87 protein-coding genes and 1 pseudogene (1 of these 88 only partly in view) are annotated in these 115343 nt (G+C 75.0%); 49 read left to right on the plus strand and 39 right to left on the minus strand.

The window, feature by feature from the left end; translation table 11 throughout:
* The 4 genes from ACRAKJ_RS11195 to ACRAKJ_RS11210 form a co-directional block, all read right to left on the minus strand.
* Nucleotides 1-448 carry the 5' end (the start) of a hypothetical protein gene (locus tag ACRAKJ_RS11195; RefSeq protein WP_438924597.1) on the minus strand. Its footprint begins 776 nt before the window's first position, so 448 of the gene's 1224 nt are visible here — the first part of the coding sequence; its start codon is at nucleotides 446-448; its stop codon lies beyond the left edge, outside the window.
* Entirely contained in the window at nucleotides 448-1959 is a 1512-nt protein-coding gene (locus ACRAKJ_RS11200; protein WP_438924598.1) for an alkaline phosphatase D family protein, read from the minus strand. Before ACRAKJ_RS11200 ends, ACRAKJ_RS11195 begins: the two co-directional genes overlap by 1 nt.
* A 568-nt stretch (nucleotides 1960-2527) precedes the next feature.
* The gene (galK, locus tag ACRAKJ_RS11205; protein WP_438924599.1) at nucleotides 2528-3613 is read right to left on the minus strand and encodes a galactokinase; all 1086 of its coding nucleotides are present in this window, start codon (nucleotides 3611-3613) and stop codon (nucleotides 2528-2530) included.
* On the minus strand, nucleotides 3603-4601 hold the full coding sequence (locus ACRAKJ_RS11210; protein WP_438924600.1) for a substrate-binding domain-containing protein: 999 nt from the start codon (nucleotides 4599-4601) through the stop codon (nucleotides 3603-3605). The genes galK and ACRAKJ_RS11210 overlap by 11 nt, the downstream gene beginning before the upstream one ends.
* 138 nt (nucleotides 4602-4739) lie before the next feature.
* On the opposite strand from ACRAKJ_RS11210, the gene ACRAKJ_RS11215 reads away from it, so the two are divergent.
* Complete coding sequence (locus ACRAKJ_RS11215; RefSeq protein ID WP_438924601.1) at nucleotides 4740-7463, plus strand: AbfB domain-containing protein; 2724 nt, start codon at nucleotides 4740-4742, stop codon at nucleotides 7461-7463.
* A 58-nt stretch (nucleotides 7464-7521) separates the two neighbouring features.
* On the opposite strand, the gene ACRAKJ_RS11220 is transcribed toward ACRAKJ_RS11215, so the two are convergent.
* The gene (locus tag ACRAKJ_RS11220) at nucleotides 7522-8073 is read right to left on the minus strand and encodes a hypothetical protein (protein ID WP_447008930.1); all 552 of its coding nucleotides are present in this window, start codon (nucleotides 8071-8073) and stop codon (nucleotides 7522-7524) included.
* A 148-nt stretch (nucleotides 8074-8221) separates the two neighbouring features.
* Here ACRAKJ_RS11220 and ACRAKJ_RS11225 point away from each other — a divergent pair, with 148 nt between their 5' ends.
* Together ACRAKJ_RS11225 and ACRAKJ_RS11230 are read left to right on the plus strand one after the other, a co-directional pair.
* Nucleotides 8222-9220, plus strand: a complete 999-nt coding sequence (locus ACRAKJ_RS11225) for a histidine kinase (RefSeq protein WP_438919991.1) — start codon at nucleotides 8222-8224, stop codon at nucleotides 9218-9220.
* The gene (locus ACRAKJ_RS11230) at nucleotides 9217-9852 is read left to right on the plus strand and encodes a response regulator (RefSeq protein WP_438919992.1); all 636 of its coding nucleotides are present in this window, start codon (nucleotides 9217-9219) and stop codon (nucleotides 9850-9852) included. Before ACRAKJ_RS11225 ends, ACRAKJ_RS11230 begins: the two co-directional genes overlap by 4 nt.
* 21 nt (nucleotides 9853-9873) lie before the next feature.
* Here the strand turns inward: ACRAKJ_RS11230 and ACRAKJ_RS11235 are convergent, their stop codons facing one another.
* Nucleotides 9874-11094, minus strand: a complete 1221-nt coding sequence (locus tag ACRAKJ_RS11235; protein WP_438919993.1) for a S8 family serine peptidase — start codon at nucleotides 11092-11094, stop codon at nucleotides 9874-9876.
* A gap of 264 nt (nucleotides 11095-11358) precedes the next feature.
* Here ACRAKJ_RS11235 and ACRAKJ_RS11240 point away from each other — a divergent pair, with 264 nt between their 5' ends.
* The 5 genes from ACRAKJ_RS11240 to ACRAKJ_RS11260 all read left to right on the plus strand — a co-directional run bounded on the left by ACRAKJ_RS11240 (nucleotide 11359) and on the right by ACRAKJ_RS11260 (nucleotide 18833).
* Nucleotides 11359-13173, plus strand: a complete 1815-nt coding sequence (locus tag ACRAKJ_RS11240; protein ID WP_438919994.1) for a DNA/RNA non-specific endonuclease — start codon at nucleotides 11359-11361, stop codon at nucleotides 13171-13173.
* Between the two features lie 121 nt (nucleotides 13174-13294).
* Complete coding sequence (locus ACRAKJ_RS11245) at nucleotides 13295-14554, plus strand: Bcr/CflA family efflux MFS transporter (RefSeq protein ID WP_438919995.1); 1260 nt, start codon at nucleotides 13295-13297, stop codon at nucleotides 14552-14554.
* Between the two features lie 86 nt (nucleotides 14555-14640).
* On the plus strand, nucleotides 14641-14922 hold the full coding sequence (locus tag ACRAKJ_RS11250) for a hypothetical protein (RefSeq protein WP_438919996.1): 282 nt from the start codon (nucleotides 14641-14643) through the stop codon (nucleotides 14920-14922).
* 14 nt (nucleotides 14923-14936) lie between these two features.
* Entirely contained in the window at nucleotides 14937-16754 is a 1818-nt protein-coding gene (gene glmS, locus ACRAKJ_RS11255) for a glutamine--fructose-6-phosphate transaminase (isomerizing) (protein ID WP_438919997.1), read from the plus strand.
* Between the two features lie 141 nt (nucleotides 16755-16895).
* Nucleotides 16896-18833, plus strand: a complete 1938-nt coding sequence (locus ACRAKJ_RS11260) for a DHA2 family efflux MFS transporter permease subunit (protein ID WP_438920063.1) — start codon at nucleotides 16896-16898, stop codon at nucleotides 18831-18833.
* Nucleotides 18834-18868: 35 nt separating this feature from the next.
* On the opposite strand, the gene ACRAKJ_RS11265 is transcribed toward ACRAKJ_RS11260, so the two are convergent.
* Entirely contained in the window at nucleotides 18869-19819 is a 951-nt protein-coding gene (locus tag ACRAKJ_RS11265; RefSeq protein WP_438919998.1) for an effector-associated domain 2-containing protein, read from the minus strand.
* A 127-nt stretch (nucleotides 19820-19946) separates the two neighbouring features.
* Here ACRAKJ_RS11265 and ACRAKJ_RS11270 point away from each other — a divergent pair, with 127 nt between their 5' ends.
* Nucleotides 19947-21215 (plus strand): CNNM domain-containing protein, encoded by a 1269-nt coding sequence (locus ACRAKJ_RS11270; RefSeq protein ID WP_438919999.1) that lies wholly within the window; start codon nucleotides 19947-19949, stop codon nucleotides 21213-21215.
* A gap of 42 nt (nucleotides 21216-21257) precedes the next feature.
* Here the strand turns inward: ACRAKJ_RS11270 and ACRAKJ_RS11275 are convergent, their stop codons facing one another.
* Nucleotides 21258-22673 carry an aminopeptidase P N-terminal domain-containing protein gene (locus tag ACRAKJ_RS11275; RefSeq protein WP_438920000.1) on the minus strand — a complete coding sequence of 472 codons (1416 nt, stop codon included), beginning with the start codon at nucleotides 22671-22673 and terminating at the stop codon, nucleotides 21258-21260.
* Nucleotides 22674-22854: 181 nt separating this feature from the next.
* On the opposite strand from ACRAKJ_RS11275, the gene ACRAKJ_RS11280 reads away from it, so the two are divergent.
* The 5 genes from ACRAKJ_RS11280 to ACRAKJ_RS11300 all read left to right on the plus strand — a co-directional run bounded on the left by ACRAKJ_RS11280 (nucleotide 22855) and on the right by ACRAKJ_RS11300 (nucleotide 30088).
* A complete protein-coding gene (locus ACRAKJ_RS11280; RefSeq protein ID WP_438920001.1) occupies nucleotides 22855-25341 on the plus strand; it encodes a hypothetical protein in 2487 nt (828 codons plus the stop codon).
* Nucleotides 25342-25364: 23 nt separating this feature from the next.
* The gene (locus ACRAKJ_RS11285) at nucleotides 25365-25817 is read left to right on the plus strand and encodes a GNAT family N-acetyltransferase (RefSeq protein ID WP_438920002.1); all 453 of its coding nucleotides are present in this window, start codon (nucleotides 25365-25367) and stop codon (nucleotides 25815-25817) included.
* 46 nt (nucleotides 25818-25863) lie between these two features.
* Nucleotides 25864-26238: a hypothetical protein gene (locus ACRAKJ_RS11290; protein WP_438920003.1), complete on the plus strand. Its 375-nt coding sequence runs from the start codon at nucleotides 25864-25866 to the stop codon at nucleotides 26236-26238.
* Nucleotides 26238-26654: a hypothetical protein gene (locus tag ACRAKJ_RS11295; protein WP_438920004.1), complete on the plus strand. Its 417-nt coding sequence runs from the start codon at nucleotides 26238-26240 to the stop codon at nucleotides 26652-26654. Before ACRAKJ_RS11290 ends, ACRAKJ_RS11295 begins: the two co-directional genes overlap by 1 nt.
* 356 nt (nucleotides 26655-27010) lie before the next feature.
* Nucleotides 27011-30088: an efflux RND transporter permease subunit gene (locus ACRAKJ_RS11300; RefSeq protein ID WP_438920005.1), complete on the plus strand. Its 3078-nt coding sequence runs from the start codon at nucleotides 27011-27013 to the stop codon at nucleotides 30086-30088.
* A 574-nt stretch (nucleotides 30089-30662) separates the two neighbouring features.
* Here ACRAKJ_RS11300 and metH read toward each other — a convergent pair.
* The 4 genes from metH to ACRAKJ_RS11320 all read right to left on the minus strand — a co-directional run bounded on the left by metH (nucleotide 30663) and on the right by ACRAKJ_RS11320 (nucleotide 37102).
* Nucleotides 30663-34250, minus strand: a complete 3588-nt coding sequence (gene metH, locus ACRAKJ_RS11305; protein WP_438920006.1) for a methionine synthase — start codon at nucleotides 34248-34250, stop codon at nucleotides 30663-30665.
* A gap of 100 nt (nucleotides 34251-34350) precedes the next feature.
* On the minus strand, nucleotides 34351-34986 hold the full coding sequence (locus ACRAKJ_RS11310; protein ID WP_438920007.1) for an LUD domain-containing protein: 636 nt from the start codon (nucleotides 34984-34986) through the stop codon (nucleotides 34351-34353).
* Nucleotides 34983-36377 (minus strand): LUD domain-containing protein, encoded by a 1395-nt coding sequence (locus ACRAKJ_RS11315; protein WP_438920008.1) that lies wholly within the window; start codon nucleotides 36375-36377, stop codon nucleotides 34983-34985. Before ACRAKJ_RS11315 ends, ACRAKJ_RS11310 begins: the two co-directional genes overlap by 4 nt.
* Nucleotides 36374-37102: a heterodisulfide reductase-related iron-sulfur binding cluster gene (locus ACRAKJ_RS11320; RefSeq protein ID WP_438920009.1), complete on the minus strand. Its 729-nt coding sequence runs from the start codon at nucleotides 37100-37102 to the stop codon at nucleotides 36374-36376. The genes ACRAKJ_RS11315 and ACRAKJ_RS11320 overlap by 4 nt, the downstream gene beginning before the upstream one ends.
* 66 nt (nucleotides 37103-37168) lie before the next feature.
* Between ACRAKJ_RS11320 and ACRAKJ_RS11325 the strand changes: the two genes are divergently transcribed.
* Nucleotides 37169-37867: an FCD domain-containing protein gene (locus ACRAKJ_RS11325; RefSeq protein ID WP_438920010.1), complete on the plus strand. Its 699-nt coding sequence runs from the start codon at nucleotides 37169-37171 to the stop codon at nucleotides 37865-37867.
* A 48-nt stretch (nucleotides 37868-37915) separates the two neighbouring features.
* Here the strand turns inward: ACRAKJ_RS11325 and ACRAKJ_RS11330 are convergent, their stop codons facing one another.
* Together ACRAKJ_RS11330 and ACRAKJ_RS11335 are read right to left on the minus strand one after the other, a co-directional pair.
* Nucleotides 37916-38326: a DoxX family membrane protein gene (locus ACRAKJ_RS11330; RefSeq protein ID WP_438920011.1), complete on the minus strand. Its 411-nt coding sequence runs from the start codon at nucleotides 38324-38326 to the stop codon at nucleotides 37916-37918.
* Between the two features lie 32 nt (nucleotides 38327-38358).
* Nucleotides 38359-40017, minus strand: coding sequence for a peroxidase family protein (locus ACRAKJ_RS11335; RefSeq protein WP_438920012.1), 1659 nt, complete (start codon nucleotides 40015-40017; stop codon nucleotides 38359-38361).
* Nucleotides 40018-40097: 80 nt separating this feature from the next.
* On the opposite strand from ACRAKJ_RS11335, the pseudogene ACRAKJ_RS11340 reads away from it, so the two are divergent.
* Nucleotides 40098-40697 (plus strand): annotated as a pseudogene (locus ACRAKJ_RS11340) (class I SAM-dependent methyltransferase); the annotation flags it as partial.
* Between the two features lie 302 nt (nucleotides 40698-40999).
* On the opposite strand, the gene ACRAKJ_RS11345 reads toward ACRAKJ_RS11340, so the two are convergent.
* The gene (locus tag ACRAKJ_RS11345) at nucleotides 41000-41863 is read right to left on the minus strand and encodes an SDR family NAD(P)-dependent oxidoreductase (RefSeq protein WP_438920013.1); all 864 of its coding nucleotides are present in this window, start codon (nucleotides 41861-41863) and stop codon (nucleotides 41000-41002) included.
* Nucleotides 41864-41975: 112 nt separating this feature from the next.
* On the minus strand, nucleotides 41976-43034 hold the full coding sequence (locus ACRAKJ_RS11350) for an AraC family transcriptional regulator ligand-binding domain-containing protein (RefSeq protein WP_438920014.1): 1059 nt from the start codon (nucleotides 43032-43034) through the stop codon (nucleotides 41976-41978).
* Between the two features lie 9 nt (nucleotides 43035-43043).
* Between ACRAKJ_RS11350 and ACRAKJ_RS11355 the strand changes: the two genes are divergently transcribed.
* Entirely contained in the window at nucleotides 43044-44549 is a 1506-nt protein-coding gene (locus ACRAKJ_RS11355; protein WP_438920015.1) for an FAD-dependent oxidoreductase, read from the plus strand.
* A 75-nt stretch (nucleotides 44550-44624) separates the two neighbouring features.
* On the opposite strand, the gene ACRAKJ_RS11360 is transcribed toward ACRAKJ_RS11355, so the two are convergent.
* The 3 genes from ACRAKJ_RS11360 to ACRAKJ_RS11370 all read right to left on the minus strand — a co-directional run bounded on the left by ACRAKJ_RS11360 (nucleotide 44625) and on the right by ACRAKJ_RS11370 (nucleotide 48021).
* Nucleotides 44625-45380 (minus strand): SDR family NAD(P)-dependent oxidoreductase, encoded by a 756-nt coding sequence (locus tag ACRAKJ_RS11360; protein ID WP_438920016.1) that lies wholly within the window; start codon nucleotides 45378-45380, stop codon nucleotides 44625-44627.
* A gap of 49 nt (nucleotides 45381-45429) precedes the next feature.
* On the minus strand, nucleotides 45430-47100 hold the full coding sequence (locus tag ACRAKJ_RS11365) for a discoidin domain-containing protein (RefSeq protein ID WP_438920017.1): 1671 nt from the start codon (nucleotides 47098-47100) through the stop codon (nucleotides 45430-45432).
* An 87-nt stretch (nucleotides 47101-47187) separates the two neighbouring features.
* Nucleotides 47188-48021, minus strand: a complete 834-nt coding sequence (locus ACRAKJ_RS11370; RefSeq protein WP_438920064.1) for an alpha/beta fold hydrolase — start codon at nucleotides 48019-48021, stop codon at nucleotides 47188-47190.
* 241 nt (nucleotides 48022-48262) lie between these two features.
* Here ACRAKJ_RS11370 and ACRAKJ_RS11375 point away from each other — a divergent pair, with 241 nt between their 5' ends.
* Genes ACRAKJ_RS11375 through ACRAKJ_RS11390 form a run of 4 tightly spaced genes read left to right on the plus strand, consistent with a single transcriptional unit; the run spans nucleotide 48263 to nucleotide 52932 of the window.
* Nucleotides 48263-48685 (plus strand): DUF2243 domain-containing protein, encoded by a 423-nt coding sequence (locus tag ACRAKJ_RS11375; protein WP_438920018.1) that lies wholly within the window; start codon nucleotides 48263-48265, stop codon nucleotides 48683-48685.
* Nucleotides 48682-50034, plus strand: a complete 1353-nt coding sequence (locus tag ACRAKJ_RS11380) for a M20/M25/M40 family metallo-hydrolase (RefSeq protein WP_438920019.1) — start codon at nucleotides 48682-48684, stop codon at nucleotides 50032-50034. The genes ACRAKJ_RS11375 and ACRAKJ_RS11380 overlap by 4 nt, the downstream gene beginning before the upstream one ends.
* Nucleotides 50027-51634 (plus strand): RecQ family ATP-dependent DNA helicase, encoded by a 1608-nt coding sequence (locus tag ACRAKJ_RS11385; protein ID WP_438920020.1) that lies wholly within the window; start codon nucleotides 50027-50029, stop codon nucleotides 51632-51634. The genes ACRAKJ_RS11380 and ACRAKJ_RS11385 overlap by 8 nt, the downstream gene beginning before the upstream one ends.
* Before the next feature lie 44 nt (nucleotides 51635-51678).
* On the plus strand, nucleotides 51679-52932 hold the full coding sequence (locus ACRAKJ_RS11390) for an FAD-dependent oxidoreductase (RefSeq protein ID WP_438920021.1): 1254 nt from the start codon (nucleotides 51679-51681) through the stop codon (nucleotides 52930-52932).
* Here the strand turns inward: ACRAKJ_RS11390 and ACRAKJ_RS11395 are convergent.
* Complete coding sequence (locus ACRAKJ_RS11395; protein WP_438920022.1) at nucleotides 52877-53794, minus strand: ankyrin repeat domain-containing protein; 918 nt, start codon at nucleotides 53792-53794, stop codon at nucleotides 52877-52879. The two genes, ACRAKJ_RS11390 and ACRAKJ_RS11395, sit on opposite strands and share 56 nt — an antisense overlap.
* A 46-nt stretch (nucleotides 53795-53840) precedes the next feature.
* On the opposite strand from ACRAKJ_RS11395, the gene ACRAKJ_RS11400 reads away from it, so the two are divergent.
* Complete coding sequence (locus tag ACRAKJ_RS11400) at nucleotides 53841-54353, plus strand: SMI1/KNR4 family protein (RefSeq protein WP_438920023.1); 513 nt, start codon at nucleotides 53841-53843, stop codon at nucleotides 54351-54353.
* Between the two features lie 157 nt (nucleotides 54354-54510).
* Here the strand turns inward: ACRAKJ_RS11400 and ACRAKJ_RS11405 are convergent, their stop codons facing one another.
* The 3 genes from ACRAKJ_RS11405 to ACRAKJ_RS11415 form a co-directional block, all read right to left on the minus strand.
* The gene (locus tag ACRAKJ_RS11405) at nucleotides 54511-56559 is read right to left on the minus strand and encodes a molybdopterin cofactor-binding domain-containing protein (RefSeq protein WP_438920024.1); all 2049 of its coding nucleotides are present in this window, start codon (nucleotides 56557-56559) and stop codon (nucleotides 54511-54513) included.
* Entirely contained in the window at nucleotides 56556-57026 is a 471-nt protein-coding gene (locus ACRAKJ_RS11410; RefSeq protein ID WP_438920025.1) for a 2Fe-2S iron-sulfur cluster-binding protein, read from the minus strand. The genes ACRAKJ_RS11405 and ACRAKJ_RS11410 overlap by 4 nt, the downstream gene beginning before the upstream one ends.
* An 84-nt stretch (nucleotides 57027-57110) precedes the next feature.
* Complete coding sequence (locus ACRAKJ_RS11415) at nucleotides 57111-58193, minus strand: substrate-binding domain-containing protein (RefSeq protein ID WP_438920026.1); 1083 nt, start codon at nucleotides 58191-58193, stop codon at nucleotides 57111-57113.
* A gap of 116 nt (nucleotides 58194-58309) precedes the next feature.
* Between ACRAKJ_RS11415 and ACRAKJ_RS11420 the strand changes: the two genes are divergently transcribed.
* Nucleotides 58310-59800, plus strand: a complete 1491-nt coding sequence (locus ACRAKJ_RS11420) for a hypothetical protein (protein ID WP_438920027.1) — start codon at nucleotides 58310-58312, stop codon at nucleotides 59798-59800.
* Nucleotides 59797-61200 (plus strand): BNR repeat-containing protein, encoded by a 1404-nt coding sequence (locus ACRAKJ_RS11425; RefSeq protein WP_438920028.1) that lies wholly within the window; start codon nucleotides 59797-59799, stop codon nucleotides 61198-61200. Before ACRAKJ_RS11420 ends, ACRAKJ_RS11425 begins: the two co-directional genes overlap by 4 nt.
* A 36-nt stretch (nucleotides 61201-61236) precedes the next feature.
* On the opposite strand, the gene ACRAKJ_RS11430 is transcribed toward ACRAKJ_RS11425, so the two are convergent.
* Nucleotides 61237-62007 (minus strand): transglycosylase SLT domain-containing protein, encoded by a 771-nt coding sequence (locus ACRAKJ_RS11430; protein ID WP_438920029.1) that lies wholly within the window; start codon nucleotides 62005-62007, stop codon nucleotides 61237-61239.
* A 537-nt stretch (nucleotides 62008-62544) separates the two neighbouring features.
* Between ACRAKJ_RS11430 and ACRAKJ_RS11435 the strand changes: the two genes are divergently transcribed.
* Nucleotides 62545-65289, plus strand: coding sequence for an ABC transporter substrate-binding protein (locus ACRAKJ_RS11435; protein WP_438920030.1), 2745 nt, complete (start codon nucleotides 62545-62547; stop codon nucleotides 65287-65289).
* A 23-nt stretch (nucleotides 65290-65312) separates the two neighbouring features.
* Here ACRAKJ_RS11435 and ACRAKJ_RS11440 read toward each other — a convergent pair whose 3' ends face one another.
* The gene (locus tag ACRAKJ_RS11440) at nucleotides 65313-66197 is read right to left on the minus strand and encodes a phosphotransferase (RefSeq protein WP_438920031.1); all 885 of its coding nucleotides are present in this window, start codon (nucleotides 66195-66197) and stop codon (nucleotides 65313-65315) included.
* A 167-nt stretch (nucleotides 66198-66364) separates the two neighbouring features.
* Between ACRAKJ_RS11440 and ACRAKJ_RS11445 the strand changes: the two genes are divergently transcribed.
* The 7 genes from ACRAKJ_RS11445 to ACRAKJ_RS11475 all read left to right on the plus strand — a co-directional run bounded on the left by ACRAKJ_RS11445 (nucleotide 66365) and on the right by ACRAKJ_RS11475 (nucleotide 74855).
* Nucleotides 66365-67480, plus strand: coding sequence for an ROK family protein (locus ACRAKJ_RS11445; RefSeq protein WP_438920065.1), 1116 nt, complete (start codon nucleotides 66365-66367; stop codon nucleotides 67478-67480).
* 272 nt (nucleotides 67481-67752) lie between these two features.
* The gene (locus tag ACRAKJ_RS11450; protein WP_438920032.1) at nucleotides 67753-68964 is read left to right on the plus strand and encodes an ROK family protein; all 1212 of its coding nucleotides are present in this window, start codon (nucleotides 67753-67755) and stop codon (nucleotides 68962-68964) included.
* A complete protein-coding gene (locus tag ACRAKJ_RS11455) occupies nucleotides 68961-70505 on the plus strand; it encodes an ATP-binding cassette domain-containing protein (RefSeq protein ID WP_438920033.1) in 1545 nt (514 codons plus the stop codon). The genes ACRAKJ_RS11450 and ACRAKJ_RS11455 overlap by 4 nt, the downstream gene beginning before the upstream one ends.
* Nucleotides 70502-71509 carry an ABC transporter permease subunit gene (locus ACRAKJ_RS11460; protein ID WP_438920034.1) on the plus strand — a complete coding sequence of 336 codons (1008 nt, stop codon included), beginning with the start codon at nucleotides 70502-70504 and terminating at the stop codon, nucleotides 71507-71509. Before ACRAKJ_RS11455 ends, ACRAKJ_RS11460 begins: the two co-directional genes overlap by 4 nt.
* 121 nt (nucleotides 71510-71630) lie before the next feature.
* Entirely contained in the window at nucleotides 71631-72677 is a 1047-nt protein-coding gene (locus tag ACRAKJ_RS11465) for a substrate-binding domain-containing protein (RefSeq protein WP_438920035.1), read from the plus strand.
* Nucleotides 72678-72711: 34 nt separating this feature from the next.
* Entirely contained in the window at nucleotides 72712-73854 is a 1143-nt protein-coding gene (locus tag ACRAKJ_RS11470; protein WP_438920036.1) for a Gfo/Idh/MocA family protein, read from the plus strand.
* The gene (locus ACRAKJ_RS11475) at nucleotides 73851-74855 is read left to right on the plus strand and encodes a TIM barrel protein (protein WP_438920037.1); all 1005 of its coding nucleotides are present in this window, start codon (nucleotides 73851-73853) and stop codon (nucleotides 74853-74855) included. The genes ACRAKJ_RS11470 and ACRAKJ_RS11475 overlap by 4 nt, the downstream gene beginning before the upstream one ends.
* Nucleotides 74856-74908: 53 nt before the next feature.
* Here ACRAKJ_RS11475 and ACRAKJ_RS11480 read toward each other — a convergent pair whose 3' ends face one another.
* On the minus strand, nucleotides 74909-75910 hold the full coding sequence (locus tag ACRAKJ_RS11480; protein ID WP_438920038.1) for a serine/threonine protein phosphatase: 1002 nt from the start codon (nucleotides 75908-75910) through the stop codon (nucleotides 74909-74911).
* A 101-nt stretch (nucleotides 75911-76011) separates the two neighbouring features.
* Between ACRAKJ_RS11480 and ACRAKJ_RS11485 the strand changes: the two genes are divergently transcribed.
* The gene (locus tag ACRAKJ_RS11485) at nucleotides 76012-77529 is read left to right on the plus strand and encodes a family 43 glycosylhydrolase (protein WP_438920039.1); all 1518 of its coding nucleotides are present in this window, start codon (nucleotides 76012-76014) and stop codon (nucleotides 77527-77529) included.
* Here the strand turns inward: ACRAKJ_RS11485 and ACRAKJ_RS11490 are convergent.
* Together ACRAKJ_RS11490 and ACRAKJ_RS11495 are read right to left on the minus strand one after the other, a co-directional pair.
* Nucleotides 77519-78691, minus strand: coding sequence for a cytochrome P450 (locus ACRAKJ_RS11490; protein ID WP_438920040.1), 1173 nt, complete (start codon nucleotides 78689-78691; stop codon nucleotides 77519-77521). The two genes, ACRAKJ_RS11485 and ACRAKJ_RS11490, sit on opposite strands and share 11 nt — an antisense overlap.
* Before the next feature lie 74 nt (nucleotides 78692-78765).
* Nucleotides 78766-79416 carry a TetR family transcriptional regulator gene (locus ACRAKJ_RS11495; RefSeq protein WP_438920041.1) on the minus strand — a complete coding sequence of 217 codons (651 nt, stop codon included), beginning with the start codon at nucleotides 79414-79416 and terminating at the stop codon, nucleotides 78766-78768.
* A gap of 119 nt (nucleotides 79417-79535) precedes the next feature.
* Between ACRAKJ_RS11495 and ACRAKJ_RS11500 the strand changes: the two genes are divergently transcribed.
* Complete coding sequence (locus ACRAKJ_RS11500) at nucleotides 79536-79991, plus strand: YybH family protein (RefSeq protein WP_438920042.1); 456 nt, start codon at nucleotides 79536-79538, stop codon at nucleotides 79989-79991.
* A gap of 55 nt (nucleotides 79992-80046) precedes the next feature.
* Here ACRAKJ_RS11500 and ACRAKJ_RS11505 read toward each other — a convergent pair whose 3' ends face one another.
* The 5 genes from ACRAKJ_RS11505 to ACRAKJ_RS11525 are packed head-to-tail and all read right to left on the minus strand — an operon-like array spanning nucleotide 80047 to nucleotide 89906.
* Nucleotides 80047-81918: an SWIM zinc finger family protein gene (locus ACRAKJ_RS11505; RefSeq protein ID WP_438920043.1), complete on the minus strand. Its 1872-nt coding sequence runs from the start codon at nucleotides 81916-81918 to the stop codon at nucleotides 80047-80049.
* The gene (locus tag ACRAKJ_RS11510) at nucleotides 81918-83021 is read right to left on the minus strand and encodes a VWA domain-containing protein (RefSeq protein ID WP_438920044.1); all 1104 of its coding nucleotides are present in this window, start codon (nucleotides 83019-83021) and stop codon (nucleotides 81918-81920) included. The genes ACRAKJ_RS11505 and ACRAKJ_RS11510 overlap by 1 nt, the downstream gene beginning before the upstream one ends.
* Complete coding sequence (locus ACRAKJ_RS11515) at nucleotides 83018-85267, minus strand: DUF5682 family protein (protein ID WP_438920045.1); 2250 nt, start codon at nucleotides 85265-85267, stop codon at nucleotides 83018-83020. Before ACRAKJ_RS11515 ends, ACRAKJ_RS11510 begins: the two co-directional genes overlap by 4 nt.
* Nucleotides 85267-86343, minus strand: coding sequence for an AAA family ATPase (locus ACRAKJ_RS11520; RefSeq protein ID WP_438920046.1), 1077 nt, complete (start codon nucleotides 86341-86343; stop codon nucleotides 85267-85269). Before ACRAKJ_RS11520 ends, ACRAKJ_RS11515 begins: the two co-directional genes overlap by 1 nt.
* A 20-nt stretch (nucleotides 86344-86363) precedes the next feature.
* Nucleotides 86364-89906 carry a DUF4132 domain-containing protein gene (locus ACRAKJ_RS11525; RefSeq protein ID WP_438920047.1) on the minus strand — a complete coding sequence of 1181 codons (3543 nt, stop codon included), beginning with the start codon at nucleotides 89904-89906 and terminating at the stop codon, nucleotides 86364-86366.
* An 85-nt stretch (nucleotides 89907-89991) separates the two neighbouring features.
* Between ACRAKJ_RS11525 and ACRAKJ_RS11530 the strand changes: the two genes are divergently transcribed.
* Nucleotides 89992-91311, plus strand: coding sequence for a CoA transferase (locus ACRAKJ_RS11530; protein ID WP_438920048.1), 1320 nt, complete (start codon nucleotides 89992-89994; stop codon nucleotides 91309-91311).
* A gap of 215 nt (nucleotides 91312-91526) precedes the next feature.
* Nucleotides 91527-93137, plus strand: a complete 1611-nt coding sequence (locus tag ACRAKJ_RS11535) for a protein kinase domain-containing protein (RefSeq protein WP_438920049.1) — start codon at nucleotides 91527-91529, stop codon at nucleotides 93135-93137.
* Here the strand turns inward: ACRAKJ_RS11535 and ACRAKJ_RS11540 are convergent.
* Both ACRAKJ_RS11540 and ACRAKJ_RS11545 read right to left on the minus strand, forming a co-directional pair.
* Nucleotides 93040-93831, minus strand: coding sequence for a GNAT family N-acetyltransferase (locus ACRAKJ_RS11540; RefSeq protein ID WP_438920050.1), 792 nt, complete (start codon nucleotides 93829-93831; stop codon nucleotides 93040-93042). The two genes, ACRAKJ_RS11535 and ACRAKJ_RS11540, sit on opposite strands and share 98 nt — an antisense overlap.
* 7 nt (nucleotides 93832-93838) lie before the next feature.
* Nucleotides 93839-94765: a helix-turn-helix domain-containing protein gene (locus ACRAKJ_RS11545; protein WP_438920051.1), complete on the minus strand. Its 927-nt coding sequence runs from the start codon at nucleotides 94763-94765 to the stop codon at nucleotides 93839-93841.
* A gap of 128 nt (nucleotides 94766-94893) precedes the next feature.
* On the opposite strand from ACRAKJ_RS11545, the gene ACRAKJ_RS11550 reads away from it, so the two are divergent.
* Both ACRAKJ_RS11550 and ACRAKJ_RS11555 read left to right on the plus strand, forming a co-directional pair.
* Nucleotides 94894-97092 (plus strand): M20/M25/M40 family metallo-hydrolase, encoded by a 2199-nt coding sequence (locus tag ACRAKJ_RS11550; RefSeq protein ID WP_438920052.1) that lies wholly within the window; start codon nucleotides 94894-94896, stop codon nucleotides 97090-97092.
* A gap of 73 nt (nucleotides 97093-97165) precedes the next feature.
* Nucleotides 97166-98041 carry an NAD-dependent protein deacetylase gene (locus ACRAKJ_RS11555; RefSeq protein WP_438920053.1) on the plus strand — a complete coding sequence of 292 codons (876 nt, stop codon included), beginning with the start codon at nucleotides 97166-97168 and terminating at the stop codon, nucleotides 98039-98041.
* Here ACRAKJ_RS11555 and ACRAKJ_RS11560 read toward each other — a convergent pair.
* A complete protein-coding gene (locus ACRAKJ_RS11560) occupies nucleotides 98038-98697 on the minus strand; it encodes a methyltransferase domain-containing protein (RefSeq protein WP_438920054.1) in 660 nt (219 codons plus the stop codon). The genes ACRAKJ_RS11555 and ACRAKJ_RS11560 overlap by 4 nt on opposite strands.
* Nucleotides 98698-98897: 200 nt before the next feature.
* On the opposite strand from ACRAKJ_RS11560, the gene ACRAKJ_RS11565 reads away from it, so the two are divergent.
* The 9 genes from ACRAKJ_RS11565 to ACRAKJ_RS11605 are packed head-to-tail and all read left to right on the plus strand — an operon-like array spanning nucleotide 98898 to nucleotide 108638.
* Nucleotides 98898-99722: a hypothetical protein gene (locus tag ACRAKJ_RS11565; RefSeq protein ID WP_438920055.1), complete on the plus strand. Its 825-nt coding sequence runs from the start codon at nucleotides 98898-98900 to the stop codon at nucleotides 99720-99722.
* Nucleotides 99719-100666: a polysaccharide deacetylase family protein gene (locus tag ACRAKJ_RS11570; RefSeq protein ID WP_438920056.1), complete on the plus strand. Its 948-nt coding sequence runs from the start codon at nucleotides 99719-99721 to the stop codon at nucleotides 100664-100666. The genes ACRAKJ_RS11565 and ACRAKJ_RS11570 overlap by 4 nt, the downstream gene beginning before the upstream one ends.
* The gene (locus ACRAKJ_RS11575; RefSeq protein ID WP_438920057.1) at nucleotides 100663-101910 is read left to right on the plus strand and encodes an O-antigen ligase family protein; all 1248 of its coding nucleotides are present in this window, start codon (nucleotides 100663-100665) and stop codon (nucleotides 101908-101910) included. Before ACRAKJ_RS11570 ends, ACRAKJ_RS11575 begins: the two co-directional genes overlap by 4 nt.
* 1 nt (nucleotide 101911) lies before the next feature.
* Complete coding sequence (locus tag ACRAKJ_RS11580) at nucleotides 101912-102961, plus strand: glycosyltransferase (protein ID WP_438920058.1); 1050 nt, start codon at nucleotides 101912-101914, stop codon at nucleotides 102959-102961.
* A complete protein-coding gene (locus tag ACRAKJ_RS11585) occupies nucleotides 102958-103818 on the plus strand; it encodes a hypothetical protein (RefSeq protein ID WP_438920059.1) in 861 nt (286 codons plus the stop codon). Before ACRAKJ_RS11580 ends, ACRAKJ_RS11585 begins: the two co-directional genes overlap by 4 nt.
* Complete coding sequence (locus tag ACRAKJ_RS11590) at nucleotides 103815-105062, plus strand: glycosyltransferase 87 family protein (protein ID WP_438920060.1); 1248 nt, start codon at nucleotides 103815-103817, stop codon at nucleotides 105060-105062. The genes ACRAKJ_RS11585 and ACRAKJ_RS11590 overlap by 4 nt, the downstream gene beginning before the upstream one ends.
* Nucleotides 105059-106456, plus strand: coding sequence for an oligosaccharide flippase family protein (locus tag ACRAKJ_RS11595; RefSeq protein ID WP_438920061.1), 1398 nt, complete (start codon nucleotides 105059-105061; stop codon nucleotides 106454-106456). Before ACRAKJ_RS11590 ends, ACRAKJ_RS11595 begins: the two co-directional genes overlap by 4 nt.
* A gap of 11 nt (nucleotides 106457-106467) precedes the next feature.
* The gene (locus tag ACRAKJ_RS11600; protein WP_447008931.1) at nucleotides 106468-107544 is read left to right on the plus strand and encodes a glycosyltransferase; all 1077 of its coding nucleotides are present in this window, start codon (nucleotides 106468-106470) and stop codon (nucleotides 107542-107544) included.
* Nucleotides 107541-108638 carry a glycosyltransferase gene (locus ACRAKJ_RS11605; RefSeq protein ID WP_438922194.1) on the plus strand — a complete coding sequence of 366 codons (1098 nt, stop codon included), beginning with the start codon at nucleotides 107541-107543 and terminating at the stop codon, nucleotides 108636-108638. The genes ACRAKJ_RS11600 and ACRAKJ_RS11605 overlap by 4 nt, the downstream gene beginning before the upstream one ends.
* Nucleotides 108639-108707: 69 nt before the next feature.
* Here the strand turns inward: ACRAKJ_RS11605 and ACRAKJ_RS11610 are convergent, their stop codons facing one another.
* Complete coding sequence (locus tag ACRAKJ_RS11610) at nucleotides 108708-110231, minus strand: putative glycoside hydrolase family 15 protein (protein WP_438922193.1); 1524 nt, start codon at nucleotides 110229-110231, stop codon at nucleotides 108708-108710.
* Entirely contained in the window at nucleotides 110213-111622 is a 1410-nt protein-coding gene (locus ACRAKJ_RS11615) for an exopolysaccharide biosynthesis polyprenyl glycosylphosphotransferase (RefSeq protein WP_438922192.1), read from the minus strand. Before ACRAKJ_RS11615 ends, ACRAKJ_RS11610 begins: the two co-directional genes overlap by 19 nt.
* A gap of 342 nt (nucleotides 111623-111964) precedes the next feature.
* Here ACRAKJ_RS11615 and ACRAKJ_RS11620 point away from each other — a divergent pair, with 342 nt between their 5' ends.
* Nucleotides 111965-112783 carry a glycosyltransferase gene (locus ACRAKJ_RS11620; RefSeq protein WP_438922191.1) on the plus strand — a complete coding sequence of 273 codons (819 nt, stop codon included), beginning with the start codon at nucleotides 111965-111967 and terminating at the stop codon, nucleotides 112781-112783.
* Nucleotides 112783-114123 (plus strand): NAD(P)/FAD-dependent oxidoreductase, encoded by a 1341-nt coding sequence (locus ACRAKJ_RS11625; protein WP_438922190.1) that lies wholly within the window; start codon nucleotides 112783-112785, stop codon nucleotides 114121-114123. The genes ACRAKJ_RS11620 and ACRAKJ_RS11625 overlap by 1 nt, the downstream gene beginning before the upstream one ends.
* Here the strand turns inward: ACRAKJ_RS11625 and wecB are convergent.
* Nucleotides 114041-115204 carry a non-hydrolyzing UDP-N-acetylglucosamine 2-epimerase gene (gene wecB, locus ACRAKJ_RS11630; RefSeq protein WP_438922196.1) on the minus strand — a complete coding sequence of 388 codons (1164 nt, stop codon included), beginning with the start codon at nucleotides 115202-115204 and terminating at the stop codon, nucleotides 114041-114043. The two genes, ACRAKJ_RS11625 and wecB, sit on opposite strands and share 83 nt — an antisense overlap.
* Nucleotides 115205-115343: the final 139 nt, after the last annotated feature.

Raw genomic sequence — 115343 nt, forward strand, 5'->3', positions numbered from 1 at the left:
CCGAACCCGACACCGCGCCGGTGTTCGACAGGGCCCGCACCTGGATGTTGTAGTAGCCGTTGCCGTCCGCGTCCTCCGCCCACACCACGACCGCGCTGCCGTCGTCGTGCAGGGCCACGTCCGGCTGCACGTGCCGCCAGTCGCCGCTGCCGCCGGCGGACAGCTTCTTCTCGTAGCGCGACTCGCCGTCCTTGAACAGCCGCACCCACACGTCGCTGTGCAGCGGGTCGGTCGGGGTGGCGTCGTCGCGGTCGTCCTCCCACACCACGGCCGTCCAGCCGTTGCGGACGGCGGACACGGCGGCGTTGTCCTGGTCCCCGGTGGCGGTGCTGTTGGCGGCGCTCCACGTGGCCGCGGCGGACGCGGTGCCCGCGCCGGCGAGGACCAGCCCGCACACGAGGGCGGGGACGGCCAGCTTCGTCGTCGTCTTCGTCGGGGTCGTCTTCATCAGGGTGCCTGCAATCCGGGGTTGCCCGCCTCGATCACGTAGCTCTGGAGCGTGCGGACCGGGTAGTCGCGCGTGGTGACCCGGTCCAGGAAGCGGAAGTCGACGTCCACCCGCGTCGCGGAGGTGCGCGTGCGGACGTAGCCGCGCAGGTTCTTGTAGAACTTCACGTGCGGGTTCAGGCTCGACAGGCCGTTGTCGGCGGCGTTGCCGTCGCCGCCGGAGGTGATCGAGGTCGTCACCAGCTCGGTGCCGACGACCCGGTCCTGCGCGGTGTAGTCGTTCATCAGGTTCGCCGCCCACGACCGGTGCACGTCGCCGGTCAGCACGACGGTGTTGCGCAGGCCCGCCGCGTCCCAGCCCCGCTGGAGCCGGCCGCGGTTGGCGGTGTAGCCGTCCCACGAGTCCATCGACCTCGCGCCGTCCGCGGAGGCGAGCTTCTGCGCGAAGAACACCTGCTGCCCCAGGAAGTCCCAGGTGCCGAGCTTCTGGCGCATCCCGTCCAGCAGCCACGCCTCCTGCGCCGCGCCGGTCAGCGTGCGCGTCGGCGCGTCGGCCTCCGGGCACACCTTCGTGCCGTCGCCGCACGCCTGGTCGTCGCGGTGCTGGCGGGTGTCGAGCAGGTGGAACGTGGCCAGGCCGCCCCAGCGGACCCGCCGGTACAGCTGCATGTCCTCCGCGACCGGCCGCTGCGCGGACCGCAGCGGCATGTGCTCGTAGTACGCCTTGTACGCCGCCGCGCGCCGCGCCGTGAAGTCGCCCGCCGGGGAGGAGTCGTTGCGCACCAGCTCGGCGTAGTTGTTCTCCACCTCGTGGTCGTCCCACACGACCAGCCACGGCGCGGCGGCGTGCGCGGCCTGGAGGTCCACGTCCGTCTTGTACTGCGCGTGCCTGACCCGGTAGTCGGCGAGCCCGTCGATCTCCGCCGCCGGCGAGAACCGGCGCACCTTCGTGGTGGTCGCCGCGCCCTCGTAGATGTAGTCGCCCAGGTGCAGCACCAGGTCCGGGTTCTCCTCCGCCATGCGCCGGTAGGCGGTGAAGTAGCCCTCCTCGTAGTGCGAGCACGAGGCGAACAGCATGGTCAGCTCCGGGCTGGTGCCGACCGCGGGTGCGGTGACGCCGCGGCCCACCGGCGAGATGTGCCCGGCGGCGCGGAAGCGGTAGAAGTACTCGCGGCCGGGCTGGAGGCCGTCGACCTCCACGTGCACGCTGTGCGCCCACGCCTGGGTCGCGCCGACCGAGCCGGTGCGCACCACCTGCGTGAACCGCCGGTCGGTGGAGACCTGCCACTCCACGGTCACGGTGGCGCTCGTCATGCCGCCCAGGCCGTCCGCGTTGAGCGGGCTCGGCGCGAGGCGCGTCCAGATCACGAAACCGTCCGCGACCGGCTCGCCCGAGGCGACGCCGAGGGTGAACGGGTAGGCCAGCGCGTTCGCGGTGGCGGGCGACAGGACGCCCACCCCCGCGCCGGCTATGCCGCCGGCGATGAGCGTTCGGCGGGACAACGGGGACATCGGCTCTCCTTCGGTGCAGGGCCGGGAAGATCGCTGCGCACCCCTGCGTACACCGGGAAGGTGAGCGGCACGTGTAGTACGGGTGTAGACGGGTAGGCCGTACGGCATGGCAAGACGGGAAGCCGAAGAGCACCCGTGGGGACCACGCACCCCCTACGGGGCCGGCGGGACGTGGCCGTCGCGGGTGGACGAGCACGTGACCGAGGAGCCACCTGTGCGAGCGGCAGGCGGCGCGGTGCGCACCTGCCAGGACGAGACCACCACCCGGGTCAAGTGGCTGCGCACCCGCACCGAACAAGCCGCCCCCAAGCCCTGGTACTAACCCGCTGACCCCCACTCACACGTCCCCAATGCAGAACTCAGGGTCCCTGAGCGTTGGACTCACAGGTCTTGAGCGTTGGACTCACGGGTCGTGAACGCATGACTCGCGCGAGAGTCGTACGTTCCGGCCCCGCGAGTCCGACGTTCGGGACCCCTGAGTTCTGCGTTCGCGACTGGCGAGTCATGCGTTTGTGGCGGGTGAGTCATGCGTTCAGGACGCGCGAGTTCTGCGTTCGTGGGGGATGGGTCATGCGGTGCGGCGGGCGCCGGGGGAGGCGGTGGCGGTCCAGGTCTCGGGGGTGGCGAAGCCGGCGGCGGCGAACGCCTTGCGCACGGCGGCCTCGCAGGCGGCCACGGCGGGTTCCTCGACCAGCGCGATCACGCAGCCGCCGAAGCCGCCGCCGGTCATGCGCGCGCCCAGCGCGCCCTCGGCCAGCAGCACGTCGACCGCCGTGTCCAGCTCGGGCACGGTGACCTGGTAGTCGTCGCGCAACGACTCGTGCGACGCGGTGAGCAGCGGCCCGACGTCGCGCACGCGGTCGCTTCGCAGCAGGTCGGCGACCTCCAGCACGCGGTGGTTCTCGCCCACCACGTGCCGCACCCGCCGGGCCAGGGTGTCGGGCAGGTCGTGGTCGGCGTCGCGCAGGTCGCGCAGCGCGGGCACGCCCAGCAGCGCGGCGGCCCGGTGGCAGTCGCGCCGCCGCGCCGCGTACTCGCCGTCGACCAGGCGGTGCGGCGCCTTCGTGTCCACGACCAGCAGCGACAGGCCGTGGCCGAACAGGTCGAACGGGATGTGCTCGGTCCTCATCGACCTGGTGTCCAGCAGCAGCGCGTGCCCCTCCCGGGCCAGCAGCGACGCCGACTGGTCCATGACCCCGCACGGCACGCCGACGAACTCGTTCTCCGCGCGCTGCGCGATGCGCGCCAGCTCGCGGCGGTCCAGCGACACCCCGGACAGCTCGGTCACGGCCAGCGCCACCGCGCTCTCCAGCGCCGCCGACGACGACAGCCCGGCGCCCAGCGGCACGGACCCGTCCACGAGCAGCCCGAACCCGCCGATCGGGTGACCGGCGTCCCGCAGCGCCCACACCACGCCCGCCGCGTACGCCGCCCAGCCGGTCACCGCGCCCGGCACGAGGTCCACGACCCGCACCTCGGTCGTGCCGCCCGCCTGCTTCGACGCGACCCGCAGCACGCCGTCGTCCCGCCGGGCCGCGATCACCCGAGCCGTCTGCGGCAGCGCGATCGGCAGCACGAACCCGTCGTTGTAGTCCGTGTGCTCGCCGATCAGGTTGATCCGACCGGGAGCCTCGAACACGCCCTCACGCACCACCGGTGCTCTCCCTCACCCGCAACGAGAACGGCGTCCGGACGTGCTCCGGCGGTCGTCGCGGGTCCTCGACGCGCCGGTGCAGCAGGTCCACCGCGGCCCGCGCCACGGCCGCCTTGTCCGGCGCGATGGTGGTGAGGGACGGCAGGCTGTACGCGCCCTCCTCGGTGTTGTCGAAACCGGCGACGGCCACGTCGTGCGGCACGCGCACCCCGCGCTCGGCCGCCGCGCGCACCGCGCCGGTGGCGAGCAGGTCGTTGAAGCAGAACACCGCGTCCGGCGGTTCGGGCGCGGACAGCAGCCGCGCCATCGCCTCCGCGCCGTCGCGGCGGTGGTAGTTCAGCGCGGTCGCGACCAGGTCGTCGCGCACGGGCAGGCCCGCGTCGGCCAGCGCCAGCCGGTAGCCCTCCAGGCGCTGCGCCGCCGTGCCGCGGTGCGGGTGCGCGCCGATCGCGGCGATCCTGGTCCGCCCCAGGCCGACCAGGTGCGCCACGGCGGTGCGCGCGGCCGCCACGTTGTCGATGCCCACGTGGTCGATCGGCAGGTCCACGAGGTGCTCGCCGAGCATCACGACCGGGATGCCGGGGGCCAGCTCGTCGAAGTCGCGCGCCTCCAGCGCCTCGGGGCTGACGATCGCGCCGTCGATCATGTGCGGGCCGAGCGAGGCCAGCGTGTCCCGCTCGCCCTCGCGGGTGCCCAGGGTCTGCTCGATCAGGACGTTCCACTCCCGCTCCCGCGCCGCCCCGAGCACGAGCCCGGCCAGCTCCGCGAAGTACGGCACGACCAGCTCGGGCACCACGAGGGCCAGGGAACCGGTGCGGCCCCGGCGCAGGTTGCGGGCGCCGAGGTTGGGCCGGTAGCCGGTGGCCTCCAGCGCCTGCTCCACCCGGCGGCGGTTCTCCGGTTTCACGAACGCGTGGCCGTTGACCACGTTCGACGCGGTCTTCACCGACACGCCGGCCAGCGCGGCGACGTCCTTGAGCGTGGCCAAGCGGTGCCTCCGCCTCCGTCGTGGTCTCGGGAACGACCGGAATGGTAGCCGGCCCCCCGACCGCTTTACAACGTTGTATCAACGAGGTAAGAACGGGGTGACCCACGTCACCAGCCCCCTGCCGACCGTGGAGCGACCATGCGCAAGCTGCTGTCCGGGCTGACCGGGCTCCTCGTCCTGAGCACCCTCGTGCTCGCCGTGCCGACGGCCGCCTCCGCCGCCGTCTGGCAGCCGAAACCCGCCCCGCTGACCACGCCGTGGACCGGCCAGGTGTCCCCGACCAACGCCCTGCCGGAGTACCCGCGCCCGCAGCTCGTGCGAACCGACTGGCTCAACCTCAACGGCGTCTGGGAGTTCGCCGGCGCCCCCGACCTCGACGCGCCGCCGATCGGCCGGACGCTCCCCGAGGGCGTGCTCGTGCCCTACCCGGTCGAGTCCGCGCTCTCGGGGATCAAGCGGCACGAGGACCACATGTACTACCGCCGCACGTTCACCACCCCGGCCGGCTGGGGCGGTCGCCGGGTGAAGCTGAACTTCGGCGCGGTCACCTGGGAGACCCGCGTCTGGGTCAACGGCACCCGCGTCGGCACGCACACCGGCGGCTTCGACGCGTTCTCGTTCGACGTCACCGACGCCCTGCGCGCCGGCGCCAACGAGGTCGTCGTCGGCGTGCGGTCCACGGTGGACGGCAGCTCGTACCCGATCGGCAAGCAGCGCCGCGACCCGAGCGGCATCTTCTACACCGCGGCGTCCGGCATCTGGCAGACGGTGTGGCTGGAACCGGTCGCGGCCGACCACGTCACCCGCCTGGACACGACCCCGGACGTGCCCGCGGGCGTCCTCGACCTCGTCGTGCGGGGCACGGCCGGGAAGCAGGTGCGCGCCGAGGTGCTCACCGGCGGCCGGGTCGTCGGCACGGCGAGCGGCACGACCGGCGCGCACCTGCGCGTCCCCGTCCCGGACGCCCGGCTGTGGTCGCCCGACGACCCGTTCCTCTACGACCTGCGGGTCACCCTCGGGACCGACGTCGTCACCGGCTACTTCGGCATGCGCTCGCTCGGCAAGGCGGTGGTCGGCGGCGTGACGAGGCCGCTGCTCAACGGGAAGTTCGTGTTCCAGCTCGGCACGCTCGACCAGGGCTACTGGCCCGACGGCATCTACACCGCGCCCACCGACGCCGCCCTGCGCTTCGACCTGGAGCGGCAGAAGGCGCTGGGCTTCAACATGGTGCGCAAGCACATCAAGGTGGAGCCGGCCCGCTGGTTCTACCACGCCGACCGGCTCGGCCTGATGGTCTGGCAGGACATGCCGTCGCTCGACGCGGTGGACGAGGTGCCGAACGGGCGCGCCCACTTCGAGTCCGAGCTGCGCCGGGTCCTCGACCAGCTCAAGGGCATCACCTCGATCGTGCAGTGGGTGCCGTTCAACGAGGGCTGGGGCGAGTACGACGCCGGCCGCATCGTGGACCTCGTCCGGTCGGTCGACAACACCCGGTTGATCAACCACAACTCCGGCTCCAACTGCTGCGTGTCCGACCCCGACCCGGGCAACGGCGACGTCGTCGACGACCACGCCTACCAGGTGTCCGCGGCCACCCGGCAGCCCGACGCGAACCGGATCGCCGTCCTCGGCGAGTACGGCGGCCTGGGGCGGCGGGTCGCCGGCCACGAGTGGCAGCCGGGCGCGGGCTTCGCCTACGGCGACCTGTTCCCCGACGAGACGTCGCTGACCACCCGGTACGTGGAGATCACCAAGGAGGTCGGCCGGTTCGTGCACACCCGCGGCCTGTCCGCGTCGGTCTACACCGAGCCCTACGACGTGGAGAACGAGGTCAACGGGTTCTACACCTACGACCGGCAGGTGCTGAAGGTGACCGAGGCGCGGGTGCGCGAGGTCAACCGGCGCGTGCTGGCCGTCGCCGACGGCACCGAGGTCGGGCGCGGCGAGGCGATCTCCCTGCGGGTCACCACACCCGGCCACACCGACCGCCACCTGCGGCACCGCGACGGCCTGGCCCGCACCGACGTCGTCGGCGACGACACCGGTCGCCTGGACGCGACGTTCTGGGCCCGGCCGGGCCTGGCCGACGCGGCGTGCCTGTCGTTCGAGTCGCGCAACTTCCCCGGCCGCTACCTGCGGCACTCCGGGTTCCGCGTGCGCTCGGACGCCGCCGACGGCACGGCGGGGTTCGCGGGCGACGCGACGTTCTGCGCGCGCCCCGGCTCGGGCGGCACGGCGCTGGAGTCGCGCAACCTGCCCGGCCACTTCCTCCGGCACCGCGACGAGGCCGTGCACGTGGCGCGCCCCGGCGGCCCGAACCCGTGGGACACCGCCGAGGGCTTCGCGGCGGACACCACGTGGGCCGCGACGGTCCCGCTGTGGCGCAGCGGCGCGGACCTGCCGCTCGACCGGGCGCGCTCGTTCCGCGTCACCACGGCCGGGTTCACCGACCGGTACCTGCGGCACCAGGACGGCGTCGCGCGCACCGACGTGGTGGGCGCGGGCAGCGCCGCGCTGCTCAAGGGCGACGCGACGTTCGTCGTGCGGCGCGGCCTGGCCGAGCCGTCGTGCTACTCGTTCGAGTCGCGCAACGTGCCCGGCCACCACCTGCGCCACCAGGCGTTCCGGGTGCGGATCTCGCCGAGCGAGGACACCGACCTGTACCGGCGCGACGCGACGTTCTGCGCCCAGCCCGGCACCGGCGGCGTGAAGCTCCGGTCGCTCAACGAGCTGGGCGCGTCCGTGCGGCACCACTCGGCGGAGGTGTGGGTCGCGGTCGACGGCGGCGCGCACCCCTACGACGCCCCGTCGTCCTACGACGCGGACACCACCTGGGCCGTCGACGCGCCCTGGTCGCCGTAGTCCGGGTGGACCCGCGCGGCGGTGGCGACCGCCGCGCGGGTCCACGGGCACGACCGCCCTACGCGGGGGCGGTCGTCCTCGCGACCGCCGGGTGGACCGAGACCGCGAGCCACGCCAGCGCGCCGCCGGCCACCACGTGCAGCGCGCTCGTCAGCGGCGAGTCCGGCAACCGCGTGGCGAACGTGAACACCGGCAGCCCGACCGCGTAGGCCCACGACGGCACCGGCGGGTGGACCCGCGCCCTGATCATCGCCGCCCCGAACAGCGCCGAGCCCACCGCGAACACCAGCGCGCTCGCGGTCAGCACGGCCCTGGTCGGCGCGGCGGGCGGCACGTCGAGGAAGAACAGCACGACGTTCAGCGAGTACGCCGCCGCCCCGAACAGCCCGAGCCCGACGAGGTTCACCGCGTAGCCCGCGTCCCCGAGCCGCGTGCGGGGCTGCGCCAGGTGCAGCGCGGTCAGCAGTGGCACCGCGAGCGCCGGCGACAGCCCGATCAGCAGGCTCGTCGCCGCCGTCTCCCCGGTCACCCCCTCCACCGCCCCGGGCACCCCGATGAGCACCCCGGCCACCACCCCGCACACCGCGCCGAACCGCGCCAAGAAGTCCATGTCGTGGACGCTAGGGACGCCACCGGGCGCGCGGTCAGTGCCGACCGGCCGGCCCGGGGGTGCCGATCGGCACGTGCCGGTCCCCGGTCCGCCGGCCCACCGCTCCGCGACCGCCCGGCGAGGGCGCGCCGGGCCGTAGCCTGCTGTCGTGCGCCCTGTGTCGTGGTTGTCGCCCCTGCTGTGCGGGGTCGTGCTGGTGGCCGGCGGGTACGCCGGGGTGGCCGGGTTCGGGGTGACCCGGTGGGTGCCGTTCGCGCTCGGGCTGGCGGCGCTGGTGGCGGTCGGGTCCGCGCGCCGCCTGCCGGCGTGGGCGGTGCTGGCGGCGCAGGCCGCGCTGGTCGTGCTGGTGACGTGGGCCGACGGGTCGGGGATGGCGCGGGTGCTGTTCGTGCTGCTGCCGTTCGGGGCGTACTTCGCGTTCGGCCGCAGGGGTTCGGTGGTGGTGGGCGTCGGGTGCGCGGCGGTGATGGTGGTGGCGTTCCAGGTGACCGCGCCCGGCTGGGAGCGGTCCGCGGAGCACGTGTCGGACCTGCTGATGTTCGGCATCGGGGTGGTGCTGGCGGTGGCCATGGCGGAGCTGTCGGCGGCGGCCGAGAGGGTGCGGGTGGCGCGGGACCTGCACGACGGGGTGGGGCACCACCTGACGGCGGTGGCGGTGCTGCTGGAGCGGGCCGAGGCGTTCCGGGGCGTCGACCCCGCCTCGGCCGACCGGGCCGTCTCGGACGCCCGGGAGTCGGCGAAGCGGGCGCTGGAGGACGTGCGGCTCTCGGTGCGGGCGCTGCGGGAGCCCTTCCGGTTGGCCGAGTCGCTGCAACGGCTCGCCCGCGGCCTGGACGTGGTGGTCGACTGCACGGGGGACGAGAGCCGCTACGCGACCACGACCCTGCTCGCGCTCTACCGCGCCGCGCAGGAGGGCGTCACCAACGCCCTGCGGCACGCGGCGGGCCGCGACGTCGTGGTGACGGTCCACTGCGGGGCGGAGGCCGCGGAGCTGGTCGTCGCGGACGGCGGCCCCGGCGCCGGGGGCGACGAGGGGTTCGGGCTGCGCGGCCTGCGGGAACGGGTGGCGCAGGTGGGCGGTTCGGTCGACGTGCGCGGCGCGGCCGGGACCCGGCTCACCGTCGTGGTGCCGAGGAGGGCGGCGTGACCGTGCGCGTCGTCGTGGTGGACGACCAGCAGCTCGTCCGGGAGGGCATCGCGGCCCTGCTCGGCCTCCAACCCGGCATCGACGTCGTCGGCACGGCCGGTGACGGCCGGGCGGCCGTCGACCTCGTCGCCGAGCAGCACCCGGACGTGGTGCTGATGGACATCCGGATGCCGGGGCTGGACGGCATCGACGCGCTCACCGCCCTGCGCGACCGGGGGCTGGCGGCGAAGGTGGTCCTGCTGACCACGTTCGACGACGAGGAGTACGTGGTGCGGGCGCTGCGCGCCGGGGCGAGCGGCTACCTGCTCAAGGACCGGCCCGCCGCGGAGCTGGCGGCGGCCGTGCGGCTCGCGCACTCCGGGGTCGTGCAGGTGGACCCGGCCGCGGCGGCGCGCCTGGCGAGCGCGTTGACGCCGGTCACGCCCGGCGGGGTCGCGCCGCACGGCCTCACCGACCGCGAGGTGGAGGTGCTGCGGCTCGTCGCCGCCGGCTCCACTAACCGCGAGATCGCCCGCCGCCTGCACCTGGGCGAGGGCACGGTGAAGAACCACGTCTCGCGCATCCTCACCCGGCTCGGCCTGCGCGACCGCACGCAGGCCGCCGTGTACGCCCGCGACCGCGGCATCGGGTGACGCCGCGGTCGCGGGCGGCGGTCACACCGGGATCATCGCCGAGAACAGCAGCAGGTTCGGCGAGCCCGCGCCGGGGTTGACGACCACGCCCGGCGTGGCGTTGGCGGTCAGCGCCGCCGCCACCTGGACGGCCGAGTCGGCCGGGAACCGCTTCCGCCACAGCGCCGCCACGCCCGCCGCGTGCGCGGAGGCGGTGGAGCCGCTGATCGTCGAGTAGGCGGTGTCGGTGGTGCCCCACGCCGAGGTGATGTTCACGCCCGGCGCCCACACGTCGATGCACGGGCCGTAATTGGAAAAGCCGGCTTTGGCGTCGTTGGCGTCGGTCGCGCCGACGGTGGTCGCGAGCGGCACCGAGCCGGGGGAGTAGTTGCAGGCGTCGGCGTTCGACGCGCCGGACACCACCGAGTAGTGCACGTTCGCGTTGATGGAGTTGGTGATGGCGTTGTTCAGCGGCAGGTTCGTGCCGCCGCCGAGCGTCATGAGCGCGACCGCCCGCTGCCCGCTCGCCGCCGCGTCCTGGGTCAGCCAGTCGACGCCCGCGATGATCTGCGAGTAGGTGCCGGAGCCCTGGCAGTTGAGCACCCGCACGGACACCAGCGTCACGTCCTTGGCCACGCCGGTGGTCTCGCCGCCGACGGTGCCCGCCATGTGCGTGCCGTGGCCGTTGCAGTCGTTGCCGGGCGGGGTGACGCCGCCGACCGGGTCGTAGCCCGGGACGGCGCGGCCCTCGAACTCCTGGTGCGTGTAGCGGATGCCGGTGCCGACGACGTAGGCGCGCACGCCGCCCGCCGCGTTCGGGTGGAAGTACTTCGAGTCCAGCGGCAGGGAGCGCTGGTCGACCCGGTCCAGGCCCCAGGACGGCGGCGACGGCTGGAGGCCGAGCACCCGCGCCGACGGTCCCGGCGGGGCGGCGGGGGTCGCGGTGTCGCCCTCGGGCAGGCCCACGACCAGGTCCTGCGCCACGTACGCCACGCGCGGGTCGGCGGCGAGCCGGCGGGCCGCGGCGGCGCCGGTGCGCACGGCGAACCCGGCCAGGGCCGAGGTGTAGGTGTGCGTGACGCCCTTGATCGCGGTGCGCGCGGCGGCCAGGTCGGCCCGGTCCTTGAGCACCACGACGTAGCTGCCCGCGACGGCCGCGGGGTGCCCGCTGTCGAGCACGACCCCCTCGGGCGCGGCGTGCGCGGGCGCCGCGACCAGTCCGGCCAAGAGTGACGCGGCCACCGCCGCGTGCCTGATCCTCACGGTTCCTCCAGCGTGCGGGGAGTCGGCCCGGTGCCGACGTCGGGGTCCTTGAACAACAGCACGCGACGGCGATCACCGACAGGTCCGATCAGAGTTCAGCGGTACGCCACCGGGGATCGATCTTTCAGTCGTCGGTGTGAGGCGTCCTGCGTTCGGTCGCCGACATTAGGGCGAACGGGTGAACGGAACGGGGTGGCGCTAACACCGGATCGGGGGACGTCGACAGCAAGGCCACCGACGCGCGCACACCAGGGGGATGCGATCGTGGCCAAGGAGAAGAGCGGTTCGCGGGAGTCGTTGCGGCAGTTCGTGCGCACCAGGGGCGCCGACTTCCTGCGCGACCCGAACGTGTCGTCCATCGGCATCGGCCACAAGGTCGCCGGCGGGCGCGTCACCGACGAGGTCGCCGTGCAGTTCACCGTCCGGCAGAAGGCCGATCCCGAGGCGCTGGCGGCGCTGGGCACCGCGCCGCTGCCCGACTCGGTCGTCGTCGACGGCGTCACCGTGCCCACCGACGTGCTCCAGCGCGACTACCGGGCCGACTTCCGCGTGGTCGAGGAGGCCGCGGCCGACGTCCGCAAGACCCGCGTCGACCCGGTCGCGCCGGGCGTCAGCCTGGGCCACGTGCGGGTGTCCGCGGGCACCTTCGGCTGCGTCGTGCACGACCGGGTGGACGGCACGCCGTACGTGCTGAGCAACTGGCACGTCCTGCACGGACCGACCGGCGCGCTGGGCGACGACGTGGTCCAGCCGGGCGTGCACGACGACAACCGCACCGACCGCAACCGGCTCGGCAGGCTCGTCCGCTCGCACCTGGGCGCGGCCGGCGACTGCGCCGTCGCCACGATCGAGGACCGGCGGTTCACCGCGGAGGTCACCGGCCTCGGCGTGGTCGTGGAGAAGCTGGGCGAGCCGGAGCTGGGCGACAAGGTCGTCAAGAGCGGGCGCACGACCGGCGTGACGCACGGCGTGGTCCGGCGCGTCGACGTGCTGGTCAAGATCGACTACGGCCCGGGGGTCGGCCCGCGCGACATCGGCGGCTTCGAGATCGGCCCCGACCCGAAGCGGCCCGCGCCCGACGGCGAGATCAGCAAGGGCGGCGACTCCGGCGCGGTGTGGCTGTTCAAGTCGTCCAACGGCCGGGTCGGCAGGACCATGGCCGGCCTGCACTTCGCGGGCGAGGCGGGCGCCAGCGCGGACGAGCACGCGCTGGCGTGCCTGCCGCAGTCGGTGTTCGAGAAGCTGGGCATCTCGCTCACGCCGCCGAAGAGGCCCGCCGTGCGGACCGGCTTCGACGAGCACTTCCTCGGGCAGCCCGTCGGCCTGCCCGTCCTGGACGAGGGGGCGCGCGCGGACGCCGTCGAGCTGGACGGCTCACCCGTCCTGCACTACACCCACTTCTCGCTGGCCCAGTCGAAGTCGCGGCGCTTCGCCCGCTGGGTGGCGTGGAACGTCGACGGCGGCGACCTGCGGTCGGTCGACCGCGCCGGCATCCCGTTCGTGCTCGACCCGCGCGTCCCGGCCGAGCACCAGGTCGGCGACGAGCTGTACCGGGGCAACCGGCTCGACCGCGGTCACCTCGCGCGCCGCGCCGACCTGCTGTGGGGGCCGGGCGCGGAGCGGGCCAACGTAGACTCGTTCTTCTTCACCAACATCACGCCGCAGGTGGACGACTTCAACCAGAGCATGAGGCAGGGGCTGTGGGGGCGGCTGGAGGACGCCGTGCTGGCCGACGCGGACGTCGACGACCTCCGCGTCAGCGTCTACGGCGGCCCGGTGTTCCAGGACGACGACCGGGTGTTCCGCGGCGTCGCCCTGCCCCGCGAGTACTGGAAGGTCATCGCGTTCGCCGCCGGCGGGGTGCTCCGGGCGCGGGCGTTCGTGCTGACCCAGAACCTCGACCGGCTGGAGTCGCTGGAGCTCGACGAGTTCCGCGTGTTCCAGGTGGCGGTGGGCGAGGTGGAGCGGCGGTGCGGCCTCGCGTTCCCGGCCGCGCTGACCGCCGCCGACACCTTCACGGCCCCCGAGTCCCTCGACCGGCGGGCGCCGCTGGACGCGCTGGAGGACATCCGCTGGTGACCGGGCCGCACGACCGGCGGTGCCCGGGACCCCCGGCGGGCGGCGGCGCGGACCCGTGTCGAGGATCACGGAAGTCGGCCGACCGGAACAAGGCCGGCACCGGGGGGTGTTCGCACCGGTTATGGAAGAGGCCACTCTGCGCAGTCCATCCACGCCGGACGCCCCGGGGCAGGTGGCCGGACCGCCGACCGGGGCCGCCCGGGTCCGGGTCATCCTCGTCCTGGGCGCGCTCATCGCCCTCGGTCCCTTCACGATCGACATGTACCTGCCCGCGCTGCCGGAGCTGGGCGCCGACCTCGGCGCGTCCGAGTCCGCGGTGCAGCTGACGCTCACCGGCACGCTCGTCGGCCTCGGCCTGGGGCAGCTGGTCATCGGCCCGCTCTCCGACTCCTTCGGCCGGCGGCTGCCGCTGATCGCCGGCACGGCCGTGCACGTCGTCGCGTCCGCCCTGTGCCTGATCGCGCCGAACGTCGTCGTCCTCGGCCTGCTGCGCACCCTGCAGGGGGTCGGCGCGGCCGCCGCCATGGTGGTCGCCATGGCCGTGGTGCGCGACCTGTTCACCGGTCGCGCCGCCGCGACGATCATGTCCCGGCTGATGCTCGTGATGGGCGCCGCGCCCATCCTCGCGCCGTCGGTCGGCGCGGCCGTGCTGCTGACCGGCTCGTGGCGCGGCGTGTTCGCCGTGCTCGCGGCGCTCGGCGTGGCGTCGATGCTGGTCGCGATCTTCCTGCTGAAGGAGACGCTGCCGCCGGAGAGGCGCCGGACGAGCTCGTTCCGGCCGGTGCTGCGGACCTACGGTGAGCTGCTGGCCGACCGGCAGTTCGTCGTGCTGGTCCTGGTCGCCGCGCTCGGCATGTCGGCCCTGTTCTCGTACGTCTCGGGTTCCTCGTTCGTGCTCCAGGACACCTACGGGCTGGACCAGCAGGAGTTCGGCCTGGTGTTCGCGATCGGCGCGGTGGCGCTGATCGGGGCGTCGCAGGCGAACGTGGTGCTGCTCAACCGCTGGTCGGAGCGCCGGATCGTGTTCGGCGCGCTGGCGGGCGCGCTGGTCTTCGGCGTGGTGCTCATCGCGGCCACGGCATCCGGGTTCGGCGGGCTGATCGGCTTCCTCGTGCCGCTGCTGCTCCTGCTCGCCGGGGTGGGCCTCGTCCTGCCCAACGCGCCCGCGCTGGCGCTGTCCCGCCACGGCGAGGCGGCCGGCACCGCCGCCGCGCTGCTGGGCGCCGCGCAGTTCGGCATCGGCGCGCTGATCGCGCCGGTCGTCGGCCTGCTGGGCAACGACGGCCTGGCGATGGCGCTGACCATGACCGGCGGCGTGCTGGTCGCCTGGGTCGCCCTGGGGGCGACGATGCTGCGGCGGCGGGTGCCGGCGCACGCCTGACCCGCCGGGCGGACCCCTCTCCCGCGCACCCGGAACCTCGTGCCCGAAATCGGGCACGGGGTTTGGCGCGGTGGTTGGCTGTCGCCATGCTGGACGCCGTGGAGGACGAGGTGCCCGCCGAACTGCTGCGGCACGTGGTCCGCACGACCGGGCTGCCCGCCGCGCTCGCGCGACGGGTCGTGTCCGACGTCATGGGCTACTTCGTGGAGACGGCGGAGGAGTACGTGCTGCGCAGGCACGCCGAACTCCGCCGGGACGGGGTGGCCAACGCGAGGATCTGGGCGTTGTTGCGCGAGGAGCTGGACGTGCGGCCGGTGGCCGCGCCGCCGCTGTCCGAGCGCCAGCTCCGCCGGATCGTCTACGGCTAGAGGGGTCGACAGCGATGTGCGGGATCGTCGGGTACGTGGGGTCGCGGGACGCGGTGCCGGTGCTGCTGGAAGGGCTGCACCGGTTGGAGTACCGGGGGTACGACTCGGCGGGCATCGCGGTCGCGGGGGAGGAGCTCCAGGTCGTCAAGACCGCCGGCCGCGTGGGCGACCTGCGCCGGGCCGTGCCCGCGGGCACCGGCGGGCCGTCGGGCATCGCGCACACCCGCTGGGCCACGCACGGTGAGCCCAACGACCGCAACGCCCACCCGCACGTGGACGCCGGGCGGCGCGTGGCGATCGTGCACAACGGCGTGTTCGAGAACTCCGACCAGCTGCGCAACCGCTTGCGCGCCGAGGGCGTGGACCTCGCCTCGGACACCGACAGCGAGGTGCTCGCCCACCTGGTCGCGCGCAGCTCCGCCGCGACCCTCGAAGACGCCGTGCGCGAGGCGCTGGCGCAGGTCGAGGGCACGTACGGGGTGATCGTGATGGACGCCGACCGGCCCGGCGAGCTGGTCGCCGCCCGGCGCGGCAGCCCCGTCGTCCTCGGCGTCGGCGAGCAGGAGATGCTGATCGCCTCGGACGTCACCGCCCTGGTCCGCTTCACCCAGCAGGTCATCTACCTCGACGACGACGAGATCGCCACCGTCACCGCCGACGGCTACCGGACGTCCACCATGGACGCCCGCGCCACCACCACCCGCACGCCCACCGCGATCGACGTGCCGACCGCCGAGTACGAGCTGGGCGAGCACCCGGACTTCATGTACAAGGAGATGCGGGAGCAGCCCGACGCGGTGGACCGCTGCCTGCGCGGCCGGCTGGACCACCGGTTCTCCTCGGCCCGCCTGGACGGCGTGGGCCTCACCCCGCAGGACTACCAGCGCATCCGCCGGGTCAAGCTGCTCGGCTGCGGGTCGGCGTACTACGCGGGGCAGGTCGGCGCGCAGCTGGTCGAGGAGCTGGCGCGCATCCCCGCCGACGCCGAGCCCGCCTCCGAGTTCCGCTACCGCAACCCGGTCGTGGACCCCGACACCCTCTACGTCGCCATCAGCCAGTCGGGCGAGACGCTGGACACGCTGGCCGCCGTGCAGGAGCTCAAGCGCAAGGGCGGCCACGTCATCGGCGTGGTCAACGCGGTCGGCAGCACCATCGCCCGCGAGTGCGGGCACGGGATCTTCCTGCACGCCGGGCCCGAGGTGTCGGTGGCGGCCACCAAGTCGTTCACCACCATGGCCGTCGCGCTGGCGATGCTCGCCCTCGACCTCGGCCGCGTGCGCGACCTGTCCATCACCGAGGGACGCCGGGTCGTCACCGGGTTGGGCGAACTGCCGCACACGATCGCGCAAGTCCTCGCCGAGGAGGACCGGATCGCCGAGGTGGCGCGCAAGTACGCGGGGGCCGAGCACATGTTCTTCGTCGGCCGCGTGCGCGGCTGGCCGGTGGCCCGCGAGGGCGCGCAGAAGCTCAAGGAGATCTCCTACGTGCACGCCGAGGCGTACCAGGCGTCCGAGCTGAAGCACGGGCCGCTGGCGCTGATCAACCCGTCCATGCCGACCGTCGTGCTGGTGCCCGACGACGAGCTGCTGGCCAAGAACACCGCCACGATCGAGGAGATCAAGGCGCGCGGCGGCCCCGTCATCGCGGTCACCGACGCCGACCTGCCGCCGGGCCTGGCCACCGACGTGATCCGGGTGCCCCGCGCGCACGACGCCCTGACCCCCATCACCCTCTCGGTGCCGCTCCAGCTCTTCGCCTACCACCTGGCGCGCTCGCTGGGCCGCGACGTCGACCGCCCGCGCAACCTCGCCAAGAGCGTCACCGTGGAGTGACCCCGCGCCCGGGGTTCACCCGACGGTGTCTGCGGCGGCGAAGGGACGTCGATCGTCCTATCGTCCACCGCGGAGGTGTCCACAGTGGCCGAACGGGTCGAGGTCGGGCGCGGCGCGCGCAACGCCGTCGTCGCGGTGATCATGCTGGGGATGTTGCTCGCCGCGCTCGACCAGACGATCGTGGCGACGGCGCTGCCGACGATCGTCGGCGACCTCGGCGGCGGCGGCCACCTGTCCTGGGTGGTCACCTCCTACCTGCTCGCCGAGACGATCATGACGGCGCTGATCGGCAAGTTCGGCGACCTGTTCGGCCGCAAGCGGGCGTTCCTGGCGAGCGTCGTGCTGTTCATGGCCGGCTCGTTCCTGTGCGGCTGGGCCGACTCGATGACGTGGCTGATCCTGGCCCGCGCCGTGCAGGGCCTCGGCGCGGGCGGGCTGATGGTCACCTCGGCGGCGGTGATCGCGGACGTCGTGCCGCTGTCCGAGCGCGGCAAGTACCAGGGGTTCATCGGCGCGGTGTTCGGCGTGGCCACCGTGGTCGGCCCGCTGCTCGGCGGCCTGTTCGTGGACCACCTGTCGTGGCGGTGGGCGTTCTACGTCAACCTGCCGCTCGGCGTCGTGGTGCTCGCGGTGGGCGCGTTCGCGCTGCCGGGGGTGCGCGCGGCGACCAGGCCGCGCATCGACTACCTCGGCATCCTGCTCATCGGCCTCGCCGCCACCGGCCTCACGCTCGTCACCAGCTGGGGCGGCGTGGAGTACCCGTGGTCGTCGCCGACGATCCTGTGGATGGTCGTCGGCTCGGTCGTCGCGCTGGTGGCGTTCGTGCTGGTGGAGAACCGCGCCGCCGAACCCGTGCTGCCCATCCGGCTCTTCCGCGACCGCACGTTCACCGTGTGCGTGGTGCTCAGCTTCGTCGTCGGGTTCGCGATGCTCGGCGGCGTCACGTTCCTGCCCACCTACCTCCAGTACGTGCACGGCGTGTCCGCCACGCAGTCCGGCCTGGAGATGCTGCCGCTGGTCGCGGGCCTGCTGTTCGCCTCCGTCACCACCGGCACGGTCATCTCCAAGACCGGGCGCTACCGGGTGTTCCCGCTGTTCGGCAGCGTCATGATGGTCGGCGGCATGCTGCTGCTGGCCCAGCTGCGGCCGTCGACGCCGTTCTGGCAGGCGTCGGTGTTCATGCTCGTGCTCGGCCTGGGCGTGGGCATGTGCATGCCCGTCACGATGGTCGTGGTGCAGAGCACCACCAACTACGAGGACCTGGGCGTGGCCACGTCCGGCGTGAGCTTCCTGCGCACCCTGGGCAGCTCGTTCGGCGTGGCGGTCTTCGGCACGGTCTACGCCTCGAACCTGCCGGACAACCTGGCCGCCGCGATCCCGCCCGGCGTCGACCCGCGCGCCGCGTCCGACGTGAAGGCCCTGCACGCCCTGCCGCCGGAGCTGAAGGCGCCGATCGTCCAGGCGTACAGCGACACCCTGCACACCGTGTTCCTGTCCGCCGCGCCGGTCGCCGCCGTCGCGTTCCTGGTCGCGCTGTTCCTGCGCGAGGTGCCCCTGCGCGACACCGCGCGGGCCTCCGCGACCGCCGTGGGCGACAACTTCGCCGAGCCCCGCACGTGGGACTCCGGGCACGAGCTGGACAAGCTCGTCGCCCTCGTGGTCAGCCGCGAGCGCCGCGACCCCACCCCGGACGTCCTCGCCGCCTCGGGCGTGCCCCTCACGCACGCCCAGGCGTGGCTGATGGTCCGGGTGTTCCGGCAGAGCGTCGAGCACGGGGCCGCCACCCTCGACCGGCTCGCCGCCGACACGAAGGTCCCGCCGGGCGTCTTCGAACCGGTGGCCCGCCAGCTCCAGACCCGCGGCTACCTGGTCGAGACCGCCGACCAGTACCGCTTCACCGCCGGCGGCACCGCCGTGTTCGCCGAGCTGGTCGCCTCCTGGCGCCGCTGGCTGCTGTCCCGGCTCGCCGACTGGAACTGCGACGACCCGGAGTTCGCCGCCGCCGTCGACCGGGTGGCCGCCGAACTGTCCACCACCGGCCGCTCCCTGGCCACCGGCCGCCACGCCGCACCCGTCTGACCCCGCGCCCCGGGCCCGGCTGTTCCCGGGCCGGGCTAGCCCAGGGGGCGGTCCAGGCCCGGCCGGTGGTCCGCCACGAGCGTCTCCAGCTCGGCCATCGCCGTGGAGCCCTCGGCGAACATGCGCGCGCACTCGACCAGCCGCTCCACCCCGTTCGGGTAGTCCTGGCTGGTCAGCACGATGCTCATCACGTCGGTCCGGTTCGCCGGGTGGCGGTTGATCGCGCCCGCGAACGGCAGGAACGACATCAGCAGGTCGCGTTCCGCCGGGGTCCGGAACCCCGGCGTGCCCAGCAGGACGTCCACGATCCGGCCCATCTCCGCGGCGCTGAGCCGGTCGGGGACGAGGGGACGCCCGGTCGGGGCGGCGGGGCGGGCGCGGGAGGGGCCGGTGGCGCCGGCGTCGAGCGGGTGGCCGTCGACCAGGCGCAGCCAGACGAGCGCGTCCACCTCCTTGACGGCGACCCCCACCTGGGCGAAGTCACCCGGTCGGGCGGCCGGCTCGTGCCGGACGACGGAGCGGTAGAAGTGGTCGGACACCACCAGCGCCAGCGTGGCCGTCGAGCCCGCCAGCGCCCGCTTGGCGGACGGCGCGTCCACGATGCGGTAGGTGAAGATCATCTCCGCGCTGGTGCGGCCCCGGTCGTCGTAGTGGACCTCGCCCGCGTGCACGGCCATCCGCATCCGCAGGTGCGCCTCGTGCGAGTGGACGTGGTTGTGCCGGCGCAGGTTCGCGGCCACGCGTTCCGGCAGCTGCTCGACCAGGTGGCTCTTGGGCACCTCACCGGGCAGCAGCACGAGCACGGCGTCGCCCGCGTCGTCGACCGACTTGTCGTCCCACGGCAGGCCGCACTCGGCGAAGGCCGTCATCAGCACCCGGTACATGCCCTCGCGCGCGGCGGTGCGGTGCGGTGACGTGCGCGCCGGGTCCCCGTACCCCTCGACGTCCACGACCACGAAGCACCGGTGGAGCGCGTCCGACCCCATGTGACCTCCCCGTCATGGTTGTAGCCCAGGACGGGGCCGGTCGGGGCCGGTCGGGCCGTCGCGCCACTCGGAAAGAGCAACGCGCCGGTAGCGTTGCGCCCCTGGTCGCCCGGGGTACGGAGGGGATGTGGACGGGTACGGATTCACGATCGCGCTGGTCGCGGTCCTGGTGCTGCTCAACGCGCTGTTCTCCGGCTCGGAGATGGCGCTGATCTCGTTGCGCGAGGGACAGCTGCGGGCGCTGGAGCGCGAGGGCGGCAGGTCGGGGCGCACGCTGGTGCGGCTGGCCCGCGACCCCAACCGGTTCCTCGCGACCATCCAGATCGGCATCACCCTCGCCGGGTTCCTCGCCTCGGCGACCGCGGCGGTGTCGCTGGCCCGGCCGATCACGCCGCTGCTGTCGTTCCTCGGCGACGCGGCGAACGCGGTGGCCATCGCCCTGGTCACGATCGTGCTGACGTTCCTCACCCTGGTGTTCGGCGAGCTGGCGCCCAAGCGGCTGGCCATGCAGTACGCCCTGCGCTGGGCGCTGCTCGTGGCCCGGCCGCTGGACCTGCTGTCGACGGTCTCGCGGCCGGTGGTGTGGGCGCTGAGCACGTCCACGGACGTCGTCGTGCGCCTGTTCGGCGGCAAGCCCGACGCCGAGTCCGAGCAGATGTCGTCGGAGGAGCTGCGCGAGCTGGTGTCGGCGCAGCGCGGCCTGAACGCCGAGCAGCGGATGATCATCACCGGCGCGCTGGAGATCAACGACCGGCGGCTGCGCGAGGTGCTCGTGCCGCGCCGGGCGGTGGTCACCCTGGACGCCGCGTGGGACGTGCCCACCGCGCGGGCCGAGCTGGCCTCCTCGGGGCACTCGCGGGCACCCGTCGCGCGCGGCGGGCACCTGGACGACGTGGTGGGCCTGGTGCACCTGCGCGACCTGCTCGACGAGGGCGCGGCGCTGGTCGACGTGGCCCGGCAGCCGCTGGTGTTCCCCGACTCGGTGAAGGTCGCCGACGCGCTGCGCCGCTTCAAGGCCGAGCGCGAGCAGATGGCGCTGGTCGTGGACGAGCACGGCGCGGTCGACGGCATCGTCACGCTGGAGGACCTGCTGGAGGAGATCGTCGGCGAGATCCTCGACGAGACCGACCGCGACCTGATGGCCGTGCGCAACGGCGCGGACGGGTCGATGGTGCTGCCCGGCACGTTCCCCGTGCACGACCTGGTCGACCTGGGCGTCGAGCTGCCCGACGCGCCGGAGGGCGACTACGCCACGATCGCCGGCCTGGTGCTCGTGCTGCTCGGGCGCATCCCGGAGCGGCCCGGCGACCGGGTCACCGTGTCGGGCTGGGGCATCGAGGTGCTGGGCGTGGAGCACCACGCGATCACCCGGGTGAGGTTGCGCGGGCAGCGGTGAGCGCCGGCCCGCCCGCCGGTGCGCGGGCGGGCCGACCCGGTGTCACCGCCCGGCGGCGGCCACCCACGCCTCCAGGGCGTCCGCGCCCGACGGCAGCGCCGCCGACAGCAGCCGGTGGCCGTCGCCGGTCACCACGACGTTCTCCTCCAGCCGCACGCCGATGCCGCGCAGCTCCGGCGGCACGGTCTCGTCGTTCGGGTGGAAGTACAGGCCCGGCTCCACGGCCAGCGCCATGCCGACCTCCAGGTCGCCGTCGTGGTACGCCTCGGCGCGCGAGTTGGCGCAGTCGTGCACGTCCAGGCCGAGGAAGTGGCCGACGCCGCACGCGATGTAGCGGCGGTGGTGCTGGCCGTCCGGGTCGAGCGCCTCGTCCACCGACACCGGCAGCAGGCCCCAGTCGTGCAGGCCCTCCGCGAGCACCCGCATGGCCTCGCGGTGGAACGCCCGGTACTCCGCGCCCGGCCGCACCACCGCCAGCGCCGCCGCGGACGCCCGCTCGATCAGCTCGTGCACCTGCCGCTGCGCCGGGCTGTACGCCCCGGACACCGGCAGGGTGCGGGTGATGTCGGCGGTGTAGAGGGTGTCCAGCTCCACGCCCGCGTCGAGCAGCAGCACGGCGTCCTCGGGCACGGGGCCGTCGTTGCGCACCCAGTGCAGCACCGGCGCGTGCGGCCCGGCGGCCACGATCGAGGCGTAGCCGGGACCGTTGCCCGCGGTGCGGGCGCGCCGGTCGAACGTGCCCTGCAACCAGCGCTCGCCGCCGCCCTTCACCGCGGTCTGGAGCTCGGCGGCGACGTCGGCGAAACCCAGCACCGTGGCGTCCACGGCCGCCTGGAGCTGGCCGACCTCCCAGTCGTCCTTGATCCGGCGCAGCTCGGCCAGCGTGGTGCGCAGCCCGGCGGTGTGGTCGGCGCCCGCGAGCGCGTCCAGCAGCGGGTCGACGCCCGCGGTCGCGTGCACGGCGGGCAGCCTGCCGCGCAGCGCCGACGGCAGCTCGTGCAGCGGGCGGCAGCGCACCCCGAGGGCCTCGGACCACTCGGCGAGGCCCGGCACCGGGCCGATCCACAGCTCGCCGTCGCGGGCGTTGGCGAAGAAGTCCGGCTCCTCGGGACCGGCCGGCGGGCGCAGGAACAGCTCCGCGTCGTGGCCACCGGCCACCGGGCTCATGACCAGCACGGCGCCCTCGGCGGAGCAGCCGGTCAGCCAGGAGAAGTCGCTGTCGGGCCGGAAGCCGAAGTCGGTGTCGTTGGACCGCACCGGGGCCCACCCGGCGGCGACCGCGACGCGGGCCCCCGGCAGTGCGGCGCTGAGCCGGGCGCGGTGCGCGGCGGCGGCCTCGGCGGCACCGGGCGCGACCCGGGCGGCGCGGTCGGCCGGGCCCCAGCCGTGCTGGACGAACCGCCGGAAACCGGAGGCGTCGACGAGCTTGCTCGGGTCGCGGCGGGCGGGTTTGGTCACCGTGGGCAGCCTTTCGGGTCGGGGGTCGGGACCGACCGCGATCGGCGGCCGGGCGCGTCACCCAGGATGCCCGTCGAGGTGGCGCGTTGCCCCGGCCGGGTGCCCCGATCCCCGAAACGGCCTCCCCGGGGCGGGCGATCCGGTAGGCATCAGGCACCAACCGGTAGCGGAAGGTGATCGCGTGCGTGCTGAGGATGTGGTCGAGCTGAGGGTGCACGGCGTGTCCGGCACCCCTCCGGAGCACGTGCTGGGCGACCCGTTCCCCACGGCCGTGGCCGGTGACGACGTGGCCCGCTTCCTGCGCGCCGCGAAACCCGCGTGCACCCTGCCGGGCGAGGACCCGGTGCGGGAACGGGTGGTCGAGGCGTTCCACTGGGGCCGGTTCACCTCCGGCGGGGCGAGCCGCGCGCTGTGGCTGCTGCTCGTGCCGTTCGCGATCCTCAACCTCGCCCGGTACGCGCTGCTGGGCCCCGGCCGGTTCGCCGAGGCCGTCCTGCGGCTCCTCGGCCTCGTCCTGACCTGCATGTTCGTCACGACCACCGCGTACGTGTCGCTGGAGCTGCTGGTGCGGCAGTGCGCCGCGGCGGCGGCGTGCCGGGCGGCCAACCCGTGGCTGGGCTTCTTCGACGGCTGGCCGTTCGGGGCGATGCTGCTGGTCGGCATGGTCCCGCCGGTGCTGGTGATCGGCGTGCTGTGGTGGTTCGGCCGGCAGACGTTCCTCTACGAGCCGCGCGGCACGCACCACCGGTGGGAGACGCGCGCGGGCAGCCTGGGCGACTACGCGTTCTGGCACACCTCGCCGCGCACGCCCGTGCTGCGGGACGCGCACGTCGCCGCCGCGTGCGCCGTCGTGGGCGTGCTGTACGCGGGCGCGCTGCGCACCGCCCTGCCCGACGGCGCGCTGTCGTGGTCGGTGACCGGGCTCGGCGGCGGCGTGCTGGCGTGGGCGGTGGGCTGCGTGGCGCTGTCCCCGGACCGGCGGGCGGTGAACTCGCGGGCGCTGAAGTGGGCGTCGGTGGCGTACCTGCTGCTCGCGGCCGGCCTGGCGACCGGGTTCCTGTGGCGGCAGCCGACCGGCGAGACCGGCGCGGTGGTCCCGCTCGCCGGGTTCGAGGCGGTCACGAACGTGCTGGCGGCGCTCGCGATGCTGCTGCTGGTCGTGCTGCTCGGGGCGTGCGCGCGGCTGCGGCACGGCGCGCACGGCCGCGCCCTGATGGCGGTGGACGCCCGGTTCCGGCCCCTGTGGCACGGCTACGGCGCGGTGGTCGTCGCGGCGGTCGCGACGACGCTCGCGGTCGGGTTCAGCGGCGGGCTCGCCTACCGGGTCGTGGACTGGGTCGGCGACCCCGCGCCCGCCGGGCGGCCCGGTCCGGTGCTCAGCACCAGCCACCTGGTCGGCGCGGGCCTGTGGGGCGCGCTGGCCATCGCGTTCGCGCTGGTCGTGCCGCCGGTGGCGGCGGCGGTGGTGCGGCAGGCGTCCACCGCCCTGCTGCTGGCCGCCGGGTCGCTGGCGGCGGCGACGGGCGTGGTGCTGCGCTGGGCGCCCGCCCCGGACCGGGCGTCCTGGACGGCGGTCACCGCGGCCGGGGTGCTGTACGCGATCGGCCTGGTGTCGTGGGTGCGGCACCCGGTGGGCGCGGCGGTGCGGGAGAGCGTGCTGCTCGACTACCCGGGCCGCCCGGACCGGCCGGGCCTGGGCAAGGTGGCCCTCGGCAGGCGGGTCGCGGCGGCGAAGTACCGGTACCACTGGCTGCTGGGCGCGCCCGCCGTGCTCGGCGGCGTGCTCGTGGTGGTGGCGGGCGGGATCGCGCTCGCCCGGCTCGCGCACCCCGACTGGCGCGCCGCGCCGCCGCCCGGCCTGGCCGCCTGGCTGACCACCCGCCCCGCCGAGGAGCTGGGCGTGCTGGGCAGCCTCGTCGTGTCCGGCCTGGTGCTGCTCCTGCTGCTGCTGGGCGTGCGGACGTGGCAGAGCGGCCGGATGCGCACCGTCGTCGGCGTCGTGTGGGACCTGGTGGCGTTCTGGCCGCGCTCGGCGCACCCCACCTGCCCGCCGCCCTACGGCGGGCGCGCCACGATCGAGCTGACCTCCCGCGCCGTGCGGCTGGCCGTGCACCACGACGTGGCCGCGGTCGTGCTGTCCGGGCACAGCCAGGGCAGCGTCGTGTGCTTCGCCGCGCTGTCCCTGCTGCGCCGCGAGGCCGAGCGGCCCGACCCGGCCGACGGCGAGCGCTACGTCCGGCAGGCCGACGCGCGCCGCGCCCTGGACCGGGTCGGCCTGGTCACCTACGGCTCGCAGCTCCAGTGGGCGTACTCGCGGCTGTTCCCGCAGTACCTGGGCCACGCCCGGCTGGCGAGCCTGCACGAGGAGCTGGGCGACCGGTGGTGGAACGTGCACCGGCTCACCGACCCGCTCGGCGGCCCCGTGCAGGTGTGGCCCGAGGGCGACGACGAGCCGCTGCGCGCCGGGCCCAAGCTGTGGGGCGTGAAGTGCGGCAACGACGTGCGGCTGCGCGACCCCGAGTTCCTCGACCCGGACCCGGACGTGGTGGCCTCGCCCATGCGCGGGCACAGCGACTACTACCGCGACCCGGTGTTCGACGAGGTCGTGGCCCGGGTCGCCGCCGCGGTGGCGGACGCCGAGTTCGCCCGGGTCACCACCGGCCCGTGACGGCGGTGCGGTGTGATGGGCGGATGACCGCGATCATCCGCCGCGCCACCGCCGAGGACGTCCCGTCGATCGTCGCCCTGCTCGCCGACGACCCGCTGGGCGCCCGGCGCGAGGACCCCGCCGACCTCACCCCCTACCTCGACGCGTTCGCCCTGCTCGACGCCGCCGCGCACGAGGTGCTGGTGGTGGCCGAGGACGACGGCCAGGTGGTCGGCACGCTCCAGCTCACCGTGCTGCGCGGCCTGTCCCGGCGGGCCGCGACGCGGGCCCAGGTCGAGGGCGTCCGCGTCGCCTCCGCCGCGCGCCGGCGGGGGCTGGGCGAGCTGCTGGTGCGGTGGGCCGTGGCGGAGGCCCGCGACCGGGGCTGCTCGGTGGTGCAGCTGACCTCCGACAAGTCCCGCGCCGACGCCCACCGCTTCTACGAGCGGCTCGGGTTCACCGCCTCGCACGAGGGCTTCAAGCAGGCCCTGTCGTGACGCGGAGTACGTTGCGCGGTAGTCGTCGTGCTCACGGGAAGTCCGGATGATCCAAGCCCTCTCCACCGCCCTCACGGTCCTCGGCCTCGTCGCGGGCACGTGGTCGCTCGTGCTCGTCGTCGCCGACAAGCCCATCACGCTCGCCACCAAGGCCACCCTCGGGCTCGCCGGGGTCGTGGTGCTGCTGGAGGCCGGCCTGCTCGTGCAGTTCGTCGCCGGCGTGGTGCGGGCGATCGGCCTGGACCGGGAGATCGACACGCCCACGTTCATCGGCTACCTGCTCACCGCGGTCCTCATCCTGCCGCTCGGGGCGTTCTGGTCGCTCGCCGAGCGCTCGCGGTGGGGCGCGGGCGTGCTGGCCGTCGCGCTGTTCAGCGTGCCCGCGATGGTCCTGCGCGCCAACCAGGTGTGGGGCGCCTGATGGGGTCCCTCGCGGAGACCACCCGGTCCGGGCCGGGGCGGATGCTGATCGCGGTGTACGGGGTCTTCGCCATCGCCGCCGCGGCGCGCTCCGGCGTGCAGCTGGCCACCCGGTTCGACCAGGCGCCGCTGGCCTACCTGCTGTCGGCGCTCGCGGCCGTCGTGTACGTCGTGGCCGCGCTGGCGCTCGCCGGGGTCGCGCCGCGCCGGGTCGCCTACCTCGCGTGCGCCGCGGAGCTGGCCGGGGTCGTGCTGGTCGGCGCGGCGAGCCTGGTGTTCCCGGCCGCCTTCCCCGACGCCACGGTGTGGTCGCACTTCGGCGCGGGGTACGGGTTCGTGCCGCTCGTCCTGCCCGTGCTCGGCCTGCTGTGGCTCAGGCGCACCGACCGCACCGGTGCGGACTCCCGCAGGGGGTGAGCTGAACCCGCCGCGGCCGGTGTGGGGTAATTGATCGGCGGCGGCCACGGTGCGGTGCCCGTCAGCCGTCCGCGGTGGCACCACAACCTTCGGGTGTCCCGGCAGGGCACGCCGTCGTGGACGCGGAGGCCGGGGGAGGGGTCCCCCGGCCTCACTCTTCGGTGAGGAAGATCACCTGTCCGCGCGAACCGTTCCGGTGCGGGCGTAACCGCAGGTCACGACACTGGACGGGGTCGCGGCAACCAACCCATGTCTGAGCCCGTTCTCAGGTGGGGTGTGCGAGCGTTCGCCCATCCGCCCGCGGGCCCGCGCGCCGTCGCGCCGAACCGGCCCGCCCACCAAGGAGATGCCTGAAGATGTCCGTGCTGGCTCGCCTGAGCCTGGCCAACCGAGGTCTCGTCGGGCTGCTCAGCCTCGTCGTCCTCGGCTTCGGCGTGCTGACGCTGCCCTCCATCAAGCAGCAGCTGTTCCCGTCCATCGAGCTGCCCGCCGCGGTGGTCATCGCCCAGTACCCCGGCGCGTCGCCGGACCTCGTGGACAGCCAGGTCGCCGAGCCGATCCAGTCCGCCGTGCGCGGCGTCGACGGCGTCGAGCAGGTCCTCGCCCGCTCCTCCGAGAGCTCCACGACCGTCCAGGTCATGTTCGTCTACGGCACCGACCTGGACGCCGCCGTGTCGCAGGTGCAGCAGGCCGTGAACCGGCTCCAGCCGCGCCTGCCCGAGGGCGTCGAGCCGACCGTGGCGCAGGGCGGCACCGACGACATCCCGGTGATCGCGCTCGCCGCGACCTCCGGTGACGACGACATCGCCACCGCCGCCCGGCTGCGCGCCGAGGTCGTGCCCGAGCTGGAGGCGCTCGCGGGCGTCCGCGAGGCGACCGTCAGCGGCGAGCGCGAGCGCGCCGTCACCGTCACCGTCGACTACGCCCGCCTCGCCGCGGCCCGCGTCGACCCGCAGGCGCTGACCGCCGCCCTCACCGCGGCGGGCGCCGTCGTGCCCGCCGGCACCGTGCCCGACGCCGACAAGACGCTGACCGTGCAGGTCGGCAGCCCCGTCGGCACCGTCGACGACCTGCGCGCCCTGCCCGTCGGGCCGGTGCGCCTCGGCGACGTCGCCACCGTCGAGTCCGCCCCCCAGCCCGCGAGCGTGCTCAACCGCACCGACGGGCAGGACACGCTCGGCATCAGCGTCACCATGACCGCCGACGGCAACGCCGTCGAGATCTCCAACGCCGTGCGCGACCGGCTCGGCGAACTCGGCGAGGCCGCCGGCTCCACGCTGACCGTCGCGTTCGACCAGGGACCCGAGGTCGAGAAGGCCATCAGCGGCCTGACCACCGAGGGCCTGCTCGGCCTGCTGTTCGCCGTGCTCGTCATCCTGCTGTTCCTGATGTCCCTGCGCTCCACGCTGGTGACCGCGGTGTCCATCCCGCTGTCCGTCGTGGTCGCGCTCATCGCCCTCTACACCGGCGACCTGTCGCTCAACCTGCTCACCCTCGGCGCGCTCACCATCGCGGTCGGCCGGGTGGTGGACGACTCGATCGTGGTGCTGGAGAACATCAAGCGGCACCTCGGGTACGGCGAGGACAAGCAGCGCGCCGTGCTCGACGGCGTGCGCGAGGTGGCGGGCGCGGTGACCGCGTCCACGCTGACCACCGTCGCCGTGTTCCTGCCGATCGCGTTCGTCGGCGGCATCGCGGGCGAGCTGTTCGGGCCGTTCTCCATCACGGTCACCGTCGCGCTGCTGGCGTCCCTGCTCGTGTCGCTCACGATCGTGCCGGTGCTCGCGTTCTGGTTCCTCAAGCGCCCGGCCGCGCCGACCGACCCGGAGGCCGCCGAGCGCGAGCTCCAGGCCGTGCTGGAGAAGGAGAAGCGCAGCCCGCTGCAACGCGCCTACGTGCCCGTGCTGCGGTTCGCCACCACCCGCCGCTGGGCGACGCTGCTCGTCGCGCTGTTCATCTTCGGCGGCACGCTCGGCCTCGCCGGGTCCCTGGAGACCAACTTCATCGACCAGTCCGGCGGCACCGCGCTCCAGGGCTCGCAGAAGCTGCCGCCCGGCACCGGCCTCGCCACCCGCGACGAAGCCGCCCGCAAGGTCGAGGCCGTGTTCGCCGAGACCGACGAGATCGAGACCTACCAGGTCACCATCGGCACGGACAACCGCCTGGCCGCGTTCGGGTTCGGCGGCAGCGGCGACACCTCGCTGCGCGCCACCGTGCGCGAGGGCACCGACCTGGAGGCGTTGCAGGAGCGGCTCACCGAGCGGCTGCGCGGCGTCGAGGGCACCGGTGAGGTGGCGTTCGGCGCGGCGGCGTCCGGGTTCGGCTCGGACAGCATCGACGTGCTGGTCACCGCGCCCGACGAGGCGTCGCTGCGCGCGGCGGCCGACCAGGTGCAGCAGGCCGTGACCGGCGTGCCCGGCGTCGGCGAGGTCACCAACGACCTCGGCGTGAGCGCGCCCCGCGTGCAGGTCACCGTGGACCGGGCGGCCGCGTCGGCGCGCGGGCTGAGCAGCCAGGCCGTCGGCCAGTTCGCGGCGCAGGCGCTGCGCGGCGTGCCGGTCACCCAGCTGCCGATCGACGGCGCGCCGCAGCAGGTCGTGCTGCGCACCGGCACCGCGCCCGGCGACGTGGCCGCGCTGCGCGCCCTGCCGCTGCCCGGCGGCGTGACGCTCGGCCAGGTCGCGGCCGTGGAGGTCGTGGACGGCCCGGTCCAGGTCCGCCGCACCGACGGCGCGCGCAGCACCACCGTGTCGGCCAAGGCGACCGGCTCGGACCTGGGCGCGGTCACCGCGGACCTGACGTCGCGGCTCGACGGGCTCGACCTGGCGGCCGGCGCGGCGTACTCGATCGGCGGCGTGAGCGCGGACCAGGCGGAGACGTTCGCCGACCTGGGGCTCGCGATGCTCGCGGCCATCGCGATCGTGTTCCTGATCATGGTGGCGACGTTCCGCAGCCTCGTGCAGCCGCTCATCCTGCTGGTGTCGATCCCGTTCGCGGCGACCGGCGCCATCGGCCTGCTGCTGCTCACCGGCACGCCGCTGGGGCTGCCCGCCCTGATCGGCATGCTGATGCTCGTCGGGATCGTGGTGACGAACGCGATCGTGCTGATCGACCTGGTCAACCAGTACCGGCGGGAGGGGATGCCGGTGCGCGAGGCCGTGGTCGAGGGCGGTCGGCGGCGGTTGCGGCCCATCCTGATGACCGCGGCGGCGACGATCTTCGCCCTGCTGCCGATGGCGCTGGGCATCACGGGCGAGGGAGCGTTCATCGGCAAGCCGCTGGCGATCGTGGTGATCGGCGGGCTGATCTCGTCCACGCTGCTGACGCTGGTGCTCGTGCCGACGCTGTACTCGATGGTCGAGGGCCGCAAGGAGCGGCGTGCGGCCAAGCGGGCGGGGCGTCCGGCGGACGAACGCGAACCCGTGTCGGTGTAACCACCTGATCGTGTGACATTAACCGACGCCCCCACCCGGGTTCGCCCTGGTGGGGGCGTCGTCGCGTCGATGGGGACGGCGGTGGCCGGCGCGCGCCCAACGCGCGACCGGCGGTTCGTGGCTGGTGGTTGGCGGCCAGCATGGTGGTTGGCCGCCGCGCGCGGCGTGAGGACGGGCGCGGCGTGGGCGCAGGGCCGGGTGTGGCGGGCGCGGCGTGGCGCGGGGTGCGGAGCGGGATGGGGCGCGAGGTGTGGCGGGCAGGGGAGCGGGGCGGGCCGGAGCGCGAGGGGGCGGCGGCGCGTGTGCCGGCGCGGGAGTCCGGCGCGTGTGCGGGGGCGGGGGCGTGTGCGGGGGCGGGGCAGCGAGGGCCGGAGCGGCGGGGTCGGGTCTGCCGGGGGCGGCCGGTGGGTCGGGCCGGCTGGGGCGGGTCAGCTGGCGGGCGGCTGGTGGGGTCGGCCGGCGTGCGGCTGGGTTCCTCATGTCTCACCGAGTGGCGTAACGGCGTTTCCGTACATGTTCGCCTCGATGATCACCCGATCGTGTCCCCGACCTCCCACCTCGCCCCGCTCCTCGCTCAGACCTCCGGCTCGTAGGCCAGGTTCGGCCGGAGCCAGCGCTCGACCTCCGCCACCGGCACGCACCGCCGCGCCGCGTAGTCCTCGACCTGGTCCAACCCGATCCGGCCCACCGTGAAGTACCGCGACGCCGGGTGCGCGAAGATCAGGCCGCTCACGCTCGCCGCCGGCGTCATGGCGAACGAGTCGGTCAGCGCCATGCCGACCTCCTCCGCCCCCAGCAGCGCGAACAGGTCGCCCTTCTCGCTGTGGTCCGGGCTCGCCGGGTACCCCAGCGCGGGCCGGATGCCGCGGAACCGCTCGGCGTGCAGGTCCTCCAGCGCCGGCTCGGCGTCGGGCTCGAACCAGTCCCGCCTCACCTGGAGGTGGACGTGCTCGGCGAACGCCTCGGCCAGCCGGTCGGCCAGCGCCTTCACCATGATCGACCGGTAGTCGTCCTGCTCGGCCTCGTACCGCGCGGACAGCTCCTCGGCGCCGTGGATCGCCACCGCGAAACCACCCATGTGGTCCCCGGCCGGCGCCACGTAGTCGGCCAGGCAGCGGTTCGGCCGCCCGGTCGGCTTCTGCGTCTGCTGGCGCAGCATCGGGAACCGGCACGTGCCCGCCACGATGTCGTCGCCCTCGCTGTGCGCGGGGAAGAAGCCGTACACGCCCCGCGGCGTCAGCGAACCGTCCGCGACGATCTCGTCGAGCATCGCGTTCGCGTCGTCGAACAGCTCCTGCGCGGCCGGGTTGGTCTGCAGGATGCGCGGGTACTTGCCCTTCAGCTCCCAGGCCAGGAAGAAGAACGTCCAGTCGATCATCGCCCGCAGCTCGGCCAGCGGCGGCGAGACGACCTTTACGCCGGTGAACGCGGGCACGGGCAGGTCGTCGAACGACACGACCTCGGGGTTCGCGCGCGCCTCCGCGAGGGGCAGCAGCGGCACGCTCAGCCGGTTCTCGTGCTCCTCGCGCAGCCGCTGCTGGTCGACCGCCGTCGCCTCGGCCAGCTCCTCGGCCCGGTCGCGGTCCAGCAGCGCGGACACCACGCCGGCCACCCGCGACGCGTCCAGCACGTGCAGCGTGGGCTGGTCGTAGGCGGGCGCGATGCGCACCGCGGTGTGCTGCCGGGACGTCGTCGCGCCGCCGATGAGCAGCGGCAGCTTCAGGCCGCGCCGCTGCATCTCGGTCGCCACCGACACCATCTCGTCCAGCGACGGCGTGATCAGGCCGGACAGGCCGACCACGTCCGCGCCCTCGGCGACCGCGGTGTCCAGGATCTTCGCCGCGGGCACCATCACGCCCAGGTCGACCACGTCGTAGTTGTTGCAGCCCAGCACGACGCCGACGATGTTCTTGCCGATGTCGTGCACGTCGCCCTTCACGGTGGCCAGCACGACCTTGCCGTTGCCGCGCGTGCTGCCGGACAGCTCCTTCTCGGCGTCCATGAACGGTTCCAGGTGCGCCACGGCCCGCTTCATCACGCGCGCCGACTTCACCACCTGCGGCAGGAACATCTTGCCCGAGCCGAACAGGTCACCGACGACCTTCATGCCGTCCATCAGCGGGCCCTCGATGACGTCGAGGGGGCGCTTCGCCTGGAGCCGGGCCTCCTCGGTGTCCTCGACGACGTGGTCGACGATGCCGTGCACCAGCGCGTGCTCCAGCCGCTGCGCCACGGTGCCCTCGCGCCACGCCAGGTCGACGACCCGCCTCTTGCCCTTGGCGGCCACCGTCTCGGCGAACGCCACCAGCCGGTCGGTGGCGTCCTCGCGGCGGTCGAACAGCACGTCCTCCACCAGTTCCAGCAGGTCGGCGGGGATGTCCTGGTAGACGGCGAGCTGGCCCGCGTTGACGATGCCCATGTCCAGGCCTTGCCGCACGCCGTGGTAGAGGAACGCCGAGTGCATGGCCTCGCGCACGGTGTCGTTGCCGCGGAACGAGAACGACAGGTTCGAGATGCCGCCGCTGATCCGGACGCCCGGGCAGCGCTCCTTGATCAGCGGGATGGCGTCGAGGAACGCCTTGGCGTACCCGTTGTGCTCGGCGATGCCGGTGGCGACGGCCAGCACGTTCGGGTCGAAGATGATGTCCTCGGCGGGGAAGCCGACCTCGTTCACCAGCAGGTCGTAGGCGCGCCCGCAGATCTGGACCTTGCGCTCGGTGGTGTCGGCCTGGCCCTTCTCGTCGAACGCCATCACCACGACGCCCGCGCCGAAGTCGCGCACGCGCCGGGCGTGGGCCAGGAACTCCTCCTCGCCCTCCTTGAGGCTGATGGAGTTGACGACGCCCTTGCCCTGCACGCACTTCAGGCCCGCTTCGAGCACGGTCCAGCGCGAGCTGTCCACCATGATCGGCACGCGGGCGATCTCGGGCTCGGTGGCGATCAGGTTGAGGAACGTGGTCATCGCCCGCTCGCTGTCGAGCAGGTCGGCGTCCATGTTGACGTCGAGCAGGTTCGCGCCGCCGCGCACCTGGTCCAGCGCCACGTCCACCGCGCCCTGGAAGTCCTCGCCCTCGATCAGCCGGCGGAACTTCGCCGAGCCGGTCACGTTGGTGCGCTCGCCGATCATGACGAACCCGGTGTCCGGGCCGATCTCGAACGGCTCCAGGCCGCTGAACCGGGTGCGGTCGGGCACCCGGGCGAGGGTGCGCGGCTCCATGCCCCGGACCGCCGCCGCCACCTTCGCGATGTGCGCGGGCGTGGTGCCGCAGCAGCCGCCGACGACGTTGACCACGCCCTCCTCGGCGAACCCGCGCAGCAGCTCGGCGGTCTCCTCGGGCGTCTGGTCGTAGCCGCCGAACGCGTTGGGCAGGCCCGCGTTGGGGTGGCTGGCGGTGTAGGTGTTCGCGAGGCGCGCCAGGTCCTGCACGTGGGGCCGCATCTCGGCCGCGCCGAGCGAGCAGTTCACGCCCACCACGAGCGGCTCGGCGTGGGCGATGGAGTTCCAGAACGCCTCGACGGTCTGGCCGGACAGCGTGCGGCCGCTCAGGTCGACGATGGTGACCGAGATCCACAGCGGCAGGTGCGGCGCGACCTCGCGCGCGGCGGCGACGGCGGCCTTGGCGTTGAGCGTGTCGAAGATCGTCTCGATGAGCAGCAGGTCCACGCCGCCCTCGGCGAGCGCGCTGATCTGCTCCTCGTACGCGGCCTGCACCCGGTCGAACGTCACCGTCCGGTACGCCGGGTCCTCCACCCGCGGCGACAGCGACAGCGTCACGTTGAGCGGGCCGACCGAGCCGGCCACGAACCGGCCGCCCACCTCGTCGGCGGCCTGGCGGGCGAGCTGCGCGCCGCGCACGTTCATCTCGCGCACGAGCCCTTCCAGGCCGTAGTCGGCCTGGGCGATGGACGTCGCGGTGAACGTGTTGGTGGTGGTGATGTCCGCGCCCGCCGCCAGGTACTGGCGGTGCACGTCGAGGATGACGTCCGGTCGGGTCAGGTTGAGCAGGTCCGGGTCGCCGGTGACGTCGTGCGAGTGGTCGGTGAGCAGGTCGCCGCGGTAGTCGGCCGGGCTGAGGCCCGCGGCTTGCAGCATCGTCCCCCACGCGCCGTCCAACACGGCGACGCGCTGGTCGAGCAGTTCACGCAGGGCGTTTTCCGACACGCGCAGCCTCCCGTCGTGGGGAGGCGCCCTTGTGGTGGTCAGGTGGCCGAGCGTGGCGGGCCCTCGCCCGTTGCAGCGCCTCTCGGCCGGCACGGCGATGCTACCGAACAACGCCGTTCTGGTCAGTTCCGCCCATGATGTGGGAGGCGATCACGACCTCCAGGGTGCGCGGCCCGTGCACGCCCTCGACGCGTTCCAGCTCGATGTCGCTGGTCGCGGACGGGCCGCTGATCCAGGTCTGCGTGCGCACGCCCGCCAGCCGGGCCACGGCGTCCGGGACACCGGCCACGACCTGCTCCTCCCGCACCACCACCAGGTGGTAGTCGGGCACCAGGGTCAGCGCGCGCGGCCCCTGGTCGGGCGCGTCGTGGTCGAGCACGATCGTGCCGGTCTCGGCGACGGCCACCCGGCAGCCGGTGACCACGGCGTCGGCGCGGTCGAGCTCGTCGACGCCCACGGGGGTCCGGGTCGCCCCGGGCGCCCACTCCGGGGGGACGCCCGGCGCGGCGACGACGGTCCGCGCGCCCCGGTCGCGCAGGGCCTCGGCGACGGCCTCGGCGACCCGGTCGGCGGGCACCACGCGGACCTGCGCCCGGTAGTCGCGCAGGCGTTCGGCGAACAGGTCCAGGTCGGCGACCCGGGTGCCGGCCGCGCGGTAGTCGCGCGGGACCGGAGGGGCCTGACCGGGGCCCTTGGCCCGGCGCACGCGGGCGAGGACCTCGTCACGGGCGCTCATCGGTTCTCCCACCAGTCGCGGAACGTCTCCTGCGGCGGCTGCGGCACGTCCCGGGCCACCGACCAGCCGGGCAGCGGCACGTGCCTGCTCGCCAACCGGCCGAACTTGCCCAACCGGGTGAACCTGCGCCAGCGGCGCGCGTCGGACATGACCCAGGACAGGGCGCGCATGGCGGTCGACTCGGGCGTGGCGCGCTTGGCCGCGGTCACCCGGCCGCGCAGGTGCACCAGCATCGACGGGATGTCGATCGCGACCGGGCACACGTCGTAGCAGACCCCGCACAGCGAGGACGCGAACGGCAGCGTCGGGTTCTCCAGCACGCCCGTGAGCTGCGGCGACAGCACCGCGCCGATCGGACCCGGGTAGGTCGAGCCGTACGCGTGGCCGCCGGTGCGCTCGTAGACCGGGCACGAGTTCAGGCACGCCGAGCAGCGGATGCAGCGCAGCGCGGCTCGCCCGTCCGGGTCGGCGAGGGTGGCGGTGCGGCCGTTGTCGACCAGCACGACGTGGCTGGTCTGGCCCTCGGTGGGGCCGGTCCACACGGACGTGTAGGGGTTCATCCGCTCGCCGGTGGACGAGCGGGGCAGCAGCTGGAGGAACACCTCCAGGTCGCGCCATGACGGCAGCATCTTCTCGATGCCGACCACGCTGATCAGCGTGCGCGGCAGCGTGAGGCACATCCGGCCGTTGCCCTCGGACTCGACCACGACCAGCGAGCCGGTGTCGGCGATGCCGAAGTTCGCGCCCGAGATCGCCACGTCGACGGTGAGGAACTTCCGCCGCAGGTGCTCGCGGGCGGCCTCGGCGAGCGCGCGCGGGTCGGCGGTGAGGTCCGGGTCGACGCCGGGCATGTGCTGCCGGAACACCTCCCGGATCTCGGCCCGGCCGAGGTGGATGGCGGGCACCAGGATGTGGCTCGGCCGGTCGTTCCCGAGCTGCACGATCAGCTCGGCCAGGTCGGTCTCCACGGCGTGCACGCCGACCGCCTCCAGCGCCTCGTTGAGGCCGATCTCGGCGGTGGCCATCGACTTGACCTTGATCACCTCGCTCGTGCCGGTGGCGAGGACCAGGTCGGTGACGATCCGGTTGGCCTCGTCGGCGTCGCGCGCCCAGTGCACGGTCGTGCCGCGCGCGGTCAGCGCCTCCTCGAACCGGACCAGGTACTCGTCGAGGTTGGCCAGCACGTCGTCCTTGATCGCCGCGCCGGCCGCGCGCAGCTCCGCCCAGTCGGGCAGCTCGGCCACGACGCCCGCGCGCTTGGCCCGGATCGTGGTGGTCGCCTTGGCCAGGTTGCGGCGCAGCTGGGCGTCGCCCAACGCGGTGCGCGCCGCACCCGGGAACGGGGCGCCGCTCAGGTTGCCGCGGCCGGCGGGCATGCCGAGGAAGGTCATCGCGTGTGCTCCAGGACCTGCGCCAGGTGCAGGGGGCGGACGCCGCTGCGCAGCCTGCTCAGGCCGCCGCCGATGTGCATCAGGCACGACGCGTCGCCCGCCGTGAGCACGCCCGCCCGCGTGCCGATGACGTTGCTCATCTTGTCCGCGAGCATGGCGGTGGACGTGTCGGCGTTCTTCACCGCGAACGTGCCGCCGAACCCGCAGCACGTCTCGGCGGAGGGCAGCTCGACCAGGTCGATGCCCTCCACGGCGCGCAGCAGCCGCAGCGGCCGGTCACCGACCTCGAGCACGCGCAGCGAGTGGCACGTGGGGTGGTAGGTGACGCGGTGCGGGAAGTACGCGCCCACGTCGGTGAGGCCGAGCACGTCGACCAGGAACTCCGACAGCTCGTACGTGCGCCCCGCGGTCGCCTCCGCCGCCTCGGCCAACCCCCGGTCGCCCTGCCCGCGGGCCACGTCGGCGTGCTGGTGGCGGATCGAGCCCGCGCACGAGCCGGACGGCGTGACGACCACCTCGGCGTCCTCGAACGCCCTGACGTGGTTGCGGATGACCGGCAGCGCCTGGCCCGGGTAGCCGGTGTTGACGTGCATCTGGCCGCAGCACGTCTGCGCCGGCGGGACGACCACCTCGTGGCCGAGCCGTTCCAGCAGCCGGACGGTGGCCTTGCCGACGTCCGGGAACAGCCCGTCGACCAGGCACGTGACGAACAGCGCGACTCTCACGCCGGTGAGCTTAGACTCTGTGGTCAGACCACACCAGGGCTGTGGTCAGGCCACAGGAGGCGCGAGGTGTCCGGATACGGCGCGGTGCTGCGGCACGTGGAGTCGGAGCTGACCGCGGGCAGGCTCGGCGTGGGGGAGCAGCTGCCCGCCGAACGCAGGCTCGCCGAGGAGCTGGGCGTCAGCCGCGCCACCGTGCGCGAGGCGATCCGCGTGCTGCAGGCCCTGGGCGTGGTGCGCAGCGGCGTCGGCTCGGGACCGGACGCGGGCACCACCGTCATCGCCGACCCGGCGGGCGGCCTCGGCGCGGCCCTGCGCCTGCACCTGGCGACCCGGCGGCTGCCGATGGGCGACCTGGTGGACACCCGGGTCATGATCGAGAGCCACTCGGTGCGCTCCGCCGCCGCCAACCCGGACCACCCCGACCTGCTCCGCGCCGCCGCCCTGCTGGACCGCATGGACGACCCCGACCTGGACGCCGACGCGTTCCACCGGCTCGACGCCGACTTCCACGTGGCCCTCACCGCCGCCGCGGGCAACGCGGTCAACACCGCCGTGATGGCCGGCCTGCGCGACGCGATCCAGCAGGCCGTGCTCGACGCCGTGCGGGAACTGCCCGACTGGTCGCGCACGGCCGTCCGCCTGCGCCGCGAGCACCGGGCCATCCTGCGCGCCGTGCGCTCCGGGGACCCGGAACTGGCGGCGACCAGGGTGACCCGGCACGTCCGCGGCTTCCACCGCGAGTGGGCCCGCCACACCGGCGGGTGACGGGCCCGGTCCCCGGTCCCCGGGAGGACCGGGGACCGGGGCGCGCGGTCAGCCCTCCCCGCGCCCCGACGCCCTCCCGAGCAGCACCAGGGCGGCGCAGATGAGCACCACGTTCTTCAGCACGAACTCGCCGTTCGCGGTCAGCAGCAGCGGGTTGCCCCCGATCACCACGAGGGCCGGCGCCCGGACGAAGACCACGAAGGTCCCCGCCAGGTGGACCGCCACGACGACCAGCGTCAGCCGCGGCAGCCGCCCGAGCAGCAACGCCACACCCAGCACGACCTCGAACCACCCCAGCGCGGGCACCAGGACACCCCGGTCCACCCACGGCACGGCGGCCCCGACCAGCTCCGCGACCGGCGAGTCACCGGTCACCTTGAGCACTCCGAACCAGACGAACACGACGGCGATCGACACCCGCAGCGCGGGCGCCGCCCAGCGGTCGAGCTTCCCGCCCACCCCGGTCCGCTCCCCCAAGCGGGCCGGCACGGTCAGTCGCCCAGCGGGTTGAGCAGGTCGGCCTTGCCCTCGAACGCGAAGAGGAGCAGGTCGACCATCCGGAACGTCCGCCGGTCCGGACCGAGCGTGGGCCGCCACGACGGCTCGCGCACGATGGACGTCCGGCTGCCCTCCATCGCTCGGTGGAACACCTCCGCGACGATCCGGCCGCCGACCGCCCCGAGCCGGCCGCCGGTGAACTCGGCCTCGCGCAGGACGTAGAACCACAGCGGGGTCGCGGCGGTCACCGCGGCCTTCTGCTCGTCGGTCAGCGACTCCAGGCTCGCGCCGCCGTCGCCGACCAGGACCTGCTCGGCCGTCAGCGGTTCCACCTCCAGGAACTCCGCCATCTGCTGCCCGCTCGCGAGCCGGACCATGTTCGCCCGGGTCAGGTTGCGGAAGGCGAGGTTGCGCTGGATCTCCGTGACCACCGTGCCGCGCCCGTCGAAGGTGCCCGCCGGCAACTGCCTGAGCGGGTCCACCAGCAGCGAGTCGAGCCGCTTGGTCACGTTGCCGCCGTCGACGGGCGGCGCGAGGTCCGGCCGGTCGGCCTCGGCGAAGTCGTACAGCCGGCGGAAGTCGGCGATCCAGTTGGTGGGCAGCGCGTCGACGCTCTCGTGGTTCGGGTCGTCCAGGTCCGGCAGCGCCGAGCCCGGGTCGAAGTTGCCGGACGTCCCGCTGAACACGAACAGCAGGAACAGCGTCCCCGCGATCCCGTTCGGCGTGTTGAACACCCGGTTCCACTCGTACGAGGCCCGGATCATGCTGTGCCCCAACCGGTACGCGGCCACCGAGAACTCCAGCGGCATCGTCGGGTGCAGGCCCACCGGCGGTCGCCCCCGGCGGGGCGCCTCGAAGAAGCGCCTGCCGTTGGTGAACACGTCGTCCACGATCGCCGGGTCCACCACGCGCGGCAGGAAGTCGTGGCGCAGCACCCACTGGTAGTGCCGCACCACCTGCTCGCGCGCCGCCTCGAACAGCCGCCGCCCGGTCAGGCCGCGCAGCGCCAGCTCGTCGACGACCCGGTTGTGGAACCTGATGAACGCCAGGTGCGTCTGGGCGACGGCCAGGTTCTCGTCGTTGCGCTCGTCCGGGATCAACGGGCGCCTGCGGTCCTCCTCGGTCAGGCCGGTCTGGCCCAACCGCGGCAGGTCGAAGCCCTCCATCGCCTGGCTGAGCGGCCCGCTCGCCGCCGCGGGCGAGGTCGTGCCGACCTTCAGCTTCACCCGGTCTGCGGCGTAGAAGGCACGGTCGGTGCGGTCCTCCGGGCCGCGGCCGTAGAGCGAGTCGAGGTCCAGCGCCGGTGAACGGCCCTGCACCAGCTCGTCGAGGTTCACGTCCTCGCCGAGCTGCGACTCGCTGCGGTCCATGGTCAGGTCGTGGTCGACGAACTGGCCCAGGTAGGTGAAGCCCGCCGGGATCGGCGGGTTCGCCGAGTCCCGCTGGACCGCCGCCGCGTCCGTCATCGCCTGGGCCAGGGCCGTCCTGGTCCCCTCGTCCAGCTGCGTCCCGGTCGGGCCCAGTCGCGAGAACCGGAACCGGCGCAGCTCCTCGACCGTGCTCGGTCGGCGCGTCCGCGCCTCGCCGCCGCGGTCGAACTCCAGCACTCCCTCGCCGACGACGAAGAAGCTGTCGGTGCCGTGCTTTTTCATTGATCCCCCCGGATCATGAGATGCCCGGCCGCAGCCGGGGGCGAGGCGGGCGCACCCCCTGTGGCCGCCTCGTACTACACATGTACCAGCCGGCGGGCGTCGAATACGCGCCCTTCGGGCAATACCCCGGATGGCCTAGTCCAGGTGGCGTGGCAACCCCCAGCTCACCGGTGTTCCTGAGAGGACCTGTGAATCCACCCACCCGAGGCGGTGGCGCGTTCACCTGGGACGGGTCCCGCCGGTGCGCGGTCCACCGTGTGCCCGGTGTTCCCCGACTTCCACCGCGCGCCCAACATCGCCGACCACCCGGACGTGTAAGAACGCGAGAACGAGGCGATCGACCCCGACGGGGTGCTGTGGGCCGCGTTGCGCGAGCGGGCCGACTGGCCGGGTGCACGCTGCTCGACCTGGGCTGCGGCACCGGGTTCTGGTTGCCGCGGTACGCCGACGCGGGGCGGGTGGTCGGGGTCGAGCCGGACCCCGGCCTGCTGGCGCGGGCCCGGGTGCGGGAGGGGGTGCCGGCGGGGGCGGTGCCGGCCGGGTCGGCGGAGCACATCCCGTTGGCCGACGCGAGCGTGGACGTGGTGCACGCGCGGTTCGCGTACTTCTTCCCGCCCGACTGCTCGGGCGGGTTGCGGGAGGTGCTGCGGGTGCTGCGGCCGGGCGGGCGGCTGGTGGTGATCGACAACGACTGGCGCGAGGGGGAGTTCGCCGGGTTGCCCGGGGCGTCGCCGTGGTCGTCGGCGCAGGGCGCGGCGGAGACGACGGACGCGTGGTGGCAGGTGCGGGGCGCCGAGCGGACCGCGGTGATGTCCTCGTGGCGGTGCCGCGACGCCGCCGAGTTGGAGGCGGTGCTGCGGATCGAGTTCCCGGCGGACGTGGTGGACGCGTGGGTCGCGGCCCACCCCGGCCGCCGGGCGTTGAGCTGCGGGTACGTGCTGTTCACCGTGACCGCGCCGGGGTGGGCGGACCCGTGGTGGCGCTACCGTTCGGCGGGGGTGGCGCGGCGCTGGGCGTTGCGGGCCGTGGACGGGCTCAGGCGGTTCATCACGGCCATGTACGAGGTGGGGAACAGCCTGGCCAGCAGGTCGGGGACGACCGCCGTCCAGGCGATGAGCACGCGGCCCCGGCGCTTCTCGACGCCCGCCAGGATCTGCTCGGCGGCCTTGTCCGCCGGGTAGGTGAGGAGCTTGGCGAACCCCTCCTTGCCCGCCTCGGCGTCGGCCTCGCTCGCGGCGGCGGCGACGCGCGCGGTCTCGGCGATCCGCGTCCGGATGCCGCCGGGGTGCACGCAGGTCACGCCGACGCCCCGGTCGGCCAGCTCGTGGCGGAGCGACTCGCTGAACCCGCGCAGGGCGAACTTGCTGGTGGAGTAGGCGGTCTGGCCGGGCGGGCCGATGAGGCCGAACAGGCTGGAGACGTTGACGACGTGGCTGCCCGGCGAGGCCAGCAGGGTCGGCAGCAGCAGCCGGGTCAGCGCCACCGGGGCCCGCAGGTTGACGGCCAGCACCCAGTCGAACTCCTCGGCGGAGACCTGGTCGAACGTGCCGCCGAGCGCGACGCCCGCGTTGTTGACCAGCAGCGTGATCCGCGGGTGGTCGGCGACGACCTTCGCGGCGACGCCGTCGAGCGCGTCGACGTCCGCCAGGTCGACCACGAGGGTGTCGACGTCGACGCCGGTGATGCGGGACGCCACGGCCCCCAGCCTTTCCGCGTCCCGGTCGAGCAGCACCAGGTGGCAGCCGCGCCGGGCGAGGCCGTACGCCACCTGCTCGCCCATGCCGCTCGCCGCGCCGGTGACGACGGCCGTGCCACCGCGGAACGCGAACCGGGGGAGCTTGGACATGCGGCCTCCTCGAACGGGTCTGGGCGTCCAGTCTGCCGGGTGGGGGAAGGGCCTGACTTGACCGGGCGCGACAGGAACTTGACCCGGCGCGACACGAGGACGCCGCGGCAGGTCACCCGCCGCGGCGGACGGCGGTGGGGGTGGCGCCGAACCAGCGGCGGCAGCAGCGGGTCAGGGCCGACTGCTCCGACAGGCCCAGCATGGCCGCCACCTGGCCCAGGGGGACGTCGGTCGTGGTCAGGTAGCGCTTGGCGGCGTCCCGGCGCACCTCGTCGAGCACCCGGTGGAACGTGGTGCCCTCGGCGGCCAGGCGGCGTTGCAGGGTGCGCGGGTGCAGGGCCAGCAGGCGGGCCACGGCGGTGATCTCCGGCGGGACCGTGCCCAGCGACCGGGTCAGCACGCCGCGCACCCTCGACGCCGTGCCGTGGTCGCCCGGCGCCTGCTCGGCGAGGAACGCCAGCGCCAGGCGCCACACGCGCTCGTCGCCGCCCGCCAGGGGTTCGCGGGTCAGCGCCCGGGGCATCCGGAGCATCGGCGCCTCCCGTCCGGTGTGGACGGTCGCGCCGAAGAACTCCTCGTACGCGGCCAGGGGTGCGACCGGCGGGTAGGGCAGCTCCACGCCGCGCAGGCGGTAGCGGTCGCCCAGCAGGTACCGGATCGAGCGGTGCAGGAAGCCCAGGCCCAGGTCGGTCGCCTGCACGGACACCGGCAGGCCCGGCGGCAGGCCGTAGCGCAGCGCGACCAGGTCCGGCGCGCCGTACGGGTCGTCCACCAGCGCGAGGCTCAGCGACCTCGCGTGCACGAACAGGTAGCGCGAGGTGCACTCCAGCGCGTCGGCGACGGTGGGGGAGTGGCGGATGGCCAGCGCGAGCGGGCCGAGCATGCCGAAGTCCTGCCGGGCGGCCACCCGCAGCCCCAGGTCGGGGCACCGCAGCTCGGCCGCCGCAACCTCCAGCACGTCGGCCACCACGCGGTCGGACACCAGCAGGTCGTCCACGTCCAGCGCGGCCGTCGGCAACCCGGCCGCGCGGGCGTAGTCCTCGGCCCGGCCGCCCAGCTCGGCCACGGTCGCGCGGAAGCCGCGCAGGCCCGCGGAGCGGATCACCGACATGTCGTCCAGGGTCAAATACTTGTCGCCCCCGGTCAAGTCGGCGGGTACGGCCTCCAGCACACTGGGACCATGACCGCTCCCGAGCACCTCGACGTCGTGATCGTCGGCGCCGGACTGTCCGGCGTCGGCGCGGCCTACCGGCTGCGCACGGAGTGCCCGGACAAGTCCGTCGCGGTCGTCGAGGCGCGCGACGCCATGGGCGGCACCTGGGACCTCTTCCGCTACCCGGGCGTCCGGTCGGACTCGGACATGTTCACGCTCGGCTATCCGTTCCGGCCGTGGCGCGAGGCGAAGTCGATCGCGGACGGCCCGTCGATCCTGCGCTACGTGCGGGAGACGGCCGCCGAGCACGGCATCGACCGCCTGGTCCGCTACGGCACGAAGGTGGTGGCGGCGGACTTCTCCACCGCGACCGACCGGTGGACGCTGACCCTGCGCCGGCGCGGGCCGGACGGCGAGGTCGTCGAGAGCACGATGACGTGCGGCTTCCTCTACGCGTGCGCGGGCTACTACGACTACGACCGGGGCCACGACCCGGTGTTCCCCGGCGTCGAGGACTACACCGGGCGGGTGGTGCACCCCCAGTTCTGGCCCGGGGACCTCGACCACGCGGGCAAGCGGGTCGTGGTGATCGGCAGCGGCGCGACGGCGGTGACGCTGGTGCCGTCGATGGCCCGGACCGCCGCGCACGTCACCATGCTCCAGCGCTCGCCCACCTGGATCAGCCCCGTGCCGGGCAGCGACAAGATCGCCGACAAGGTGCGCGCGCTGCTGCCCGCGGGCGTGGCGCACCGGGTGGTGCGGGCCAAGAACATCACGTTCGGCCTGGCGTTCTACCAGTTCTGCCGCCGCTTCCCGAAGGTCGCGCGCAAGGTGCTCACCGGACTGTCCACGAAGGTCCTCGGCGACGCCGAGGCGGTGCGCGAGCACTTCACGCCCACGTACGACCCGTGGGACCAGCGCCTGTGCGCGATCCCCGACGCCGACCTGTTCACCGCCGTCACGGCGGGCCGCGCGTCGGTCGTGACGGACCACGTCGACACCTTCGTGCCCGAGGGCGTGCGGCTGAGGTCCGGGCGGGTGCTGGAGGCCGACGTCGTGGTGACCGCGACCGGCCTGCGGCTGCTCGCGTTCGGCGGGATCGAGCCGTCGGTGGACGGCCGCGCGGTCCCGCTGCCCGACCAGTTCCTGTGGCGCGGCGCGATGGTCACGAACCTGCCGAACTTCGCCGTGTGCGTCGGCTACACCAACGCGTCGTGGACGCTGCGGGCCGACCTCACCTCGCGCCTGGTGTGCCGCGTGCTCCGGTTCATGGACCGGAACGGCTACGCGGCGGTGGTCCCGACGCCCGGGCGCGCGCTGGAGCGGCGACCGCTGCTGGACCTCGCGTCGGGGTACGTGCAGCGGGCCGTCCACGCGTTTCCGCGCCAGGGGCACACCGGGCCGTGGCGGGTGCGGCAGAACTACGTGCTGGACGCGGTGGCCACGCTGCGCGGCGACCTCGGTCGCGACCTGGTCGGCACGCCCGCCGACCGCCCCGACCGCGCGGGGGCACCGGTCCTGCCGGGGCGGTGACGCGCTCGGCCGGCGCGTCCCCGGCGCGGGTCGACCGGTGCGGGTCGACCGGTGCGCCCCGGGGTCGGTGCCGCCTCAGGGCAGGGTGACGCCGGTCAGCTCCGCGCACGCCGCGAGCAGGCCGTCCTGGACCGCCTCGTCGTAGGCGGCCGGGTTGGCGCGCAGCTCCTCGCGCCACTTGAGGTAGCGCCCGGTCACCGGCGCGTCGGTGGTCGCGAGCCACACCTGGGTCTCCGCCCCCCTGGGCAGCTCGTCGGTCGCGCCCGGACCGCCCAGCTTGGTCTTGATCCAGCCCGGGTCGACCGCGTTGCTCGGCACGTCCGGCCAGCGCCGGGCCACCGCGAACGCCAGCACCACGTCGAGCAGCTTCGAGTCCGAGTACGCCTGCATCCCGTCCCACGGGCCGCGCTCGTGCTGGAGGTCGGTCAGGTCGGCGACGCCCTGGGCCTCCAGGCCGGACGTCAGGTAGACCAGCCGCCCCGGCCTGGGCATCAGGGCCGTCAGCAGGTACGGCGCCAGCACGTTGACCTGGAACAGCAGTTCGAGGCCGTCCTCGGTGACGACCCTGGACGGCAGGCCACCGCCGAGCCCCGCGTTGTGGACGACCACGTCGAAGGGGGCGGCGGCGGCGGTCGCCAGGGCGCGGGTCCCGGCCAGCGACGCGAGGTCGCCGACGAGGACGCCGTCGGCGCCGGGGACGGCGGCCATCGCCTGCTCGGCCCGCTCGTCGTTCCGCGCGTGCAGCACCACCCGGTGCCCGAGGGCCACGAGCGTCGCCGCCGTCTCCTGCCCGATACCGTCCGACGACCCCGTCACGAACACGCTCACCATGCGGCGGAGCCTACCCCGGGAGCGCTCCCACAGCGTCCGGGAGCACCGCTCAACCGAACACCTGGAACCGGGACAGCTGACCCGCCGGCCACCCGGTGTTGCCGGTGAACCGCAGCCGCACGTACCTCGCCTGCGCGCCCGCCGGCAGCGCGACCGTCACCGCGTTCCCGGTCGCCGGGTCGAACGCGTACCCGGTCGCGCCCACGAGCGTGGTGAAGGTCGACCCGTTCGCGCTGACCTCCACCGCGACGGTCTGCGTGCGCCCGCCCCACGCCGGGTTCGGCGGCAGGCCCAGCCCGATCCGCTTCGGCGAGGCCGTCGAGCCCAGGTCCACCTGCACCCACTGCGGGAACGCGTTGTTGGCGCTCTCCCAGTAGGTGTGCGGGTCGCCGTCCACCGAGAGGTGGCTGCCGTAGCCCTGGGTCTGGCTGCTCTGCGCGGTCGGCCGCCCGGCCGCGAGGTCGCGGTCGACGGGGGGCGGGCCGGTGTCGGGCACCGGTTTCGTCGGCCGCACGGCGGTCAGCGGGATGAGGCCCTTGAGCATCCTCCCGCCGTCGCCGGTGAGCCGCAGGTAGTAGTCCGACGAGCAGCGCGTGCCGTCCTCGTCCAGGGCCAGGAAGCCGGAGCCGACCGGGATGCCCGCCTGCGTCTCCGGTGTCTTGGCGATCTGGTTGGCCTCGTTGTACTCGTCGAACATCGAGATGTAGACGCCCTGCACGCCCAAGCGGACCGCGTTGTAGAACTGCCGCCACATGAAGTCGCCGTGCGCCCGGTGCCGCCGCGACAGGTCGCCGGGCAGCACGCACGGCTGGTAGTCGATGCCGAGGCGGGTGCACTCGGCCTGGTCGGGGCCGTTGACGTTGGCGTGGAAGTGGTCCGCGTCCGCGACGTTCCCGATCCGGCCCACCATCCACGGCGAGAGCATGTGGAAGCTGCGGTACACGTTCGCGAACCCCGGCCGGGAGTCCTCGACCTCGCGCCGCCAGTGCGTCGGCACGCCGCCGATCAGGTAGACGCCCTGGCCCTTGAACCAGTCGACCACGTCCTGGCACTGCTGCGGGGTGAACGGGCGGCCCGGGTCGTTGAAGCCGAAGCCCCAGACGCACACCACCGGCTTGCCGTTCTGCCGGGCGTACACCGGGGACGAGGTGTGCGCCTTCATCTTGCCCAGCCAGTCGGCCTTGATCTCCGACTGCATGTTCGCCCAGTCGGTGACGTCGTACATGATGTAGAACTTCACGCCGTGCGCCTCGGCCGCGCGCCGGACGTGCGCGGTGACCGCGTCGCGGATCGGCCCCTCGCCGCCGGTCGGGTTGAACCGCTGGAGCGCGGCGGTGTCGCAGCCGTACTCGCGCATCCAGCGGAAGTGCACGTCCACCGCCTGGTAGTCGTGGTTGGAGAACACCGTCGCCGGGCTGCCGTCGCCGAGCGTCCCGAACGCGGTGGTGTACTCGCGCTCGTAGTCGGTCATGTCCGGCCACGCCGTCAGCGCGTGGTTCGACGGCGACGGCGGCTGCCCCCAGTCGTCGCTCCAGTGCCACCAGCCGTCCAGCGGCGAGCCGTCGCCCTTGGCGGCGAACCACCCCTGGTAGCCGACGGTGACCTTGCCGACGACGTCACCGGGCGGACTGGCCGCGAGGGCGGGGGAGGTGGCCGAGGCGGCACCGATGGTCGAGGCGGCGAGGGCCGACCCGAGGAACGTCCTGCGTGACAGGGACACCGCGCACTCCTTCGTTGGAGGGACGACCTCAGGATGCAAGAAGTGAGCAGCGACGCGCAAGAAACTGACAAACCGGGATTCCCGGGATCAGGCCAGGTCGGCGAACAGGCCGGCGGCCTCCTCCGGGTGGATCAGGAAGCCCACGTGGCTGCTGTCGAGCGTGCGCACGTCGAACGGGTTGCCCGGGGTCAGCGCGTCGGCCTCGCGGACGAACCGGTCCTGCAACGCCACCGGGATCGAGCGGTCACGGGCCAGGCGCACGTAGGTGTGCGGCACCCGGCCCCAGGTCGCCGCGTCCACCCGGTCGGCGCCGACGTCCAGGCCCTCGTCCGGTTCGAGCAGCCCGAGGCTGACCAGCACCTCCGACTCCGTGCCGTCGGCGTGCAGCGCGGTGGTGAGCGCGGCCAGCAGCGCCGGGTCGGACGTGCGCCAGTTCAGCCGCAGCGCGCCCAGCGCCGCCGGGGCGGCCGCCAGCACGCCCGCGGTGTCGTGCAGCGCGCTCGACGCGTACTCGGGCTGTGCCGCGTACTCGGCGGGGGAGAGGTCCACGCAGCACCACGCCGACACGTAGACGACCCGGGACAGCAGCTCCGGCACCCGGTTCGCCACCGACGTGACGGTGAACCCGCCCCGGCTGTGGCCGACCAGCACCACCGGCCCGTGCCCGGCGGCCCGCCGCACCACCTCGACCACGTGCGCCACGTTGTCCTCGTGCGACACCCCGGCCAGGCCGGTGGGCGCGGTGGCCAGGCCCTCCGGGTCCTGCGCCTGGTAGGCGGCGGGGACGGTGGCCGCGTACCCGTGCCCCGGCAGGTCCACGGCGAGGGCGCGCACGCCGAGCAGGGCCAGCTCGCGCAGCAGCGGCGCGTAGGAGAAGGAGTTGCTGTTGGAGCCGGGCACGAAGACGAGAGTGGTGCTCATGTCCTGATCCTGGCACGACCCGGTCGCCGCGTGAGCAGGACGCCGGGGGAGCAGGACGCCGCCGACCACCACCGCCCCGCCGGCCGCGTCCGCCGCGATCACCGACCTGGCCGAGCGGCGGCACGGCGGCACGTGCGGCAGGCGCACGCCGGCCCCGCCGGCCGCCAGTGGCACCCTGCCGTGACCGCCCTGGTGGGTTCCGCCCGCGTTTGACCCGTCCGTCGCGGGCTAACCCGGCCCCATGACGAGGGTGGACCGGGCGTCGCTGGTGCTGGGGCTGGGCATCGGCGGCTTCATCGACGGGATCGTGATCCACCAGCTCCTGGGCTGGCACCACATGCTGTCCGGCTGGTACCCGGACGACCCGCACGCGAACATGATCGGCGACGGCCTGTTCCACCTGCTGTGCCTGCTGCTCGTGCTGGCCGGCGTGGCGCTGCTCAACCGCTCGGGGCCGCGGCCCGCCCGCGTGCTGTGGGGCGGGGTGCTGGCCGGCTGGGGCGTGTTCAACCTCGTGGAGGGCGTCGTCGACCACCTCGTGCTGGGCGTGCACCACGTCCGGCACGGTCCGCACGAGCTGGCCTACGACCTGGGCTTCCTCGTGCTGGGCGCGGTGCTGGTCGCGGTCGGGGTGGCGATCGGGAAGGCACGGGTGCGCCGGTGAACGAGGTCCGGGGTTTCCTCGACGCCCACCGCGACCGGTTCGTGGACGAGCTGGTCGCGTGGTGCCGGGTGCCGTCCGTCGCGGGCGTGCCCGAGCACGCCGACGACGTGCGCCGCTCCGCCCACTGGCTGGCCGACGCGCTGCGGTCGGTCGGCTTCCCCGAGGTCGAGCTGTGGCCGGCGGACGCGGTGTTCGCCCGCTGGTGCGCCGCACCCGGCGCGCCGACCGTGCTGGTCTACAGCCACCACGACGTGCGCCCGCCCGGTGACGCGCCCTGGGAGACGCCGCCGTTCGACCCCGTCGTGCGCGACGGCGCCGTGCACGCCCGGGGCGCGTCCGACGCGAAGGGCCAGGTGCTGAGCCACCTGTGGGGCCTGCGGGCGCACCTGCGCGACCGGGAGGCGCCCGCGGTGAACCTCGTCGTCCTCGTCGAGGGCGAGGAGGAGACCGGCTCCGCGCACCTGCCCGACCTGCTGGGCGACCCGCGCCTGGCCGCCGACCTGGTCGTGTACACCGACACCCTGCTGCTGCACGCCGACCACCCGGCCGTGTGCACCAGCGTGCTCGGGACGACGTTGGCGCACCTGGAGGTCCGCGGCCCGGCGCGCGACGTGCACAGCGGCGCGGTCTCCGGCACCTCGCCCAACCCCGTGCACGAGCTGTGCCGCGTCCTCGCGCTGCTGCACGACGACGAGGGCCGGGTCGCGCTGCCCGGCTTCCACGACCGGGTGCGCGAACCGGCCGCGGCGACCAGGGCCGCCTACGCCGACCTGCCGTTCGACGAGGACGACTGGGTGGAGCGCACCGGGACCCGCGCCATTGTCGCCGAACCCGGCTACAGCGCGCCGGAGTCCCTGTGGGCGCGGCCGACGCTGGAGGTGCTGTCGCTGCGCGCCGGGGACGTCGACGGCCCGCCGCGCGCCACGATCCCGACCGTCGCGAGCGCCGACCTGAGCATCCGCACGGTCGCCGACCAGAGCACCGAGGAGATCGGGAAACTGCTGGAGCGGTGGCTCGCCGACACGGTGGCCCCGCCCTACGAGCACGAGGTGGCGCTCAGCGGGGACACGGCGCAGGAGCCGTACCGCACGCCCGACGACCTGCCCGCCCTGCGCGTGCTGGTGGACGCCGTGGGCGAGGAGTTCGGGCGGCCGGTCGGGGTCATGGGCAACGCGGGCGGCGGCCCGGCGCACCGGATCGCCGAGCGGCTGGGCGCGCCCCTGGTGTTCTTCGGCACCGGGCTGCCCGAGGACCGCTGGCACTCCGCCGACGAACGCGCCCGGGTGGACGTGCTGCTCGCCGGTGCGGCGGTGCTGGCGCGCTTCTGGGAGGGGCTGGCCCGTGGGTGACCGCGCGCGGTTGCGGGAGACCGCGTCCGAGGTGTTCGGCTGGTCGTCGTTGCGCGACGAGCAGCTGGACGCGATGACGCACGTCATGGCCGGGCGCGACGTGGTCGTGGTGCTGCCCACCGGGGCCGGGAAGTCCGCCGTCTACCAGGTGCCGGGCGTGCTGCTGGACGGCCTGGTGGTCGTCGTGTCGCCGCTGATCGCCCTCCAGCGCGACCAGGTCGCCGCGCTGCGCGACAGCGGCGCGCCGCCCGCGGTGCTGGTCAACTCGGGACAGTCCGAAGTGGACAACGCCGCCGCGTGGGACGCCGTGGCGTCCGGCGGGGCCCGGTACCTGTTCGTGTCGCCGGAGCAGCTGGCCAACCCCGAGGTGGTGGAGCGCCTCGGTCGGCCCGCGCTGCTCGTCGTGGACGAGGCGCACTGCGTGTCCGCGTGGGGCCACGACTTCCGGCCCGACTACCTGCGCCTGGCCTCCGCCGCCGAACGCCTCGGCCGCCCGCCCGTGCTCGCCCTCACCGCCACCGCCGGGCCCGCCGTGCGCGAGGACGTCGTCGAGCACCTCGCCATGCGCGACCCGGCCGTGGTGACGCTCGGCTTCGACCGGCCGAACCTGTCGCTCGACGTGCGGCTGCACCACTCCGACGACGAGAAGCGGCGCGCGGTGCGCGACTGGGTGGTCGAGGAGCCGGGGCCCGGCCTGGTGTACGTGGCGACCCGCAAGGACGCCGCCCGGTACGCGGAGGAGCTGTCCGCCAAGGGCGTGCGGGCCGAGCCGTTCCACGCGGGCATGAAGGCCGCCGACCGCGACCGAGTGCAGGACGCGTTCATGACCGGCCGGGTCGACGTGGTGGCGGCGACCTCCGCGTTCGGCATGGGCATCGACAAGCCGGACGTGCGGTTCGTCGCGCACGCCTCCGCGCCCGGCTCGCTCGACGCCTACTACCAGGAGATCGGGCGGGCGGGCCGCGACGGCGACCCGGCGCGGGCCGTGCTGTTCTACCGGCCGCAGGACCTGGGGCTCCAGCGGTTCCTCCAGTCCCGGCGCGTCGACCGCGACGGCCTCGCCCGGCTGGCCGCGTTCATCGGGGAGCACCCCGGGCTGCGCGTCACCGAACTCGCCCGCGAGTCGGGGACGTCGCGGCAGCGGGTCACCTCCTGGGTGAACCTGCTGGAGACCACCGGCGCGGTCACCGCCGCGAAGGGCCGGTTCCGGCTCGTCGAGGACCCGGCGCGCGCCGCCGACCTGGCCGCGGCGGAGGCGGAGCGGCTCCAGCGGCTCGACAAGTCCCGCATCGAGGTGCTGCGGGCGTACGCCGAGACCAGGGCGTGCCGGCGGCAGCACCTGCTCGGGTACTTCGGCGAGGTGCTGGAACGGGCCTGCGGCAACTGCGACACCTGCCGGAGCGGCGACGCGGGCACCGGGGTGTCGCTCAACCCCGAGTACCCGGCCCAGTCCCGCGTGCACCACGCCGAGTGGGGCGAGGGCACGGTGGTGCACAGCGAGACCGACCGGGTGACCGTGCTGTTCGGCGAGGTCGGGTACAAGACGCTGTCGCTGGAGGCGGTGCACGCGGCGGACCTGCTCGGCAGGCACCCGGGCTGACCACCCGTCGTGCGGGGGCCGGTGCGCCGCACTAGCGTCGAACCGTGGTCGAAGCGGTGGTCGTCGGGGCGGGGTTGGCCGGGCTGAACGCGGCACGGGTGCTGTCCGCCGCCGGGGTCGGGGTGGTGGTGCTCGACGCGGCCGACGACGTCGGCGGCCGGGTGCGCACCGACGTCGTGGACGGGGTGCGGTTCGACCGCGGCTTCCAGATCCTGCTGCCCGCCTACCCCGCGCTGGCCGATGTCGACCTCGACGCGCTGGACCTGCGCCACTTCCGGCCCGGCGCGTTCGTCCACCGCGGCGGCCGGCGCGCCCTGCTGGCCGACCCGCGCGACGGGCTGCACGCGATCCGCGGCGCGCTGGGGCAGCACGTGCTCGGCCTGCGCGACCTGGTCGCGCTGGCCGGGATCTCGCTGCGGGACCTGGCCGGCCCGGCGGGCGCGATCACGTCCGCGCCCGACCGCACCACCCGCGAGGAGCTGCGCCGGTGGCTGTCCGACGACGCCGTGGACACCGTGCTGCGGCCGTTCCTGGCGGGCGTGTTCCTGGAGGACCGGCTGACCACGTCCTCGCGGTTCTTCCACCTGGTGTGGCGCAGCTTCGCGCGCGGCGGCGCGGCGCTGCCCGCGCTCGGCATGGGCGAGCTGCCCCGGCTGCTGGCGCGCGGCCTCGACGTGCGGCTCGGCGCGCCGGTGGTGGCGGTGCGGCCGGACGGCGTGGAGCTGGCCGGCGGGGAGCGGCTCGCCGCCGACCACGTCGTCCTCGCCACCGACGGCACCACCGCCGACCGGCTGTGGCCCGGCCTGGGCGCGCCGGACTGGCACGGCGTGACGACGTGGTACTTCCGGCCGCCCGCCTCGCCGCTGCGCGACCCCACGCTGGTCGTGGACGGCGACCCGGGCGGCCCGGTCGTCAACACCGCCGTGCTGTCCGAGGTCTCGCGCGCCTACTCGCCGGACGCGCCGCTCGTGCAGGCGTCCGTGCTGACCGACGCGACCGAGGCGGAGGTCCGGGCGCACCTCGGCGTGCTCTACGGCACGCCCGTCGGCGGGTGGGAGGTGCTCGCGCGGTACGACGTGCCGCACGCCCTGCCCGCCGCGCCCGCGCCGCACCCGCTGCGCAAGCCGGTCCGCCTGGCGCCCCGCCGGTACGTGTGCGGCGACCACCGCGACACCGGCTCGATCCAGGGCGCGCTGGTGTCCGGCCGCCGCGCGGCCCGCGCCGTGCTGGCGGACCTGGGGGTCAGCTCCGCCAGTCCCGTCGCGGCAGGCGCAGCCACGCGTCCGGCGGGCCGGTGACCGGGCGCGCGTCGGTCGGGCGCACCCCCGCGTAACCGCACGCGAAGGCGTCCGCGTCGTACCGGTGCAGGTAGGACAGCAGCACCTGGTCGGCCGGGTCCCGCTCGAACGGCTCGCCGCCCGGGTGCAGGTCCGAACCGACGACCTCGCCGCCGCGCACCGCGATGCCCTGGTTGCCGCTCTTGGGGTTGGCGTAGACGCCGTAGGCGTCGGTCCCGGCGGCGACCGCCCGCACCAGGCCCGGCACCTGCACCGCGTACCCCCACGGCTGGAGCAGCACGCACCCGCCCGGCACGTCCGTCACGCCCACGACGTCGTCCTCCCACTCCGGGTCCTCCGGGTCGTCGACCTCGGTGGGCACGGCGCCCAGCCGGCGCGCGGCCCCCGCCGCGTCCACGCCCGCCACGGCCAGGACGCTCGCCCCCTCGCCGCCCCGCTCCTGGTCGGCGAACGCGGCCCTCAGGCGCGCGGCCTCCGCCGCCTGCGCCTCCTCCTCGGGCGACAGCGCGCCGGGGCCGCCCGCGAACAGCGGGGCGAGCGGACCGGCGAGGCCGAGCCTGCCCGGCGACCACCCGGCCATCATCGGCAGCCACGGGTCGGCGCCCGCCGCCAGCAGGGCCTCCGCGTTGTCGGCGCGGTCCTCGTACACCGCGAGCCACAGCGCGGTGCGGCCCTCGTGCGGCGCGTCCACGTCGTCCACGCGGGACGCCAGTTCGGCGACCACCTCGCGCGAACCCCGTTGCGCGGCGGCGTGCAGCGGGCTGGTGCCGTGCGCCGAGTTCGGGTCCGCGCCCGCCGCCAGCTGCGCCAGCACCCTGTCGTGGTCACCCCACACGCCCCACGTGGCGTCGGTCCAGGTCACCGTGTCTCCCCCTCCGGTGTCGGACCGCCACGGTAGCGTGCGCGCCATGTCCGGTGACCGCGCCTTCCCGCCCGCGCTGCACGCCCTCGCGGGCCACGACTTCGACTACGACGACGGGGTCGACTACGAGCCGTACCAGGACTTCATGCCCGCCGACGAGACGACGGGCTGGGTCCGGTCCTGGACGGGGAACGCGGAGCTGGACGGCGAGCCGTACCGGGTGTTCGCCCAGGACGGCACGGGCGGTCTCGCGGCGCTGTGGCTGGTGCGGCCGGGCGCGCCGCTGGAGGAGCAGCCGGTGGTGTTCTTCGGTTCCGAGGGCGCGGTCGGCGTGGTGGCCAAGGACCTCGGCGACTTCCTGTGGCTGCTCGCCGACGGCGTGGGGCCGGTGGAGGCGGTCGAGCACGGCGCGGGCGGGTCCGAACCCGACGCGGCGCTGCGCGCGGTGGCGGAGGAGTTCGCGCCGGGCCGGGAGCGCACGGCCGAGGACGTGCTCACGGCCGTGCGCGCGGAGTTCCCCGACTTCGAGAAGGACTTCCTGGCCCTCTGCCGCTACTGACGCGCGCGGGGGGCCGCACCGCGACCGGTGGCCGGGAACCGCCGTCCCGGCGCGGTTCCCGCCCCGACTCCGGAGGTGCGGGGCCGGGCGCGTGACCTTTCGTCGAGCAGCTCCAGCACGCCGCGCCTCCTGTGCCGCCGACCTCGGCGGTGACCGTTCAGCCGACCTCGGCGGTGACCGGCATCCCGGTGACCGTGCGCCCGGACGCGACGGCGACGGCCGCCGCGGCGGCCGGGAACGCCAGCTCGCCCAGACCGCCGACGGGCGCGTCCGACGGCACGAGCACGACGTCGACCTCCGGCGCCCGGTCGATGCGCGCCCACGCGTAGTCGCGGAACGAGGTCTGCGCGACCCGGCCGTCCCGCACGGTGACCTGCGCGCCGAACACGGTGGACACGGCGTCCAGCACCCCGCCCTCCACCTGCGCCCGCACGCCCGACGGGTGCAGCACCGGCCCCACGTCGACCGCGGCCGTCACGCGGCGGACCCGGTCGCCCTCGGCGTCCGCGACGACCGCGATCACCGAGCCGTAGTCGTCGTGGCACGCCACGCCGCGGGTCAGGCCCGCCGGTACCGCGCCGGCCCGCGCGACCGCCGCGTCCAGCGCCCGCCGCAGCCGCGAGTCGGCGGGCAGCAGGCGGCGGCGCAGCTCCACCTGGTCCAGGCCGGCGCGCCGCCCGAGGGCGTCGAGGAACACCTCCTCGACGTACTGGAAGTGCCCGGCGTACACGGCCCGCCAGAAGCCGGTGCGCAGCGGCGCGGTCCGCGAGACCACGTCCACCTGCCCCGGCACCGAGTACGGGAACCGGTTGCCGCTCTGCTCGATCAGCTCCGGCGTGAAGAACGGCAGCACGGTCAGGCCCCAGGTCGACATGCCGTGCGAGCGCCACGTCGGCACGCCGTCCGCGTCGACGACGGCGGCCAGCCGGTGCACCGACATGGGCCGGTACGAGTCGTGCCGCACGTCGTCCTCGCGGGTCCACAGCACGCTCACCGGTGCCCCGGCCACCCGCGAGCACGCGATGGCCTCCAGCACCGGGTCCGGTTCGCTGCGCCGCCCGAACGCGCCGCCGGCGAGCGCCGTCCCGACCCGCACGGCCGCCGCGTCCAGGCCGAACTGGCGGGCCAGCTGCGTGCGCAGGCCGCCCGGGTCCTGGACCGGCGCCCACACCGAGATGCCGTCGGCGGTCACGTGCGCGGTGGCGTTCATCGGTTCCATGGGCGCGTGCGCGAGCAGCGGCAGCCGGTAGGTCGCCTCGTAGGCCACGGGTCCGGGCGCGGCGGGCGCCGGGGGCAGCGCCGCGGTCAGCTCGTCGAGCCACACCCGGCTGTCGGCGGCGGGCGTGCCGCCGCGCCACGTCACGCGCAGCGCGTCACGGCCCTTGAGCGCCTCCGGCGTGGTCCGCGCGATCACCGCCACCCCGCCCTGGCCGGACGTCGCGGGGTCCAGCGGCGTCACCGCGACCACGCCGGGCAGGGCGCGCGCGGCGGCGTCGTCCACGGTGTCGACCAGCGCGCCGATCCACGGCGGGCGCAGCACGACGGCGACCAGCGTCCCCGGCGGCCGGGTGTCGATGCCGTACCGGGCCCGGCCGGTGACGACGTCCTTCGCGTCCACGCGACCCGAGCGCGTCCGGCCGAGCACGCGCCACTCCTCCCGCGGCGTCAGCACCACCGGCACGGTGGCCGGGTCGAGCGCCGCCGCGTCCGCCACCAGCTCCGCGTACCGCAGCGACCGCCGCCGGTGGCGGACCACGCCGTCGCGCGCCGAGCACTCGGCGACCGGCACGCCCCAGCGCCGCGCGGCGGCGGCCACCAGCAGGCACCGCGAGGTGGCGGCGGCGGTGCGCATCGGCTCGTGCAGCGAGCGGGCGGAGAACGAGTTGCCGACGAACTGCGGGCCGTAGCGGGCGGTGTCGCCGGGGGCCTGCTCGACCCGGACGTCGTCGGGGCCCACGGCCAGCTCCTCGGCCACCAGCAGCGCGACCAGCGTGCGCACGCCCTGACCGGAGTCGGGTTTCGGGACGGTCGCGGTGATCCGGCCGCGCTGGTCCAGCCGCACGAACACGTTGGGGGTGAAGTCCGTGCCCGCCGCAGCCGTCTCCGCCGCAGCCGTGCCCGCTGCCGCCGTGCTCGTCGTCCCCACCAGGGAGACCGGCGCGGACACCACGAGCACGCCGCCCAGGAACGCCCGCCGGGTGATCATCGCCCACTCCGCTCGATCCGGGCCGCCAGCTTCACGGCCGCGCGGATGCGCGAGTAGGTGCCGCAGCGGCACACGTTGTCGCGCAACGCCTCGTCGATCGCGGCGTCGTCCGGGTCGGGGTCGCGGGACAGCAGCGCCACGGTCGACATGATCTGCCCCGGCTGGCAGTAGCCGCACTGCGCGACGTCCAGCTCCAGCCAGGCCCGCTGCACCGGGTGGTCGCCGTCCTCGGACAGCCCCTCGACGGTGGTGATCCGCTTGCCCCGCGCCTCGTCGACCGGTGTCACGCACGGCCGCGCCGCCCGGCCGTCGAGCAGGGAGGTGCACGCGCCGCACGCGCCGACGCCGCACCCGTACTTCGGGCCGAGCACGCCCAGCTGCTCGCGCAGCACCCACAGCAGCGGCGTGTCCGCGGGGACGTCCACCTCCCGCGGTTCGCCGTTGACGTGCAACCGGTACCGGGCCACGGTGCCCCCCTCGCCTCGTCGTTCACCCCATCGTGGCGGGGCGGGGGCGTGAGCACAACGATTTGTTCAGCAAGCTGAACGAAATTATTGCGGAACCCGCCGGAGGCCCGCGCCGCACGACTCCCGCACCACCAGGCTCGGCCACAGCGACACCCGGTGCACCGGCCGGTCCAGCGGGTCGGCCACCCTGGCGAGCGCCAACTGCGCCGCCAGCGCGCCCAGCCGGTGCTTCTGCGGCCGGACGGCGGTCAACGGCGGGTCGGACGCGGCGGCCACCTCGTCGTCGTAGGACACCACGGCCAGCCCGCCCGGCACGTCCAGGCCGCGGTCGCGGGCCCGGTCCACCAGCCCGATGGCCTCGCGGTCGGCGTGCACCAGCAGCGCCCGCACGCCCGAGCGGGCGCACCGGTCCAGCACGTCGTCGCACACCGCCGCCCACTGCGCCGACCCGTACGTCGGCACGTCGAGCGCCGGCACGTCGGGGGACAGGTCCAGCGCGGTCACCGCCGACCGCCAGCCGGCGCGGATCGCGTCGTGGTGCGGGCTCGGCCGCGACACCACCAGGCCGACCGCCCGGTGCCCGAGCGCGGCCAGGTGCCGCACGGCCAGGCCCGCGCCCAGCGCGTGGTCGGTGACGGCGGCGTCCAGGCCGATGGTGGGCAGCTCGGGCGGCGGCACGCGTTCGACCAGCACCACCGGCACGCTCAGCCCGCCCAGCCGGCGCAGCAGGTCGAGCCCGGCCGGCCCGCCGGTGCTCGGCGCGACCAGCAGCGCCTGCACGCCCCGGTCCAGCAGTGCCGCCACCTGCCGCCGGTCCTCGGCCGCGTCGTAGCGCGACGCGCGCAGCGCGAGCCGTCCCCCGGCGGCGGTCACGGCGGCCTGCGCGCCCTGGATGACGGCGGGCCAGTAGTACTCCGCCGACGGCGCGACCATGCCGACCAGGACGTGCGCGACGGGCACCGGCCGCGGCGGCTGCTCGCCGTGGCGGGGCGTCGTGATGCCGCCGTGCACGCGGGCCACCAGGCCCCGGTCGGCCAGCGCCGTCACGTCCCGGCGCACCGTCACCGCCGTCACGCCCAGTTGCTCCACCAGGTCCGCGAGCCGGACCACGCCGTGCTCGCGGACCGCCGCCAGGATCAGTTCATGCCGTTGCGCCGCCAACCGCATGTGTCGGTTCCGATCGACTTTGATCGTTCCTGTTCGTTTCGTTGACCTTCGAGTGTGCCACGGTCTGGAGTGGGTCCACACCTCTCCAGCAGGGGATCGGCGACGAGGAGGTCGCAGTGGTCGTCACTCGCAGGGCGCTGCTCGGCGCGGCGGGAGCCGCCGTCGCGGGGGTCGGGGTCACCGGGGCGGGGCTCGCCGGGACCGGGCTCACCGGGACCGCGCACGCCGACGCCACCATCGGCGTCACCCCGACCGGCCAGGGCACGTGGGAGGGCTGGGGCACCTCGCTCGCCTGGTGGGCCACCGCGTTCGGCGACCGGGACGACTTCGCCGACCTGTTCTTCACCACCGGGGACGTCACCTACGACGGCGCGTCGCTGCCCGGCCTCGGCCTGACCATCGCCCGCTACAACCTCGGCGCGTCGAGCTGGAACGCGGTCGGCTCCGAGCGCATGGTCGCCTCGCCGAACATCCCGCGCTTCAAGCAGGTCGAGGGCTTCTGGCAGGACTGGACCGACGAGGACCCGAACTCCTCGGCGTGGAACTGGGCCGCGGACGCCAAGCAGCGCGCGGCACTCGTCAAGGCCACCCGGCGCGGTGCGGTGAGCGAGCTGTTCGCGAACTCGCCGATGTGGTGGATGTGCCTCAACCACAACCCGTCCGGCGCGGCGAACGCCGCCGACGACAACCTCCAGCCGTGGAACCACCGCCAGCACGCCCACCACCTCGCCGTCACCGCGCGCCGGGCCCGCGACCAGTGGGGCGTGGACTTCCGCACCGTGGACCCGTTCAACGAGCCGTCCTCCGCCTACTGGCACGCCAACGGCACCCAGGAGGGCTGCCACATCGGCGCCGCCACCCAGCGCGGCGTGCTGGCCCACCTGCGCACCGAGCTGGACCGGCAGGGCCTGACCGGGACGGGGATCTCCGCGTCCGACGAGACCGGCTACGACCTCGCCCGCACGACGTGGAACGGCTTCGACGGCGCCACCAAGGCGTTGGTGCGCCAGGTGAACGTGCACGGCTACCAGGGCACGGGCGGGCGGCGCGACCTGCTGGGCGACGACGTGCGCGCGTCGGGCAAGGCGCTGTGGAACTCCGAGCACGGAGACGGCGACGGCACCGGCCTCCAGACGGCCCGCTGCCTGCTGCTCGACTTCCGCTGGCTCAAGCCGACCGCGTGGTGCTACTGGCAGGTCATGGACCCCACCGCCGGGTGGGGCGCGATCAAGTACGACGGGAGCACGCTGCGCGCGGGCGCGGTGGAGACCAAGTACTACGTGCTGGCCCAGTTCACCCGGCACGTCCGGCCGGGGATGCGGGTCCTGGAGACGGGCAGCGAGCTGGCGGTGGCCGCCCACGACGCCGCCGCGCGGCGGCTGGTGATCGTGGCCGCCAACACCGGGGCCGCGCAGACCCTGACGTTCGACCTGAGCCGGCTGGCGACCGTGCCCGACGGCACCGCCACCCGCTGGTCCACGCTCACCTCCGGCCCCGGCGACCGGTACGCCCGGCGTCGCGACGTGGCCGTGACGGGCAAGCGGGTGCGGCTGGCGTTCGCCGCCGGCGCCGTGCAGACGATCCAGGTGGACGGGGTGGTCGCGTGACGCGCGTGACGCGCGCGGCGGCCCTCGCGGCGGCGCTGGCGCTGACCACCTCCTTCGTCCACGCGCCCGCGGCGCACGCGGCGCCCGGCGTGACCCTGCTGTCCGACACCCTGCTCGACGCCTCGGCGCTGTACTTCGTGTCCTACGACGGCCTGGTCAACAACAACGCGTTCCAGGACGCGCTGGTCACGCACGCGGGCCACCAGTACGCCGCCTGGTACACCTCCAGCCGGCACGCCGTCGTCGCCCGGCGCGCGCTCGGCGGCGCGTGGGAGACGGCCGTGCTGCCGCACCAGCTGACGACGAACGACTCGCACAACGTGATCTCGCTGGGCGTCTCGCCCCAGGACGGCACGCTGCACGTCGCCATGGACACCCACGACACGCGGCTGTTCTACACCCGCTCGGTCACCGGCCTGGTCACGCGGCCGGCCGAGCACCGCTGGTCGGCGTCGGTGTTCGGCGCGGTGCGGCGCACGCTCGGCACCCAGGAGCTCGGCGCCATGACCTACCCGCAGTTCGTGGTCACGCCGGAGGGCGCGCTCCAGTTCGGCTACCGCACGGGTCGCTCGGGCGACGGCGTGGGCGAGCTGGCCGAGTACACCGGCGGCGAGTGGCGGAAGCTCGGCGCGTGGACGTCCGCGACCGGGAGCTACACCGGCCCGAACGGCGTGGTGTCCACGACCCGCAACGCGTACCTGCACGGCCTGACCTACGACCGGCGCGGCCGGCTGCACGCGGCGTTCACCTGGCGCGAGGGCAACGCCGGGGTGCTGTGCAGCCCCGGCGGCCTGACCAACCACGACACGGGCTACGCCTACAGCGACGACCGGGGCCGGACGTGGCGCAACGCGGCCGGCACGGTCGTCGGCACCACCGGCGGCACCCGCGTGTCCGTCAGCTCGCCCGGCCTGGTGGCCGACCCGCTCGACCCGGACCACGGCCTGATGAACCAGGAGGGGCAGGCCGCCGACTCGACCGGCGCGCCGCACGTGGTGATCAGCTACGTGCCCGGCCGGTTCACCCGGTGCGTGTCGGACTACGCCCGGCAGCGCGCCCAGTACGGCCGCACCTTCCACCTCACCCGCGCGAGCGGGGCGTGGGTCAAGCGGGAGGTCCCCGTGGCGCCGGGCAGCACCCAGCGCACGAAGCTCGTGTTCGACCGGGCCGACAACGCCTACCTGGTGATGCCGCGCGGCCGGATCGTGTCGGCGAGCCGGGCCAGTGGCTGGACCGACTGGACCCTGGTGTTCGACCGGCCGTCGATGAACGCGTTCGGCGAGGTGAACGTGGACGTCTCCCGGCTCGCCGCGGACGGCGTGCTGTCGGTGCAGTACCAGCAGCGCTCCAGCGGTACGACCCCGTCGGCGATCCGCGTCGCCGACTTCAGGCTCGGGTGAGCCCGGAGGCGTCCCGGCCGGGCCGGGTTCCGGTCCTCAGTAGCCCAGGTAGCCGTTGCCCGAGGCGATGGAGACCAGGCCCGGGTGGTTGTGGAAGCCGCCGTAGCGGTCGTAGGTGTAGCGGACGCCCGCGATGATGTTGGCGACCGGGTCGTAGATGTCGTCGTGGCCCGCGAGCTTGTAGCTCTGGAACGTGGGGTCGATGCACTGCATCAGGCCCTTGGACGGCGTGCCGCGCATCGCGTTGGAGTCCCAGGTGTTGACGGCGTTGGGGTTGCCGTTCGACTCCTTGATGATGATCGTGTAGATCTCGTCGAGGCTGCTCTCGTCGATCGCGGTGCCGTTGGCGGCGAGGATGCCGATGGCCTCCTTGATCCAGCCCTCGACCTGGCGCTGCTTCGGCGGCTTGGCGGCCTCGATCGCGTCCTTGCGGGCCTGCTCCTCGGCGGCCTGGCGGGCGGCCCAGCCGTCCTGCGCGACGCCGCTGGCCCGGTTGAACGTGTTCAGCGCGGTCAGGTAGTCCTGGCGGACGATCCGGGCGGTCTCCGAGCCGAGGTCGATCGCGTGGACGGTGGCGGCCTTGCCGGTGTACGTGAGCTGCTGCGCCTGGTCGGGGACGCCGCCCAGGTCCGCGCCGCCCGCGACGGGGTCGAACGTGCCGGTGGTGACCGCGTGGGCCGCCGCTCCGGCGCCGGAGACGATGCCCACGGCCACCGCGACGCCGGCGAGGCGCTTCGGGATGACCCGCTCCGCCTCAGCGCGGTGCGCGCCCTGGTAGCCGGGGGGCGGCGGGGGTACCTGGAACATGGGACGCCCGGGGGCGTTCTTCGGTCGAGCGTGCCGAGCCAACGGTGCAGCCTCCTGCGTCGGGGAATCCCGTCACCGGACCCGGCGGGGGAACCAGGTGGTCACGAGCGGTTCGGGGGACCCGCGCCGTGTCCGTTCGGTGATGGAACCGTGATCTGCGGCCGGAAACGTAACCGCTGGTGATTTGCGTGGGCAAGATGAAGGACCCCCTGGGTGACGCTCATCACGTTTTCCGGCAGCCTTCATTACCGTGTGTCGCATTGACGGCCACACGGTGTCCTGAAGGGGTGGTGTTAAAGGTGGAAGACCACCGGGAGTGTGACGAGCGGGGGGCACAGTCGAAGACGTCCTGCCCCGTTCGGGGGTTGCGTGTGACGCCCGACACCTTCCCGATCATGCCGGGTGCCGCCCCCGCACGACCGCATTAGTGCGGTGACGTGGGCGTGCACCGCGCGAACCGGGGGCCCGCCACCCCCGGTCCCCCTACAGTCGAACCCCCGGTGCCGGACCGGGAGGGGCGCGGGGGCGAGGAGCGCGGTGACCGTTCAGGGGGCAGAGGAGCGATCGTCGTCCGTCGAGGTCGTGGACGAGCTGGTGAAGCTGTTGCAGGACCTCACCGAGCGCCCCCGGTTCGGGGAGCTGCCCGGCCGCCGGGCGGGCGCGCGGGCGGGCGGCGACCGGGGCATCCCGCTGGTGTGCCTGGTCCGCGACCCCGGGTCGGCCGGCCTGCTGGGCGCCCTGCGCGCCCACCTGCGCGGCGCGCACCCCGGCCGGGTGCCGCACGCGCTGCACCGGTTCCCCGACGCGGCGCCCGGCGGCGAGCCGCCCGTCGACCGGTCCGAGGCCAGGACCCTGGAGGCCGTGGGCTCCGTGCTGGTGTCCGTGGCGCGCGAGCTGTCCTCCGGCGTCAACGGCCGCTACGGCCGCCACGAGTTCCGCCGCTTCGAACTCGTCTACTGGCTGATGAACCAGCGCGTGGACGGCGCGGACCCGGAGTCGGCGGCCACCCTGCTCACCCGGCTGCGCGAACGCGACCTGCGGCGGCGCAGCGGTGACGACCTGATGCCGCGCGACGTGCTGGACAGCGCCACCGAGACCGCGCCCTGGTGGGTGCGCCTCGTGCTGCGGCTCGTGCCGTCGTTCCTGTTCCGGGCGAAGCTGCGCGGCGTCGTGCCGGGCAGCGAGTACCGGTGGCTGCTGCGCCAGCCCTACCTCGCGCCGCACGACCCGGGCACGTTCATCGGGTTCGCCGAGCGCCTCACCTCCGGCCTGGTGCCCGGCCGCAGCGCCGAACCGCGCGAGGACACCGGGCAGCTGGCCAAGCTGCTCGTCAACGCGTTCCTGGAGGACGTGCGCCGCGCCTACCGGCGGTCGCTGTGGCGCATCCGCTCGGCCCGCCGCACGGTGTACCCGGTGGTGCTGCTCGACGGCATCCGCCGCGACAACGGCGGCTACGCCCTGCTCAAGCTCATCAACGACGTCCGCAACGACACCGGCGCGTTCGACCCGCTCGTCATCATCAGCGGCAGCGAGAAGGTGCCGCCGGACGCGGAGAACGCCGCCGAGCGCGAGCCGACCCCGGTCGGCCAGGCGAGCCACGCCTACGAGACGTGGGCGCGCAAGCTCGCCACCGACAGCCGCGCCCGCCGGCCCACGGCCTGGTTCCTGCCCCTGCGGGTGCCGCCGGTGCCGATCGTGCCGGGCGACGTGCCGCCGACGGCCACGCTGTCCGTGCGCCCGGCCCCGGTGTGGTCGCGCACGTCGGTGCTCGCGGTGGTCGTCGTGCTGCTGCTCGCCTCCGTGGGCGCGGTCGGCTACCGGCAGGTGAGCGGGATCGTCGAGGCGGACGACCGGTGGCGGCACCAGCACTGCGGCCTGGAGCGGGACAACCCCGACGCGCACACCCTGGAGCGGATCGGCGACGACTGCGTGGGCGTCACCACCGGCCTGCTGCCGCTGTTCGGGCCGGGCGACGACACCGACAAGGCGCGCTTCGACAAGGCGCAGCGGCGGCTCGTGGAGCAGAACGCCAAGGTCGCGGAGGAGCACCGGCGCGCCCCGGGGAGGCCGTACGCGACCGTCGTGTACGTCTCCGCGATGAGCACCGCCCGCGACGCCCTGGCCAGCAACACGGCCCGGCTGATGGGCGTGGCGGCGCGGCAGGCGCAGCTGCTGGAGCGCACCGGCCCCGACGAGCCGCTGGTGCGCGTGCTGCTGGGCAACGCGGGCGCGTCCATGCAGCACGGTCCCGCGCTCGCCGGGACGCTGCGGTCGATGCTGGAGCGCGACAAGAGCATCGTCGGCGTGCTCGGCCTGGCGCTGAGCCGCAGGACGACCCGGGAGACGGTCACCGCGCTCGGCGAGGTCGGCCTGCCGGTGGTCGCGGCCACCCTGTCCGACGACGAGATGCCCACCGCGTCCCGGATGTACTTCCAGGTGTCGCCGAACAACGACCGGCAGGCGCGGATCATCGCGCGGTACGTGCGCGACGCCTACCCGGACAAGCGGGGCGTGGTCGTCGTGCACTCCAACGACGAGGACGACTCCTACGCGGCCAACCTGCGCGGGGACCTGGTGCGCCGGTTCGGCGAGCAGGGCGACCGGGTCCGGGAGGAGCCGTACCGGACCGCGGACGGCAACCAGGGCCCGGACGCCCGGCGGCTCGGGCAGCAGCTGTGCGGGGTGGCCGAGGACGAGGTGGTGTTCTTCGCGGGCCGCCCGGTGGACTTCGGCCGGTTGATGGACGGGGTGAGCGCGGGCTGCAAGGACCGGCCGCCGGTGCTGCTGGCGGGCGACGACGTCGCCCGGTACGCCGCCGACGCGACGTTGCGCAACCAGCACCCCGAGATCCCCTACGACTACGTGTCGTTCGCGATCGGGTCGCCGGGCTGCGTCGCCGCGACCGCCATGCAGCAGACGCTGCGCAGGGTGTTCGAGGAGGAGTGCGCGGGCGACTCGAACCCGTCGCTGGACGGCCACGCGGCGCTCACCTACGACGCCCTCTACCTGTTCGCGCACGCGATGACGCAGCTCGGCCCGATCCCGGTGTCGCCGGGGCACGTGTGGAAGGAGATCGGCGACATCGGCGGCGACCGGGCGCTGTCGGGCGAGAGCGGCGTGCTCGACTTCGGCGGCGGCCAGGTGCCCGCGGACAAGTTCCTGGCGGTGCTCCGCGTGGCCGGCGGCGCGCCGCCCGTGGTGGTCGCCTCGTGCGGGCGGTACGCCGAGCGCAAGGACGTGGACGTGCGGCGGGCCGCGTGGTGCCCGGACGGTGACCGCTAGGCCGTGTTCCGGGCGTGGCCGGGTCAGCCGGGGGCGGCCAGGTCCCCGATGTCGTCGGCGATCGACGCCAGCGGCCCGGTCTCGCCGGTGGAGGCGAACCAGTCCCACAGTTCGAGCGCGTGGTAGAGCCGGTACAGCTCGACCCGGGCCTCCCCGTCGGCCGGGAGCGGCCCGTACCCCTCCAGCAGGGCGGCCCGCTTCGTCGGTGACCGGTCCAGGTCGTACTGGAGCGTCTTCGCCACGTCGAGCAGGGGGTCCGCGGCGATCGCGTTCTCGACGTCGACCACCCCGGTGACGACGCCCCCGTCGTCGACCAGGACGTTGCCCTCGTGCAGGTCGCCGTGGCACAGCACCGCCCCGGCGCACGAGGCGAACAGCCCTTCCCGCGAGGCGACTCTGCGGCGTACCGCGTCGTGCAGGCCGGCCGGGCCGCCCAGTGCCGCGAACTCGGCCAGCTTCTCGGCGAACCGCCGCCGCATGCAGGAGGTGTTGTCGGGCACCGGGTCGACGATCCGGGTGGTGAGGTAGCCGTACGCGGGCAGCGCGATCCGGTGCACGGCGGCGAGCAGCCGCCCCACCCGCCGGTACGCCCCCTCCGCCGCGCCGGGCGCGAGACCGGCCTCGGACAGCGGCTTGCCGGGCAGCATCGTCAGCACGGTCACCGCCCGCTCGGCGTCCACGCGCACCACCCGCGGTACCGGACCGACGCCGTGCTCGGCCAGCAGCCGGTACACGTGCGCCTCCTTGGCCTGCTTCCAGCGCCACCGCTCGTCGTAGCGCTTGACGATCAAGGGCTCGGCGCCGAGGAGGCGCACCTCGTGCACCGCGCCGGACCGCCCGCCGGTGCGCGGCACGACCGCCGTGACGACCGAACCCGCCGGCAGCAGGTCCGCCAGTGGTGGGAGCACGGGCCGGACCGTAGTCGACCCGTCGTGCCGCGGGCGAGCGGAATTGTCGCCCCGCCCGCCGTCCGCCGTAGATTGGTGCCGTGAGCGCGACGGGCAGCGGCCAGCAGCCGCGGGTGGTCTCGGGCAGGCAGTCGGAGCTGCTCGGGCTGCTCCGCGACGAGGGCGCGATGTCGCGCGTGGCGCTGGGGGAGCGGCTGGAGCTGCCCCGGGCCAAGCTGACCGCCGAGCTGGCGCGCCTGGTGGACGTCGGGCTGGTGCAGATCGGCGGTCCGGCGGCGAGCCGGGGCGGGCGGCGCTCGACGCTCGTGCACCTGGCCGACGACCTGCGCGTGCTGGGCGTGGACGTGGGCGCGACGTCGGTGACGGTCGCGGTGACCGACGGCCGGTGCGAGGTGCTGGAGAGCCGCAGCGAGGAGTGCGACGTGCGCGGCGGCCCGGCCCAGGTGCTCAGCCGCGTCGCGGAGCTGGCCGACGTCGTCTACGCCAAGGCGGCCGGCACCCTCATCGGCGCGGGCATCGGCCTGCCGGGACCGGTGAGCTTCCGCGACGGCATGCCGGTCGCGCCGCCGATCATGCCCGGCTGGGACCGCTACCCGGTGCGCGACGAGCTGGCCGGCCGCTGGGGCTGCCCGGTGACGGTGGACAACGACGTCAACGCGATGGCCCTGGGCGAGCGGCACGCGGGCGTGGCCCGGTCGCTGGAGGACCTCATCTTCGTCAAGGTCGGCACCGGCATCGGCTGCGGCATCGTGCTGGGCGGCAAGGTGTACCGGGGCGTGGCCGGGACGGCGGGCGACATCGGGCACATCAGGCTCGACGACTTCGGGCCGGCGTGCGCGTGCGGCGAGGTCGGGTGCCTGGAGGCGTACTTCGGCGGCGCGGCGCTGGCCCGGGACGCCACGACGCTGGCGCGCAGCGGCCGGTCGGTGGCGCTGGCGGGCGCCCTGCACGACAAGGGCGCGCTGACCGCCGAGGACGTGGGCGCCGCCGCCTCGGCCGGTGACTTCGCGGCGGCGAACCTGGTCCGCGAGGGCGGGCGCCGCCTCGGCCACGTGGTCGCGTCCCTGGTCAGCTTCCTCAACCCCGGCATGGTGGTCATCGGCGGCGGCGTGTCGCGCCTGGGCCACTCGCTGCTCGCGGAGGTCCGCAGCGCCGTCTACCGCCGCTCGCTGCCCCTGGCGACCGGCAACCTGCCGATCGTGCTGTCCGAGCTGGGTGAGCTGGCCGGCGTGACCGGCGCCGCCTGGTCGGCCACGGACCGCGCCTTCTCCCCGGCGGGCTGATCCCCCCCAGAGATCCGATGTCTGTCGTCCGCCTCGTGACGACGGACTGCCTCGACATGCGCGAACGGTGCGAGAGCGCTCCCATGTAACGGTGCGTGCTGCCGCGTGCCTCTTCTGTTGGTTCCGTACCGACTTTTGCAACGAATCGACAAAAGTGGTCGGAAGTTCTTGTCAGCATGCCCGGTTCGCTGTCAGGATTCGCCGCAACTCGCGCCGGAACGTGAGCTGGACCACCTCCTTCGATCGACCTCCCCCACGAAGTCGGAGACCCGATGCACGCGCAGTCTGAGGCAAGGCGCGAGGCGAACCTCGCCCTCCTCCTGCGCACGCTCCGGGCCTGCGGGCCGCTGTCCCGCGCCCAGCTCGCGGCGAGATCGGGTCTTTCCAAGGCGACCGTGTCCCCGCTGCTGACCGAGCTGGGGCAGCGCGGCCTCACCGAGACCGCCGGCACCACGACCACCCAGGGCCGCCCCGGGCAGCTCGTGCAGCTGCGCCCCGGCGCGGTGTGCGGCATCGGGCTCGACGTCCACCCGGGGCAGCTCGGCGCGACCGTCACCGACCTGACCGGCGAGGTCCACCTGCGCCACCGGACGACCTGCGACACCTCGTCGCCCGAGCACGTGCTCGACCGGCTCGCCGACCTGACCCGCACCGCCCTGCGCGACGTCGCCGGCGCCGGGTGGGCGGGCGTCGCGGTGGCCGTCCCGGGCCGGGTCGACACCGCGACCGGCACCGCCACGGCGACGCGGCTGCGCTGGCGCGGCGTGGCCGTCGCCGACGGGCTCGCCGCCCGCACCGGCCTGCCGCTGAGCCGGCTGGCCGTCGACACCGAGGCCAACCTCGCGGCGGGCGCCGAGCACGACGCCGACCCGGTGGACGACCTGGTCTACCTCGGCGGCGGCCGGGACGTGCAGGCGGGCGTCATCGCGGGCGGTCGGCTGCTGCGCGGCGCGGCGAACCGCGCGGGCGACGTCGGGCACATGGTGCTCGACCCGCTCGGCGCGCCGTGCGCCTGCGGCAGGCGCGGCTGCTGGGAGACGCAGGTCGGCCTGGACGCGTTCCTGCACGCCGCCGCGCCCCGCCACGACCAGGTGCACAACCCGCACCTCGCGCCGGGCGAGCGCATGACGATCCTGCGCGGCCGGGCCGAGCGCGGCGAACCGCGCACCCTCGACGCCCTGCACCGCACGGCCGCCGCCCTCGCCACCGGGCTGTCGATCGTCACGAGCCTGCTCAACCCGACGCGCGTCGTGCTGGGCGGCTACTTCGCCGCGCTCCAGGACTGGCTGGTGGCGCCGCAGCAGCAGGAGGGCACCGCGATCACCGCCTCCACCCTCGGGTTCACCGCCGGCGGGCGGGGCGCCGCCCTGGCCGCGCTGCGCCGCGTGCTGGACGACCCGACCGTCGTGCCGGTGAAGGCGCCCGCGAAGCCCGCCGTGCCGGCGAGAGCCGCCACGCCCGTGAAGGAAGGAACCCCGGCATGACCCTGCTCAGGATGACGGGCATCGGCAAGAGCTTCCCCGGTGTGCGGGCCCTGGACGGCGTGGACCTGGAGGTCGCCGAGGGCGAGGTGCACTGCCTGCTCGGCCAGAACGGCGCGGGCAAGTCCACCCTGATCAAGGTCCTCGCCGGCGCCCACCAGCCCGACGAGGGCGAGATCACCTGGCGCGGGCGGCCCGCGTCGCTGCCGTCGCCGGTGGCCGCGCTGCGCCTGGGCGTGGCCACCATGTACCAGGAGCTGGACCTGGTGCCGGGGATCTCGGTGGCGGAGAACGTCTTCCTCGGCCACGAGCCCCGCCGGTTCGGGTTCAACCGCACCGGCGCGGCGAAGAAGGCCGCCGCCGCCCTGATGGCCCGCCTCGGCCACCCCGAGATCGACCCGGACCGCGAGGTGGGCCTGCTGTCGGCCGCCGGGCAGCAGCTGGTGTCCATGGCCCGCGCCCTGGCGCACGACGCGCGGCTCATCGTGATGGACGAGCCGACCGCCGCGCTGGCCGCCGACGAGGTGGACAACCTGTTCCGCATCGTCGCCGAGCTGACCCGCGACGGCGTCGCAGTCCTCTACATCTCGCACCGGCTGGAGGAGATCCGCCGCATCGGCAACCGCGTGACCGTCCTCAAGGACGGCCGCACGGTCGCCGCGAACCTGCCCGCCGCCACGCCCACCGCCGAGCTGGTCGACCTGATGTCCGGCCGCAAGGTCGAGACGGTCTTCCCGCACCGCGACGCGTCCACCGTGGACACGAGCCGCGAGGTGCTGGTCGTGGAGGGGCTCAGCCGGGCGGGCGAGTTCCACGACGTCACGTTCCGCGTGCACGCGGGCGAGGTGCTGGGCATCGCCGGCCTGGTGGGCGCGGGGCGCAGCGAGATCCTGGAGACCGTGTTCGGCGCGCGCAAGCCCGACGCGGGCACGGTGCGGGTCGACGGGACGCCCGTCCGCACGGGCAGCGTGCCCGCCGCCGTCAAGGCGGGCATCGGCCTGGCCCCGGAGGAGCGCAAGGCCCAGGCCCTGCTGCTGGACCTGTCGGTGGCGCACAACGTGACGCTGTCGAGCCTGCCCGCCTACAGCCGGGCCGGGTTCGTCGACCGGGCCCGGGAGCTGCGCGACTCCCGCGCCACCCTGGAGCGCCTCGACCTGCGGCCCGCCGACCCCCGGCGGCTGGTCGCCGAGTTCTCCGGCGGCAACCAGCAGAAGGCGGTGGTGGCGCGCTGGCTCGTGCGCGGCTGCCGCGTGCTGCTGCTCGACGAGCCGACCCGCGGCGTGGACGTGGGCGCGCGCGCCGAGCTGTACCGGGTGATCCACGAGCTGGCCGCGTCCGGGGTGGCCGTGGTGCTCGTCTCCAGCGAGGTCGCCGAGGTGCTGGGCCTCGCCGACCGGGTGCTCGTGCTGCGCGACGGCGAGGTCGTCGCCGACCGCCCCGCCGCCGAGCTGACCGAGTCCGCCGTGCTCGACATCGTGATGGCCGGCTCCGTGCTGACCGATGGGGCCCTCGTCGAGGGTGCCGCGACCGAGGAGGTCCTGTGACCGAAGTGCGGGTCCTCGACCCGAAATCCGCCCCGCCCCAGGACCCGCCGAAGCGCCGGCGGTCGCTGGACCTGCGGCTCACCGGCCTGCTGGGCGTGCTGGTGGTGCTGTGCATCGTCGGCTACGCCACCCGGCCCGACGCGTTCCTCACCGAGGCCAACATCTCCACCATGCTGCGGCTGGCCGCCGCGATCGGCGTGGTGAGCGTCGGCATGACGTTCGTGATCATCAGCGGCGGCATCGACCTGTCCGTCGGGTCGATCGTGGCGCTGTCGAGCGTGTGGATGACGACCGTGGCCACGCAGTCCTACGGCCCGGTGGTGATGGTGCTGTGCGCGCTGCTCGTCGGCCTGGGCTGCGGCCTGGTCAACGGCGTGCTCATCTCCTACGGCAAGATCGTGCCGTTCATCGCCACCCTCGCCATGTACGCCTCGGCGAAGGGCCTGGCCGAGCGGCTCTCCGGCCGCCGCACGCAGGTGATCACCGAGACCGGGTTCAGCACCTTCTTCCGGGGCGCGATCCTGGGCGTCCCGGTGCTGATCTGGCTGCTGGCCGCGGTGTTCGCGATCGGCTGGGTGGTGCTCAACCGCACCACGTTCGGCCGCCGCACGTTCGCCGTGGGCGGCAACGCCGAGGCCGCCCGCCTGGCCGGCATCGACGTCAAGCGGCACACCGCGCTGGTCTACGGCATCGCGGGCCTGTGCTGCGGCATCGCCGCCCTGATGGTCGTCGCCCGCACCACGTCCGGCGCGTCCACCAACGGCATGTTCTACGAGCTGGACGCCATCGCCGCGGTCGTCATCGGCGGCACGCTGCTCACCGGCGGCCGGGGCTCGCTGATCGGCACGCTGATCGGCGTCCTCATCTTCACCGTGGTGGGCAACATCTTCACCCAGAACAACCTGGACACCGACATCCAGAACATCGCCAAGGGCGTGATCATCATCGCCGCGGTGCTCCTCCAGCGCACCACCAGCGCCCGCCGCCGCGCGCACGCCACCTGATCGCCGGACCGGCCCCCGAGGACCACCCCCGAGGACCACCCCCGAGGACCTTCCCCGAGACCGCACCGCCCGAGAACGACCCCGAGACCCCACCCGTTCAACGACGCCCGGGAGTACCGCCATGCCTTCACTCGACCGCCGCCGCTTCCTGTGGGGCACCACCGCAGTCGGCACCGCCGCGCTGCTGGCCGGCTGCACCTCCAACGAGACCGGCACCACCGCGCCGAACGCCGTCGCGGGCAGTTCGGGCGAGAACAGCCAGCCCGGCAAGCAGGTCACCATCGGCTTCTCCGCGCCCGCCGCCGACCACGGCTGGATGGCGGCCATGACGAAGAACGCGAAGGCGCAGGCCGACCGGTTCTCCGACGTGACCTTCAAGGCCACCGAGGGCACCAACGACGTCAACCAGCAGATCAGCCAGGTCGAGACGCTGATCAACGACAAGGTCGATGTGCTGGTGATCCTGCCGTTCGACGGCAAGGCGCTCACCGAGGCCGGCCGCCAGGCGATGGACGCGGGCATCCCCGTCATCAACCTCGACCGCGTCTTCGACACCCCGCTCGCCTACCGGACGTGGATCGGCGGCGACAACTACCGCATGGGCGTCAACGCGGGCGAGTTCATCGCCTCGCAGCTGAAGGCCAAGAACGTGTCGAACCCGGTCATCGGCGAGGTCGCGGGCATCGACTCGCTGCCGCTGACCCAGGAGCGCAGCAAGGGCTTCAGCGACGCCCTGGCCCGCGCCGGCTTCAAGGTCGGCCCGCGCGTCTCGGCGTCGTTCACCTCCGAGTCCGGCGAGCAGCAGACCGCGAACCTGCTCCAGTCGGCGAGCAAGCTCGACGCGCTCTGGAACCACGACGACGACCAGGGCATCGGCGTGCTGGCCGCCATCGACAGCGCGAGCCGCACCGAGTTCATCATGGTCGGCGGCGCGGGTTCGCGGAACATGATGGACCTGATCAAGGCCGACAGCGGCGTCATGAAGGCCACCGTGCTCTACAGCCCGTCGATGGCGTCCTCCGGCATCGCGCTGGCCCGCCTGCTCGGGCAGACCAAGGGCATCGGGGACCTGGCCGAGCACGACATCCCCGCCTCGATCACGACCTACTCCGCCGTCGTGACCAAGGAGAACGTCGACCAGTACCTGGACGTCGGCTTCGACTCCTGACGTCGGACACCACCGCTCGCTCGAAAGGCTGCTGATGACGGAAGAGATCGGCGTGGGCATGGTCGGCCACGCGTTCATGGGCGCGGTGCACTCGCACGCCTGGCGAAGCGTCCACCGGTTCTTCGACGTGCCGCTCACGCCCCGGCTCGCCGCCCTCGGTGGACGTGACGCGGTGCGCACCAAGGAGGCGGCCGACAAGTACGGCTGGGCCGCCGCGGAGACCGACTGGCGCGCGCTGGTCGCCCGGGACGACGTGCAGCTGGTGGACGTCTGCACGCCGGGCGACACGCACGCCGAGATCGCGCTCGCCGCGCTGGCGGCGGGCAAGCACGTGCTGTGCGAGAAGCCGCTCGCCAACTCGGTGGCCGAGGCCGAGGAGATGGCCGCCGCCGCCGAGGAGGCCGCGACCCGCGGCGTTCGCTCGATGGTGGCGTTCAACTACCGGCGGGTGCCGGCGCTCGCGCTGGCCCGCAGGCTGGTCGCCGAGGGCCGCATCGGCGACGTGCGGCACGTGCGCGCGGTGTACCTCCAGGACTGGCTGTCCGACCCCGAGTCGCCGATGACGTGGCGGCTGCGCAAGGAGAAGGCCGGTTCGGGCGCGCTGGGCGACCTCGGGGCGCACATCGTGGACGCCGCGCAGTTCGTCACCGGCGACCTGATCACCGGGGTCAGCGCGACGACCGAGACGTTCGTGCGGGAACGCCCGGACGGCGCGGGCGGGCGCGACGAGGTCACCGTGGACGACGCGGCGATCTTCCTGGCCCGCTTCGGCTCCGGCGCGCTCGGCACGTTCGAGGCGACCCGGTTCGCGCTGGGCCGCAAGAACGCCATGCGGCTGGAGGTCAACGGTTCGCGCGGCAGCCTGGCGTTCGACTTCGAGTCGATGAACGAGCTGTCGGTGTTCTCGGCCGAGGAGGGCCCGGACTCCGGGTTCCGCCGCGTCCTGGTCACCGAGGCCGACCACCCGTACGTGGCGGCGTGGTGGCCGCCGGGGCACCTGCTGGGCTACGAGCACACGTTCACCCACGAGGTGGCCGACTTCCTGACCGCCATCGGCGGCGGCGTCGACCCCGCGCCCAGCTTCGCCGACGGCCTGCGGGTGCAGCGCGTGCTGGCGGCGGTGGAGGACAGTGCCGGGCACGAGTCCGCGTGGACCACGATTGGAGACACCCGATGAGCCGTCCGGTCACGCTGTTCACCGGCCAGTGGGCCGACCTGCCGTTCGAGGAGGTGTGCCGGCTCGCCGCCGGCTGGGGCTATGACGGGCTGGAGATCGCCTGCTCCGGCGACCACTTCGAGGTGGACAAGGCGCTCGTCGACGACGGGTACGTGCCCGCGAAGCGCGAGGTGCTCAAGAAGTACGGGCTGGAGGTCTGGACGATCTCCAACCACCTCGTCGGCCAGGCCGTGTGCGACGACCCGATCGACTTCCGGCACCAGGCCATCCTGCCCGCCCGCGTCTGGGGCGACGGCGAGCCCGAGGGCGTGCGCCAGCGCGCGGCGGCGGAGATGGCCGACACCGCGCGCGCGGCGGCCCTCCTCGGCGTCGACACGGTGGTCGGCTTCACCGGGTCGAAGACGTGGAAGTACGTGGCGATGTTCCCGCCCGTGCCGCAGTCCGTGATCGACGAGGGCTACCAGGACTTCGCCGCGCGCTGGAACCCGGTCCTCGACGTGTTCGACGAGGTCGGCGTCCGGTTCGCGCACGAGGTGCACCCGTCCGAGATCGCCTACGACTACTGGACGACGAAGAAGGCCCTGGAGGCGGTCGGCAACCGGCCCGCGTTCGGCCTGAACTGGGACCCGTCGCACTTCGTGTGGCAGGACCTCGACCCGGTCGGCTTCATCCTCGACTTCGCCGACCGGATCTACCACGTCGACTGCAAGGACACGAAGAAGCGCTTCGACGGCCGCAACGGCCGCCTGTCCTCGCACCTGGCGTGGGCCGACCCGCGCCGCGGCTGGGACTTCGTCTCGACCGGCCACGGCGACGTGCCGTGGGAGGAGTCGTTCCGCGCGCTGAACGCCATCGGCTACACCGGTCCGATCTCGGTGGAGTGGGAGGACGCCGGCATGGACCGCCTGAGGGGCGCGGAGGAAGCGGTGGGCTTCATCCGCAAGCACCTGTTCGACCCGCCGGCGACCTCGTTCGACGCCGCGTTCAGCACGGAGAGCTGAGCCCCCCGCCGCCCGCCGGACCGCCGCCCGGTCCGGCGGGCGCGGCCGGCGGCTCACCGCGCGGTGCCGGGGTACTCCGCGTGCACGTCGCCGTCGAACAACCGCCAGTAGAAGGCGTTCACCCGCGCGGCGACGGGGGCGTGCCGGGTCAGGATCGCGGCCACGTGCGGTGGCACGTCGGCCGGGACGCCCTCGGTCGCGCAGCGGAGCACGTACTCGTTGCGGGCGGTGGGGACGCGCTCCGCCGCCACACCGCACACCGCGGTCACCAGCCAGTTGACCAGCCGCGCGGCGACGTAGTCGGTGTCGTGGTCGGCGTGGCGGCGGACGAAGTCGCGTTCGGCGGCCGACAGGTCGAAGTCGGGCGAGGTGGCCAGGCCGAAGTCGGTGAGGAAGATCCGCTCGCCGTCGGTGCGCATGTTGCCGAGGTGCGCGTCCATGTGCAGCAGCCGCCGGTCGCGCAGGAAGGCCGCGATCCGCAGCAGCTGCCGCTCGACGTCCTCGGCCCGCCCCGCCGGGTCCTCGTCCAGCAGGGCGGACACCGGGTGCGGGACGTGCTCGAAGAACAGCACGAGGCTCGCCGGCGCGGCGGCCAGCGCCTCCAGGCGGGCGCGCACGGCCGGGCTGCCGCCCAGCGCGGCGACGACCGCCCCCACGTCGGCGTGCTCGGCCGCGACGGGCGGGCGCCCCGGCAGCACCCGCCAGTGGTGCAGCAGCGGGAACGACCCCGTCGCGCCGGCGAGGACGGCGTCGGTGACCACCCGGTTCGCGGCCAGCTCGCGCCAGGCGGTGAACCCCGGGCTGACGACGCCGTACTGGCAGGACACCGGCAGGTCGAACAGGTTCGCCGTCGAACGCGGGTGGGCGAGTTCCCGCTCGGTCAGCGGGACGCGCTTGGCGAACACCGGGGTGCCGTCGACGTCGAGCACCGCCGTGCCGCCGCCGACGCCCACCTCCGTTCCCCCTTCGCGCAGGAGCGTGGCGAGGTCGGTGTCGTCCCGCGCCGCGAGCAGCGCCGAGAGCCGTCGGTGGCGGTCGTGCCTGGTGGCCGTCATCGTCCCAGCATCCCGGGGGCCGGGCGTCCTTGACCGGGTCCGCGGGCGCACCTAGGGTCGAAATGATCGCTGTTGCCGCGAAAATTTCGGGAGTCCCGTCGGTGCGCCACCCCAACCCGATCCTGCCCGGCTGCCACCCGGACCCGTCGATCTGCCGCGTCGGCGACGACTACTACCTGGTCACCTCGACCTTCGCCTACTTCCCGGGCCTGCCGGTGCACCACAGCCGCGACCTGGTGTCGTGGCGGCTCCTCGGCCACGTCCTCGACCGCCCGTCCCAGCTCCCGCTGCACGGCATCGGCCCCTCCAAGGGCCTCTACGCGCCGACCATCCGCCACCACGGCGGCGTCTTCCACGTCGTCTGCACGCTCGTCGAGGGCAACGGCCCGAGCGGCAACTTCCTGGTCACCGCCACCGACCCGGCCGGACCGTGGTCCGAACCGGTGTGGCTCGACGTGGACGGCTTCGACCCCTCGCTGTTCTTCGACGACGACGGCCGGGTGTGGCTGCACGGCTGCCGCGAGGTCGCGGCGGGTCGGCGCGGGCAGACCGAGGTGTGGCTGCGCGAGCTGCGGGACGGCGAACTCGGCCCGGAGACGGTGATCTGGGGCGGCTCCACGCCGGACGCGGTGTGGGCGGAGGGGCCGCACCTCTACAAGGTGGACGGTCACTACGTGCTGGTGTGCGCCGAGGGCGGCACCGACGTCGACCACGCCGTGGTGGCCGCCCGGTCCACGTCGATCACCGGCCCGTACGAGGGGAACCCGCGCAACCCCGTGCTGACCCACCGGGAGTTCGGCCGCGACCACCCGATCACCGGCACCGGCCACGCCGACCTCGTCACCACGCCCGCCGGCGACTGGTGGGCCGTGCTGCTCGCCATGCGCCCCTACGGCGGCTACTTCTACAACCTCGGCCGCGAGACGTTCCTCGCCCCCGTGCGCTGGGTGGACGGGTGGCCGGTCCTCGACCTCGTGGAGGAGACCGTCGAGGCGCCCGCCCTCGACCCGCACCCGTGGCCGGCCGTCCCCGCGCGCGACGACTTCGACACCGGCCCCCTCGACCCGTCCTGGTTCGTGCTGCGCACGCCCGACGAGCCGTTCTGGTCGTTCGAGCGCCCCGGCCACCTGCGGTTGGCGCTGCGGCCCGAGGCGGTGACCGACCTCGCCACGCCCAGCCTCGTGTGCCGTCCCCAGCGGCACCGCGACTTCGCGTTCGAGTGCGCCCTGGAGTTCACCCCGCGCGCCGCGCACGAGTCGGCGGGCCTGGTCGTGCTCCAGAACCACGACAACCACCTGCGGCTCACCCGGGACGGCGACGAGCTGCGGCTCGTGCGGCGGTTGAAGGGCGTCGACGAGCTGATCGCGTCGGTCCCCGTCACCGGACCGCTGCTGCGCCTGGGCTTCCACGCGCGCGGGCAGGACCACCAGGCGCGCTACGCCACCGGAGCGGACGACTGGCGCGACCTCGGCACCCCGATCGACGGCCGCCCGCTGAGCACCCCGGTGACGGGCGGCTTCACCGGCGTGCACCTGGCCCTGTACGCGACCGCCAACGGCCGCGACAGCACGGCGTTCGCCGACTTCGACTGGGTCGAGTACCGCGAGCTCACCAGGTGACGGGCAGGGCGCGCAGGCCGTAGATCGGCGCGTCGAACTTCCACTCGACGTCCTCGAACGGCACGGCCAGGCGCAGGGTGGGCAGGGTGGTGACGAGGGCGCGCAGCGCGACCCGCATCTCCAGCCGCGCCAGGAGGTGGCCGATGCACTGGTGCGCGCCGGTGCCGAACGCCAGGTGCGTTTTCGCCCGTTCCCGGCCCAGGTCGACGCGGTCCGGGTCGGGGAACGCGGCCGGGTCGCGGTTCGCCGCGAACAGCGAGGCGATCACGCCGTCGCCCGGGCCGAGCCGCCGGCCGCCGACCTCGGCGTCCGCGCGGACGGCGCGCACCACGCCCTGGTGCACCGGGCTCAGGTAGCGCAGCAGCTCCTCGACCGCGTGGTCCACCAGGTCCGGGTCGGCGACCAGCGCGTCCCACCGGGTCCGGTCGCGCAGCAGCGCGAGGACGGACAGGGCGATCGAGTTCGCGGTGGTCTCGTGCCCGCCGACGAGCAGCAGGACCGTCATGCCGACGGCCTCCTCGTCGGTCAGCGACGGGTCGGCGACGAGGCGGCTCACCAGGTCGTCGCGCGGTTCGGCGCGGCGCTCGCGGATCAGGTCGGCGAGGTAGGCGTGCAGCTCGTCGAGCGCCGCCTGCACCTGCGCGGCGTCCAGCGCCCGGTTCAGGTGCGCCCGGCTGCGGGTGGAGAAGAACTCCTGGTCCGCCACCGGAACGCCGAGCAGCAGGCAGATCACGTCCGACGGGACGGGCAGGGCGAAGCCGGTCACCAGGTCGGCCGGGCGGGGGCCCGCGCGCAGGGCGTCCAGGCGTTCGCGGGTGATGCGCCCGACGTGCGGTGAGAGGGCTTCCATGCGGTGCACGGTGAACTCGCCGGTCAGCATCCGCCGGTACCGGGTGTGCTCGGGCGGGTCGGTGACCAGGAAGCTGCCGGGCGCGGCCTTCCGGTCCACCACCGGCCGCAGCTGCGGGAACCCCGGCGTGCTCGGGTCCGACCCGAACCGCTCGTGGTCCCGCAGCACGGCGCGCACGTCGGCGTACCTCGTCACCAGGTGCGCCTGCTGGCCGTGGCGCAGCGAGACCGGGCACGCCGGGTCGCGGTCGCGCAGCTCGGCGAACGGCGCGGGCGGGTCGAAACCCGGGTGGCGCGGGAACGGGTAGTCCACGTGATCGACCTTAGTGGCCGGTTCCGGGCCGGTGCGACCGTCGCCGCGTGGTCGCCGTGTGGGTCGTCGCGTGGTCACCGGGTCGTCGGCAGCCCGGCGGCGGTGGCGGCGATCATGCGCCGGAGCGTGGGCCGGAACGGCGGGAACACCCGTGCGATCTCGGGTTCGCGGTCGTACAGCTCCCGCAGCGCCTCCGGGGGACGGGTCAGCGGGAACAGCTTCGCGACGAACGCGCCGGCGGCCATGACCAGGGAGGCGCCGTCGGTGTCGGTCAGCTGCGGGCAGGCGGCGGCGATCCGCCGGCCGACGGTGAAGTAGGTGTCGATGGCCCACAGCTTGTGGACCCGCAGGACCTCCACCGAGACGTTGTGCTCCAGCATCGTCTCGGTGTGGGTGGTGAGGTCGCAGTACAGCGGCCGGTCGGCGTACGCGTCGGCGAGCGCGGTCGCCACCCCGGTGAAGCCGCTCGCCCCGTGCAGCGCCTCGCCCGCGGCGGTCGCCCAGTCAGAGCCCTCCCGCCTGGTCAGCTCCAGGTAGATCTCCTCGCGCGTGCCGAAGTAGCGCAGGACGTTGGACTTGGCCAGCCCGACCGCCGAGGCGACGTCGCCCAGGCTGACCCGGGCCACGCCCGCGTCGCGCGCGAGCCGGTCGGCGGCGGCGAGGATCGCCTCGCGCCGCTGGGTCTTCTGCTCCGGGCGCCTGGCCCGCTGGAACGACGCTTCCATGGCGGCCGCCACCATAGCCCGACAGTTAGCGGAACACTGTTCCCTTGTTAAGGATACGGTGTTCTTATAAAGTCCCCACTCGACCGCACGGCTCCCTCCCCGCTCCGAACGGCAGGCCCATGACCACCGGCACCGACCTCGGCCAGACCATCGACTCGTTCGTGGCCGCCTTCAACGACCCCGGACCCGACCTCGACCGGGTCATGTCCTTCTTCGCCGAGGACGCCCGCTACCTGCCCGGCCACGGCCCCGAGCTGCGCGGCTCCGCGGCGATCCGGGCGGAGTTCGCGCCGCAGTTCGCCGGCCGCTACGGCGCGATGACCTTCGACGTGTACGACCGGGTGATCGACGAGACCCGCCGCCGGGCGACGATCCGGTGGGCGTGCCGGCTCGACCTGACCGGTGAGCGCGGTCGGCGCGCGCTGCCGCCGCTGCGGTGGTTCGCCCGCCTCCGCCACGGCGGTCGCGTGCAGTGGCACGGCCTGGACGTCTTCCACTTCGACGCGGACGGGCGGATCACCGGCAAGTTCACCTACGCGACCTTCCGCCTCCCGCTCTGGGAACGCGCGCGCTGACCCCGCCTGGCCGCCGACCCCGCCCGGCCACGGGGGCCACTCGATCTCAGGGGCGTCAGCGGCGCTCGGCGGTCGTCAGCAGGCGCAGGTGGGCGCGGTGCCAGGTGGGCGGTGTCGGGTCGTCGGCGAACGCGGCCAGCAGGTCGGCGGCGGTGCGCAGGCCCAGTCGCCGCAGGGCGTCGGCGGCGGCGAGGGACCGGTCGCGCAGGGTGGGCGGCAGGTGGCGCAGGCCGCGGTGGGCGGCTTCGGCGCACAGGCCCAGCGCCGAGTCCACCGCCGCCGTCAGGGGGTCGGGCGCGGGCGCGTCGCCGGGGAGCAGGGGCGTGGCGCCGGTCGCCAGGTCGGGGACGACCAGCCCGGTCGGGGTGAGCACCGCGATCGGGTCCACCACCAGGCCGCCCCGGGAGCGCCGCAGCTCGCCGCTGACGTGCGTCGCGGCCGGCAGGGCCGCGGCCAGGGCGTCGAGCGCGGCCGGGCAGTGGGCGCGGTGGGCGGCGGAGATCGTGGCAGTGGCGCCCGAACCGTCGCCGACGACGGCGTCCAGGCGTTGCGCGCCGGGGTGGTAGGCGACCCGCTCCACCTCGGCCACCCGCACCACCCGGACCAGCTCGGCGGCCACCCGGGGGCGCACCACGCGGGGCGGCAGGGCGTCCAGCTCGCGGCCGGCGGCGGCGAAGTCGCGCACCACCAGCCCGTCCGGCAGCGACTCCCAGGAGCCGCCGAGGGGCGTGATCGACGTGCTCGAAGCCCGCGCGCCCACCCGCACCACCCTGCCCGCGCCGCGGGTCGCGGACTCCGACACCACGGTCGACGCGGCCAGGTCGGCCAGCGCCGCGCCGCTGAGCCGCCGCCCGGCCAGGTCGTGACCCGTCGGGTGCTCGTCCTCGCCCACCGGCCAGCGGTGCCGCAGCACCAGGACCGTGCCGCCGTCGGCGAAGAACACCTCGGCCGTGCGGTCCTCGGCGGTGGCCCGCACCCGGCAGCCCAGCGCGGTCAGCCGGACGCGCCGCAACGGCGTCTCGGCCGCCTCCTCCGTGCCGAGCACCTGCGACCGCGGCCCGGTCGCGCGGGCACGGGCGTACAGCTCGGTGAGCAGCTCGGCCACGTGCGCCGGGTCGTGGTGCGCGCTGCGGTCCCGGTACGCCCGCAGCGCGCCCGCCAGCTCGTCCACCGCCAGCGCCGGCCAGTGCAGGCGGGCCGCCACCAGGCCCGCCCGCGCCCGCTCCAGCGCGGCCCCGAACACCGGGTCCGCGCCGGCCGCGCCGTCGAGCAGCAGCGCGTCGGCCAGGCCCCGCACCGCGTCCAGGTCGTCGGTGGGCGTGGCCGAGCCGCCCACGTCGAACCGCACCACGTCGTCGGTCAGCCCGCGCTCGTCGGCCTCGCGGAACGCCCACACCGCGAGCACCGCCCACTGGTCGCGGGTCGCCGCCGCCGCGTCCGTGTGCACGTACCCCAGCTCGCCGGGCACCAGGAACCGCACCGTGCACGACGGCAGCTCGGCCGTCGCCACCGGGTCGGCCGCCGTGGGCCGGGTCAGCCGCACGGGCAGCCCGGCGCGGTGCGCGCGGCGGGCCGCGGTCAGCACCCGCTCGCCGAGCAGGTCGCGCAGCCGGTCGTCGGTGATCGCGCCGGGCGACCACGGGGTGAACGCCGCCCCGCCGTGCTCGCGCTGGTAGGCCAGCACGACCGCGACCCGGTGCCGGCACACGCCCGCCGCGCCGCACGTGCACGTCGCCCGGTCGAGGCCGGCACCGGGTGGGAGCGCGACCACCACGCCGTCGGCGAACCGGCCCGTGACGGTGCCGCCGTCGGGCCCCAGCACCGGTCCGGCGCCCGCGTCCAGTTCCTTGGTCGCCCGCTTCACCAGGCCGCGGTTGGCCAGCGCGGCCAGCGCGTCCGGGGTCAGCGCGAGCAGGTCGGCGCGCATCAGCCCATCCTCTCCGCGACGAACTCCGCCAGCTGACCCGGCGTCATCGCGCCGACGTGCGCGCCCACGTTCGCCAGCCGCTGCGCCAGGTCCCGGTCGTAGACCGGGTTCGCGTCCTCGTCCAGCGCGGCCAGGCCCAGCACCCGGGTGCCCTGCTCCACGAGGCCGCGCACGGTCCGCACCAGGCGCTGCGCGTCGCCGCCCTCGAAGAAGTCGGTGACCACCGCGACGATCGCCCGCCGCGGGTTCTCCACCAGGCCGGCGGCGTACTCGACCGCGCGGGCGATGTCCGTGCCGCCGCCCAGCTGCACCTTCATCAGCAGCTCGACCGGGTCGGTCACGTCGGAGGTCAGGTCGACGACGTTCGTGTCGAACGCGACCAGGTGCGTCTTCAGCCCCGGCAGGCCCCACAGGCACGCCGCGGTCACCGCCGAGTGGATCACCGACCCGGCCATCGACCCGGACTGGTCCACGACCAGGACCAGCTGCCACCGGTCGACGTGCCGCCGGGTGCGCGAGGTGAACCGGGGCCGCTCGATCAGCAGCCGCCCCTCCTCCGGTTGGTAGTGGGCGAGGTTCGCGCGGACCGTGCCGCGGAAGTCGAAGTTGCGCGCCAGCCTGTGGTTGCTCGGCCGCCGCGACCGGGCGCCGGTGAACGACTGCCGCACCTCGTGGGCCAGCCTGCGCAGCAGGTCGCGCACCACCGCCTCCACGATGCGCCGCGCCATCGCCAGCACCTCGGGGTTCATCAGGTGCTTGGTCCGCAGCACCGCGCGCAGCAGCGCCGCGTTCGGCTCGATCCGCTCCAGCACGGCCGGGTCGGTCACCACCTCGGTGATGTCGTACCGCTCGACCGCGTCGCGCTCCAGCCGCTCCACGGTCTCCCGGGGGAACAGGCGGTGCACGTCGTCCAGCCAGTCGACGGTGGTGAGCACCGAGTCCCCGGTGCCGCCGGTGCGCACGCCGCGCCCGGCCAGGTCGGGGTCGCGCCCGTAGAGCCACTCCAGCGCCGCGTCCCGCCGCGCGGCGTCGCCGGACAGCTCGCCGGTCGACCGCGTCGCGGCCCCGCCGAGGATCAACCGCCACCGCTCCAGGTCGCTCACGCCAACCCCTCCCGCCCGAGCACCGCGTCCACCTTCGCCTCCAGCGCGCGGGCCTCGGCGACCAGCAGCGGGTCGACCTGCGCGCGCACCAGCGCCCGCGCCGACCCCGCTCCGCCGCGCCGGGCCGGCAGCACCTCGGCGATCGACTCCCGCTCGGCCGGCGGGAAGTGCGCGAACGCCTGGCGCAGCGCCGGGAGCGCGACCAGGAAGTCCTCTTCGGGCAGTTCGCCGACCACCTCGTCCAGCGCGCCGACCACGGCCTCGTCGCCGACCACCTCCTCGCGCGCGACGGCGAACAGGCCCGCGAGCCAGTCGCCCAGCGTCGAGGGCGCCGCCACGCCGCGCACCACCTCCACGTGACCGGGCGGCGCGCCGCCCAGCGACCAGGCGAAGCCGAACGCCGCACCGCGCAGGTCCGGCGGCGCGCCGGCGGTCGCGGCCACCCGCCGCATCACCGCCACCGCCCGCGCCCGGTCCACCTCCAGCGCGCCGGCCGCGTGCACCAGGGCGTCGCGCGCCCCCACCAGCGCCCGCAGCCTGGCCGGGTCGGCGGGGGCCGGGCCGCCGCGCAGGCCCTCCGCCAGCCACAGCACCCGGCCGACCGCCGCGTCCAGGACGCCGCCCAGCACGGGGCTGCCGGCCGTGCCCAGCAGCCGGTCGTGCCGCCACAGGCCCAGCACGTCGGTCAGCACCACGCCCAACGGCCCCAGGTCGGCGGCCCCGGCCACCTCGCGGGTCAGGGTGTCGGTCACCGCCTCGGCGAGGGTGCCCACACCGCACAGGGCCGCGTCGAACAGCACCCCGGCCAGCGCGGCGACGCCCGCGTGCGGCACCCGGCCGTGCAGCGCGGCGGCCGCGGCCTCCGCGAGCGTCGCGCCGTGCGCGGCGGCCTCGACCAGGGCGGACACCCGGGTGTCGACCGGCGCGAGGTACCAGCGCTCCGCGGCCACCGGGTCGGCGCCGCCGGACGGGCCGGACCGGCGGTGGAAACCGGGGACGCCGAGCACCCGCAGCCGGTGCAGGGTGCGGCTGCGGTCCAGGTCGCGCGGGTCGGCGAGGTCCAGGTCGACCCGGCCCGCCCCGTCCAGGCCGAGCCGGGTCAGCTCCGCCGCCACGTCGCCCACCAGCGGCGGGGCCGGGGTCGCCGGGTGCAGGCGGCCGACCCGGTCGCCGCTCAGCGCGGCCACCACCTCCACCACCGCCGGGTGGGTGCCCACCGCCAGCGGCCCGCGCACCGACCACGGCGGCGGCTGCGCCAGGTCCTCCGAGACCAGCGCGCTCACCAGGCCGTCCAGCACGTCCACCCGCGAGGGGTGCTCGTGGCCGCGCAACCGGGCCAGGCCCTCGGCCTGCGCGCGGGCCGCGATCAGGTCGGCCGTCGACACCGGCTGCCGCCGTGCCCGCAGCCGGGCCACCACCGACTCGACCAGCGCCGTCGCCGCGCCCGCCGCGCCGTCGGTCCACAGCCGGTGGTAGTACTCCGGCGACGGCATCCCCGACTGGTAGCCGGTGAACGCGTCCAGCCGCCGGTGCGAGTACGGCACCAGGTAGCTCGCCCCGCGCGCACCCGGCGGGGGAGCGGGCACCCCGGGCCACGCGGTGCCGCCCGAAGCCGCCAGCGCGCGCAGCGCCGGCGTGTGGAACCCGCCGGTCACCACGACCACCGGCCGGTCGCCGGCGTCCGCCACCGCCGCGCGCACCCAGGCCGCCATGTGCTCCTCGCGCTCCGCGTCGTCGTGCTCCGCCCCCGCGTCGCCGCGCACCAGGTCGAAGTAGGCCGTCAGCCGCTCCGCGAGCCCCTCGGGGTCGGCGACCTCGACCAGGTGGTCCCACAGCGCGTCCACGTTGTCCACGGCGAACTCCCGGCACAGCCGGTCGACGACCTCCGCGTACCGCAGCTCGGCGTCGGCGTACCGGTTGCCCCGCCCCGCGAACGCCGGGTGCCACGCCGGCAGGTCGATGAACGACACCCGCGCGCCCACCTCCCGGCCCGTGGTCAGCGCCAGCCACTCCGGCGAGTAGTCGCAGAACGGTGTCCACGACGCGTGCGACCGGTCGCCGTCGGCGAGGTAGGTGAAGATCGCGATCGGCAGCTCGTGGCCGAGCAGCAGCTCGTCGAGCCGGTCGTTCACGTCCGCCGGGCCCTCGACGAGCACGTGCGCGGGCCGCAGCTCCCGGATCGTCGACGCCACCAGCCGCGCGCACGCCGGGCTGTGGTGCCGGACGCCGACGAAGACCGCGCCCATCAGCCCGGCAGCAGGTGACGGGCCCGGTGCAGGGCCTGCCACTGCTCACCCGTGCGGCGCGGCACCTGCTGCTCCAGGTAGCGGCGCAGCCGGGCCAGGTCGTCCGCGTTGTCCTTGGCCGCGGTCCCGGCCAGGCACTCCACCACGTCGGCGGGCGTTCCGGCCTCGCCGCGCAGGTACCAGCCGCGCAGGCCGACCGCGTGCGCCACCGACACCGCCTCGGCCGTGCTCATCACCGTGGACAGCCGGTCCGCCTGCTGTCCCGCGCCGCGCAGGTCGCGGAACGTGCGCACCAGCACCTCCAGCACGTCGCGGCGCGGCGGCACGCCGACCCCGGAGCGCTCCAGCAGCCTCGTCGCCTCCTGCTCGACCAGCTCCAGCTCGGTGCGGAAGTCGGCGATCGGGAACACCGTCTCGAAGTTGAACCGCCGCTTGAGCGCGGCGCTCATCTCGTTGACGCCCCGGTCCCTGGTGTTGGCGGTGGCGATCACGGTGAACCCGTCGCGGGCGAACACCATGCCGTCCGGGCCGGGCAGCTCGGGGACGGCGACGACCCGCTCGGACAGCAGCGACAGCAGGCTGTCCTGCACCTCCAGCGGGCAGCGGGTGATCTCCTCGAACCGCACCACCTTGCCCTCGGCCATGCCGCGCAGCATCGGCGCGGGCACCAGGGACCGCGTCGACGGCCCCTCGGACACCAGCAGCGCGTAGTTCCACGAGTACTTGACCTGGTCCTCGGTGGTCGCCGCGCCGCCCTGGATGGTCAGCGTCGACTCGCCGCTCACCGCCGCCGCGATCAGCTCCGACAGCAGCGACTTCGCCGTGCCCGGCTCGCCGACCAGCATCAGGCCCCGGCTGGTGGCCAGCGTGACCAGCGACCGGTCGATCAGCGACGGGTCGCCGACGAACTTCCGGCTGATGCCGGCGCGCTCGTCGCCGACGACGAACCGCCGCGCCGCGGCCATGCTCAGCGCCCACCCGGGCGGGCGCGGGGCCGCGTCGTCCTCGCGCAGCCGGGCCAACTCGTCGGCGAACCGCACCTCGGCGGGCGGGCGCTGGAGCTGTGGGTCGGTCATGGTCGTCTCCCGGTGGTGCGTCAGCTCGTCAGGGCGGTGAACTCGGCCAGCACCTCGGACGCCGTCACCGGGTCCAGCTCGCCGAACGTCCGGCCGCCGCGCGGGCGCCAGTCGGGGCCGGCCGCGTCGGCCACCCAGATGTCGGTGAGCTGCTGCTCCGGGAACTCGTGCGGGATGCCGACCGCGATGCCGGGGTCCAGGTTCACCACGACCGCGCCGCCGTCGGCGAGCGGGCGGGTGATCCAGCACTCGACGCCGGCGTCCTGCGGCTGCCCGCGCTCCCACCCGCGCTTGGTCAGGCCCAGCAGGCGGCCCACCGGCACGACGGACCCCTCGAAGCGCTCCAGCCTGCTCGCGCGCAGCTCGGCCCCGGTCAGCGCGTGCACCGGGCGGCCCAGCTGCGGGAACGGCTGGAGGATCTCGTAGTCGGCGAACACCTCCGCCCACGCGGCCGTCCCGTCGCCCAGGTGCAGCGGGTGCGCCACGCCGACCCGCGCGTCGTCGGGCAGCTCGAACACGTCGTCGGAGACGTCGGCGAAGCTGCGGTCCTCGGCCACCCGGAACGCCGCGCCGCCGTCGGTCACCCACACCAGCCGCCGCACGACGTGCCACAGCAGCGGGTGGCCCACGAGCAGGGTGCGGAACTCCTCGGCGCTCCACCGGCGGCCCACCGCCATCGCCAGCTCCAGCCGGGCGATCTGGTCGGCGGCGATCCCGCGCACGTCCTTCTTCAGCGCGCCGAACCGCCGGTGCTCGGCGGCGGCCCGCTCCGGGTCGTCCTTCGCGCCCGGCTTGGGCAGGTCCTTGCGCCGCTTGCCGCCCTCGTCCAGCACGTACGGCTTGAGCTGCTCGTCGAACCCGACGGTGAACCGGCGCGGCCCGTAGTCGACGACCAGGGTCGCCGCGTCGTCCAGGCCGAAGTCCGGCACGAGCCGGTCGGCCAGCTGATCGGCGGTCAGGTCGAGCGCGGCGGCCACGGCCGCGATCTTCTCCTGCGCCCGCTGCTTGAGGCCCTTGAACTTCGCCTTCTGCGCGATGCCGTTCAACGACACCAGCGCCAGGTCGGTGCCGATCGCGGCCAGCACGTCGAGGCCCGCCACCGCCCGCTGGTGCTGCGCCTCGCCCGGCCACGCCCGGATCAGCGGCGTCAGCAGGCGCACGGTGTCGTCGTCGCCGAGCAGGCCCTGGGCGTTCATCACCCACGAGTCCTTCGACGGCGCCCCGGCGGACTGCCACAGCCGGAACAGCTCGCGGCCGAACGAGGCCAGCGACGCCGGCTCGCACAGCTCGCGCACCACCTCCACACCGGGGTACGGGGCGTCCGGTGTGGACAGCGCCAGCATGGTCAGCACGTGCCTCGCGGACTCCGCGGGCAGCGCCCGGCGGGTACCGCGCACCACCACCTGCGGCAGCAGCGCCGGGTCCGCCCAGTCGCCGACCACCGGCATCTTCGCGGGCAGCGCGGTCGTCGGGTCCAGCTCCAGCACCCGCTCGACCGCCCGCTCCACCTCGGGCCCGTGCTCGCGGGCCGCCTCCCGGGCGTGGTCGGGCACGAGCCGCAGCACGGCCTCGGCGGCCCGCCGGACCGGACCCGCCGGGCCCACCGCGGCGGGCAGCAGGAACCGGGCGGCGTGCCCGGGGTGCCGCCGCACCCACGCCACCGCGCCCGCCCGAGCGGACTTCAGCCGGGACGCCCAGTCCGCGACCCGCTCGGCCACCTCGGGCGAGACGAGCGGTCCGATCAGGGGACCCGCGGTCGCCGGGTGGTGGGAGGCGAGGTGCAGCGCGGGGTCGATGGCCTCGGCCCCGAAGCGCAGCACCAGCGCCCGGGCGACCCGGTCGTCCTGCCAGGACTCCGGCGGGCGCCACGAGGACACCAGCGGCGCGACCAGGTCCTCCGGCGCCTTCAGGAAGAACCCGGTCTGCAGGTGCCAGCGCAGCCTGCCGCCCGCGAACTCCCGCGCCGCCGCCGACCAGCCGCCCTGGGGCTCCCGGAGGTCGGCGGGCGCGGCGAGGGCGGACCACGTCCCCCGCTCGCCCGGCGCCCACTCGACGGCGCGGTACCGCGGCGCGGTGAGCCCGGTGACCACGACCGGCTCCACCGGCGTGCGCTTGACCGTCCACGGTGGACGGACGAGCAGCTCGGGCAGGCCGTCGACCGCGTCGTCGAGCCGGGCGGCCGAGGCGGCGCGCAGCTCCTCCACGACGGCGCGGGCGGCGGGCGGCAGTTCGACCCGCCCGGGCAGGTCGGGGTGGCGCTGGAGGTGGGCCTTGAGCAGCAGGCGGGCGGCCGGCCCGGGTGCCGCGGCGAGCAACCGCAGGGCGCGCACCGGGAAGCGCCGCGCCATCTCCTGCACGGCGGGCTGCACGCCCTTCGCCGACAACCGGGCCAGCAGCAGCCCGAACGCCTCGTCCGCGGGCAGCCGCACCAGCGCGTTCAGCAGCAGCTTGCGCTGGTCGGACGACGAGGCGCGGTCGAGCAGGGAGGCCAGCGCGGGCGCGGCGGCGGGACCGACGCCGTCGAGCACCGTGTGCAGCGTCGAGGACTTGGCGAAGTGCCAGGGCGCCCAGTCCCGCGCCACGACGTGCCCCAGCTGCTCGGCGGTGCCGACCGCGTGCACCAGGCGCGTCCAGTCGTCCGAGTGGCCGCGGGTGAGGACGTGCCGGCAGACGTCCTCGACCCAGTCGCGCCGGTGCGGCACGAGGTAGGCGACGGCGAAGCGGCCCACCGGGTCGGCCAGGTAGCCCTCCAGCGCCTGCTCCACGTCCTCGACCCGCTCGGCCGCGGCGATCAGCTCGCGCACCCGCGCGCCGACCGCACCGCCGGGCAGGAGGTCGTGGTACCTGCCGTGCGGCAGCTCGAACTGGAGCGCGCGGGGCGTCTCCCGACCGCCCACGCTCAACCAGTGCAGCTTCACCCGGCTCAGCTCGACCGCGGCGCGCGCCGCGAAGGGCAGGCCGTGCTCGACCACCCACGCGTCGGCGAGCGCCCCGACGACGGGCTTGAGCGGGATGCCCTCGGAGATCAGCAGCCGGGCGAGCACGCCCGCGCCCAGCGGTGTCGCCTCGCCGGCCAGGTGGGCGAGCGCGGCGTCGGCCGGTTCCCGCTCGCTGTCGCGGTTCTCCAGCGCCGCCCGCGACTTGGGCGGCAGCGCGGCCAGCGCGGCGCGCACGGTGGACACCGCCCCGGGGGCCGGGACCGCCGGCCGCCGCACCAGGCCGTCGCGCCGGGGGTGCACGCCCGACCACCACGACGACGGCGGGACGAAGGTGTCCTCGTCCGGCAGTTCGCCGCCGCCGCCGCCGTTGTCGCCGCCGCCGCCGCTGCTTTCGCTGCCGTCGCCGGACGGCCCGTCGGCGGTGATCGCGCGGTAGCCCTTCTTCTCCTTCTCCCGCACCGACTTCGCGACGTGCGCCTCGGCGGCCTCCTCGGAGCCGAAGGACTTCTCCTTCACCTGGCCCCCGGTCCCCAACCGCCCGTACCGGACGGTCACCGCCGCCCCCTCGCGGCCGACCTCCCAGAACTTGGCCGAGCCCGCCTCGACGAGTTCCCACCTGCGCACGTCACACCCCCTGCTTGATCGAGTCGTGGTGGACACTACGACGGGGGTACGACAATCCCCGTTCCACACCGGGCAGGATGATGTCGTGGACGACACCACGGCGGCGGTGTGGACGGCCCTCGGCGGCGACCCGGGGCGGGACCGGGTGACCTACCTCGGGGCGGGTGACGTGCTGCCCGCGCGACTGCCGGTGCGGGACCTGGCCCGCGCCTCGGTGGGCGCCTGCTCCCTGGCGGCGGCCCGGTTGAAGGCGCTGCGCGACGACGCGCCCGTGCCGCCGGTGGTGGTGGACGAGGGCGCGGTGGCGACGGCGTTCACCAGCGAGCGGCACCTGCGGGTCGACGGGCGGGTCGGCGCGTCGTTCGCGCCCCTGTCGGGGTTCTGGCGCACCGCCGACGGCTGGGTGCGCACGCACGCCAACTACCCGCACCACCGCGACCGGCTGCTGCGCGCCCTGGGCGTGCCGGCCGACCGCGACGCGCTGGCCCGGGAACTGGCCGGGCGCGCGGCGGCGGAGGTCCAGGAGCGGGTGCACGCGGCCGGCGGGCTGGCCGTCGCGGTGCGCGCCGACCCCGACCCGGCCCGGCTCCCGCTCGTCGAGGTCCGCCGCACGACCGCCGACCGCCGCGCCCTGCCGCCCGCCGACCTGCCCGCGACCGGCGTGCGCGTCCTCGACCTGACCAGGGTCATCGCGGGCCCGGTGGCCACCCGCGTGCTCGCGTTCCTGGGCGCGGACGTGCTGCGGGTGGACAGCCCGGGGCTGCCCGAGGACGAGGACGTGCACGCGGACACCGGGCCGGGCAAGCGCTCGACCCTCCTGGACCTCGACGACCCGCGCGACCGGCGGTCGTTCGACGACCTCCTGGACCGGGCGGACGTCGTGGTCACCGGCTACCGCCCCGGCGCCCTGGACCGGCACGGCCTGGCGCCCGGCGCGCTGCTCGCCCGGCGGCCGGACCTGGTCGTCGCCCAGCTGTCGGCCTGGGGGTACGAGGGGGAGTGGGGGCGGCGGCGCGGGTTCGACAGCCTCGTGCAGGCCGCCACCGGCATCGCCGCCGTCGAGGGCCGGGACGGCGTGCCGGGCGTGCTGCCCGCGCAGGCGCTGGACCACGGCACGGGCTACCTGCTGGCCGCCGCCGTGCTGCGGGGCCTGGCCGAACCCGGCGGGCGGCACGTGCGGCTGTCGCTGGCGGGCACGGCGTCCTGGCTGCTGCACGGGGTCCGCGCGACGCCGGCGCCCGCGGGTGCCCACGACCCGGAGCGGTGGCTGACCACCACCCCGTCGCCGTACGGCCCGCTGCGGCACGCCGTGTGCCCGGTGAGCTACGACGGCGCGCCGGTCGCCTGGGGGCGCGGTCCGACGCGGTGGGGTTCCGACGCCCCGGTGTGGGTGGCGGAGGGGTGATCGACGGGGGCGGGCCGCCGCGCCCGGCGCCCGCCGGCTCCGGTGTGGACGCGCCGGTCGGGCGCCCAGCGGACGACGTGTTGATCAGTGCGGTCCCCTCCCGCGTGGTGAGCGGACAAACCCCTACTGGAAGTGTTACGACTGAGACACACGTTCGAGGGGACACCTGATCGGGTACCCCCGGCGCTGACGTGCGCGCGACGTTGGGAGCACCGGTGGAGGACCGCACGATCGCAGGTCGGTACAAGCTGACCGAGCGGATCGGCTCGGGTGGGATGGGCGTGGTGTGGCGGGCGGAGGACGTCCGGCTGCGCCGCGTCGTGGCGGTCAAGGAACTGCTGGCCCGCACCGGTTTCGACCAGGAGTCGGTGGACCGCGCCGTGCGCGAGGGCCGGATCGCGGCCCGCCTCCAGCACGCCAACGTGATCGCGCTCTACGACGTCGTCGAGCACGACGGCCACCCGTGGCTGGTCATGGAGTACCTGCCGTCGCGCAGCCTGGCCACCGTGATGTCCGAGCGCGGCAGGCTCCCGGCCGAGGAGGTGGCGCGGATCGGCGGGCAGCTCGCGTCCGGCCTGGCGGCCGCGCACGCCGCCGGCGTCGTGCACCGGGACGTCAAGCCCGGCAACGTGCTGGTCACCGAGTTCGGCACGGTCAAGGTCACCGACTTCGGCACCTCGCGCGCGGCGGACGAGGTGACCGTGACGGCGTCCGGGATGCTCGTCGGCACGCCCGCCTACCTGTCGCCGGAGGTGGCCCGCGGCGGCAAGGGCGAGTTCCCCGCCGACGTGTTCGCGCTCGGCGCGACCCTGTACGCCGCGGTGGAGGGCGAACCGCCGTTCGGCCTGGACGGCAACACCATCGCCCTGCTGCACCGGGTCGCCGACGGCCGGTTCGCCCCGCCGTCGAACGCCGGCCCGCTGGCCCCCGTGCTGATGCGCCTGCTCGACTCGGACCCGGCGACCCGGCCGACCATGGACGAGGCCGTGCGGATGCTCCAGGAGGTGCGGTTCGACGGCGAGCCGACCCCGGCGCCGACGAAGAAGGCCCCGGCGGCGACCGCGATCATGACGAGCCTGCCGGACCCGGAACCGACGCCGCCCGAGCCCGCCGCCCAGCCCCCGGCCCCGGCCGCCGCCCCGGTCGCCACCACCGCGAAACCGGTTTCGCAGGCCGCCCCGCCGATCCGCCCCCAGTCGCCGCCGCCCCCGCCCCCGCGGCAGGCCCGGCCCGAGCCCCGCGACGAGGACAAGGCCGGCAACCGCAAGGCCCTGCTCGGGCTCGCCGCCGTGGTGCTGGTCGTGGCCCTGGCCGGGCTGCTCGTCTGGCTGTTCAACCGGAACGGCGAGGAGTCGCCGGGCGCGCAGCCGGACCCCGCCGCCTCCTCCACCGCGCCGGCCGGGGAGCCGCCCGCGCAGCAGCCCCAGGGCACCACCGGCGACCAGCGGGAACCCACGGCGACCACCACCACGACCACGACCGAGGCCGAGGCGACGACCACCACGTCCGACGCGCCGCCGCCCACCCCCGCCAGCCCCGACCAGGCGATCAGCGACTACTACGGCCAGCTCCCGGGCAACCTCCAGGGCCTCTTCGCCCGCTTGACCGACAACTTCAAGGCCAGCCGGGGCCTGTCCTACGCCTCCTACGAGGACTTCTGGAACGACTTCACCGAGGTCGAGGCGAGCAACGTGCAGGCGACCGGCCCGAACACGGTGTCCGCGACCATCACCTACACCCGGCCCGGCGGCGGTCAGGAGCAGGAGAACCACGTCTACACGCTGGTGCAGGTCGACGGCCAGTGGATGATCGACAGCCAGGGGTGAGCGCGGCCCGCCAAGGCCCGGCCACCCCCTGACGCCCGCCTCCTAGGAGGTGGGCAGCAGCGCCCGCCACGCGTCGAGCACCAGCACCGGGCGCATGCCGACCGGACCCGTACAGGCCGAGCGCGGGCGTCGGGTTGGCCGAGTCCACGTGCAGGAGCGTGCCCGCCCGACCGGCCGCCGCGTCGCGGTGGAACGCGTGCCGCAGCAGGTACCGGCCCACGCCGCGCCCCCGTGCGGGCCCTGGCACGCCCAGGTGGCCCACGTACCCGCAGCCCTGGTCGAGGAACTGGTCCGTGCACTCCGGGAACCCGACCGGCTCGGCGAGCCACAGGTCGTCCCAGGAGAAGATCGACTTCCGCGCCGGCCCGGTCCGCCACTCGTCGCAGGGCTTCGGCTCGAACCCGGACTGCCCGGCGAACGAGGCGTTCCACACCGCGTGCACGGCCCGCCGCGCGTCCACGTGCCCGCCGCCGCGGGCGTCGGCGATGCCGTAGCCGACGAGCGCCCCGCCCGCGTCGAACACCACCCGCGCGTCCCGCCCGGGCACGAAACCGGGTTCGGCCAGCTCGTCGCGGACGTCGTCGAGCGAGCTGTCGGCGAACCCGACGACGGCCCGCGTGTACGCCTGGACCAGCGCGAACAGCGCCTCGGCGTCGTCGACCGAGGGCGGTCGGGCGGTGTGCCCGGTGATCACCACCCGATCATCCCTCGGGCCACCGCCAGCCCACGCAGAAGGTGCCGGGGCCGAAGCCGAGCGCCACGGCGTGCGTGTAGCCGTCCGGCGTGACCGGCATCCGCCGGTGGTGGTCGGGGTCGGGGTGGTCGGGGGTCGTCGTGTAGTGGTGGCACGACACGGGCAGCTCGGCCCGGTCGAACCGCACCTCCACCACGTAGTCGTGGATCGGCGCGCGGAACTTGCGGCAGTACGTGTCGTCGCCGCGCGGGTACGGCGGGCCGGCCATCTCCGTGGCGTGCTCGACCACGATCGTCTCGCCGCGCGCCAGCGGTCCGTCGAACAGCAGCTCCGCCGCGACCACCCCGGTCCGCTCGTCGCGCGCGACCTTGCCCAGCCGGCACGACCGCAGCGGCACGATCGTCGGCGCCGGGCCGTTCTGGGTCGTGTCCTGCACGGTCAGCCAGCGGTCCACGCCGTCGCGGTTGGCGCGCAGCACCTGGCGGGTGCGCACGGTGCGCAGCCCCCGGTCCGCCGCGACCTCCACCTGCACGTGCAGCGAGATGCGGGTCAGCGCCTCGTCGGTGTCGGTGTCGACGCGCGAGAGCAGCGGCCCCAGCCGGGCCCTCTCCGGCCACATCTCCTCCAGCGACGGGCCGTGGAACGGCCGCTTGGTCCGCCCGCGCGCCCGGGGCGCGCCGAGCAGCGCGGTCAGCGACCCCGGCGGCACGTCCAGCACCTCCTCCAGGTGCCGCACCGCCACCAGCGAGCCGCTGCGCTCCGGCCTGCGGCGACCCGACTGCCAGTAGCTCAGCGCGGCCACGCTGATCGTGGTGCCGCGGTGCCTCAGCCGCTCCTGGATGCGGTCCAGGCCCAGGCCGCGGGCGGTGATCGCGGCGCGCAGCGCGGACGCGAACGGGTCTTCCGACAGGACGCCGTCCCGGGGGGTGTTCATCGGACCTCCTCCGTCAGCGGACCACCGGCTGACGTTACGCGGTGGTCCGGTTCGCCGGAAGCGTCCGGATGCGGTTCCGCGAACGTTCCCCCGTGCTTTGTGGACGACGGCCGGCTTAAGGTCACCGGATGATCGAGGAGGACCGTTCCCGCTGGTCGCCGGTGCTGCTCGCGCTGCTCGCCGCGGTGGCCGCGCTGGCCGTGCTGGCGTTCCGCCCGCCCGCCCCGGTGGCCGACGCGCCCGCCGCCGCGTTCGCCGCGGGCCGCGCCGAGGAGCACCTGCGGGAGATCGCGCAGCGGCCCCACCCGATCGGTTCGGCGGACAACGAACGCGTCCGCGAGCACCTCGTGCGCACGGCCCGCGAGCTGGGCGCCGAGGTGACCGAGGAGTCCGACGAGGTGGTCCACCCGTGGCGGGACGTGCGGCGGGTGGCGACCGCGCACAACGTGGTGGCCCGGCTGCGCGGCTCCGACCCGGCGCTGAGCGGCGGCAAGGCGCTGCTGCTGGTCGCGCACCACGACTCGGTGCCGACCGGTCCGGGCGCGGCCGACGACGGCGCGGCGGTCGCGGCGATGCTGGAGACCCTGCGCGCCCTGTCGTTCGCCGGGGTGCGCAACGACGTGGTGTTCCTGTTCACCGACGGCGAGGAGGCGGGGACGCTCGGCGCGGAGGCGTTCGTGCGGCGCCACGGCGTCGGGGAGTACGGCGCGGTGCTCAACTGGGAGGCGCGGGGCAGCGGCGGGCCGGTGTGGATGTTCGAGACGGGCCCCGGCAACGGGCCGCTGGTGGAGGCGTTCGCCGGGGCGTCGAGCCGGCCGATCGCGAACTCGCTGGCCTACGAGGTGTACCGGCTGATGCCGAACTACAGCGACTTCTCGGTGTTCCTCGACGCGGGTGCGCGCGGGCTGAACAGCGCGTTCATCGAGCACGTGCACGACTACCACTCGCCTCACGACGACCTGGGGCGGTTGGACCGGGGCAGCCTCCAGCACCACGGCGAGACGATGCTCGGCCTGGCGCGGGTGCTGGGGGAGCGCGACCTGCGGGCCGTGGACGGTTCGCCGGCGGTCTACTTCGACCTGTTCTCCCGCGTGCTGGTGCACTACCCGGTGTGGTTCGCGGTGGTGCTCGCGCTGCTGACCGCGCTGGGCCTCGCCGCGACCCTGTTCGTCCACAGGGGACGGTGGGCGTGGCGGCGGGTGCTGCTCGCGGCCGGCGGGTCGGCCGGCGCGGTGCTCGTCGCGGGCGGCGCGGCGTTCGGGGTGTGGGCCCTGGTCGCCGCCGCGCGGCCCGAGCTGGGCTTCCTCGCGCTGTCCGAGCCGCCCGAGCGGGGCTGGTTCGTCGCCGGGTTCCTGCTGCTCGGCCTGGCCGTGCTGCTCGTGGCCGTGCGCCTGCTGCGGCGCTGCGCGCGGGACGAGCTGCTGGCCGGCGCGCTGGTCCTGACGGCCGTGCTGCTGGTCGCGTCCGCCCTGCTCGTGCCGGGGGCGAGCTTCCTGTTCCAGTGGCCGCTGCTGCTCGGCCTGGCCGCGCTGCGGCTGCCCCGCCTGCGCGTGCTGCCGCCGCTGGCCGCCGCCGCGGTCCACCCGCCGCTGGTGGGCACCCTCCTGGTCGCCCTGGGCATGCCGCTGGCCGCCGCCGGCGTGGCGTTCGCGCTGCTGGCGGGCGTCCTGCTGCTGCCGCTGCTGGCCGACCTGCCCCGCCCCGCCGCGCCGGTGACCGCGCTGCTCGCGCTGGCCCTGGTGGCGGTGGGCGCGGTGCGGGTGGACTTCACCGAGGCCGACCAGCGCCCGAACTCGCTGATCTACCTCCAGGCGCCGGGCGGCGCGTCGTGGCTGTCCGCGGACCCGCGACCCGACGAGTGGACGTCGAGGGTGCTCGGCGACGACCCGGAGCGGGTCGTGCTGACCGACGAGCACCCGGCGCTCACCACCGAGCTGATGCGCGCCGACGCCCCCGACCTGGGCCTGCCCGCGCCGACCGCCGTCCTGACCGCCGACGTGGCGGGGGACCGGCGCACCGTCGCGTTCCGGGTCACCCCGACCCCGTCGGCGTGGCGCACCCAGGTCACCCTCCCGGTGACCGGCTGCCGCACCGGCGGCTTCGACCTGGACGCCCGGGTCCTGGAGCTGTACGGGCCCGTGCCGCGCGACATCACCTGCGACCTCGACCCGGGCGCGCCCCTCGACGTCACCCTCGTCGACCACCGGACCGGCCTGCCCGCCGAGGCCGCCGCCCTGGTCGGGCCGCGCCCCGGCGACACCATGCCCGTCCAGTCCGGCAACCGCGCGTTCGACTCGGCCCTGGTGCGCGCGGACTTCCGGCTCTAGGCCGGTGCGGCGGGAGGGCGGCACCGAGGTCGCCGGCCGGGGAAACCCGGGCCGGCCACGTAACCTGGGGTGCATGAGGACGCGGCCCACCCTGAGCTGGACGTCCACCGGCTCGCCGCTGCCGCGCACCACGAGCCTGGACGAGGTCGTGCGGGTCGTCGGCCGGGGCAACGCGCTGGTGCTCAGCGGCGCGGGCCTGTCGACGGAGTCCGGCATCCCCGACTACCGGGGCGCGGCGGGCAGCCTGCGCAAGCACACCCCGATGACCTACGACGAGTTCACCGGCGGCGTCGGGGGCAGGCGCCGGTACTGGGCCCGCAGCCACCTCGGGTGGCGCACCATCGCCCGCGCCGCGCCCAACGCCGGCCACCGGGCCGTGGCGCGCCTGGTGGGCAGCGGGCACCTGGCCGGCGTCATCACGCAGAACGTCGACGGCCTGCACCAGGCCGCCGGCACGCCCGGCGTGGTGGAGCTGCACGGCAGCCTCGACCGGGTCGTCTGCCTGTCGTGCCGCCGCACGAGCCCGCGCGAGGAGCTGGACCGCCGGCTGCGCGCGGCCAACCCGGACTTCGGCGGCACCGCGACCGGGATCAACCCCGACGGCGACGTGGACCTCGCGGACGACGACGTGCGCGGGTTCCGGCTGGTCGACTGCGCGGACTGCGGGGGCGTGCTCAAGCCGGACGTGGTGTTCTTCGGCGAGAACGTGCCCCGCGCCCGCGTCGACGAGTGCTACCGGCTGGTGGACGCCGCCGACGCCCTGCTCGTGCTGGGGTCGTCGCTGACCGTCATGTCCGGTCTGCGGTTCGTCCGGCACGCGGCGGGCGCCGGCAAGCCGGTGCTCATCGTCAACCGGGGCGAGACCAGGGGCGACGCCCACGCGACGACGCGCGTGGACCTGCCCCTGGGCGACGCCCTCACCTCCCTGGTCGAGCGCCTCGGCGCCTAGCCGCGGTCGGCGGCCGGCCGGCGGCGCACCCGCAGCACGTGGTCGGCGCGCGTGCCGTGCCGGTCCCCGTGCGTGACCTCCTGCTCCACGCTCTCGTCCACCTCCACCACCCAGTCGTCGCCCAGGTCCAGGTGGGCCAGGACCTCCGCGTTCGTCGCGAAGCGGTGGTCGATCGGCGGTTCGGTGACGAACGACGGCCAGCCCGCGTGCCCGACGACGAGCAGCACGCCGCCCGGCGCGACGGCTTCGGCCGCGCGCGCCAGGATGCTGTCGCGCTCGCCCTCGGCCGCCCACTCCGAGTGCAGGAACTGCGCCGACACCAGGTCGAACTCGCCCTCGGGGAACGTGCGCGACAGGTCGTGCCGCCGCCACTCGACCCGGTCCGCCACGCCCGCCTCGACCGCCGCCGCCTCGGCGCGGGCCAGCGCGACGCCCGACACGTCGACCGCCGTCACCCGCCAGCCCTGCGCGGCGAGCCACAGCGCGTCGCCGCCCTCGCCGCAGCCGAGGTCCAGCGCCGTGCCGGGGTCGAGGTGGGCGACCTCGCGCACCAGCAGCTCGTTCGGCTTGCCCGACCACACCCGTCCGCGCTCCTGCGCGCGCACCCGGTAGAGGTCGTCCCAGTTCTGTTCCGCGTTCTGTTCCGCAGTGGTCATACCGCCATGGTGTGAGACCCCTCGGAAGAGTGACAACAAAAGTTGCTGGTTCGGCAACACGGTCCGTTGGTCTCGTTGCGTAGTCAGGGTTATCCCTCGATCAGGTAACGCCCCATCGCTCGAACGAGACGCGGGTCGTCGGGTTCTACGCTGCCCCACCGTCGTCGGGATCACGCCCGCGCCGTGCAGGGAAGAGGCTCGTGACCGGATACCTCCCACTCGCCGCGTCCGCGGTGATGTACGCGCTGGGCATCGTCGCCCAGTCCGTCGCCTCCCGACGCGCCGACGACACCGCGAACGGCCTCGGCCTGCTCGCCCGGCTCCTGCGCGACCGGCTCTACCTGCTCGGCTTCGCGGGCCAGGTGGCCGGGTTCGCGCTCGCGTTCCTCGCCCGCGCCGACCTGCCGCTGTACCTCGTGCAGGCCGGGGCGTCCTGCGCCGTCGGGCTGGCCACCGCCTTCGGCGTCCTCGCGCTCGGCTGGCGCGTGCGGCCCGTCGAGGTCGCCGTGCTCGTCGTGATGGCCGCCGGGCTCGTGCTGCTGGTCGCCGCCGCCACCCCGTCGACCGCGCACGACGTGCCGACCGGACCCGGCCTGGTCCTGTTCGGCCTGCCCCTCCTCGCGCTGGTCCTGGTGCAGCGGTGGGTGACGGGCGTCGTGCCGCTCGCCGCGCTGGCCGGCCTCGCGTTCGCCGTCGTGGCCATCACCAGCCGCACGATCGCCGACGAACCCGCGACCGACCTCCCGCTGCACCCGCTGGCGTGGCTGACCGCGTTCGCCGCCCTGGTCGGGCAGTCCTACCTGGCCCTCGGCCTGCGGCGCGGCCCGGCGACCCCCACCGCGGCCACCATGGACGCCACCACCGTCGTGATCACCTCGGTCGTCGGCGTCGCCGCGCTCGGCGACCGCGTCACGCCCGGCCGCGAGTGGTGGGTCGCGGTGGGCGTCGCGCTCGTCGTCGGCGGCGTCCTCGCGCTCGGCTCGGCCGGCCGGGTCGCCCGCGCACCCGCCCGGGCGGCGGCATGAGCACCGCCAGCGTCTCCCTCGACCTGGACAACCTCTGGGCGTACCTCAAGACGCACGGCGACCCGGCGTGGGAGGCCCGCCCGAGCTTCCTGCCCACCGCCGTGCCCCGCCTGCTGGAGGTGTTCGGCGAGCACGGCCTGACCACCACCGTGTTCGTGGTCGGCGCGGACGCCGAGCGCGAGGACGGCGCGCGCGCCGTGGCCGACATCGCCGCGGCGGGCCACGAGGTCGCCAACCACTCGTACGGGCACGAGCCGTGGCTGCACCGCTACTCCCGCGCCGAGCTGGAGGCCGAGCTGGTCCGCACCGAGGACGCGATCACCGCCGCCGGCGCGCCGCGCCCCACCGGGTTCCGCGGCCCCGGCTACAGCGTCACCCCGACCCTGCTCGCCCTGCTCGCCGAACGCGGCTACCGCTACGACGCCAGCACCCTGCCCACCTGGGTCGGACCGCTGGCCCGCGCCTACCACAACCGCACCGCGCCGGACGGCGGCGCGGAGGACCTGTTCGGCGGCTTCGGCCGGGTCCGCGCGCCCAACACCGCCTACCGCTGGCGCGTCGGCACCGGCCTGGTCGAGCTGCCGGTGACCACGATGCCGCTGCTGCGCGTGCCCATCCACGGCTCCTACCTGCTCCAGCTGCACCAGGTCTCGCCCCGCCTGGCCCGGGGCTACTTCCGGACCGCGCTGCGGCTGTGCCGGGCGCGCGGCGTGCAGCCGTCGCTGCTGCTGCACCCCACGGACGTGCTGGGCGCGGCCGAGGCGCCGGGCATGGGGTTCTTCCCCGGCATGGCGGTGCCCGGCGCGCGGAAGGTCGTGTTCCTGGGGTGGGTGCTCGGCGCGCTGCGGGCGCACTTCGACGTCGTGGGCACCGGCGAGCACGTGCGCCGCCTCGCCCCCGGCCTGCGCGACCGCGACGCGGACCTGCTGGTGCGCTCCGGATGACCTCCCCGCTGCGGCTGTCCGCGTGCGCGACGGTCTTCGCCGCGCCGCTGGAGGGCTACCTGCTCCAGGTGCACGGCCAGCTGGCCAAGGTGGCGCCCGCGCTGCTCGTGGTGACGTGGGCGGTGACGCGGGTGAGGGAGCGCCGGGCGCCCGAACCGCACCCGGCGCACGCCCTGCTCGGGCTGCTCGCGGTGGTCCTGCTCGCCTCCTCGGCGCTGCACGCCGGGGGCGCCTACACGATGGAGTACGCCCTCCGCTGGCTGCCGTTCCTGCTGGTCACGGTCGTGCTGATGGACGTGGCCGCGCGGGAGCTGCCGATCAGGTCGCTGCTCGCGGCGGCGGTGGGCGGCGCGGTGGTCGCGGCGGCGGGCGCGCTGCACAGCACCCTGGCGCTCGGCGAGACCCGCGCCACCGGGCCGCTGGAGGACCCGAACGACCTGGCCTACTTCCTGGTCGCCGCCCTGCCGCTGCTGGTCGCGCTGCGCGCGAGGACGTCCCGCCGCCCCGCCTGGCCCGGGCGGGGGCGCACCGCCGTGCTCGCCGGGTCCGCCTGGTCCGGGCGGGGGCGCACCGCCGTGCTCGCCGTCGCCGCCACCACCCTCGCGGCCGGTGCGGCGGCCACGTTCTCGCGCGGCGGGGGGCTGGCGCTCACCGCCGCCGTCGCGTGGCTGCTCGCCCGGCGCGCCCTGCCGCTCAGGGCACTCGCGGGCGCGGTGGGGGCGCTGGTCGCGCTCGGCGCGGTCGCGGCGCTGTTCTTCGGGCCCGAGCTGGACCGGGCGCTCGGCGAGAAGACCCACATCGCCGGCACCAACGTCGACACCCGCGAGCTGCGCTGGCAGGCCGCGGCGCGGATGCTCGCCGAGCACCCCGGCCTCGGCGTCGGTCCCGGCGGGTTCCGCGCCGGCTACCCGGCGGCCTCGCACAACGCCGAGGTCGACGAGCAGTCCCCGGTCGCGCACAACATGTACCTGGAGGTCGCCGCCGAGCTGGGGCTGCCCGGCTTCGCGCTGTTCGCGGCCCTCCTCGTGCTGACCGCGGTGACCGCCGAACGCGTCCTGCGCACCACCGCCGACCCGCTGCCGGTCGTCGCCGTCCAGGCGTCCCTGATCGCGGTCGTGGTCGCCTCGACCTTCCTGTCCCAGCAGTACTACCTGCCGTTGTGGTCGCTGGTGGCGGTCGTCGCCGCGGCCGACCTGCGTCTGAGGAGAACGAGCGACGTTGCGTGTGCTCCACGTGATCAGTGAGATGGGGACCGGGGGCGCCGAAGCCCTGGTCGCCGGGATGGCCCGCGCGGGCGGGCAGTTCGGCTGGCAGTCCGCCGTCGCCAGCGGCGGCGGGCACCGGGCGGAGGCGTTGCGCGCGCTCGGCGTGCCCACGTTCACCGTGCCGGTGGCGCAGCGGAAGGCGACCGGCGTGCTGCGCGCCACCACGGCCGCCAAGGCCGCGGTCCGCAGCTTCCGGCCCGAGGTGGTGCTGGCGCACAACGTGTCGGCCAGCCTCGTCGCCCGGCTCGCCGTGCTGCCTCGCCGGGTGCCGCTGCTGACCGTGTTCCACGGCGTCGCCGAGGCCGACTACGGGGGCGCGGCCCGCATACTGCGCCGCACCTCGCGCACGGTCGTCGCGGTCGCCGACGCCACCGCCGAACGGCTGCGCGCCGCCGGCGTCGCCGACCCGGTCGTCATCCCGAACGCGGTGTTCCCGCAGCGCGAGCGGGTCGACCGGAACGCGGTCCGCGCCGTGCACGGCGTCGGCCCCGACGTGCCGGTCGCGCTGTGCCCGGCCCGGCTGGCCCCGCAGAAGCGGCACGACGTGCTGCTGGAGGCGTGGGCGGAGCTGGGCGGCGACGCCGTGCTGTGGTTGGCCGGCGACGGCCCGCTGCGCGACGACCTGGAGAAGCTCGCCGCCGACCTGGGCGTCGCCGACCGGGTGGTGTTCCTGGGCAACCGCTGCGACGTGCCCGACCTGCTGGCCGCCGCCGACCTGACCGTCCTCACCAGCGACTGGGAGGGGATGCCGGTCGCGGTGCTGGAGTCGCTGGAGGCGGGCCGCCCGGTGGTCGCGACCGACGTGGACGGCGTGCGCCAGGCGCTGGCCGGCGGCGGCGGTGTCGTCGTGCCGCGCCGCGACCCGGGCGCCACCGCGGAGGCGTTGCGCTCGCTGCTGTTCGACGAGCGGGCCCGGTCCGCGCTGGGCGAGGCGGGGCGCGTGTCCGTGCGGAAGGCGCACGACCCGGTCCTGCTCATGCGGTCCTACGACGAGCTGCTGCGCACCGCGGTCACGGGCGGGCGCACGTGAGGCGGCAGCTGGTCACGAGCCTCGCGGCGGCGCTGCTGGTCGCCGTCGTCGTGGTGCTCGCCGTCGAGGTGCGCGGCGAGGAGCACGAGAGCCGCGTCGGGCTGCTCGCGGGCCCCGTGGCCGCCGAACCGGGCACCGCCGGGTTCGGCGAGGTGGTGGCGCTGTCGCTGCCCGCGCTGGTGGAGCTGGCGCGCAGCCCGTCCGTGCTGCGCGCCCCCGCCGAGACCCTGGGCACGACGGCCGGTGAGCTGGCCGGCCGCGTGTCGGTCGAGCTGGTGCCCGCCTCGGGCCTGGCCCGGCTGTCCGTGCGCGCGCCGACCGCCGAGCAGGCCGCGCAGGCCGCCGCGCAGATCGCGCGGGCCGTGGTGGACGCCGACCTGCTCGCCCCGGCCGCGCGGCTGCGGCTGCTCGACCGGCCGGAGACCACCCGCGTCGCGCCGGACCGGCCGCTGGCGTTCGGCCTCGCCCTGGCCGCCGCCGTGGTCGCGGGCCTCGGCACGTGGGCCGCCGGGCACCTGCGCCGCACGCGGCCCCGCGACCGGGTGCGGGCCGCGCTGGTCGCCGGCGGCGCGCGGCACCCGGTGACCGTCCTGGACGACGACGACCCCGACCTGGTCGAGCGGCTGACCGTGCTGTGCGACGCATCCGCCCGGCCCGCGCGCGTCGTGCCGGTCGTGCCGGGGCTGACCGGGCGCGCCGAGGAGCTGGCCGCCGCGCTGCCCGACAAGACCGCCGAGCCCGCGGACGGGGACGCGGTCGTCGCGGTCGCGCCGAAGGACGGGCGGCAGGAGGAGCTGGCGGCCGTGGTCGGCTCGCTGCCCGCGTCCGCCGCGGTCGTCGCGGTGGTGCTGTCGTGACGACGGTGGCGCCCGCGCGGCGGACCCGGCTCGTCGTGGCCGCCGTCGCGCTCGTCGGCGCGGCGGCGGCGTGGCGGGCGCTGCTGCCCGCGTGGCGGGTGCCGGTGCCGACCCGGGCGAACCTGCCCGAGGAGCGGATGCAGGACTTCCGCGACGCGCTCTACTTCCCGGTCCGCGAGTTCCTCGACGGCGGCAACCCGTACCACCCGGCGGTGATGTTCGCGCACTGGCCGGTGCGGCAGAACTTCAACCTCTACCAGCCCTACCACCTGCTGCTGCACGCCCCGTTCGCGCTGCCCGGCTACCGGGTGGGCGCGGTGGCGTTCGCGCTGGCGTCCCTGGTGCTGCTGCTGGTGCTGGCCGTCCTCGCGGCGGGCCGGCTGCGCCCGCACGTGCCGCTCGCGCTGGGCACCGCCGTCGTCGCGGCCCTGCTGCTGCTCAGCCAGGTCGGCAAGGCGCAGCTGTACGTGGGCCAGGTGAACCCGCTGATCGCGGTCGGCGCGGCGGGCGCGCTGCTGGCCCGCGACCGGCACCCGCGCTGGGCGGCGGTGGCGCTGGCCCTGGCGTGGCTCAAGCCCCAGTTCGGCCTGCCGCTGGCGCTGCTGCTGTTCGCGCGCGGCTCGCGACGGGTGGCGGTGACCGGCACGGCCGTCGCGGCGGTGGCGTCGCTGGTGGTGCTGGTGCCGCTGGTCCTGCGCCAGGGCGTCGCGTCCTTCGTGGACGCCCTCGCGGCGAACCTGGCCCACGCGAGCGCCACCTCGTACGGCGCGGTGGACTCGATGACCGCCCAGCGCGTCGACGTGGCCGCGGTGCTCCACCGGGTGACCGGCTGGCTGCCGCCGGGCGCGGAGGGCCTGGCGCTGGTCGGCGTGCTCGCGGTGAGCGCGGTGCTGGTGCGGCGGCTCGACCGCGCGGGGTCGGCCGAGGTCGCGGACCTGCTCACCTGCCTGGCCGTGGTGGTCTGCGCGGTGCACCAGCCCGGTGACGTGCTGATCGCCGTGCCGGCCGCGGCGGCGGTCGCCGCGGTGTGGTGGCGCGGCCGGAAGCAGGACGGCGGGGGGCGGGACGGGCGGCTCGGGCTCGCGCTGCTCGCCGTCGCGGTGCCGTTCGCGCACCTGCACTTCGTCGGCACGGCGGTCCGCGACCTGTTCGGCGCGCGCGTCGACGTGACCGCGGACGGCGTGGCGCTGGTCGTGGCCTGGGCGCTGCTGGTGGCGGTCGCGCTGAGGTCCGCGCGGACGTGACCGGGCACGTCGCCGTGCGCGGCTCGCTGTGGCTGTTCCTGGTCAACCTGGTCGGCAAGGGCAGCCAGATGGCCGTGACGCTGGTGCTCGCCGCGTTCCTCACCTCCGAGGGGCTCGGGCTGGTGGCGCTCGCGGTGGCGCTGGTGAACATCGGCCAGGTCGTGCAGTCCATGGGCGTCTACGACGTGGTCAGCCGCACCGGGCGCGACCCGCGGCGGGTGGCGGGCACGCTGCTCGTGCTCAGCGCGGGCACCGGCCTGGTGCTCGCCGCGGGCCTGGTGCTCGCGGCCGACGCGATCGCCCTCGCGCTGGACGCGCCGGTCGCGCCGCTGGTGCGCCTGGCCGCGCCGAGCCTGCCGTTCTCGGCGGTGGCGGGCGTGCAGATGGGCCTGCTGCACCGCGACCTCGACTTCCGCCGCCGGCTGCTGCCCGACGCGGGCTCCGCCGTGCTCGGCGCGGCCGTCACGATCGTGCTCGCCGCGTCCGGCAACGGCCCGTGCTCGCTCGTGGTCGGCCTGCTGTGCACGGCGGTGGCGCAACCCGTGCTGGGCGTGGTCGTCGGCGTGCGGGTGCGACCGGTGTGGGACGCCGCCGCCGCGCGGGAGGCACTGGCGTGGATCGCGGTCGTCGGACCCGGCGCGCTGGTGGCGGTGCTGCTGATCAACCTGGACTACCTGGCCGTCGCCCGCGTGCTGGGCGCCGAGGCGGTCGGCGTGTACTCGCTGGCGTACCGGATCGCCTGGGTGCCCTACGTCCTGGTCGCCGTGGTGCTCGGCGGCGTCGTGCTGCCGCTGTGCGCGCGGTACCTGCGCGAGGGGCGCGGGCTGTCCGGGGTGGTCGGTCGGTTCACGCTCGCCGTGCTCCTGCTCACCGGCGGGCTGTACGCGGTGACCGCCGTGCTCGCCGACCGGGTCGTGGTGTTCGGCGAGCGCTGGGCGGGCGCGGCCGTCCCGCTGGCCCTGCTGTGCCTGTACGGCCTGGGGATCAGCCTGCTGCACGTCTGGTACCAGGTGCTCAAGGCCGCCGGCCACGCCCGCCGCTACCTGGCGCTGGAGGTGGCGCACCTCGTCGTGCTCGTCGCCGGCCTCGCGGTGGCCACCCGGTACGGGGTGGTCGCGGTGGCCGCCGTGCAGGCCGGGGCCGCGTGGGCGCTGGTGCCGGTGACGTGGCGCGCCCTGGCCCGGCGCGGGCTGGCCCCGCCGACCCGGTCGGTGCTGCGCGGCGCGGCCGGGGTGCTGGCCGCGTTCGGGTGCTGCGCGCTCGTCGCGCACGCCGCGGGGGACGTGTTCGGACCGCCCGGGTCGGTGCCCGGCGCGCTCGTCGAAGGGGTGGTGCTGGTGGTGGTGTGCGGTGCGGTCGTGGTGGCCGCGAACAGGGAGGTGCTGCGCCGGTGAGGGTCGTGCACGTGAGCCAGCCCGTGACGGCGGGCGTGGCCGGGGTCGTGCTGGAGCTGGCGGTGGCGCAGCGGCGCTCGGGCTGGGCGGTCGCGGTGGTGTGCCCGCCGGGGCCGCTCGCCGACCGCGCCCGCGCCGCCGGGGTCGAGGTGCACGAGTGGCGCGCGGGCCGCCACCCCGGGCCGTCCGTGCCCGGCGAGTGGCTGCGGCTGCGGGCGGTGCTGCGCCGCCTGGGGCCCGACGTCGTGCACCTGCACAGCTCCAAGGCCGGGCTGGTCGGGCGGCTCGTGCTGCGGGGGCGTCGGCCGACGCTGTTCCAGCCGCACCTGTGGTCGTTCCAGACCGCCACCGGCGTGGTGGGGCGGCTGTCGCTGGCCTGGGAGCGGTGGGCGGCGCGCTGGACGCACCAGCTCGTGTGCGTGAGCGACGACGAGCTGGCCGTCGGCCGGGCCGCGGGGGTCGGCGGCCCGGCCGAGGTGGTGTGCAACGGCGTCGACGTCGACCGGTTGCGGCCGGACGACCGGGCGGCGGCGCGGCGGCGGCTCGGGCTGGTCGACGCGCCCACCGCGGTGTGCGTCGGCAGGCTCGCGCCGCTCAAGGGGCAGGACCTGCTGCTCGCGGCGTGGCCCGCGGTGCGCGCGGCCGTGCCCCGTGCGCGGCTGGTGCTCGTGGGCGACGGTCCGATGGGGGAGCGGTGGCGGTCCGCGTGCGGCGACCCGTCCGTGCGGTGGTGGGGGCACGACGACGAGGTGGCCGACTTCTACGCGGCGGCCGACGTCGTCGTGGTGCCGTCGCGGGCCGAGGGGATGGCGCTCGTGCCGCTGGAGGCGATGGCGTGCGCGCGGCCCGTGGTGGCGTTCGACGTGGGCGGGGTGCGGCAGGGCGTCGGCGACGCGGGCGCGGTGCTGCCCGCCGGTGACGTGCCCGCGCTGGCCGACGCGGTCGCCCGCCGGTTGACCGACCCCGCCCTCGCGTACCGGGAGGGGCGGCGGGGCCGGCGGCGGGTCGAGCTGCTGTTCGACCGGCGGCAGGCGGCGGAGCAGGTGGCGATGGTGGTGGAGAAGGTCGTGTCGGGAGGTGGCCGGTGAGGCCGTTGCGGATCGCGTACCTGCTCACGCAGGACAGCGGCGGGCCGGTCGACGTGACCGTGCGGCTCGCCAGGGCGCTGCTCGACTCCGGCGAGGCGGACGTGCGGGTCTTCGGGCCCGTGCCCCGGCGCGGCGCGGAGGTGCTGGGCGGGCACCACGAACCGGTCGAGGTCGCGGCGAAGGGCGACCTGCTCGCCGGGCGGCGGGCGCGGGCGGCGGTGGCGGCGTGGCGGCCCGACGTGGTGCACGCCCAGGACCGGCGGGCCGGGCTGGTCGGTGCCGGGCTGCGGCTGCGGCACCGGGTGGTGCAGACCTACCACGGCGTGCCCGACGACGTGGGCGAGGAGTGGTTCCGGGGCGTGCCGCGGGCGGTCGCGCCGTCGGCGTACACGCGGACCGTGCTGGCGGCCGACGCGGTCGTCGCGCGGACCGTGCACCGGACCGTCGTGCCCGCGCGGGCCATGGGGCGGTTCCTGAACTCGCGGCTGCGCGTGCCGGGGACGCGGTTGGCGCACATCGACAACTGCGTGGAGCCGGCGCGCGTGCACCCCCCGGCGGGTCCCGTGCGGCGGCTGGTGTTCGTCGGGTTGCTGGTGGAGCGCAAGGGCCTGACCGCGTTGCTGGAGGCGCTCGCGCTGCCCGGTGTGATGCCGGGGGACGCCACGCTGACCGTCGTCGGCGACGGCCCGCAGCGCGGGGTGGCCGAGCGGTCGGCGCGGGCGCTGGGCGGCCGGGTGGAGTTCCTGGGCTTCCGGCCGGACGTGCCGGACCTGCTGCGCCACCACGACGCCCTGGTGCTGCCGTCGACGATGGAGCAGCAGCCCCTGGTGGTGGCCGAGGCGATGGCGGCGGGCAAGCCGGTGGTGGCGACCGACACGGGCGGGGTCGCCGACATGCTCGGCGGGGCGGGCCACCTGGCGGTGGCGGGGGACGTCGCCGACCTGGCCGCCCGCCTGCGCGCGCTGTTCGCCGACCCGGACCCGGCCCGCACCGGCCGCCTGCTGGCGCAACGCGCGGGGGAGCGGTTCACGCCGCACGCCTGCGCCCGCCGCCACCTGGACCTGTACTGGTCCCTGACCGGCCGCCGCCCCTGAGCGCACCGCACCACCCCGACCGGTCGGCTCGGTGCGGTGACCCGACCGGTCGGGGGGATCGGTCGGGCGCTACGTGGGCGGGGGTGTCGCGCCCGGTGGCGGTGTCGTCGGTCCGGCGGGCGCGGTGGTCGGGCCGGGCGCGGTGCCGGGGTCGGTGGGGTCGACAGCGGTGGGGTCGGGGTCGGTGGGGTCGGGTGCGGTCGGCTCGGTGGCGGTCGGGTCCGGCGTGGTCGGGTCGGGGGTGGCCGCCGGGGGTGTGGCGGTCGGGGTGAACGTGGTCGGAGTGGGGGTCGTGGCCGGCGCGGACGTGTCGTCGGCCGGCGGCTTGACCAGCACCACGGCGTCGCCCGGCCCCAGCTCCAGCGTGCTCGGCACCGGCCGGTCCGTGTCGACGTTCAGGTAGCCCTCCGGCGGGTTGACCTCCGCCGGCGCCGCCGTCGGGTTGACCGCCACGTACCCGCCCGAGAACCGGCGGTCCCACGCGCCGTTGAGCAGGCGGTTCGCCGTCTCCACCGCCTCGCCCAGCGGGGTCTCCTGGTAGGGCGACCAGTCCGGGTGCCGGTAGTCCGCGGTGGACGCGCCGTTCCAGCACGTGTGCGGGCTCGCGAGCAGCGCCGCCGTGGCGTAGCCGACCCGCTCCTCGCGCGCGCCCTTCACGTGGGTGACCAGCAGCAACCACGACTCGCCGAGCGCGGCCTGGGCGCGCAGCTCCTTGAACTCGTTGCCCTTGAACGTGAGCAGCTCGCCGGTGCCGGTGTCGCGCAGCCCGAAGTTCTCCTCCATCGCCCCGTCGTACCGGGAGTGCGCCGACCACCGGCCCGCCGTCAGGTGCGACTCGGACACGTTGGGGATGAGCATCTTCCCGGCCTTGCGCAGCGACTCGCCCGCCGTCGTCAGGAACACGTCGAGGCCCTCGCGGATCGTCCGGTCGGTCTCGACGGCGGTCGTGGTGTCCTTCAGCAGGGCCGTCGAGTAGTACCTCAGCGAGGCGAAGTCGTTGTCCGCCAGCACGCCGTCCCAGCCCTCGCGCACCACCTCGGCGGTGACGGCGTCGGTCCACGCCTTCTGGTAGGCCGGGTCCCACACGGTCATCTGCCAGTGCTTCGGGTAGCCCTTCCACTCGATGCGTTGGCCCTCCGTGTCCACCGCGAACCACTGCGGGTGCTCGCGCTGGGTCTTCATGTACCCGAGCCCGCTGGGCAGCAGCGGCGCGTCGACGTCGCCGATCACCGCGCCCGGGTAGTTGCGGGTGCTGGAGAAGTCCTTGTAGACCAGCACCTTCACCTTCGGGTTCAGCTTCTTCAGCCGGCGCAGGGCGACCGTCTCGGTCGCGTTGAGCACCACGAGGTCGTAGTGCAGCGCGGCGAACTTGATCTCCATGGAGGACGGCGGCTCGCCGATGCCGTACCACCAGGCGCACGGCGCCAGGGGCTTGGGCGGCGGCGCCAGCGCGTCACCGGGCACGTCGCCCCTCGTGCCGGGCTGGCCCGTGGCCGACCCGAACGTGCACCCCGCCGGGGCGAGCAGCAGGAGCGCGGCGCACAGCAGGCCGAGCGCCCGGCGCGGGCGCGGGGTCAGCGGTCCCTTCGGCACAACAACTCACCCACCGTCTGCAACAGGATCTTGACGTCGAGCCACAACGACCAGTTCGCTATGTAGTAGTTGTCGTAGCGCGACCGGTCGACGATCGAGGTGTCACCCCTCAGCCCGTGCACCTGCGCCAATCCGGTCAACCCGGTGGGCACCCGGTGTCGGGCCCAGTACAACTCGTGGATCGCGGAGAACTCGCGCACGAAACCCGGCCTCTCGGGGCGCGGTCCGACGATGGACATGTCGCCCCGGATGATGTTCCACAACTGCGGTAGTTCGTCCAGGGAACTGCTGCGCAGGAATCGTCCGACTGGTCCGACCCGGCGATCTCCGACAACCGACCAGGTGACTTGTGAATCGTCACTGCCGTTCATTCTCACGCTGCGCAGTTTGTAAAGCACGAATGGGTGATCATCCATGCCGACCCGGACCTGGCGGAAGATCACCGGCCGCCCGCTCTCCAGCAGCACGGCGAGCGCGCACGCCGCGATGACCGGCGACAGCACGACCAGCGCCACCGCCGCCAGCAGCACGTCCATCGCGCGCTTGACCCACCAGGTGGGCCGGCTGGTCGGCGCGGTGCCCAGCCGCATCAGGGGGTAGCTGCGCAGCCGCTCGATGTCGGGCCCGTCCTGGTACAGCTCGAACATCCGGGGCACGACGAGCGTGGTGCAGCCGAGCCGGTGGGCGGTGATGGCGGAGTCGACCACGGACGACTCGCGGGTCCGGGAGAACGCGAGGACCACGGTGCCCACGCCGAGCCGGGTGATCGCGTCGGCGAGGTCCTCGTCGAGCAGGTCCACGGGCAGCGCGGCCGGGTCGAGCACGGGTTCGGGGTCGATGAACCCGACCGGGCGCAGGCCGAACTCGGGGTGCGCCAGCATCGAGCCGACCAGGTCGACGCCGACCTTGCCCGCGCCCACCACGATCGTGCGGTCGCACCGGTGGAACCGGCGGCGGGCCCAGCGGCCGAAGGCGAACACGGCGAGCCGGGCCGGTTCGCTCGCGGCGGCGAACGCGAGCACCGACCACTGCGCGGCCCGGGTGTCGGCCGGCGGCGTGCCCGCGACCAGGTCGACGCACGTGACCAGGGCGAACGCCAGTGCCGTCGCCCCCACCGAGCGCGGCAGGTCGTGGAACCAGGACAGCCACAGCCGCCGCCGGTAGAGCCTGCACGCCCCGCGCGCGCCGAGCAGCGCCACCGCCACCAGCGCGGTCGCCCGCCACCCCGGCGGCGCGTGCCGGGCGCACACCAGCGCCACCGCCGCCACGTCCACCGCGACCAGCAGCACGGCCACCGCGTTGACCCGCCGCAGCGCGTCGCGCCACCACGCCTCGCGGGGCTTCGAGTGCCGCCACCGCGACACCGGCGGCGAGGTGGTCGCCGAGCCCACCCCGTTCACCTCGGACCGCCCTTGCGGGGCCCCGAGGGCGTCCCGTCCACGCCACACCACATCAGGACGACGTCCTCTCCACCATGAAGTCGATACCTGTCACCCGATCGAGAACATCCGAACGGGGAATTCATCTCACTCGGTGCATATCCAGTGCCGACTGCTCGGGTTATTTCACTCTTCCGGTCAATGCTGTTCCCCTTATCGGTGATCGTCTGGGCGGTATATCCGGTCTGATTCATCCTGCTGCGCACCCGCGGGGAGCGGGGTGGATGAATCCCGCCGGGGTGCCCAGGCGAATAATTCTGGCCCGACATCCGCGATCCAGTGAAATGGGGCCTCTTGACCGTCGACGAAGGTGGCGCGCGAGCCGTGCGGGAACGGGGCGGACCAGCCTCGTCCGCCGAGCGCGCCCGGGCCCACGTGGTGCTGCCCGCCTACAACGAGGCGGCCTCGCTCCCGCCGCTGCTGACCCGGCTCGCGGACGTCGCCCGCACCGGACGACTCACCGCGTGGGTCGTCGACGACGGCTCGTCCGACGCCACCGCCGAGATCGCCGAGGCCGGTGTGCCGGGGCTCGACGTCCGGCTCGTCCGCCACGAGGTCAACCTCGGCCTCGGCCAGGCCGTCCAGTCCGGCCTGCGCGCCGTGCTCGCCGAGGCCGACGACTCCGACGTGGTGGTCGTGATGGACGCCGACGACACGCACGACCCGGACCTGATCCGGCTGCTGGAGCGCGAGGTCGCGGCCGGCGCGGACGTCGTGATCTGCTCCCGGTTCGTCGCGGGCGGCGACGACGCGACCGCGCCCGCCGCGCGCCGGCTGCTCTCGCGCGGCGCGGCGGTGCTGTTCCGCCGGGTGCTGCGGGTCGACGGCGTCCGCGACTTCACCAGCGGGTTCCGCGCCTACCGGGTGAGCCTGCTCGCGCGCGCCTCCGACCACTGGGGCGAGCGGCTGATCGAGGAGCGCGGCTTCGCCTGCATGGTCGAGCTGCTGATGAAGCTGCGCCACTGCCGGCCGGTCGTCACCGAGGTGCCGCTGGTGCTGCGCTACGACCGCAAGGGCAGCCCGAGCAAGATCCGGATCGCGCGGACGGTCGGCCAGTACGCGAAGCTGCTGGTCCGCGACCGGCTCTCGCCCGCGCCGCACCGGGCGCTGTGATGGCGGCGCCGGCCCCGGGGGCGCCCCGCCCCGCGGCACCGGGCCTGGGCGGGCGGCACGTCGCCGTGGTCGGCGGCGGCATCTGCGGCCTGGCCACCGCGCACCGCCTGGTGCGCTCCGGCGCGCGGGTCACCCTGCTGGAGGGCGGCGACCAGCTCGGCGGCCTCGGCACGTTCTTCCCGTGGCGCGACCGGTGGGTGGAGCGCTTCTACCACTGCGTGATGCCGTCCGACGACCACCTGCTCGGCCTGCTCGGCGAACTCGGCCTGCGCGACTCCGTCAGGTGGCGGCGCACCCGGATGGGCATGGTCGTCAACGGGCGCGGCTACCCGTTCAACAACGCCCTGGACCTGCTCAGGTTCACCCCGTTGGGGCTGCGCGACCGGGTGCGGTTCGGCGTCGTGTCGCTGCTGCTGCGCCGGCTCGGCGAGGGCAGGGAGCTGGACACCACGCGCACCGAGGACTGGTTGCGCGGCCTGTACGGCGACCGGGTGTGGGAGCTGCTGCTCGCGCCCCTGTTCGGCGCGAAGTTCGGCGCGCGCTTCGGCGACGTGCCCGCGCTGTACCTGTGGCAGCGGCTGGGGCGCGAGGGTGCCGTGTCGGTGCGCGGGTACCCCGACGGCGGCTACCGGTCGGTCATCGAGGCGCTGAGGGCGTCGATCGAGGCCGGCGGCGGCGAGGTGCGGCTCAACGCCCCCGTGCGGCGGATCGGCACGGCCGACGGCGTGCGGCTGGAGCTGCCCGACGACGTGGTGACCGCCGACCGCGCGGTGTCCACGCTGCCCCTGCCGCTGCTGCGGCAGCTCGCCGACGACGACCTGGCCGCGCGCCTGCCCGACCTCGACCTGCCCTACCAGGGCGTGGTGAACGCGCTGTTCTTCCTCAAGCGACCGCTGTCCGGGCACTACTGGACGCCGGTGGTCGCCTCCGGCACGGAGTTCGACGGCGTGGTCGAGATGACGCCGCTCGCGGGCGTCGAGCCGTACGGCGGCCGGCACCTGGTGTACGCCATGCACTACACCGACCGGGGCTCGGCGCTGTTCCGCGAGGACGACGCCTCGATCGCCTCGCGCTGGACCTCGCAGCTGCTCGGCCTGCACCCCGACCTCAACCGGGCGGACGTGGACGACGTGCGCGTGTTCAAGGCCCCGTACGTGGAACCGGTGCACCCGCTGGGCTACCTGGCGCGCCGGCCGCCGATGGTGGTCGCCGGCACCCCGCTGGTGCTGGCGACCACCGCCCACGCCTACCCGGACGTCACGAGCTGGAACTCGAGCGTGGGCCTGGCGAACTCAGCGGTCGGGACGCTGGCGGGGGCACCACAACCCGTTCCGGGGTGAGCAGGGGCGGCTCGCCGCGGACCAGTCGCCGCAGCGCGTCGGCGATCACGGCCGACGGCGAGCCGCTGCCGTACGGCGACGGGATGCGCCCCAGCCGCTCCCGGTGGCCCGGCACGTCGTCCAGCCAGCGCAGCACCTCGGTGCGCACCCGCTGCCCCGGCGGCACGAGCGTGCCGAACGTGCCCTCGATCTCGGGGCGCTCGGTGCTGCGGCGCACCACGACCACCGGCCGCTTGAGGACGCTGACCTCCTCCTGGATGCCGCCCGAGTCGGAGACGACGACGGCGGCGCAGCGCGCCAGCGCCAGGAACGCCGGGTACGCCTGCGGTTCCACCACCCTCAGGTTCGCCAGCAGGCCGGTCAGGCCGAAGCCCGCCACGCGCTTGGCCGTGCGCGGGTGCAGCGGCAGGACCACCGGCAGCGGCAGGCGCGCCAGCTCGCGCAGGATCGACTCCAGGTTCGCCGGGTCGTCCACGTTCTCCGGCCGGTGGATCGTGGCCAGCACGTACCCGTCCTGCCGCAGCTCGTGCGAGGCCAGCACCACGGCCTCCTCGTCGTGGCCGGGCAGCGCGGTCGCCAGCGCCTCCACCACGGTGTTGCCGGTGATCGCGATGCGCTCGTCCGGCACGCCCTCGTGCAGCAGGTTGGCGCGGTTCAGCTCGGTCGGCGCGCAGCACAGGTCGGCGAGGTGGTCGATCGCCACCCGGTTGTGCTCCTCGGGCATCGCCCGGTCGTAGCTGCGCAACCCCGCCTCGACGTGCACCAGCGGCACGTCGTTGGCGTTGGCCGCCAGCGCGCCGGCGAGCGCGGACGTCGTGTCGCCCTGCACGATCACCGCCGCGGTCGGGTGCTCGGCCAGCAGTTCGTCCACCGCGGCCACGGCCGAGCCGAGCTGCGTGCCGCGCCGCGCGCCGCCGACCGCCAGCTCGTGGAACCGGCCGGGGCTGCCGATGTCGCGCCGGATGCGGTGGTACATCGAGGCGTCGTAGTGCTGGCCGGTGTAGACGACGGTGGCGCGGGTGCCGATCAGGCGGATCAACGGGGCCAGCTTGATCAGCTCCGGCCTCGTGCCGCACACCATCGTCACCGTGCCGAGAGCTCCTGCGTCGATCTGACCCACCTCCGGTTCGCGGACGTCCTCGCGCGCACCCGGCGCGCGAACGCGGAGAAGGTTAGGGTCCCGGTGGCCGCTTTTCCTTGTGCCTCAGTCGATCGAGTGA

Source organism: Saccharothrix sp. DSM 118769 (genome assembly GCF_052936295.1).

What these genes read in the sequence shown, in the direction of transcription:
- ACRAKJ_RS11200 (WP_438924598.1), bottom strand. Translation starts at nt 1,959, where the DNA reads ATGTCCCCGTTGTCCCGCCGAACGCTCATCGCCGGCGGCATAGCCGGC.
- ACRAKJ_RS11215 (WP_438924601.1), top strand. Translation starts at nt 4,740, where the DNA reads ATGCGCAAGCTGCTGTCCGGGCTGACCGGGCTCCTCGTCCTGAGCACC.
- ACRAKJ_RS11220 (WP_447008930.1), bottom strand. Translation starts at nt 8,073, where the DNA reads ATGGACTTCTTGGCGCGGTTCGGCGCGGTGTGCGGGGTGGTGGCCGGG.
- ACRAKJ_RS11245 (WP_438919995.1), top strand. Translation starts at nt 13,295, where the DNA reads ATGGAAGAGGCCACTCTGCGCAGTCCATCCACGCCGGACGCCCCGGGG.
- ACRAKJ_RS11250 (WP_438919996.1), top strand. Translation starts at nt 14,641, where the DNA reads ATGCTGGACGCCGTGGAGGACGAGGTGCCCGCCGAACTGCTGCGGCAC.
- glmS (WP_438919997.1), top strand. Translation starts at nt 14,937, where the DNA reads ATGTGCGGGATCGTCGGGTACGTGGGGTCGCGGGACGCGGTGCCGGTG.
- ACRAKJ_RS11260 (WP_438920063.1), top strand. Translation starts at nt 16,896, where the DNA reads ATGCTGGGGATGTTGCTCGCCGCGCTCGACCAGACGATCGTGGCGACG.
- ACRAKJ_RS11265 (WP_438919998.1), bottom strand. Translation starts at nt 19,819, where the DNA reads ATGGGGTCGGACGCGCTCCACCGGTGCTTCGTGGTCGTGGACGTCGAG.
- ACRAKJ_RS11285 (WP_438920002.1), top strand. Translation starts at nt 25,365, where the DNA reads ATGACCGCGATCATCCGCCGCGCCACCGCCGAGGACGTCCCGTCGATC.
- ACRAKJ_RS11290 (WP_438920003.1), top strand. Translation starts at nt 25,864, where the DNA reads ATGATCCAAGCCCTCTCCACCGCCCTCACGGTCCTCGGCCTCGTCGCG.
- ACRAKJ_RS11295 (WP_438920004.1), top strand. Translation starts at nt 26,238, where the DNA reads ATGGGGTCCCTCGCGGAGACCACCCGGTCCGGGCCGGGGCGGATGCTG.
- ACRAKJ_RS11300 (WP_438920005.1), top strand. Translation starts at nt 27,011, where the DNA reads ATGTCCGTGCTGGCTCGCCTGAGCCTGGCCAACCGAGGTCTCGTCGGG.
- ACRAKJ_RS11310 (WP_438920007.1), bottom strand. Translation starts at nt 34,986, where the DNA reads ATGAGCGCCCGTGACGAGGTCCTCGCCCGCGTGCGCCGGGCCAAGGGC.
- ACRAKJ_RS11315 (WP_438920008.1), bottom strand. Translation starts at nt 36,377, where the DNA reads ATGACCTTCCTCGGCATGCCCGCCGGCCGCGGCAACCTGAGCGGCGCC.
- ACRAKJ_RS11335 (WP_438920012.1), bottom strand. Translation starts at nt 40,017, where the DNA reads ATGAAAAAGCACGGCACCGACAGCTTCTTCGTCGTCGGCGAGGGAGTG.
- ACRAKJ_RS11345 (WP_438920013.1), bottom strand. Translation starts at nt 41,863, where the DNA reads ATGTCCAAGCTCCCCCGGTTCGCGTTCCGCGGTGGCACGGCCGTCGTC.
- ACRAKJ_RS11355 (WP_438920015.1), top strand. Translation starts at nt 43,044, where the DNA reads ATGACCGCTCCCGAGCACCTCGACGTCGTGATCGTCGGCGCCGGACTG.
- ACRAKJ_RS11360 (WP_438920016.1), bottom strand. Translation starts at nt 45,380, where the DNA reads ATGGTGAGCGTGTTCGTGACGGGGTCGTCGGACGGTATCGGGCAGGAG.
- ACRAKJ_RS11370 (WP_438920064.1), bottom strand. Translation starts at nt 48,021, where the DNA reads ATGAGCACCACTCTCGTCTTCGTGCCCGGCTCCAACAGCAACTCCTTC.
- ACRAKJ_RS11375 (WP_438920018.1), top strand. Translation starts at nt 48,263, where the DNA reads ATGACGAGGGTGGACCGGGCGTCGCTGGTGCTGGGGCTGGGCATCGGC.
- ACRAKJ_RS11400 (WP_438920023.1), top strand. Translation starts at nt 53,841, where the DNA reads ATGTCCGGTGACCGCGCCTTCCCGCCCGCGCTGCACGCCCTCGCGGGC.
- ACRAKJ_RS11405 (WP_438920024.1), bottom strand. Translation starts at nt 56,559, where the DNA reads ATGATCACCCGGCGGGCGTTCCTGGGCGGCGTGCTCGTGGTGTCCGCG.
- ACRAKJ_RS11415 (WP_438920026.1), bottom strand. Translation starts at nt 58,193, where the DNA reads ATGCGGTTGGCGGCGCAACGGCATGAACTGATCCTGGCGGCGGTCCGC.
- ACRAKJ_RS11430 (WP_438920029.1), bottom strand. Translation starts at nt 62,007, where the DNA reads ATGTTCCAGGTACCCCCGCCGCCCCCCGGCTACCAGGGCGCGCACCGC.
- ACRAKJ_RS11445 (WP_438920065.1), top strand. Translation starts at nt 66,365, where the DNA reads ATGTCGCGCGTGGCGCTGGGGGAGCGGCTGGAGCTGCCCCGGGCCAAG.
- ACRAKJ_RS11450 (WP_438920032.1), top strand. Translation starts at nt 67,753, where the DNA reads ATGCACGCGCAGTCTGAGGCAAGGCGCGAGGCGAACCTCGCCCTCCTC.
- ACRAKJ_RS11455 (WP_438920033.1), top strand. Translation starts at nt 68,961, where the DNA reads ATGACCCTGCTCAGGATGACGGGCATCGGCAAGAGCTTCCCCGGTGTG.
- ACRAKJ_RS11465 (WP_438920035.1), top strand. Translation starts at nt 71,631, where the DNA reads ATGCCTTCACTCGACCGCCGCCGCTTCCTGTGGGGCACCACCGCAGTC.
- ACRAKJ_RS11470 (WP_438920036.1), top strand. Translation starts at nt 72,712, where the DNA reads ATGACGGAAGAGATCGGCGTGGGCATGGTCGGCCACGCGTTCATGGGC.
- ACRAKJ_RS11475 (WP_438920037.1), top strand. Translation starts at nt 73,851, where the DNA reads ATGAGCCGTCCGGTCACGCTGTTCACCGGCCAGTGGGCCGACCTGCCG.
- ACRAKJ_RS11480 (WP_438920038.1), bottom strand. Translation starts at nt 75,910, where the DNA reads ATGACGGCCACCAGGCACGACCGCCACCGACGGCTCTCGGCGCTGCTC.
- ACRAKJ_RS11495 (WP_438920041.1), bottom strand. Translation starts at nt 79,416, where the DNA reads ATGGAAGCGTCGTTCCAGCGGGCCAGGCGCCCGGAGCAGAAGACCCAG.
- ACRAKJ_RS11500 (WP_438920042.1), top strand. Translation starts at nt 79,536, where the DNA reads ATGACCACCGGCACCGACCTCGGCCAGACCATCGACTCGTTCGTGGCC.
- ACRAKJ_RS11505 (WP_438920043.1), bottom strand. Translation starts at nt 81,918, where the DNA reads ATGCGCGCCGACCTGCTCGCGCTGACCCCGGACGCGCTGGCCGCGCTG.
- ACRAKJ_RS11515 (WP_438920045.1), bottom strand. Translation starts at nt 85,267, where the DNA reads ATGGGCGCGGTCTTCGTCGGCGTCCGGCACCACAGCCCGGCGTGCGCG.
- ACRAKJ_RS11520 (WP_438920046.1), bottom strand. Translation starts at nt 86,343, where the DNA reads ATGACCGACCCACAGCTCCAGCGCCCGCCCGCCGAGGTGCGGTTCGCC.
- ACRAKJ_RS11545 (WP_438920051.1), bottom strand. Translation starts at nt 94,765, where the DNA reads ATGAACACCCCCCGGGACGGCGTCCTGTCGGAAGACCCGTTCGCGTCC.
- ACRAKJ_RS11550 (WP_438920052.1), top strand. Translation starts at nt 94,894, where the DNA reads ATGATCGAGGAGGACCGTTCCCGCTGGTCGCCGGTGCTGCTCGCGCTG.
- ACRAKJ_RS11555 (WP_438920053.1), top strand. Translation starts at nt 97,166, where the DNA reads ATGAGGACGCGGCCCACCCTGAGCTGGACGTCCACCGGCTCGCCGCTG.
- ACRAKJ_RS11560 (WP_438920054.1), bottom strand. Translation starts at nt 98,697, where the DNA reads ATGACCACTGCGGAACAGAACGCGGAACAGAACTGGGACGACCTCTAC.
- ACRAKJ_RS11570 (WP_438920056.1), top strand. Translation starts at nt 99,719, where the DNA reads ATGAGCACCGCCAGCGTCTCCCTCGACCTGGACAACCTCTGGGCGTAC.
- ACRAKJ_RS11575 (WP_438920057.1), top strand. Translation starts at nt 100,663, where the DNA reads ATGACCTCCCCGCTGCGGCTGTCCGCGTGCGCGACGGTCTTCGCCGCG.
- ACRAKJ_RS11580 (WP_438920058.1), top strand. Translation starts at nt 101,912, where the DNA reads ATGGGGACCGGGGGCGCCGAAGCCCTGGTCGCCGGGATGGCCCGCGCG.
- ACRAKJ_RS11625 (WP_438922190.1), top strand. Translation starts at nt 112,783, where the DNA reads ATGGCGGCGCCGGCCCCGGGGGCGCCCCGCCCCGCGGCACCGGGCCTG.
- wecB (WP_438922196.1), bottom strand. Translation starts at nt 115,204, where the DNA reads ATGGTGTGCGGCACGAGGCCGGAGCTGATCAAGCTGGCCCCGTTGATC.